The organism is Planococcus alkaliphilus, from assembly GCF_057031095.1.
This window is the reverse complement of record NZ_CM168060.1, coordinates 1,047,501-1,162,843: the sequence shown is the minus strand read 5'-3', so window position 1 is coordinate 1,162,843 and position 115,343 is coordinate 1,047,501. Positions and strand designations below refer to the sequence as shown.

At 45.8% G+C, this 115,343-nt stretch carries 110 protein-coding genes, 18 tRNA genes and 2 rRNA genes (2 of these 130 cut by a window edge); 32 read left to right on the top strand and 98 right to left on the bottom strand.

Features of this window, described 5'->3' with window-relative positions; translation table 11 throughout:
- The 11 genes from rnr to AC2EXB_RS05925 form a co-directional block, all read right to left on the bottom strand.
- On the bottom strand, positions 1-689 hold the 5' end (the start) of the coding sequence (gene rnr / locus AC2EXB_RS05975) for a ribonuclease R (protein ID WP_483604090.1). Its footprint begins 1,657 nt before the window's first position; only the first 689 of its 2,346 coding nucleotides appear in the window; it begins with the start codon at positions 687-689; its stop codon lies beyond the left edge, outside the window.
- A gap of 24 nt (positions 690-713) precedes the next feature.
- Entirely contained in the window at positions 714-1,460 is a 747-nt protein-coding gene (locus AC2EXB_RS05970) for an alpha/beta hydrolase (RefSeq protein WP_483604089.1), read from the bottom strand.
- Between the two features lie 373 nt (positions 1,461-1,833).
- Entirely contained in the window at positions 1,834-2,061 is a 228-nt protein-coding gene (gene secG, locus AC2EXB_RS05965; RefSeq protein ID WP_008429540.1) for a preprotein translocase subunit SecG, read from the bottom strand.
- Between the two features lie 98 nt (positions 2,062-2,159).
- Positions 2,160-3,455, bottom strand: a complete 1,296-nt coding sequence (eno, locus tag AC2EXB_RS05960; RefSeq protein ID WP_235198700.1) for a phosphopyruvate hydratase — start codon at positions 3,453-3,455, stop codon at positions 2,160-2,162.
- Between the two features lie 19 nt (positions 3,456-3,474).
- Positions 3,475-5,007 carry a 2,3-bisphosphoglycerate-independent phosphoglycerate mutase gene (gpmI, locus tag AC2EXB_RS05955; RefSeq protein ID WP_483604088.1) on the bottom strand — a complete coding sequence of 511 codons (1,533 nt, stop codon included), beginning with the start codon at positions 5,005-5,007 and terminating at the stop codon, positions 3,475-3,477.
- Entirely contained in the window at positions 5,000-5,761 is a 762-nt protein-coding gene (tpiA, locus tag AC2EXB_RS05950) for a triose-phosphate isomerase (protein ID WP_251479851.1), read from the bottom strand. Before tpiA ends, gpmI begins: the two co-directional genes overlap by 8 nt.
- Positions 5,762-5,811: 50 nt before the next feature.
- Positions 5,812-6,993: a phosphoglycerate kinase gene (locus AC2EXB_RS05945; RefSeq protein WP_483604724.1), complete on the bottom strand. Its 1,182-nt coding sequence runs from the start codon at positions 6,991-6,993 to the stop codon at positions 5,812-5,814.
- Between the two features lie 113 nt (positions 6,994-7,106).
- Complete coding sequence (gap, locus tag AC2EXB_RS05940; RefSeq protein WP_483604087.1) at positions 7,107-8,111, bottom strand: type I glyceraldehyde-3-phosphate dehydrogenase; 1,005 nt, start codon at positions 8,109-8,111, stop codon at positions 7,107-7,109.
- Entirely contained in the window at positions 8,112-9,155 is a 1,044-nt protein-coding gene (locus tag AC2EXB_RS05935) for a sugar-binding transcriptional regulator (protein ID WP_483604086.1), read from the bottom strand. It lies immediately after the preceding gene.
- A gap of 108 nt (positions 9,156-9,263) precedes the next feature.
- The gene (locus tag AC2EXB_RS05930) at positions 9,264-9,494 is read right to left on the bottom strand and encodes a glutaredoxin family protein (RefSeq protein ID WP_483604085.1); all 231 of its coding nucleotides are present in this window, start codon (positions 9,492-9,494) and stop codon (positions 9,264-9,266) included.
- A 196-nt stretch (positions 9,495-9,690) separates the two neighbouring features.
- A tRNA-Arg gene (locus AC2EXB_RS05925) sits at positions 9,691-9,762 on the bottom strand.
- Positions 9,763-9,935: 173 nt separating this feature from the next.
- Here AC2EXB_RS05925 and clpP point away from each other — a divergent pair.
- Positions 9,936-10,535, top strand: a complete 600-nt coding sequence (gene clpP / locus AC2EXB_RS05920; RefSeq protein WP_483604084.1) for an ATP-dependent Clp endopeptidase proteolytic subunit ClpP — start codon at positions 9,936-9,938, stop codon at positions 10,533-10,535.
- A gap of 51 nt (positions 10,536-10,586) precedes the next feature.
- Here the strand turns inward: clpP and AC2EXB_RS05915 are convergent, their stop codons facing one another.
- The 20 genes from AC2EXB_RS05915 to hprK form a co-directional block, all read right to left on the bottom strand.
- Positions 10,587-10,844 carry an HPr family phosphocarrier protein gene (locus AC2EXB_RS05915; protein ID WP_235198693.1) on the bottom strand — a complete coding sequence of 86 codons (258 nt, stop codon included), beginning with the start codon at positions 10,842-10,844 and terminating at the stop codon, positions 10,587-10,589.
- 61 nt (positions 10,845-10,905) lie between these two features.
- Positions 10,906-11,856, bottom strand: coding sequence for a DNA-binding protein WhiA (gene whiA / locus AC2EXB_RS05910; RefSeq protein WP_235198692.1), 951 nt, complete (start codon positions 11,854-11,856; stop codon positions 10,906-10,908).
- 24 nt (positions 11,857-11,880) lie between these two features.
- Positions 11,881-12,876, bottom strand: a complete 996-nt coding sequence (locus AC2EXB_RS05905; RefSeq protein ID WP_483604083.1) for a gluconeogenesis factor YvcK family protein — start codon at positions 12,874-12,876, stop codon at positions 11,881-11,883.
- 4 nt (positions 12,877-12,880) lie between these two features.
- A complete protein-coding gene (gene rapZ, locus AC2EXB_RS05900) occupies positions 12,881-13,762 on the bottom strand; it encodes an RNase adapter RapZ (protein WP_235198691.1) in 882 nt (293 codons plus the stop codon).
- A complete protein-coding gene (locus AC2EXB_RS05895; protein WP_235198690.1) occupies positions 13,755-14,240 on the bottom strand; it encodes an NUDIX hydrolase in 486 nt (161 codons plus the stop codon). The genes rapZ and AC2EXB_RS05895 overlap by 8 nt, the downstream gene beginning before the upstream one ends.
- A 317-nt stretch (positions 14,241-14,557) precedes the next feature.
- Positions 14,558-15,511, bottom strand: coding sequence for a thioredoxin-disulfide reductase (gene trxB / locus AC2EXB_RS05890; protein WP_483604082.1), 954 nt, complete (start codon positions 15,509-15,511; stop codon positions 14,558-14,560).
- Between the two features lie 67 nt (positions 15,512-15,578).
- The gene (locus AC2EXB_RS05885; RefSeq protein ID WP_483604081.1) at positions 15,579-17,105 is read right to left on the bottom strand and encodes a tetratricopeptide repeat protein; all 1,527 of its coding nucleotides are present in this window, start codon (positions 17,103-17,105) and stop codon (positions 15,579-15,581) included.
- Between the two features lie 81 nt (positions 17,106-17,186).
- Positions 17,187-17,813, bottom strand: coding sequence for a bifunctional phosphoribosyl-AMP cyclohydrolase/phosphoribosyl-ATP diphosphatase HisIE (gene hisIE / locus AC2EXB_RS05880; RefSeq protein WP_483604080.1), 627 nt, complete (start codon positions 17,811-17,813; stop codon positions 17,187-17,189).
- Positions 17,810-18,562, bottom strand: coding sequence for an imidazole glycerol phosphate synthase subunit HisF (hisF, locus tag AC2EXB_RS05875; RefSeq protein ID WP_483604079.1), 753 nt, complete (start codon positions 18,560-18,562; stop codon positions 17,810-17,812). The genes hisIE and hisF overlap by 4 nt, the downstream gene beginning before the upstream one ends.
- Entirely contained in the window at positions 18,556-19,284 is a 729-nt protein-coding gene (gene hisA / locus AC2EXB_RS05870) for a 1-(5-phosphoribosyl)-5-[(5-phosphoribosylamino)methylideneamino]imidazole-4-carboxamide isomerase (protein ID WP_483604078.1), read from the bottom strand. The genes hisF and hisA overlap by 7 nt, the downstream gene beginning before the upstream one ends.
- Positions 19,253-19,906, bottom strand: a complete 654-nt coding sequence (hisH, locus tag AC2EXB_RS05865) for an imidazole glycerol phosphate synthase subunit HisH (RefSeq protein WP_483604077.1) — start codon at positions 19,904-19,906, stop codon at positions 19,253-19,255. Before hisH ends, hisA begins: the two co-directional genes overlap by 32 nt.
- On the bottom strand, positions 19,903-20,490 hold the full coding sequence (gene hisB, locus AC2EXB_RS05860; protein ID WP_483604076.1) for an imidazoleglycerol-phosphate dehydratase HisB: 588 nt from the start codon (positions 20,488-20,490) through the stop codon (positions 19,903-19,905). The genes hisH and hisB overlap by 4 nt, the downstream gene beginning before the upstream one ends.
- A gap of 2 nt (positions 20,491-20,492) precedes the next feature.
- Positions 20,493-21,770 carry a histidinol dehydrogenase gene (hisD, locus tag AC2EXB_RS05855; RefSeq protein WP_483604075.1) on the bottom strand — a complete coding sequence of 426 codons (1,278 nt, stop codon included), beginning with the start codon at positions 21,768-21,770 and terminating at the stop codon, positions 20,493-20,495.
- On the bottom strand, positions 21,767-22,393 hold the full coding sequence (gene hisG, locus AC2EXB_RS05850; RefSeq protein ID WP_483604074.1) for an ATP phosphoribosyltransferase: 627 nt from the start codon (positions 22,391-22,393) through the stop codon (positions 21,767-21,769). Before hisG ends, hisD begins: the two co-directional genes overlap by 4 nt.
- A complete protein-coding gene (hisZ, locus tag AC2EXB_RS05845; protein ID WP_483604073.1) occupies positions 22,386-23,549 on the bottom strand; it encodes an ATP phosphoribosyltransferase regulatory subunit in 1,164 nt (387 codons plus the stop codon). Before hisZ ends, hisG begins: the two co-directional genes overlap by 8 nt.
- A 134-nt stretch (positions 23,550-23,683) precedes the next feature.
- Positions 23,684-24,226 carry an acyltransferase gene (locus AC2EXB_RS05840; protein ID WP_483604072.1) on the bottom strand — a complete coding sequence of 181 codons (543 nt, stop codon included), beginning with the start codon at positions 24,224-24,226 and terminating at the stop codon, positions 23,684-23,686.
- Positions 24,223-24,876, bottom strand: coding sequence for a pyrophosphatase PpaX (gene ppaX / locus AC2EXB_RS05835; protein ID WP_483604071.1), 654 nt, complete (start codon positions 24,874-24,876; stop codon positions 24,223-24,225). The genes AC2EXB_RS05840 and ppaX overlap by 4 nt, the downstream gene beginning before the upstream one ends.
- Positions 24,873-25,808, bottom strand: a complete 936-nt coding sequence (locus tag AC2EXB_RS05830; RefSeq protein ID WP_483604070.1) for a nucleoside recognition domain-containing protein — start codon at positions 25,806-25,808, stop codon at positions 24,873-24,875. Before AC2EXB_RS05830 ends, ppaX begins: the two co-directional genes overlap by 4 nt.
- Positions 25,809-25,827: 19 nt before the next feature.
- Positions 25,828-26,640, bottom strand: coding sequence for a prolipoprotein diacylglyceryl transferase (gene lgt, locus AC2EXB_RS05825; RefSeq protein ID WP_483604069.1), 813 nt, complete (start codon positions 26,638-26,640; stop codon positions 25,828-25,830).
- A gap of 21 nt (positions 26,641-26,661) precedes the next feature.
- Positions 26,662-27,588, bottom strand: a complete 927-nt coding sequence (hprK, locus tag AC2EXB_RS05820) for an HPr(Ser) kinase/phosphatase (RefSeq protein ID WP_235198680.1) — start codon at positions 27,586-27,588, stop codon at positions 26,662-26,664.
- Between the two features lie 165 nt (positions 27,589-27,753).
- On the opposite strand from hprK, the gene AC2EXB_RS05815 reads away from it, so the two are divergent.
- The 3 genes from AC2EXB_RS05815 to AC2EXB_RS05805 all read left to right on the top strand — a co-directional run bounded on the left by AC2EXB_RS05815 (position 27,754) and on the right by AC2EXB_RS05805 (position 30,805).
- Positions 27,754-28,320 carry an N-acetylmuramoyl-L-alanine amidase gene (locus AC2EXB_RS05815; RefSeq protein WP_483604068.1) on the top strand — a complete coding sequence of 189 codons (567 nt, stop codon included), beginning with the start codon at positions 27,754-27,756 and terminating at the stop codon, positions 28,318-28,320.
- A 79-nt stretch (positions 28,321-28,399) separates the two neighbouring features.
- The gene (locus AC2EXB_RS05810; protein ID WP_483604067.1) at positions 28,400-30,352 is read left to right on the top strand and encodes a GTP-binding protein; all 1,953 of its coding nucleotides are present in this window, start codon (positions 28,400-28,402) and stop codon (positions 30,350-30,352) included.
- A gap of 27 nt (positions 30,353-30,379) precedes the next feature.
- A complete protein-coding gene (locus AC2EXB_RS05805; RefSeq protein WP_483604066.1) occupies positions 30,380-30,805 on the top strand; it encodes a DUF1801 domain-containing protein in 426 nt (141 codons plus the stop codon).
- A 36-nt stretch (positions 30,806-30,841) separates the two neighbouring features.
- On the opposite strand, the gene AC2EXB_RS05800 is transcribed toward AC2EXB_RS05805, so the two are convergent.
- The 4 genes from AC2EXB_RS05800 to AC2EXB_RS05785 form a co-directional block, all read right to left on the bottom strand.
- The gene (locus tag AC2EXB_RS05800) at positions 30,842-32,023 is read right to left on the bottom strand and encodes a DUF4097 family beta strand repeat-containing protein (RefSeq protein WP_235198676.1); all 1,182 of its coding nucleotides are present in this window, start codon (positions 32,021-32,023) and stop codon (positions 30,842-30,844) included.
- Positions 32,024-32,139: 116 nt separating this feature from the next.
- Positions 32,140-35,022: an excinuclease ABC subunit UvrA gene (gene uvrA, locus AC2EXB_RS05795; protein WP_483604065.1), complete on the bottom strand. Its 2,883-nt coding sequence runs from the start codon at positions 35,020-35,022 to the stop codon at positions 32,140-32,142.
- Between the two features lie 6 nt (positions 35,023-35,028).
- Positions 35,029-37,011 (bottom strand): excinuclease ABC subunit UvrB, encoded by a 1,983-nt coding sequence (gene uvrB, locus AC2EXB_RS05790; protein WP_483604064.1) that lies wholly within the window; start codon positions 37,009-37,011, stop codon positions 35,029-35,031.
- 143 nt (positions 37,012-37,154) lie between these two features.
- Positions 37,155-37,394, bottom strand: a complete 240-nt coding sequence (locus AC2EXB_RS05785; protein WP_052652260.1) for an IDEAL domain-containing protein — start codon at positions 37,392-37,394, stop codon at positions 37,155-37,157.
- Between the two features lie 177 nt (positions 37,395-37,571).
- On the opposite strand from AC2EXB_RS05785, the gene AC2EXB_RS05780 reads away from it, so the two are divergent.
- Entirely contained in the window at positions 37,572-38,126 is a 555-nt protein-coding gene (locus tag AC2EXB_RS05780; protein WP_483604063.1) for a competence protein ComK, read from the top strand.
- A gap of 97 nt (positions 38,127-38,223) precedes the next feature.
- Here AC2EXB_RS05780 and AC2EXB_RS05775 read toward each other — a convergent pair whose 3' ends face one another.
- Both AC2EXB_RS05775 and AC2EXB_RS05770 read right to left on the bottom strand, forming a co-directional pair.
- Positions 38,224-38,589 (bottom strand): YhjD family protein, encoded by a 366-nt coding sequence (locus AC2EXB_RS05775; RefSeq protein WP_483604062.1) that lies wholly within the window; start codon positions 38,587-38,589, stop codon positions 38,224-38,226.
- Positions 38,590-38,711: 122 nt separating this feature from the next.
- On the bottom strand, positions 38,712-40,328 hold the full coding sequence (locus AC2EXB_RS05770; RefSeq protein ID WP_235198671.1) for an ABC1 kinase family protein: 1,617 nt from the start codon (positions 40,326-40,328) through the stop codon (positions 38,712-38,714).
- Between the two features lie 103 nt (positions 40,329-40,431).
- On the opposite strand from AC2EXB_RS05770, the gene AC2EXB_RS05765 reads away from it, so the two are divergent.
- The gene (locus tag AC2EXB_RS05765) at positions 40,432-41,208 is read left to right on the top strand and encodes an enoyl-CoA hydratase-related protein (RefSeq protein ID WP_251479911.1); all 777 of its coding nucleotides are present in this window, start codon (positions 40,432-40,434) and stop codon (positions 41,206-41,208) included.
- 147 nt (positions 41,209-41,355) lie between these two features.
- Here AC2EXB_RS05765 and AC2EXB_RS05760 read toward each other — a convergent pair whose 3' ends face one another.
- From AC2EXB_RS05760 to lplA, 7 genes are all read right to left on the bottom strand, one after another.
- Positions 41,356-43,332, bottom strand: a complete 1,977-nt coding sequence (locus AC2EXB_RS05760; protein WP_483604061.1) for a S9 family peptidase — start codon at positions 43,330-43,332, stop codon at positions 41,356-41,358.
- A 168-nt stretch (positions 43,333-43,500) separates the two neighbouring features.
- Positions 43,501-45,057, bottom strand: a complete 1,557-nt coding sequence (locus AC2EXB_RS05755; protein WP_483604060.1) for a fatty acid--CoA ligase family protein — start codon at positions 45,055-45,057, stop codon at positions 43,501-43,503.
- 96 nt (positions 45,058-45,153) lie between these two features.
- Positions 45,154-47,091, bottom strand: coding sequence for an FtsX-like permease family protein (locus tag AC2EXB_RS05750; protein ID WP_235198669.1), 1,938 nt, complete (start codon positions 47,089-47,091; stop codon positions 45,154-45,156).
- Entirely contained in the window at positions 47,063-47,836 is a 774-nt protein-coding gene (locus AC2EXB_RS05745; protein ID WP_246809244.1) for an ABC transporter ATP-binding protein, read from the bottom strand. Before AC2EXB_RS05745 ends, AC2EXB_RS05750 begins: the two co-directional genes overlap by 29 nt.
- The gene (locus AC2EXB_RS05740; RefSeq protein ID WP_483604059.1) at positions 47,796-48,842 is read right to left on the bottom strand and encodes a sensor histidine kinase; all 1,047 of its coding nucleotides are present in this window, start codon (positions 48,840-48,842) and stop codon (positions 47,796-47,798) included. Before AC2EXB_RS05740 ends, AC2EXB_RS05745 begins: the two co-directional genes overlap by 41 nt.
- On the bottom strand, positions 48,842-49,546 hold the full coding sequence (locus AC2EXB_RS05735) for a response regulator (protein WP_483604058.1): 705 nt from the start codon (positions 49,544-49,546) through the stop codon (positions 48,842-48,844). The genes AC2EXB_RS05740 and AC2EXB_RS05735 overlap by 1 nt, the downstream gene beginning before the upstream one ends.
- A gap of 73 nt (positions 49,547-49,619) precedes the next feature.
- Positions 49,620-50,612, bottom strand: a complete 993-nt coding sequence (gene lplA, locus AC2EXB_RS05730) for a lipoate--protein ligase (protein ID WP_483604057.1) — start codon at positions 50,610-50,612, stop codon at positions 49,620-49,622.
- Positions 50,613-50,753: 141 nt separating this feature from the next.
- Between lplA and yhfH the strand changes: the two genes are divergently transcribed.
- The gene (yhfH, locus tag AC2EXB_RS05725) at positions 50,754-50,879 is read left to right on the top strand and encodes a protein YhfH (protein ID WP_235198667.1); all 126 of its coding nucleotides are present in this window, start codon (positions 50,754-50,756) and stop codon (positions 50,877-50,879) included.
- Positions 50,880-51,117: 238 nt separating this feature from the next.
- Here yhfH and AC2EXB_RS05720 read toward each other — a convergent pair whose 3' ends face one another.
- From AC2EXB_RS05720 to hemE, 4 genes are read right to left on the bottom strand one after another with little or no spacing between them, the layout of a single operon-like run.
- A complete protein-coding gene (locus AC2EXB_RS05720; protein WP_483604056.1) occupies positions 51,118-51,594 on the bottom strand; it encodes a FixH family protein in 477 nt (158 codons plus the stop codon).
- 16 nt (positions 51,595-51,610) lie between these two features.
- Positions 51,611-53,029: a protoporphyrinogen oxidase gene (hemY, locus tag AC2EXB_RS05715; protein WP_483604055.1), complete on the bottom strand. Its 1,419-nt coding sequence runs from the start codon at positions 53,027-53,029 to the stop codon at positions 51,611-51,613.
- Between the two features lie 27 nt (positions 53,030-53,056).
- Positions 53,057-53,971: a ferrochelatase gene (gene hemH / locus AC2EXB_RS05710; protein WP_483604723.1), complete on the bottom strand. Its 915-nt coding sequence runs from the start codon at positions 53,969-53,971 to the stop codon at positions 53,057-53,059.
- A 44-nt stretch (positions 53,972-54,015) separates the two neighbouring features.
- Positions 54,016-55,062 (bottom strand): uroporphyrinogen decarboxylase, encoded by a 1,047-nt coding sequence (hemE, locus tag AC2EXB_RS05705; protein ID WP_483604054.1) that lies wholly within the window; start codon positions 55,060-55,062, stop codon positions 54,016-54,018.
- 209 nt (positions 55,063-55,271) lie between these two features.
- Between hemE and AC2EXB_RS05700 the strand changes: the two genes are divergently transcribed.
- From AC2EXB_RS05700 to AC2EXB_RS05685, 4 genes are all read left to right on the top strand, one after another.
- A complete protein-coding gene (locus AC2EXB_RS05700) occupies positions 55,272-55,781 on the top strand; it encodes an antibiotic biosynthesis monooxygenase family protein (protein WP_483604053.1) in 510 nt (169 codons plus the stop codon).
- A 58-nt stretch (positions 55,782-55,839) separates the two neighbouring features.
- Positions 55,840-56,835 carry a sodium:calcium antiporter gene (locus tag AC2EXB_RS05695; RefSeq protein WP_483604052.1) on the top strand — a complete coding sequence of 332 codons (996 nt, stop codon included), beginning with the start codon at positions 55,840-55,842 and terminating at the stop codon, positions 56,833-56,835.
- A gap of 141 nt (positions 56,836-56,976) precedes the next feature.
- Positions 56,977-58,146: a M20 family metallopeptidase gene (locus AC2EXB_RS05690; protein WP_483604051.1), complete on the top strand. Its 1,170-nt coding sequence runs from the start codon at positions 56,977-56,979 to the stop codon at positions 58,144-58,146.
- A 134-nt stretch (positions 58,147-58,280) separates the two neighbouring features.
- A protein-coding gene (locus AC2EXB_RS05685; RefSeq protein ID WP_483604050.1) for an IS3 family transposase occupies positions 58,281-59,608 on the top strand; the annotation gives its coding sequence in 2 pieces (ribosomal slippage) (positions 58,281-58,659 and positions 58,659-59,608; 1,329 coding nt in all).
- Between the two features lie 70 nt (positions 59,609-59,678).
- Here AC2EXB_RS05685 and AC2EXB_RS05680 read toward each other — a convergent pair.
- Positions 59,679-60,878, bottom strand: a complete 1,200-nt coding sequence (locus tag AC2EXB_RS05680) for an ABC transporter permease (protein WP_483604049.1) — start codon at positions 60,876-60,878, stop codon at positions 59,679-59,681.
- The gene (locus AC2EXB_RS05675) at positions 60,862-61,611 is read right to left on the bottom strand and encodes an ABC transporter ATP-binding protein (protein WP_483604048.1); all 750 of its coding nucleotides are present in this window, start codon (positions 61,609-61,611) and stop codon (positions 60,862-60,864) included. The genes AC2EXB_RS05680 and AC2EXB_RS05675 overlap by 17 nt, the downstream gene beginning before the upstream one ends.
- A gap of 104 nt (positions 61,612-61,715) precedes the next feature.
- Between AC2EXB_RS05675 and AC2EXB_RS05670 the strand changes: the two genes are divergently transcribed.
- The 7 genes from AC2EXB_RS05670 (at position 61,716) to AC2EXB_RS05640 (ending at position 66,072) form a co-directional block, all read left to right on the top strand.
- On the top strand, positions 61,716-62,138 hold the full coding sequence (locus AC2EXB_RS05670) for an HIT family protein (protein ID WP_483604047.1): 423 nt from the start codon (positions 61,716-61,718) through the stop codon (positions 62,136-62,138).
- A gap of 115 nt (positions 62,139-62,253) precedes the next feature.
- Entirely contained in the window at positions 62,254-62,784 is a 531-nt protein-coding gene (locus tag AC2EXB_RS05665) for a tryptophan transporter (RefSeq protein ID WP_483604046.1), read from the top strand.
- Between the two features lie 123 nt (positions 62,785-62,907).
- Entirely contained in the window at positions 62,908-63,327 is a 420-nt protein-coding gene (locus AC2EXB_RS05660) for a YtxH domain-containing protein (RefSeq protein ID WP_483604045.1), read from the top strand.
- A 254-nt stretch (positions 63,328-63,581) separates the two neighbouring features.
- On the top strand, positions 63,582-64,142 hold the full coding sequence (locus tag AC2EXB_RS05655; protein WP_483604044.1) for an HTH-type transcriptional regulator Hpr: 561 nt from the start codon (positions 63,582-63,584) through the stop codon (positions 64,140-64,142).
- A 106-nt stretch (positions 64,143-64,248) separates the two neighbouring features.
- A complete protein-coding gene (locus AC2EXB_RS05650; RefSeq protein ID WP_235198657.1) occupies positions 64,249-64,794 on the top strand; it encodes a DUF3267 domain-containing protein in 546 nt (181 codons plus the stop codon).
- A 60-nt stretch (positions 64,795-64,854) separates the two neighbouring features.
- Positions 64,855-65,040, top strand: coding sequence for a hypothetical protein (locus AC2EXB_RS05645; RefSeq protein WP_235198656.1), 186 nt, complete (start codon positions 64,855-64,857; stop codon positions 65,038-65,040).
- Positions 65,041-65,157: 117 nt separating this feature from the next.
- Complete coding sequence (locus AC2EXB_RS05640; RefSeq protein WP_483604043.1) at positions 65,158-66,072, top strand: peptidylprolyl isomerase; 915 nt, start codon at positions 65,158-65,160, stop codon at positions 66,070-66,072.
- A gap of 44 nt (positions 66,073-66,116) precedes the next feature.
- Here AC2EXB_RS05640 and yhaM read toward each other — a convergent pair whose 3' ends face one another.
- From yhaM to AC2EXB_RS05615, 5 genes are all read right to left on the bottom strand, one after another.
- Positions 66,117-67,058 (bottom strand): 3'-5' exoribonuclease YhaM, encoded by a 942-nt coding sequence (gene yhaM, locus AC2EXB_RS05635; RefSeq protein WP_235198654.1) that lies wholly within the window; start codon positions 67,056-67,058, stop codon positions 66,117-66,119.
- Positions 67,055-69,886 (bottom strand): ATP-binding protein, encoded by a 2,832-nt coding sequence (locus AC2EXB_RS05630; RefSeq protein ID WP_483604042.1) that lies wholly within the window; start codon positions 69,884-69,886, stop codon positions 67,055-67,057. Before AC2EXB_RS05630 ends, yhaM begins: the two co-directional genes overlap by 4 nt.
- Positions 69,887-69,889: 3 nt before the next feature.
- Entirely contained in the window at positions 69,890-71,107 is a 1,218-nt protein-coding gene (locus AC2EXB_RS05625) for a metallophosphoesterase family protein (protein WP_483604041.1), read from the bottom strand.
- 101 nt (positions 71,108-71,208) lie between these two features.
- Complete coding sequence (locus AC2EXB_RS05620) at positions 71,209-72,459, bottom strand: ABC transporter permease (protein ID WP_483604040.1); 1,251 nt, start codon at positions 72,457-72,459, stop codon at positions 71,209-71,211.
- Positions 72,452-73,351 carry an ABC transporter ATP-binding protein gene (locus AC2EXB_RS05615; protein ID WP_483604039.1) on the bottom strand — a complete coding sequence of 300 codons (900 nt, stop codon included), beginning with the start codon at positions 73,349-73,351 and terminating at the stop codon, positions 72,452-72,454. Before AC2EXB_RS05615 ends, AC2EXB_RS05620 begins: the two co-directional genes overlap by 8 nt.
- A gap of 120 nt (positions 73,352-73,471) precedes the next feature.
- Between AC2EXB_RS05615 and AC2EXB_RS05610 the strand changes: the two genes are divergently transcribed.
- Positions 73,472-73,657, top strand: a complete 186-nt coding sequence (locus AC2EXB_RS05610; protein WP_483604038.1) for a YhzD family protein — start codon at positions 73,472-73,474, stop codon at positions 73,655-73,657.
- A 225-nt stretch (positions 73,658-73,882) separates the two neighbouring features.
- Here AC2EXB_RS05610 and AC2EXB_RS05605 read toward each other — a convergent pair whose 3' ends face one another.
- The 3 genes from AC2EXB_RS05605 to AC2EXB_RS05595 form a co-directional block, all read right to left on the bottom strand.
- Positions 73,883-74,662 carry an enoyl-CoA hydratase gene (locus tag AC2EXB_RS05605; RefSeq protein ID WP_483604037.1) on the bottom strand — a complete coding sequence of 260 codons (780 nt, stop codon included), beginning with the start codon at positions 74,660-74,662 and terminating at the stop codon, positions 73,883-73,885.
- 86 nt (positions 74,663-74,748) lie between these two features.
- Positions 74,749-75,096 carry a YlbF family regulator gene (locus tag AC2EXB_RS05600; RefSeq protein WP_483604036.1) on the bottom strand — a complete coding sequence of 116 codons (348 nt, stop codon included), beginning with the start codon at positions 75,094-75,096 and terminating at the stop codon, positions 74,749-74,751.
- 12 nt (positions 75,097-75,108) lie between these two features.
- A complete protein-coding gene (locus tag AC2EXB_RS05595) occupies positions 75,109-76,266 on the bottom strand; it encodes a DUF445 domain-containing protein (protein ID WP_483604035.1) in 1,158 nt (385 codons plus the stop codon).
- Between the two features lie 72 nt (positions 76,267-76,338).
- On the opposite strand from AC2EXB_RS05595, the gene AC2EXB_RS05590 reads away from it, so the two are divergent.
- Entirely contained in the window at positions 76,339-76,542 is a 204-nt protein-coding gene (locus AC2EXB_RS05590; protein WP_235198647.1) for a YheE family protein, read from the top strand.
- Between the two features lie 441 nt (positions 76,543-76,983).
- Here the strand turns inward: AC2EXB_RS05590 and AC2EXB_RS05585 are convergent, their stop codons facing one another.
- Both AC2EXB_RS05585 and AC2EXB_RS05580 read right to left on the bottom strand, forming a co-directional pair.
- A complete protein-coding gene (locus tag AC2EXB_RS05585; protein ID WP_235198646.1) occupies positions 76,984-78,738 on the bottom strand; it encodes an ABC transporter ATP-binding protein in 1,755 nt (584 codons plus the stop codon).
- 2 nt (positions 78,739-78,740) lie between these two features.
- A complete protein-coding gene (locus tag AC2EXB_RS05580) occupies positions 78,741-80,477 on the bottom strand; it encodes an ABC transporter ATP-binding protein (protein WP_483604034.1) in 1,737 nt (578 codons plus the stop codon).
- Between the two features lie 474 nt (positions 80,478-80,951).
- On the opposite strand from AC2EXB_RS05580, the gene AC2EXB_RS05575 reads away from it, so the two are divergent.
- Both AC2EXB_RS05575 and AC2EXB_RS05570 read left to right on the top strand, forming a co-directional pair.
- Positions 80,952-81,470 carry a universal stress protein gene (locus tag AC2EXB_RS05575; RefSeq protein ID WP_235198644.1) on the top strand — a complete coding sequence of 173 codons (519 nt, stop codon included), beginning with the start codon at positions 80,952-80,954 and terminating at the stop codon, positions 81,468-81,470.
- Positions 81,471-81,636: 166 nt separating this feature from the next.
- A complete protein-coding gene (locus tag AC2EXB_RS05570; RefSeq protein WP_235198643.1) occupies positions 81,637-82,071 on the top strand; it encodes a low molecular weight phosphatase family protein in 435 nt (144 codons plus the stop codon).
- A 48-nt stretch (positions 82,072-82,119) separates the two neighbouring features.
- On the opposite strand, the gene AC2EXB_RS05565 is transcribed toward AC2EXB_RS05570, so the two are convergent.
- Genes AC2EXB_RS05565 through chrA form a run of 3 tightly spaced genes read right to left on the bottom strand, consistent with a single transcriptional unit; the run spans position 82,120 to position 85,176 of the window.
- Complete coding sequence (locus tag AC2EXB_RS05565; protein ID WP_235198642.1) at positions 82,120-82,743, bottom strand: cyclase family protein; 624 nt, start codon at positions 82,741-82,743, stop codon at positions 82,120-82,122.
- Positions 82,744-83,991, bottom strand: a complete 1,248-nt coding sequence (gene kynU, locus AC2EXB_RS05560) for a kynureninase (RefSeq protein WP_483604033.1) — start codon at positions 83,989-83,991, stop codon at positions 82,744-82,746.
- Between the two features lie 15 nt (positions 83,992-84,006).
- Positions 84,007-85,176, bottom strand: a complete 1,170-nt coding sequence (chrA, locus tag AC2EXB_RS05555) for a chromate efflux transporter (RefSeq protein WP_235198640.1) — start codon at positions 85,174-85,176, stop codon at positions 84,007-84,009.
- 202 nt (positions 85,177-85,378) lie between these two features.
- Here chrA and AC2EXB_RS05550 point away from each other — a divergent pair, with 202 nt between their 5' ends.
- The 3 genes from AC2EXB_RS05550 to AC2EXB_RS05540 all read left to right on the top strand — a co-directional run bounded on the left by AC2EXB_RS05550 (position 85,379) and on the right by AC2EXB_RS05540 (position 88,230).
- A complete protein-coding gene (locus AC2EXB_RS05550) occupies positions 85,379-86,683 on the top strand; it encodes a hemolysin family protein (protein WP_235198639.1) in 1,305 nt (434 codons plus the stop codon).
- Between the two features lie 76 nt (positions 86,684-86,759).
- Entirely contained in the window at positions 86,760-87,647 is an 888-nt protein-coding gene (locus tag AC2EXB_RS05545; protein ID WP_483604032.1) for a cation diffusion facilitator family transporter, read from the top strand.
- Between the two features lie 13 nt (positions 87,648-87,660).
- Positions 87,661-88,230 (top strand): hypothetical protein, encoded by a 570-nt coding sequence (locus AC2EXB_RS05540; protein ID WP_483604031.1) that lies wholly within the window; start codon positions 87,661-87,663, stop codon positions 88,228-88,230.
- Positions 88,231-88,271: 41 nt separating this feature from the next.
- On the opposite strand, the gene AC2EXB_RS05535 is transcribed toward AC2EXB_RS05540, so the two are convergent.
- The 4 genes from AC2EXB_RS05535 to AC2EXB_RS05520 form a co-directional block, all read right to left on the bottom strand.
- Positions 88,272-88,676 (bottom strand): YndM family protein, encoded by a 405-nt coding sequence (locus AC2EXB_RS05535; protein WP_483604030.1) that lies wholly within the window; start codon positions 88,674-88,676, stop codon positions 88,272-88,274.
- A gap of 87 nt (positions 88,677-88,763) precedes the next feature.
- Positions 88,764-90,050, bottom strand: coding sequence for a DUF2254 domain-containing protein (locus AC2EXB_RS05530; protein WP_483604029.1), 1,287 nt, complete (start codon positions 90,048-90,050; stop codon positions 88,764-88,766).
- 91 nt (positions 90,051-90,141) lie between these two features.
- On the bottom strand, positions 90,142-91,338 hold the full coding sequence (locus tag AC2EXB_RS05525; RefSeq protein WP_483604028.1) for a cytochrome P450 family protein: 1,197 nt from the start codon (positions 91,336-91,338) through the stop codon (positions 90,142-90,144).
- Positions 91,339-91,448: 110 nt separating this feature from the next.
- Positions 91,449-91,670: a hypothetical protein gene (locus tag AC2EXB_RS05520; RefSeq protein WP_235198633.1), complete on the bottom strand. Its 222-nt coding sequence runs from the start codon at positions 91,668-91,670 to the stop codon at positions 91,449-91,451.
- Positions 91,671-91,992: 322 nt separating this feature from the next.
- On the opposite strand from AC2EXB_RS05520, the gene rsgA reads away from it, so the two are divergent.
- Positions 91,993-93,054: a ribosome small subunit-dependent GTPase A gene (gene rsgA / locus AC2EXB_RS05515; protein WP_251480554.1), complete on the top strand. Its 1,062-nt coding sequence runs from the start codon at positions 91,993-91,995 to the stop codon at positions 93,052-93,054.
- Positions 93,055-93,113: 59 nt separating this feature from the next.
- Here the strand turns inward: rsgA and AC2EXB_RS05510 are convergent, their stop codons facing one another.
- The 4 genes from AC2EXB_RS05510 to AC2EXB_RS05495 form a co-directional block, all read right to left on the bottom strand.
- Positions 93,114-93,749, bottom strand: a complete 636-nt coding sequence (locus tag AC2EXB_RS05510; RefSeq protein ID WP_251480507.1) for a response regulator — start codon at positions 93,747-93,749, stop codon at positions 93,114-93,116.
- A gap of 18 nt (positions 93,750-93,767) precedes the next feature.
- A complete protein-coding gene (locus AC2EXB_RS05505; RefSeq protein ID WP_235198632.1) occupies positions 93,768-94,883 on the bottom strand; it encodes a GAF domain-containing sensor histidine kinase in 1,116 nt (371 codons plus the stop codon).
- Between the two features lie 103 nt (positions 94,884-94,986).
- Complete coding sequence (locus AC2EXB_RS05500) at positions 94,987-96,687, bottom strand: phospho-sugar mutase (protein ID WP_483604027.1); 1,701 nt, start codon at positions 96,685-96,687, stop codon at positions 94,987-94,989.
- Positions 96,688-97,017: 330 nt separating this feature from the next.
- Positions 97,018-98,562, bottom strand: coding sequence for a carbon-nitrogen hydrolase family protein (locus tag AC2EXB_RS05495; protein ID WP_251480502.1), 1,545 nt, complete (start codon positions 98,560-98,562; stop codon positions 97,018-97,020).
- A 129-nt stretch (positions 98,563-98,691) separates the two neighbouring features.
- Between AC2EXB_RS05495 and AC2EXB_RS05490 the strand changes: the two genes are divergently transcribed.
- Genes AC2EXB_RS05490 through AC2EXB_RS05480 form a run of 3 tightly spaced genes read left to right on the top strand, consistent with a single transcriptional unit; the run spans position 98,692 to position 100,518 of the window.
- Entirely contained in the window at positions 98,692-99,117 is a 426-nt protein-coding gene (locus tag AC2EXB_RS05490) for a disulfide oxidoreductase (RefSeq protein WP_235198631.1), read from the top strand.
- Positions 99,118-99,145: 28 nt separating this feature from the next.
- Positions 99,146-99,616, top strand: coding sequence for a thioredoxin family protein (locus AC2EXB_RS05485; protein ID WP_251480551.1), 471 nt, complete (start codon positions 99,146-99,148; stop codon positions 99,614-99,616).
- A 56-nt stretch (positions 99,617-99,672) separates the two neighbouring features.
- Positions 99,673-100,518, top strand: a complete 846-nt coding sequence (locus AC2EXB_RS05480; RefSeq protein ID WP_251480499.1) for an RluA family pseudouridine synthase — start codon at positions 99,673-99,675, stop codon at positions 100,516-100,518.
- 28 nt (positions 100,519-100,546) lie between these two features.
- Here AC2EXB_RS05480 and AC2EXB_RS05475 read toward each other — a convergent pair whose 3' ends face one another.
- Positions 100,547-101,377 carry an aldo/keto reductase gene (locus AC2EXB_RS05475; RefSeq protein ID WP_483604026.1) on the bottom strand — a complete coding sequence of 277 codons (831 nt, stop codon included), beginning with the start codon at positions 101,375-101,377 and terminating at the stop codon, positions 100,547-100,549.
- Between the two features lie 149 nt (positions 101,378-101,526).
- Between AC2EXB_RS05475 and AC2EXB_RS05470 the strand changes: the two genes are divergently transcribed.
- Complete coding sequence (locus tag AC2EXB_RS05470; RefSeq protein WP_483604025.1) at positions 101,527-102,828, top strand: NCS2 family permease; 1,302 nt, start codon at positions 101,527-101,529, stop codon at positions 102,826-102,828.
- Positions 102,829-102,914: 86 nt separating this feature from the next.
- Here AC2EXB_RS05470 and AC2EXB_RS05465 read toward each other — a convergent pair whose 3' ends face one another.
- From AC2EXB_RS05465 to queG, 3 genes are all read right to left on the bottom strand, one after another.
- Entirely contained in the window at positions 102,915-103,223 is a 309-nt protein-coding gene (locus tag AC2EXB_RS05465; protein ID WP_251480482.1) for a hypothetical protein, read from the bottom strand.
- 335 nt (positions 103,224-103,558) lie between these two features.
- Entirely contained in the window at positions 103,559-104,032 is a 474-nt protein-coding gene (gene trmL, locus AC2EXB_RS05460) for a tRNA (uridine(34)/cytosine(34)/5-carboxymethylaminomethyluridine(34)-2'-O)-methyltransferase TrmL (protein WP_483604024.1), read from the bottom strand.
- Positions 104,033-104,042: 10 nt separating this feature from the next.
- A complete protein-coding gene (gene queG, locus AC2EXB_RS05455) occupies positions 104,043-105,188 on the bottom strand; it encodes a tRNA epoxyqueuosine(34) reductase QueG (protein WP_483604023.1) in 1,146 nt (381 codons plus the stop codon).
- Positions 105,189-105,258: 70 nt separating this feature from the next.
- Between queG and AC2EXB_RS05450 the strand changes: the two genes are divergently transcribed.
- Entirely contained in the window at positions 105,259-105,921 is a 663-nt protein-coding gene (locus AC2EXB_RS05450) for a B3/B4 domain-containing protein (protein WP_483604022.1), read from the top strand.
- A gap of 148 nt (positions 105,922-106,069) precedes the next feature.
- On the top strand, positions 106,070-107,116 hold the full coding sequence (locus tag AC2EXB_RS05445; RefSeq protein WP_483604021.1) for a C45 family autoproteolytic acyltransferase/hydrolase: 1,047 nt from the start codon (positions 106,070-106,072) through the stop codon (positions 107,114-107,116).
- Positions 107,117-107,152: 36 nt separating this feature from the next.
- Here the strand turns inward: AC2EXB_RS05445 and AC2EXB_RS05440 are convergent, their stop codons facing one another.
- The 23 genes from AC2EXB_RS05440 to AC2EXB_RS05330 all read right to left on the bottom strand — a co-directional run.
- Entirely contained in the window at positions 107,153-108,205 is a 1,053-nt protein-coding gene (locus AC2EXB_RS05440) for a C45 family autoproteolytic acyltransferase/hydrolase (protein ID WP_483604020.1), read from the bottom strand.
- Between the two features lie 321 nt (positions 108,206-108,526).
- A tRNA-Leu gene (locus AC2EXB_RS05435) sits at positions 108,527-108,610 on the bottom strand.
- 162 nt (positions 108,611-108,772) lie between these two features.
- Complete coding sequence (locus AC2EXB_RS05430; RefSeq protein WP_483604019.1) at positions 108,773-109,771, bottom strand: anion permease; 999 nt, start codon at positions 109,769-109,771, stop codon at positions 108,773-108,775.
- 15 nt (positions 109,772-109,786) lie between these two features.
- Positions 109,787-110,404: a DUF47 domain-containing protein gene (locus AC2EXB_RS05425; RefSeq protein ID WP_483604018.1), complete on the bottom strand. Its 618-nt coding sequence runs from the start codon at positions 110,402-110,404 to the stop codon at positions 109,787-109,789.
- 489 nt (positions 110,405-110,893) lie between these two features.
- On the bottom strand, positions 110,894-112,117 hold the full coding sequence (locus tag AC2EXB_RS05420) for an ISL3 family transposase (protein ID WP_483601356.1): 1,224 nt from the start codon (positions 112,115-112,117) through the stop codon (positions 110,894-110,896).
- A 182-nt stretch (positions 112,118-112,299) separates the two neighbouring features.
- Positions 112,300-112,383, bottom strand: a tRNA-Leu gene (locus AC2EXB_RS05415).
- Positions 112,384-112,393: 10 nt separating this feature from the next.
- Positions 112,394-112,467: transfer RNA gene (locus AC2EXB_RS05410), tRNA-Cys, on the bottom strand.
- 7 nt (positions 112,468-112,474) lie between these two features.
- A tRNA-Gly gene (locus AC2EXB_RS05405) sits at positions 112,475-112,549 on the bottom strand.
- Between the two features lie 5 nt (positions 112,550-112,554).
- Positions 112,555-112,626 (bottom strand) — tRNA-Gln (locus AC2EXB_RS05400).
- Positions 112,627-112,635: 9 nt separating this feature from the next.
- Positions 112,636-112,711: transfer RNA gene (locus AC2EXB_RS05395), tRNA-His, on the bottom strand.
- A gap of 42 nt (positions 112,712-112,753) precedes the next feature.
- A tRNA-His gene (locus AC2EXB_RS05390) sits at positions 112,754-112,829 on the bottom strand.
- Positions 112,830-112,848: 19 nt separating this feature from the next.
- A tRNA-Trp gene (locus tag AC2EXB_RS05385) sits at positions 112,849-112,922 on the bottom strand.
- Positions 112,923-112,928: 6 nt separating this feature from the next.
- Positions 112,929-113,012 (bottom strand) — tRNA-Tyr (locus AC2EXB_RS05380).
- A gap of 5 nt (positions 113,013-113,017) precedes the next feature.
- Positions 113,018-113,093, bottom strand: a tRNA-Thr gene (locus tag AC2EXB_RS05375).
- Between the two features lie 22 nt (positions 113,094-113,115).
- Positions 113,116-113,191, bottom strand: a tRNA-Phe gene (locus AC2EXB_RS05370).
- Between the two features lie 19 nt (positions 113,192-113,210).
- A tRNA-Asp gene (locus AC2EXB_RS05365) sits at positions 113,211-113,286 on the bottom strand.
- A gap of 3 nt (positions 113,287-113,289) precedes the next feature.
- Positions 113,290-113,366, bottom strand: a tRNA-Met gene (locus tag AC2EXB_RS05360).
- Between the two features lie 74 nt (positions 113,367-113,440).
- Positions 113,441-113,516: transfer RNA gene (locus AC2EXB_RS05355), tRNA-Val, on the bottom strand.
- A 10-nt stretch (positions 113,517-113,526) separates the two neighbouring features.
- Positions 113,527-113,601, bottom strand: a tRNA-Glu gene (locus tag AC2EXB_RS05350).
- Positions 113,602-113,633: 32 nt separating this feature from the next.
- A tRNA-Ser gene (locus AC2EXB_RS05345) sits at positions 113,634-113,723 on the bottom strand.
- Positions 113,724-113,730: 7 nt separating this feature from the next.
- Positions 113,731-113,805: transfer RNA gene (locus tag AC2EXB_RS05340), tRNA-Asn, on the bottom strand.
- A 12-nt stretch (positions 113,806-113,817) separates the two neighbouring features.
- A 5S ribosomal RNA gene (gene rrf / locus AC2EXB_RS05335) occupies positions 113,818-113,933 on the bottom strand.
- Between the two features lie 143 nt (positions 113,934-114,076).
- Positions 114,077-115,343: ribosomal RNA gene (locus AC2EXB_RS05330) — 23S ribosomal RNA — on the bottom strand (it continues 1,667 nt past the right edge of the window).

Sequence of the window (115,343 nt, the reverse complement as noted above, 5' to 3'; positions counted from 1 at the left end):
TCCGCTGGAAATTCGGTTTCAATGCCGTATTTATGGATAATCGACAAGATGTCGACGCCTGGATCGTTCTTATGTCCCAGAATCTGTGTCACCATACCGGTCGCAGACTTTCTGCCTTCCGGCCAGCCCGTAATTTCCACGACGACTTTATGGCCATCCACAGCTCCTAATGTGTCTTCTTTTGCGATAAAGATATCCATATTCATTTTCTTATCATCGGATACCACAAAGCCGAAGCCGCGGTTATCCTGGAACGTACCGACCACTTTCGTTGTTCCACGTTCAACGATCCGAATAATAGCCCCTTCGCGGCGGTCTCCGGAAGAATTCTCAGAAATCCGGATCAGCACCGTATCGCCATTGATGGCGCCATTAATTTCAGTCGGTGGAATAAATACATCATCCATTCCAACTTCTTCAGGTGCCACAAAACCGAAGCCTCTCGGATGTCCAATAAACTTCCCGCGCATCAAATTCATGCGTTCCGGTACGCCGTAACGATTCACACGTGAACGCACGAGCAGCCCTTTTTCTTCCAGCTTGACTAAGGTTTTCACCAATTCTTTAAATTCATCGGCATCTTCAAAGCCGAATTGCTCTTCTATTTCTTGTACAGTTAATGGTTTATACGCATCTTCACGCATAAACGACAATAACCGCTGGTCCAGCGACGCTTCATTTTTTCCCATATACAGTTCCTCCTTTAGACGTTCTCACACACTCCAATCGAGCGATTCGAGAAATGCTAAAATATCTTCGTGCAATTGTTCTTTTTCTTTATCGAGCGTAATGACATGCCCGGATTCCTCGTACCACTTTATGTTTTTATCAAACGATTCCGCGTTTTCATAAATGACATTGGCAGAATCCGTATTGATGACATCATCTAATCTGCCTTGGACGACAAATAGCGGTGCGTAGACATGGTCGACATGGTCTTTTACATCCGCGATTAATGCCTGCAGATCAGCCAAAGATTCCATCGGATGCTTTTTGAACTCTTCCATCTCTTCTTCGATAAGTTCATCGCTTTTTCCTTCATATTTCTTGTACTCCTGTGCATATTTTACAACGCCTTCATACATCAAGTCGGTTGTTTTCATATACATCGGTGCACACATCGTCACCAAACCCTTCACAGGGAATGTATACCCTAATTTCAATGTGAATACGCCGCCAAGCGACAATCCAGCCACTGCAATTTCGGTATAGCCTTCATCGCGCAATTGACGATAAGCGGCTTCAACATCTTTCCACCAATCTTCCGGTCCTGTCGGAATCAACTTTTCCGGTTCAACTCCATGCCCTGCGTAATGAGGCGCGATGGATGTGTAATTATGCTTTTCCAGAAAACGGCCGAGCATCCGTACATCCGCCGAATTCCCTGTAAATCCGTGCAACAACAAGACCGCTCTCGGCCCTGATTTAAAGAAAAATGGTTTTGGCTGCGAAATCCGCATAAAAATCCTCCATTCATTTTACATATAACTTAAAAATTTAACTATAATTCTTCCAAATGTCTGCTAACAATATAAAAGATTAGAATTTTTATTTACACATCCAGATATGGAGCAAAACAGCGAAGACTCCAGCGGGAAAGCGAGAAAGCCGAGACCCCACAGGACGCAGTCCGAGGAGGCTTGGCGCTCGCCCGCAGGAAAGACATTGGCTGCAGCCTGCAAGGCCAAGTCTTTGCGACGAAGCTAGCGAAGCGATGCAGGAGCAAATCTTTTCAGCGCAGCTGTTTTGCGGAATATCAGAGAAAAAATAAAATTTTCCACCCTAAAAGAAAACGCCTAACCAGTGTATTGGTCAGGCGATTTAATCTCTACATTAAACTTTTGTAACGGCGATAGCCAGAATAAAGAATAAGGCAGCAAGCACTATCGTTACCCGGTGCAGGACTAAGTCCAGCCCACGTGCTTTTTGCTTGCCAAAAAGTTGCTCTGCTCCACCGGAGATGGCTCCCGAAAGACCTGCACTTTTTCCTGATTGCAATAAAACGACAACGATTAATGCGAGCGATACGATGACAAGAAGCGTCATTAACAACGTATGCATAAATTCCACCTCCTGGAAAAGAACTTTCACAACAAGACTAAGTTTACCAAAAACTTAGAACTATGACAATAGCATCGTTAAAAAGTCATGATTTAGCTTTATTTTTTCAAGTTGTAGAAAGTTTTAACACCAAGATATTGAGAAGTTTCGTTCAACTGATCTTCGATGCGAAGTAATTGGTTGTATTTCGCAACGCGGTCTGTACGGGAAGGTGCACCCGTTTTGATTTGTCCAGCGTTTGTCGCTACTGCGATATCCGCAATCGTTACGTCTTCAGATTCACCAGAACGGTGGCTGATTACTGCTGTGTAGCCTGCACGTTTTGCCATTTCGATTGCATCGAATGTTTCTGTCAATGTACCGATTTGGTTTACTTTGATCAAGATCGAGTTGCCAACGCCTTGTTCGATTCCTTGAGCCAATTTCTTCGTGTTTGTTACGAATAGGTCGTCTCCTACTAATTGAACGCGATCGCCGATGCGGTCAGTCAATAGTTTGTGGCCTTCCCAGTCGTTTTCATCCAATCCATCTTCGATTGAAACGATCGGGTATTTGTTTGAAAGCTCTTCGTACCAGTCAACCATTTCAGCAGAAGTTTTCACAGTGTTATCGCCTGGCAAGTTGTAAACGCCTTTTTCTTTATCGTAGATTTCAGAAGACGCAACGTCCATTGCAAGCAAGACATCTTCGCCTGGTTTGTAGCCGGCTTTTTCGATCGCTTCCATAATTGTTTGAAGCGCTTCTTCGTTTGATCCTAAGTTCGGAGCAAATCCGCCCTCGTCTCCAACAGAAGTATTATAGCCTTTTTCTTTCAACACGCTCTTCAAGTTATGGAAGATTTCAGCGCCCATGCGGACAGCATGGCGGAAAGATTCAGCGCCTACAGGCATAACCATGAATTCTTGGATGTCGACGTTATTATCCGCGTGCTCGCCGCCATTCAAGATGTTCATCATTGGAACGGGCAATTGCTTAGCGTTGAATCCGCCCAAGTACTGGTAAAGCGGAAGGTCAAGATAATCTGCAGCTGCATGAGCTACAGCCATCGAAACACCCAAAATTGCGTTTGCGCCAAGACGGCCTTTGTTTTCAGTGCCATCTAATTCGATCAATGCTTTATCGATTGAAACTTGGTCCATTACGTCAAAATTGCCTTCTAATTCGTTAGCGATTTCGCTGTTTACGTGTTCTACTGCTTTAAGCACGCCTTTTCCAAGGTACCGGCTCTTATCGCCATCGCGAAGTTCTACAGCTTCGTGCTCTCCTGTAGATGCTCCAGATGGGACGATTGCACGGCCAAATGCGCCGCTTTCTGTGAATACTTCAACTTCGATTGTTGGGTTTCCTCGTGAATCCAGTACCTCGCGTGCAAGAATGTCAGTAATGATTGGCATTTAAAACAGCTCCCTTAGTTTAGAATAATGGTCTTCCTGTCATTTCTTTCGGTTGTTCAATGTTCAATAGTTTTAATACAGTTGGCGCCAAATCAGCCAGGATGCCGTCATTTCGCAATTCTGCACCTGGTTTCGTTACGATGACCGGCACTTGGTTTGTCGTATGCGCCGTCATTGGCAAGCCTTCTACCGTCACGACTTCATCCGCGTTTCCGTGGTCCGCTGTAATGATGGCCGAGCCGCCTTTTGCATGCAAAGCATCGATGATTTTGCCTAAACATTCATCAACTGTTTCAATTGCTTTGATCGTCGGTTCGATCATTCCGCTATGGCCGACCATATCGGGATTTGCAAAGTTCAAGATGATGGCATCGTGTGCATCCGCTTCGATTTGAGCGACCAATTTCTCAGTCACTTCGTAAGCGCTCATTTCCGGCTGAAGGTCATAAGTCGCTACTTTCGGTGAATCGACTAAAATACGATCTTCGCCAGGGAAAACATTTTCGCGGCCGCCGCTCATAAAGAACGTGACATGCGGATATTTCTCTGTTTCTGCAATGCGCAGCTGCGTCAATCCATTTGCCGAAATCACTTCACCTATTGTATTTTCCAAGTTCATCGTTTCAAAAGCGATGCGCGTTGGCAGAAGATCACTATATGAAGTGAAAGACACAAAAGTCAGGTTCTTCGGTTGATTAACGCTTAACGGGAAGCTATTGAAATCTTCCGTAATCAAAGCGGAAGTCAACTGGATTGCCCGGTCAGGACGGAAGTTGAAAAAGATGATCGAATCATCCGATTTGATGGTTGCTACCGGTTCGCCTTCATCGACGATTGCATATGGCACAACGAATTCGTCCATGACGCCTTGGTCATACGATTCGACTAACCCTTCTGTTGCTGATGATGCAGTAAGGCCCACACCATCAACCAAGACGCGGTAAGCTGTTTCCGCACGGTCCCAACGTTTGTCGCGGTCCATCGCGTAATAGCGTCCGCTGATGGATGCAAACCGGCCAATGCCGATTTCCGCCATCTTTTCTTCTGTTTTTTCAATATAGCCGAGTGCAGTTTGTGGACCGACGTCGCGGCCGTCTAAGAAACCGTGCACATAGACTTCCGTCAATCCTTGCTGTTTCGCCAGTTTTAAAAGTGCAAACAAATGCTCATAATGGCTATGGACGCCGCCATCTGATAATAAGCCCATCAGGTGAAGCGCTGTGCCTTTCGCTTTTACATTCGCTACTGCTTCTAAAAAAGCAGGATTTTGATAGAAATCGCCGTCGCGGATCGATTTATGGATGCGGGTCAAGTTTTGGTAAACGATGCGCCCTGCACCAATATTCAAATGCCCGACTTCCGAGTTGCCCATTTGGCCATCTGGAAGGCCGACAGCTTCTCCAGATGCCGTTAAAAGATTATGTGGATATGTTTCCCATAGTTTATCAAAATTAGGTTTTTTTGCTTGAGCGACTGCATTGCCGAATGTTTCTTGGCGGCAGCCGAAACCATCTAAAATGATAAGTGCTACTGGATTTTCTGTATTACGCATGCAATCCCGCCTCTAGTAATTTGACAAAAGAATCTGCCTCTAAACTTGCACCGCCGACCAATGCGCCGTCGATGTGCTCCATGCCTAACAATTCTTCAATATTCGCTGGTTTTACACTGCCGCCGTATTGGATACGGACTTGATCGGCAGCTTCTTGGCTGTAAAGGTCCGCAATTTTCTTACGGATTACGCCGCAAACTTCATTCGCATCTTCTGCAGTTGCTGTTTTACCAGTTCCAATCGCCCAAATTGGCTCATAGGCAATGACTAATTGATTGATTTGCTCTTCAGCCAATCCAGCAACACCAGCTGCTACTTGGTTTTCAACGATAGAAGCTGTTGCGCCGCTTTCACGCTGCTCTAATGTTTCACCTACGCACATGATTGGCGTAATGCCGTGTTCATATGCTGCTTTTACTTTTTTATTGACCGAAACGTCGCTTTCATTGAAATACTGGCGGCGTTCTGAATGTCCAAGGATGACATAATTGATGCCGATGTCTTTCAATTGAACCGGACTCACTTCACCTGTATATGCGCCTTCTTTTGCATCATGCATTGTTTGCGCGCCGATTTGAAGCGTACTGCCTTCAGTTGCCTGTACTAATGGTTGAAGGAATAGGGACGGTGCACAGATGATTGAATCGACTTTATCCGCATCCGGTGCCAATCCTTTTACTTCTTCGATGAATTGTTTAGCTTCTGAAAATGTTTTGTACATTTTCCAGTTACCTGCAATAATCGGTTTTCTCAAAGAAATCCACTCCTCTTATCCGTTTTCTTAAACATTGTTAATTTTATTATTTATTTGTCCGTCAGTGCGCTGACTCCTGGAAGATCCTTGCCTTCCATGAATTCAAGAGATGCACCGCCGCCTGTTGAAATATGGTCCATTTTATCAGCTACATGGAATTGCTCTACTGCCGCTGCTGAATCACCGCCGCCGATAATCGTGTAGGCATCTGTTTCAGCCATCGCTTGCGCTACTGATTTCGTGCCGTTTTCGAAAGAACTCATCTCAAAAACGCCCATAGGTCCGTTCCAGATGACCAATTTCGAGTTCTTGATCACATCAGCGTAGAGTTCCACTGTTTCCGGTCCAATGTCCAGCCCCATCCAGTCGCTTGGGATTTCTTTGATGCTCGCTACTTTCGTTTCGCCGTCATTTGAAAATTCCTTTGTCGTCACGACATCAACTGGAAGATACATTTTCACGCCTTTTTCTTCCGCTTTTTTAATGAAAGAAAGTGCCAAATCGATTTTATCTTCTTCTAATAGAGAAGTTCCGATTTCATAGCCTTGCGCTTTGATGAATGTATAAGATAAGCCCCCGCCGATAATCAGATTATCGACTTTGTCCAGCAGGTGGTCGATAACGCCGATTTTGTCTTTTACTTTTGCACCGCCGATGATGGCAGTGAATGGGCGGTCAGGTTCAGACAATGCTTTCCCTAACACATCCAGTTCCTTTTCTAACAGCAAACCGGATACCGCTGGAAGATGCTCGGCAATGCCCGCAGTTGTCGCATGTGCTCGGTGCGCTGCTCCAAATGCATCATTTACAAAGACATCCGCTAAGCCAGCGAAAGCTTTCGCTAGTTCCGGATCATTTTTTTCTTCTCCCGGATGGAAGCGTACATTTTCTAATAGGACAATGTCGCCTTCTTCCATAGCTGCTATTGCCTGTTCAACCTTTTCCCCAATCGACTCATCGAGGCTCTTTACTTCTTTATGTAATAATTCGGCCAGTCTTGCACCGGCAGGAGCCAGTCTCAAGTCTTCGCTCACTTGGCCTTTTGGTCTGCCTAAATGGCTCGCCAGTATCACTTTCGCCCCGTTCTCCACTAAATATTTGATGGTCGGCAATGCTGCACGGATGCGTGTGTCGTCTGTTACTTTTCCTTCAGACATTGGTACGTTGAAATCTACTCGGCAAAATACACGTTTCCCCTTTAAGTCCACGTCTTTCATGGTCATCTTCTTCAACATGAAATTACCTCCCGTTCGTTTAAATAAAAAGAAGGGGTGGGGTAAATCCCCACCCCTTTTACCCTCTTTCATTATAGAGGTTCATCGGAAATTAAGCTATGATTTTGGGATTACAGCCCTGTTTTGTACATGTGCAACGCGATGTCGATGCATCGAGCAGAATAGCCTGATTCGTTGTCATACCATGCAAGAACTTTTACCATGTTGCCGCCAAGTTCCATTGTAGATAATAGGTCGACAGTAGACGAAGCTGTTACTCCGTTGTAGTCGCGTGAAACTAGTGGAAGTTCGCTGTAGCTCAAGAACGCATTTTCGTCTTTGTCGATTGCTTCTTTTAACGCGTTGTTAACGTCTTCTACTGTTACGTCTGTTTCCAACTCAGCCACTAAATCGATCAATGAAACGTTTGGAGTTGGAACGCGGATTGCCATTCCGTCTAATTTGCCTTCAAGTTCCGGCAATACTTTTGTTACGGCTACTGCAGCGCCTGTAGTTGTCGGAATCATCGATTCTGCTGCAGAACGTGCACGGCGGTAGTCTTTATGCGGAGAATCCAACAAAATCTGGTCGTTTGTGTACGAGTGGATTGTTGTCATCATCGCTTTTTTGATGCCGAATTTGTCGTTCAAGATTTTAGAAATTCCAGCTAAGCCGTTTGTTGTACAAGAAGCGTTTGAAATCACATCGTCTTCCTGCGGGTTGTAGCTTTCATGGTTAACGCCCATTACAAGCGTCTTCATGTTTTTGCCTGGAGCTGAAACGATAACTTTTTTAGCGCCTGCTTGGATGTGTTTTTTCGCATCGTCAGCATTTGTAAAGAATCCAGTAGATTCGATGACGATATCGATGTTGTTCTCTGCCCATGGCAAGTTCGCTGGATCTTTTTCAGAGTAAACATGGATTTTCTTGCCGTTTACGATCAAGTCGTTGCCTTCAGATGAAATTTCTGCATCCAATGTGCCGTGGATTGAATCGTATTTAAGCAAGTGTGCCAACATTTTAGCATCTGTTAAATCGTTTACTGCAACAACTTCCACTTCTTTGTTTGCCAATGCTTGGCGGAATACAATACGTCCAATACGTCCAAATCCGTTAATCGCTAATTTTAAAGTCATTTAAAATTCCTCCTGTTTTGTAGTTAATTCGATTATTTTCCGTGCTGCACCTTCATCAGTTATAAGCACGGTTTGTCTCGGTGCAATGTTGAAATAAGAAAGAATCGCTTTCGCTTTTGATCGTCCTCCCGCAACAGCCAAGATGGCTTTCGCTTTTTGGACCTGTTCCATTTGGATTCCCGCAGTTCGGATGCGATAAACAACATTTCCTTCATTGTCGAAGTAATAGCCAAATGCTTCGCTGACCGCTCCGCCGCTTCGGATCATTTCCACTTCTTCCGGCGATGATTTCCGATGCAGCGCAATTTCCTCGGCATTGCCGATTCCATGCACTACGACGTCCGTCTCATCATACAACTCCATCATTTCTTTGATGACCGGTTCACGCATCATCATTTCATAAGCTTCTGCGCTGAGATGGTCCGGCAAGTAAAGCGTTTTGACCGCTCCGCCTGTCTTCTCCGCAAAAAGAGAAGCTATGGTATTTGCCTGATGAAGTACGTCTTCCCCAAGGCCGCCTCGTGCTGCAATGAATTGCAGCGAACGATCCCGCTTTTCGAAAGATATCTCTTTTGAGATTGCAGCCATCGTACTGCCGCCAGTCACTGCAATTTTTTTATGAAGTGGGAACTTCATTTCTAGTAGCCTTGCGGCCTCTTTGCCGATTTTTGTTTTAACTGCTGGAATATCGTCGCTATCCTGGGGCAATATCAGTACTTGTGAAATCCCTAAAATTACTTTTAGCTGCTTTTCCATATTGGATAAGCCGGACATTTCACGCATGAATTCTTTTAATGCCTCCAGCACTTCCAATCCTTGCGGCGATATCGCCATACCGGCAGTTTTCGCTTCTATTAATTGCTGGCTTCGCAGAAGATCCGTTTCTTTCCGGATGTCGCGTTCTGTCATTCCCGCAAGTTCACTTAGCGTACGCCTGCCAATCGGCTCTTCCATTTGGATGGTTTGAAGAATTTGATAACGTTTTTTTAGGAGATCGGTCATTTCCGGCATCAGCTTTTTCTTCGCTTCCGTTAATGGATCCATTGATTCACTCCATTTCAAGCTGGACAATTTTCGTCCCACTCAATATTTTTCTGTCCCACTAGTTACATTCTACCGAACCCATTAAAAAAATGCAAATAAAAAGAAGCGTTAAAATTCTAACGCTTCCAATAGTTCAACGTAGCCGATTCTTCCGTAAATAAGGAGCTCGCCTTCTTTTTCAAGAACCGGAATCATCACCATATATTTTTCATGCAGCTGTTCGTCGCTTTCAATATCGACTTCTCGGTACTCTAGCGGAAAGTCTTCTTTGACAAGCTCCAACATCAATTTCGCTTCTTCGCATAGTTCACAATTTGGACGGGTGTATAAAGTAATCATCGCTTTCCCTCTTCTCATTTTAAATTCTCAAGTGAAGCTATTATACTATTCACCCATAATATATTTAAGTAACTTGTTTGGCGAACATCTTTATTGAGGCTCCTCGAAATTCTCTGCTGGACTAGCCCTTGCATTCATTCAGGAAATAGAAAAAGCCGCTCGTCCCACAATAATAAGTGGGACGAGCGGCAACGGATACCCTCGGAGGGAATCGAACCCCCATTTCAAGAACCGGAATCTTGCGTGTGATCCATTACACTACGAGGGCAAATGGTCGTTAACGACTTTTCTATTATAACCATAACAAAAAAACATTTCAAGTTGATTTTTGCAATTCGTTAGATTTGACCTTCATTGACCAAGATGTGTATGATATTAATACAGCTGAAATGAATTTTTCAGCATAGCTAGATACTATCTATTATGAGGAGGAACTTTTCGATGAACTTAATTCCTACAGTAATTGAACAAACAAGCAGAGGCGAACGTGCATATGACATTTACTCTCGCCTTTTGAAAGACCGCGTCATCATGTTGGGAAGCGGAATCGATGATAACGTTGCAAACTCAATCGTCGCTCAACTTCTATTCCTTGAAGCGGAAGATCCAGAAAAAGATATTTCCATCTACATCAACAGCCCAGGCGGAAGCATTACTGCCGGTATGGCGATCTACGATGTTATGCAATTCATCAAACCGGATGTTCAAACAGTTTGCATCGGTATGGCGGCTTCGATGGGCGCTTTCTTGCTTGCAGCTGGAACAAAAGGCAAACGCTATGCGCTTCCGAACGCTGAAGTCATGATTCACCAGCCACTTGGCGGTGCTCAAGGACAAGCAACTGAAATTGAAATCGCTGCAAAACGCATCTTGCACCTTCGCGAAAAATTGAACCAAATTTTAGCTGAACGTACTGGACAGCCCCTCGAAGTGATTTCAAAAGATACGGACCGCGATAACTTCATGACTGCTGAACGCGCGCTTGAATACGGCCTCGTTGACCAAATCATCACGCGCAACAAAATGTTGGAAGACAAATAAGCGTTAAACGAATAAAAGCTTGCAGCCGATACCGGCTGCAAGCTTTTTTCATTATCCTTCTTTTTCAATTAAGCCTGCTAATGACTCCACTGCATTTTGCTCATCATTGCCATCAGCCGAAATTTTCACTGTCGTGCCTTTGCTGATTGCTAAACTCATGATGCCCATGATGCTTTTCGCATTTACTTTTTTATCATCTTTTTCAAGATACACATCTGAACTGTAGCGATTTGCTTCCTGAACAAACAAAGCTGCTTGTCTTGCTTGCAAACCGGATTTCAATTGAACTTCCACTTGTTTTTCAACCATGCTGATCCTCCTCTAAAACTGACTAGACTCTTTAAAAAATTATATGAAAGAACGGACGGTGCTACCGGCCGATCATTTCTCCTTTTCTCAGCGATTCAGCAATTTCATCGATTTTGCGCAGACGATGATTAACGCCCGATTTACTGACATTTCCGGTCGATACCATTTCCCCTAGTTCCTTCAAGGTAACATCCTGGTATTCAACGCGCAAGCGCGCAATTTCCCGGAGCCGTTCAGGCAGCTGGTCGATGCCGATCATATTGTCGATAAAACGGATATTTTCAACTTGCCGCAATGCAGCATCAATGGTTTTGTTCAGATTGGCTGTTTCGCAGTTGACCAGGCGATTTACGCTGTTTCGCATGTCACGGATGATCCGGACATCTTCGAATTTCAGCAAAGCTGAATGTGCGCCGGTCAGGCTGAGAAAATCTGCAATCTTTTCAGCTTCTTTCAAATACGTGATGAAGCCTTTTTTTCGCTCAATGGTTTTGCTGTTCAAATGGAATTCGTTCATAAGCTCCACCAAGGAATCAGCATGGTCTTTATAAGACGAGTAGATTTCCAAATGATAAGAAGAAGTTTCGGGATTGTTGACCGATCCTCCAGCTAAAAAAGCGCCTCTTAAATAAGAACGTTTGCAGCAATTCTTCTCAATTAATTTTTTGTCAATATCATGATGGAACTGGAAACCTTCCGAGATGATCGCTAAATCTTCCAGAATCATTTTCGCTCCTTCGCGGAGGCGGCAAATGTAAACATTGTTCTTTTTCAAACGCATTTTTTTGCGGACCAGCAATTCAACCGGATAAACTTTGTAAAATCTTTTCAACAAGGTATAAATCCGGCGGGCGATAGCCGCGTTTTCAGTCTGTATGTCCAGGCTCAATTGCCGATTTGAAAAAGACAAAGTCCCATTCATCCGGATCAATGCGGATAATTCCGCTTTTCCACAGCAATCATCGACCTCTATTTGAGTCATTTCTTTTTTTGTTTCCGATGCAAAAGACAAACCTAGTCCCCCCTCTTCAAAGCATTAAAAGTAAAGATGCTTTGAATCTTCTTTAGCAAGGCCACCGGCATATCCAAATAACCATTCTGCAACTTTCATCGGTTCATGGCGTACGGCTTCTCCAAAGATGTTCGTGATTTCTTCTTTGTAGACTTCAAGCCCCATTTTCCGCAGATGTTCTTCGTCATATTCTACTGGCCAAGCCCGTTCTTTCTTATAGCGCTCCACTACCGACGGCGGAAATTGGATTTTCCCGACAAGGATAGCATCTAAAAAATCTTCTCCTACATGGTCATACAAGGCTTGGACATGGTCTGAAGCTGTATAGTGGTAGGTTTCGCCCGCTTGCGTCATCAAGTTGCAAATATAGATTTTTTTCGCTTGGGATGCCATTAAGGCTTTCTTGATGTCTTTCACGAGCAGGTTCGGCAAAATGCTTGTATACAGCGAACCCGGTCCGACCACGATCACATCGGCTTTGTTGATAGCTGCGATGGTATCCGGCAAGGTTTTCACATCATTCGGTTCTAAAAAAACCCGTTTAATGGGCTGTAAATAAGCTGGAATTTTGGATTCTCCGCTGACAATGGTGCCATCTTCAAATTCAGCATGAAGCGTGACCAATTGGTTGGCAGCCGGCAATACGGTTCCGTTGACATTCAGAACCCGGCTCATTTCACGCACCGCATGGGAGAAATCTCCTGTGATTTCAGTTAATGCAGCAAGCATCAGATTTCCTAATGAATGCCCATCTAAGTCAAGTGACTGTTTAAAACGGTACTGAAACATTTCAGCAACGAGCGGTTCTGCGTCAGACAAAGCCGCCATGACATTCCGGATGTCGCCAGGCGGCGGAATGTCCAAATCGTTGCGCAAGCGTCCTGAGCTTCCACCGTCATCGGCTACCGTGACGATGGCCGTTAAATCGAGCGGGAATTTCTTTAACCCTCTTAACAAGGTGGAAAGCCCCGTGCCCCCACCTATAATGACAACACGCTTACGGCGTAAAGCACCTGTCATGTACTCAGCCCTTTCTTGTTTTGACATCGCGATGCGTAATAATGGTTTTGTTTTCTTCTGCCAGCAGTTTTCCGTAGTATTCGGCAAACGTAACGGATCGATGTTGTCCGCCCGTGCAGCCAAAAGCGATCACAAGCTGTGCTTTTCCTTCATTTTTGTACTGAGGAATCATGAATTCAAACAGATCGGTCAGCTTTTCGATCAAGGTCTGCGTTTCTGTCCATTGAAGAACATAATCAGAAACTGGAGCATCCAAGCCCGATAACGGTTTTAATTCTTCTATATAATAGGGATTCGGCAGAAAACGGATATCAAACACTAAATCGGCATCAATCGGCATGCCGTGTTTGAATCCAAATGACATCACGTTAACGGTAAAGACATTGCTTGAAGTTGAAGCAAAATCGCCAACAATTTTTTCTTTTAATTGCCGTGGGGTCATAGTGGAAGTATTGTAGATGTATTTGGCTCTTCCTTGAAGGTCCATCAGCATATCGCGCTCTTTTTTGATCCCGCCGAGCACTAAGCCTCCTGGAGATAAGGGATGTGAACGTCTTGACTCTTTATAGCGGCTCACTAGCGTTTGATTGTCAGCGTCCAGGAACAGCAAGGTCGTCGAAACTTTCGGCTCTTTTGAAATATTGTCGATCGCATCTACAAGGCTATCGAAAAAGTCTCCTCCCCGAAGATCCATAACAGCTGCGACTCTCTTCATCGATTTTCCGGAATCTCTCATCAATTGAATGAACGTCAGCAAAAGCGCCGGCGGCAAATTATCAATCGTGAAAAATCCGAGATCCTCAAAGCTTTGGATGGCGACCGTTTTGCCGGCTCCAGACATGCCGGTAATAATGATTAACTCCGTCTCGTCTACATGTTTATCCATTTTGGGGATTCTCCTCTTCGACCGATGTTTGTAAACTTTCCTTGATCAATTCAAACTCAGATGTGTAATGGAAAGTTCCGTATTGCATGCCTGGCTCGTTTACCGCAAAAAGCAGGTTACTGCGGTCCCCTTCTGCCATCGGCAAAAACGCCAAACTCTCGACCGGATGCCATTCAAGCAATCCTTCTCGTGTTTCTTCAAATAACTGGCCTTCTAAATCTCTCGCGATGAATGTATAAAGCATCCATTCATCGACTACTTGATCATTCTCATAAATCATCATGGTGTAAACGCCTTTTAAATGCGTTCCAACAGGTTTTGCCCCGGTTTCTTCTGTGAATTCCCGGATTCCTGCTTCGTAAATCGACTCGCCTGATTCCATTTTACCGCCCGGAGCGACATACCAATTGCGCCGAGGTTTTCTTAATAACAGTACTTGTCCATCACGGACCACTAATAAATTCGCAATTCTCTGCACATTCGACACTCCGTATCTTTGTAAACTCTCTCCATTATACAACTATCCTGGCGTGTCATGCAAAGAAAGAAAAGTAGATTCCATTTGCAGTAAGTCCGAAGCGACCTCGAGAGGCTGGGCGCTGGAACTGGATAAAAGAAAAGTAGAAACGCCAATTTGGATTTAATACATGCAAGACAAACAAAAAGAGGCCGCCTCCCGGAATTTCCGGAAAACGGCCTGTCAAATTACTTTATAAAAAGGGGGTCAATTTACTATCCTTACTATACCACCTCTTCATGTCAACCATGTTACAAAGGCGTTAAGAACGCGTTAAATTATGCTTTAATACCCGTTTTTTCAAGCAATTCTTCAATATAATGCTGAGCGGCTTGGGCAGCGATGCTTCCGTCGCCAGTTGCTGTAACCACTTGGCGAAGCATTTTCTCGCGTACGTCCCCTGCAGCGTAGATTCCTGGTACGGAAGTCTCCATTTTTTCATTCGTCACGATATAGCCTTCATCATTTAGAATGCCTAATTCAGCGAATGGTTTAGTCAATGGAAGCATACCGATATAGATGAATACGCCGTCTGCTTTAAATTCCTGCTCTGCTCCGTCTTTTGTCGACACAAGAGTCACACTTCCGACTTTGCCGTTTTCATCATTGATCTCTTTCACCGTATGGCTCCAGATAAAATCAATTTTGTCATTGGCAAATGCACGGTCTTGAAGGATCTTTTGGGCTCTTAGTTCATCGCGGCGGTGAACAATTGTCACTTTGTCAGCAAAGCGCGTCAAGTAGACGCCTTCTTCAACTGCAGAGTCTCCTCCACCCACTACGACCAGATTTTTTTGTTTAAAGAACGCCCCGTCACAAACTGCACAATAGCTGACTCCGCGTCCGCCCAGTTCGTTTTCGCCTGGGATGCCCATTTTTTTGTATTCGGCTCCGGTCGTAATGATGATCGCACGTGCTTTGTATTCTTTCGAGCCCGCTTTGATCGTTTTGTACTCTTCGCCGTCGACGATTTCTTTTACATCACCATACGCATATTCTGCGCCAAATTTTTTCGCATGTTCGAACATTTTGTTGGAAAGATCCGGCCCTAGGATATGATCAAAGCCTGGATAGTTTTCGATTTCTTCTGTGTTGGCCATTTGTCCGCCCGGAATTCCACGTTCAAGCATCAATGTTGAAAGATTGGCTCTTGAAGTGTAAACAGCAGCGGTCATGCCTGCTGGTCCGGCTCCGATAATAATCACGTCATAGATATTCGTTGTTTCAGTCATAATAGGCCCTCCTCGGTCTCAATAAGTAAATCGTATAAGATATTTTCTGTTACAGCAAGGTTTTTGCCTAGGACTCGAAAATCGGCAAATAATGGATCAATTGATTGACGTACTTCGTCAATGTGGCGGCCGATACACCGAAACGCGCGGCAATCCCTTTTTTCGTAATGGAATGGTCTCTCGATGACTTGATCATATAATCCACTGCCGCTGCAAGCGCCCGCGGATTTTTGAATTCATAGCCACGGTCAAATGCTTTTTCCACTAGCATGAACCACATTTGAAAAGCATAGGAGCCTTTCTCCGTAACCATATTTTCTTCTGCATATAGAATTTCAGTCGCTTCCATCGCACGCAAAAACGCTTTTTCTTCAGGCACCGACTCGTTAAAGGAATGGCCGAGCGCGTAGCCGAGCAAATACGTTTCAAGAACTGTCGGCTGTTCCGCTTTCAGCCATTTCGGATGCGAAATGATTTCTTGTTTATGGGACGATTTCCCGAGCAGGAACAAGCCGAATAATCGCTCGCTTCGATGCTCATGGTCAAGCTTGCCGATCAAATAATCGCGGTTATGCTCCAATGCATCTTCATGGGGTATTTTCTCATTTTCGTACCACGGTTCATAGCCGTCTTTTCCGGGATCCATTTTCGTCAATTGCTTCCATGCCTGTCTCGCAATATCTTCATGGCCAGAATGGTAAGCCGCATGCGACAACCAGAAATAAAAAGCCGGATCTCCATCAAATCCCCGCTTTTGAAGGCTTCTAAGCCAGCGATAAGCCTCTTTGTATTTGCCGACAAGCGCAAAAGTGGCGCCCAGTTTATAGCGATGTTCAAAAACATAAGGCTGGATCTTTTTCAAAAGCGCCAAGACATCCTCAAGTTCGTCGTTTTTCTCGTAGTAATGGAAAACCGCAAGATTGCACAAAGCATGAAGATTGCCGGTATTGCGTCTTAACACATCATGCAATAGCGCTTTTGCCATTTCCGTTTCGCCGATATAGAAATAAGCCAAAGCCAAGTTGTTATGGGCTCCCCAGAAATCCGGCTTTTCCTCAATCAGATTTTCAAGGAGTGTGATCGCCTTCGCAAAATCCCCTTGTTCCATGAGGCGCCGCGCTTTTTCCTGCTGGTAGAAATCTTCGCTGTCTTGCGCTTCCCCTTCATCATCAAAAAGCTGCCAGTCTTCCTGTTCAGCAAAATCGATGATTTCGAGCGCCTCTGCGATGTATTCGCCTTGAGGCATACTTTCTGTATACTTCTTGGCATAATTTCGCGCTTCCATGAACATGCCCATGTGCGCATGGACTTCTGCCAGGAAAAAGAAGACTTCAGCTTGAAGCGGATCGAGATCATGTGCTGTCCGCAGCGCTTCCATCGCTTGTTCAAATTCCTGCATTTCCATAAGGACGATGCCGAATTGTGTCCAAATGCTTGCCGATTCTGGGCTTAATTCGGTTGCCCGCTGCAAGTATTTATGCGCTTTCGGATAATGTTCTTTCTGTAACTCTTTTAGCCCTTTTTTAAAATAGTATTCGCCTGTCGGAATAAACGACAGGACATTCTTATAGGTTTGCTGTTTTTTATTCTCCAAAATATGCCTCCGCAAAAGTAAAAGGAACGATAGTCATCGCTCCTTCACTTAAATATGCTGTCATTATAGCATATTTCCCTGTTATTTACTTGAAGTTTTTACTGCATGCCGCTCTTGAAGCACCGCAATCACTTGTTCTAAATCCACTTTTTGTTCTTGAAGAAGAACCAATACGTGGTAGAACAAATCAGCGGTTTCCATGGATAATTCCTGCGGATCCCGGTTTTTAGCGGCAATGATGACTTCCGCCGCTTCTTCTCCGACTTTCTTGCAGATTTTATCTACGCCTTCGCTAAAGAGGTAAGTCGTATAAGCCCCTTCCGGCATTTCCTGTTCACGGGTCCTGATCAATTCGGTCAATTCCTTGAACATATCCGCTTTCGACGGATTCGGTGTTCCCGAAATCGTTTCATTGAAGCAACTGTTTTCGCCTGTGTGGCACGCAGGACCGTTTGGAATCACTTCATAAATCAACGCATCGCCGTCGCAATCCAAGCGGACAGCTGTTACTTGCTGCGTATTGCCGCTCGTTGCCCCTTTGTTCCACAGTTCCTTGCGGCTTCTCGAATACAGCCAAGTTTCGCCTAGTTTGATGGTTTTGTTGACCGCTTCTTCATTGGCATACGCTAATGTCAACACTTCTTTTGTTTCAGCATTTTGAATAATCACGGGAATCAGCCCGTTTTCATCGTATTGGATTTTGCTCATCGGACATTCACTCCCATTGTTTTTAAATAATCTTTTACTTCAGCGATACTGGTTTCTTTATAGTGGAAAATCGAAGCAGCAAGCGCCGCATCTGCGTCCACTTTTTCAAAGACTTCGGCAAAATGTTCGCGGTTTCCTGCACCGCCGCTCGCAATGACAGGAACTTCTACCGCTTCCCGGACTGCTTGGATCATCTCCAAGTCAAACCCGTCTTTCTGTCCGTCTTTATCCATGCTCGTGAGCAGCAATTCACCAGCGCCAAGTTCGATGCTCCGTTTCGCCCATTCCACGGCGTCCCAGTCGGTTTTATTGCGCCCACCGTGGGTATAGACGTCCCAGCTATTGCCGTTTTTCTTGGCATCTATCGCTACCACGATGCACTGGGAACCGAAATAATCGGCGCCTTCTTTGATTAGCTCCGGCCGATCTAAGGCAGCCGTGTTCAACGACACTTTATCCGCTCCTGCCCGCAGCATCCGCTTAATGTCTTCAAGCGTCCGGATGCCGCCGCCCACGGTAAATGGAATCGACAATTCGGTCGCGACGGTTTTAACGACTTCAACCATTGTCTCTTTGCCTTCGTGCGAAGCGGAGATATCAAGAAACACCAATTCATCCGCCCCTTGCTTATCGTAGAAACGGGCCAGTTCAACCGGATCTCCGGCATCCCGAAGCGACACGAAACTGACGCCTTTTACGACACGCCCTTCTTTTACGTCCAGGCAAGGAATAATGCGTTTTGTCAGCATGACAGCGCCTCCTCAAGGGTAAAGCGTTTTTCATACAACGCTTTTCCGATGATGACGCCGGCAATCGGACTGCCTGCTGCCGCTTTCTTGACGCTGCGGATGTCATCCAGTGTACCGATGCCGCCAGAAACGATCACTTCCGCCCGGCCAGCCGACACCAATTTTTTATTGGCACCGATATTCGGGCCTTGCAGCGTACCATCCGTTGCGATGTCCGTATAGATAAAATGCTTCGCGCCTTTGGAAGCAAAAAAATTGGCTACATCTGTTGCCGATTGGCTCGACGTTTCAATCCAGCCTTCGGTCGCCGCCATGCCGTCTTTTGCATCGATTCCGATAACGATTTTCTCTGCGCCAAATTCTTCTATGAACGAAACTGCGAGTTCAGGATTGCGGATGGCCAAACTTCCGATAATGACCCGGCTGACCCCGTTCGATAAATAATGTTCAATGTCTTCACGCGTCCGGATGCCGCCGCCAATTTGGACCTTGACGGGCAATTTCGCCGCTTCGATCACCATTTGATCATTGATGCGGACACCGTCTTTCGCGCCGTCCAAATCCACCATATGAATCCATTCCGCTCCTGATGCTGCGAATTGCTTCGCCATTTCCACCGGCGAATCGCCGTAAACCGTTTCCTGTGCATAATCCCCTTGGAAAAGGCGCACACATTTGCCTCCGCGCAAATCAATTGCGGGGTAGATTTGAAACTTGCTCATCGAGATTCCTCCTGACATTTGCAATCCATTGCTCCAATAAATAGTGGCCGAAATCACCGGATTTTTCCGGGTGGAACTGCATTCCGGTAATCAATCCTGAGCCGACGACTCCCGGCACTTGAACTTCTCCGTAGCTTGCTGTGCCGAACACTTCTTGTCCATCGGTATCAACCGCTAAGAAAGAATGCACAAAATAAACATGCGTATCGATTTGCAGATCATCCAGCCAATAAGGCATCCGAGCAAATTCCAGACGGTTCCATCCCATGTGCGGGATCCGGTGTGTGCCTTTTTCAAAACGGCGGATTTGCCCTTTTAATAAGCCGAGCCCTTTTGCCGATTTTACTTCTGAACTGTCTTCATACAATAATTGCATCCCTAGGCAGATGCCGAGAAGCGGAATTTTCCGTTCCGGCAACGACCGGATAAAAGAAGACAAGCCTTTCTCATTCAATAATTCCATCGCGTCCGGAAAAGCTCCGACGCCCGGGAGCAAAATTCCTTCCGCCTCTTTGAGGATTTCGGGATCATCTGAGAGAATGACGGTGCAATCCAATTTCTTCAGCGCTTGTTCCACACTGAAGAGATTGCCCATGCCGTAATCGATAATGCCGATGATCATGTCAACAGCCCCTTTGTCGAAGGCACGCCTTTCACCCTTGGATCGATGCTTGTCGCTTCGTCGAGCGCACGCGCCAACGCTTTGAAAACCGCTTCGATGATGTGGTGTGTGTTTTTGCCGTAGTGGATGATGACGTGAACGTTCATGCGTGATTCAAGCGCAAATTTCCATAAGAACTCCTGCACCAATTCCGTATCAAATGTCCCGACTTTCGCATTTGGAATCTCGCCTCTCATTTCGAGGTGCGGGCGGTTTGAACAATCGATGACCACTTGAGCAAGCGCATCATCCATTGGGACAAACGCGTTGCCGTAGCGTCGAATCCCTTTTTTATCGCCCAATGCTTCTTTGACTGCCTGGCCAAGTACAATGCCGATATCTTCTGTCGTGTGGTGATCGTCAATATGCGTATCGCCATTTGCTTTGATATCGCCGTCGAACAATCCGTGCTTGATAAATAAATCAAGCATATGGTCCATAAACGGGACGCCTGTCTGGATATCGGCTTTTCCTTCACCGTCTAACGAAAACGCCACCGCGATTTTGGTTTCATTCGTATCCCGTTTCAATTCCGCTTTTCTCATCATCAATTCCCCTTTTCCCATGAACGCGATTCTACTGCCCGTGCGTGGCCTTCCAGCCCTTCTAGACGCGCGAGCCTCGCAATCTTCGCTTCGTTCTCTTGCCATGCCAGTTCGCTGTAATAGATGACACTTGTCCGTTTAATGAAATCATAGACCGACAATGCGCTTGAAAAACGGGCAGTGCTGTTTGTCGGCAACACGTGGTTCGTGCCGGCAAAATAATCGCCGACCGGCTCCGAAGAATAGCGGCCAATAAAAATGGCACCGGCATTTTCTATTTTGTCTGCTGCCGCTTCTGCATCGGCCGCAATAATTTCCAGGTGTTCCGGAGCCAGTTCATTGGCTGCCTTGATCAATTCATCCATCGATTCGCCGATATAAATCATGCCGTAATCCTGGATGGCTTGTGCAGCAATGGAATGCCGCGGCAAAGTTTCCAGTTGGCGGTCTATTTCTTTTGAAACCGCGTCGGCCAATTGTTCGCTTGCTGTCAACAAAACGGCACTCGCCAGCGGATCATGCTCTGCCTGGGACAATAAATCCGCTGCCACTTCATCGGCATACGCCGTGTCGTCTGCAACAACCGCGATTTCACTTGGTCCCGCGATCATATCGATGGCCACATCGCCGTTTACTTCGCGTTTAGCGAGCGCCACAAATACATTGCCCGGCCCCGTTATTTTATCCACTGCTTGAATCGTTTCCGTTCCATAAGCGAGTGCGGCAATCGCTTGCGCTCCGCCCACTTTATAAACTTCCGTAATCCCTAGAATATGGGCAGCTGCTAAAACTCCGTCAGATAAAGCCCCGTCTTTTCCTGGAGGCGACGTTAACACGATGCGCCGCACTCCTGCCACTTGGGCAGGAATGACGTTCATCAATACCGAAGATGGGTAAGCGGCTGTGCCGCCGGGAACATAAAGTCCAGCCGAGCCAATCGCAGATACCCGCTGCGCTACATAAGAACCATCCGGTTTCTCATTTTTATAGCCTTCCTGCTTTTGGCTTTCATGGTAACTCCGGATATTCGCTGCCGCTTCTTTTAAATCTTCCAGCAATTGCGGATCAAAACGGGATGCTGCCTCATCGATTTCAGATTGCTCAACGCGAATGCTGCCAAGTTCAACGCCGTCCCATTTTGCTGTATACTCACGCAATGCCTGATCTCCGTTCGAACGGACATTTTGGATGATTTCCTTGACGGCCGCCACTTGCGCCGCGTTTCCTTCCGCGACGTTTCTTCTGAGGGAAATGCCGGCTGCTAATTTCGTTTGTCTCATTTTAGCGCCTGCTTTCTCAGCTTTTCAACCATTTCCGAGATGCGCTGCTGCTTCAACCGGTAGCTCACAGGATTCGCGATTAATCTTGAAGTGATATCGACAATTTTTTCGTACTCCACTAAGCCATTTTCTTTTAAAGTCTTTCCTGTCGAAACGATATCGACAATCCGGTCCGCTAGCCCGATCATCGGCGCCAATTCAATCGAACCGTTCAATTCGATGATTTCCACTTGTTCGCCTTTGCTGCGGTAAAAACGGGAAGCCACTTCCGGATATTTTGTCGCGATGCGCGGCGTCACTTCGTTCATGGTTGTATTCGGCAATCCCGCTGTAGCGATATAGCAGCTGCTGATGCCAAGATCCAGCAATTCGTGGACAGAGCGGTCATGCTCAAGCATCACGTCTTTACCGGCTATGCCGACGTCCGCAACTCCGTGCTCAACGTATACCGGTACATCCATCGGTTTTGCCAGGATAAAGCGGAAACGTTCATTTGGCGCTTCCACGATCAACTTGCGGGAATCATCCAGTTCTTTCGGCAAATCATAGCCCGCTTTCACCAATAACTCATAAGCTTCTTCGAAAATCCGTCCTTTTGGCATCGCAATCGTCAATTCAACCATTCGTACCACCGTCCAATCGTCTGACATCGCTGAACAATGCCGTAAATTCATCTAATGCTTGAACCGCTGGAGCGTATTGCAAAGTCGTCCGCTGTCCTTCTGACCGGAGCTTCTGCGCCAATTCATGTGCTTCCTGCTCCGTCTCTTCTGTGAATAAAACAAGCGTCTGCAATTCTTTTTCACGGTTTGGGGCCATAGCTTCCAATAGCCGATCAACCCGTAAGCCAAAACCTGTCGCGCCGACTTGAAGATTGAATTGCTTCATCAATCCATCGTAGCGCCCTCCGTTGCCGAGCGGGAATCCGCTTCCTGCTCCGTAGAACTCAAAAACGAGCCCCGTGTAATAGGTCATATGGCTAATGAAAGTTAAATCGAATGTAACCGAATCCACCAGGCCATTGCGGCCCATAATTTTATGCAATTTCAGCATTTCTTCATATAATTCATTTTGCTCCGTATTTGAAGGGTCGATCCATTGCTTCCATTCTGCCAATGTCGAAGTCGTGATCAATCGATTAAAACTTTCTAACGCTTCTACTTTGATGGGCAAAGATAAAGCCAGCTGTTCAAAGCCTACACTGTTTTTGGAAACCAGTGCTTCCCGGACCAAATCGATTTGTTCATCCGATAAACCGAAATCCTTTAGGATCAACTGCAGCAATTGGGTATGCCCAATGACAATCCGAACCGATTCCACTTTCAGTTCTTTCAGAATTGAAGAAGCTAGAATGATCACTTCCGCATCCGCATAAAGAGAATCATCTCCGATCAATTCAACGCCCATCTGTTCAAATTCCGCTGGACGTCCCCCTTCGCGTTTTTGTGCCCGAAATACATTCGAGTAATAAGCGAGCCGAACCGGCATTTTCTCTTTTAAAAGTTTTGAAGCGGCAACACGTGCAATCGGCGAAGTCATATCCGGACGCAGCACTAATGTTTCGCCTTGGCTGTCCAGCAATTTAAAGAGGGCGTTATCAGCGATTGCGCTGATTTTCCCGATCGTTTCGTAATATTCAAGCGTCGGCGTCTGCAGCAAATCATAGCCTGCTTTTTCCATGATCGATGTCCCTTTGGAGCGCAATTCAGCTTTCTTTTTTGCGATGAAAGGGAAATCATCCCGCATGCCGAGCGGTTTTTCGAACATTTGGATCGTCATTGAATTCACTTCCTATATTTGGTTATTTTACTTTAGTTAGTTAGAGTGGTGAAGTATTTTTTAATTTTAACTTATCTATCTATCAACCGTCAAGGAATTAGAAAAAAGCCCGTGAAGAAAAGGGTTGTTTTTCTTCACAGGCTTTCTCTTGCTGCTTGTTCAGCAGCGCTTTCTAATTGGCGTTCCGCCATTTGTTCAGCTGTATAAATGATTTGCATCGGATTGCCGCCGACAAAAGCGCCCGCGGGAACATCCTTATGGACCAATGTGGCAGCGGAAACGATGGCGCCGTCACCAATGGTGATGCCGGGTAAAATGGTGCTATTTGCGCCGATCATGACCCGGTCCCCAATCACCACTTCCCCGAGCCGGTATTCTTCGATCAAATATTCATGGGCGAGAATCGTGGTATTGTAGCCGATCACCGAGTTTTTCCCGACTTTAATTTTCTCCGGAAACATCACATCGAGCATCACCATCAAAGCGAATGAAGATTGCTTACCGATTTCCATGCCGAGAAACGTTTTATAGAGCCAATTTTTCATGGGCAAAAACGGGGTATAGCGAGCCGTTTGAATCACCGCAAAATTCTTTGCAACTTTCCAGAACGGAACCGTTTTGTAGATATGCCAAAGTGAATTGGGACCGGTGACAAAATGGCGCTCTGTCTTTCTCATTGGACCGCTTCTTTCGTCAATTCCAGCAAATCGCTAATGTGCTGCAGCATGAAATCCGGTTCGTAGCTCGCTAAAAAGGCTTCCCCTTTGATGGACCAAGCGACTCCCGCTGTCCGGACTCCTGCATTTTTGCCGCCTTCGATGTCGTGGTAATTATCGCCGATCATCAATGCTTCTTCTTTTGAAGCTCCGAGCTTTTCCAAGGCCAATAAAATCGGCTCCGGATCCGGCTTCGGATTTTTGACTTCGTCTAAGCTGATGATGTGTTCAAACACTTCATCAATGCCCATCAATGCCAAGCCGCGTTTAATATTCGCACTTCTTTTCGTCGACACGATCGCCATTTTTATGCCACGCGCTTTCAATAGGCGCAGCGTTTCCGTGACGCCGTCGTATTCCGTGATAAGTTCGTCATGCAATTGTTTATTGATCGCCCGGTATTGTGTTGTCAACTCAATAGCACGCTCCGCATCAATCGATTCGAAAGTCTGTTCAAGCGACGGACCGATAAAATGCAGAATGTCCTCCCTTTCATAGCGCCCTGGGAAATGCTCTCCAAGAACTGCGATAAAAGTCTGGATGATCAATTCATTTGTATCCAGCAGCGTGCCGTCAAAATCGAACAGCAGCGTATTGATTTCTTTCGTCATGTCGAATACACTTCCTTCCGGTTAGCTTCTGATTTCCGCCAGACATACGAAACGAAAATCGTCAAAACAAGTGCCGTGATCAGCCGGATCAAGAACAAGGGCCAAATCGGGATGCCAAGCGGAATAAAGATCAGCGTATCTTCTACGATGGCATGGCAGGCCACTAAGAAAATAAAAGCCAAGGTCGCATCTTTTTTGCTGACTCCGTCTTCCTGGACGGCTTGGATCATCACTCCTGCCCCCATCGCCAATCCGAAAATCAAGCCTGACGCTAAAGTGAGAGAAGCATTTTTCTTAATTCCCAGCAGGCGGGTTAATGGACCCATACCATCTGAAATGCGCTGCAAATAGCCTTTGTCTTTCAATATTTGGATCATAAGCATAAGCGGAATGACAATCATCGCTAATTGCAAAACGCCGAATGTCGCTTTTTCAAGGCCTAAAAGGAAAATGCCCATCCAACTCTGCGGATCTGCTGCCGCTTCCGGTGCAAAACCGTACTGGGCAATTTCCCCGCCGCCTTTCCACACCAAGTTGATGATGATTCCCGAGAGAGCCGCGAGTCCAAAGCGGACAACTAAAACGACCCAAAGCTTGACGCCAACTTTCAACGCGACGCCGGTTTCAATAAAGATATTATGTGAAAATGACAGCATGACCGCGAGGATGAAGACTTCTTTGACGGTCAACTCCAAAGACAAGATTCCGGCAATTCCGGCATAAAGGTTTAAGGTGTTTCCGAGAACCAATGGAATGGCGGCATCCCCGCTAAGCCCGAACAATCCCATGAGCGGCGCAACTAAATCAATTATAAAAGGCAAAACAGGCGTGAACTGGAGCATGGTCACGATTAAGGTAATCGGGAAAATCACTTTTCCTAATGTCCATGTCGTCTTAAGGCCTGCTTTTAATCCATTTTTCAAAGTAGACATTCCATCGCTTCTTTCTCTATTATTTATCCAAATAGCGGGGAGGATTTTTCAAGCTCACTCTCCGGTAAATGATGAACACAGCACTGATCAAAATCGCAAGAATCGACACGACTTGCGCCGCACGAAGTTCTCCGATGACATATAGGCTGTCTGTACGCATTCCTTCTATGACGAAACGGCCAACTGAATACCAGATGGCATAGAAGAAGAACATTTCGCCGCGGACCAGGTTGACCCGCCGCAGCAACAATAAAATGATAATGCCAATAAGGCTCCATAACGATTCGTATAGGAAAGTCGGATGGTAATACGATCCGTCTATGTACATTTGGTTAATGATCCAGTCGGGCAAGAACAAATTTTCCAGGAAGTTTCGGGAAACCTCTCCGCCGTGTGCTTCCTGGTTGATGAAATTCCCCCACCGGCCAACTGCCTGGCCGATCAGGATGCTTGGCGCTAAAATATCCGCCACTTTCAAAAATGAGGTATTGCGGCGTTTCGTAAAAATATAAGCAACGATGACCGAAGCAATCAAGGCCCCGTGAATCGCAATTCCACCATTCCATATGGCGATGATATCAGCGGGATGGTCTTTATAATGCTCCCACTGGAACGTGACGTAGTAAATTCGTGCCCCTACAATGGCCAGCGGCACCGCCCAAATTAAGAGATCCGTCAAAAAATCCGGATGCAGCCCCCGTTTGACCATTTCACGCTGCCCTACTAAAAATGCAATGACTATGCCCGTAGCGATGATGACACCGTACCAACGGACATCGATCGGACCGAGTGAAAACGCGATCGGATCGATTGCAGCTAAAAACGAATACATGACTTGCACCTTCCCGTCCACTTAGTTTGTATCTTGCGCAATGACGTCGTCCAGACGTTTTGAAAACTCTTCCGCTGCGTTGACGCCCATGCGCTTCAAGCGGTAATTCATAGCGGCCACTTCGATGATAACAGATAAGTTTCGTCCTGGCCGGACAGGAATCGTTAATTTCGTTAAGTCCGTATCAATGATTCTCATCTTCTCTTCTTCCAATCCTAACCGGTCGTAAGTTTTTTCTTGGTCCCAAATTTCCAAATCAATGACCAATGAAATCCGTTTGAACATCCGGACGGCACTTGCGCCGAAAAGTGTCATGATATCAATGATGCCGACGCCTCGTATTTCAAGCAAATGCTCAATCAATTTGGGTGGATGGCCGACCAAAGTATTCTCACCTTCCTGGTGGATTTCTACGCAATCATCTGCCACTAAGCGATGCCCTTTTTTCACAAGTTCGAGCGCAGTCTCACTCTTCCCGACGCCGCTTTTGCCCGTGATCAAGACACCTACACCGTAAATATCGACTAACACACCATGGACAGCTGTCGTTGGCGCCAGCTGGCTTTCCAAATAATTCGTCAACAAACTGGAAAAACGCGTGGTTGGCATTTGCGTGCTGAGAACCGGTACATGCGTTTTGCTCGAGGCATCCACTAATTCCGCTGGCACATCCATACCGTGGGATACAATGATTGCCGGCGTTTCTTCCGTACAAAGCTTCATCATGCGATTTCGGCGTTCATCCGCTTCTAGTAAAGCGAAAAATGACAATTCTGTCTTGCCGAGCAATTGCATCCGGTTGGCCGGATAATGCGTAAAGTAACCCGCCATTTCAAGTCCTGGACGGGAAATATCGCTAATCGGGATATGACGGCCCAATCCTTCTTGTCCGCTGATCAATTTTAAATCAAATGTTTCCATTACTTGTTTTGTTGTAACTTGTCCCATCTTTACCCTCATTCCTTTTACACTCAGAAACAAAGAACTTTTTCAAAGTTCTTTCTTCTTTCAAGCGGTTTGCTCCTATTTTAACATGGAAACAATGAAATTGAAGTTTTTGATGTCTCCTTTCTGTCCACCTCCTTCTATATATACAGGAAAGGAGGAGAAAAAATGAAAATAATGCTTGATGCTGGACATGGTCCAGAGACGCCAGGCAAGCGCTCTCCGGACGGCAGGCTGCGGGAATTCCATTTTAATTCTGCTGTTGCGGATGCGGTCAAAAAACGATTGGGGTTAGATGGCCATTTGGTCCTCTTCAGCCACCAAAAAGATGCAGATGTCCCGTTGCATGAAAGAACAAATTTAGCTAACCGGCTAAAAGTGGAATTGTTCATCTCCATTCATGCCAATGCATACGGCTCTACTTTCAATCCGAGTTGCGGAATTGAGTGCTTTACGTATACGAATCCTTCCGCAGCTGCCAAAACATTGGCCGCCTCCCTCCAGACCGCTTTAGTTCTTGCAACCGGACGCCCGGATCGCGGAGTGAAAAAAGCTGATTTCGCTGTTCTTCGCGATACAAATATGCCAGCTGTTTTGATTGAATGCGGGTTTATGACCAATCGGATTGAACTGGAGTTATTGAAGTCCGAAAGCTACCAGAATTCTTGTGCCAATGCGATTGTTTTCGGCATCAACTGCTATCAGAATGCTAAGAATGCCCGAAGGAAAGCCTAACCGCTTCCTTCGGGTTTTTTTTATTTTCTCCTCTTTCTGCTACACTTGTTTTAAGAAGCTGAACATAAAGAGGTGCAAGATGTACAAAACAATTGGGATTTTGGCGCATGTTGATTCTGGAAAAACCACATTTTCAGAACAGCTGCTCTTTCATACACATAGCATTCGGCAGCGTGGGCGCGTCGATCATCAAGATACGTTTCTCGACAGCCACGAAATCGAAAAAAATCGGGGCATCACCATTTTTGCCGACCAAGCCCTATTTCAGCATGGTGATTCGACTTATTATTTAATCGATACCCCTGGCCATGTCGATTTTTCACCGGAGATGGAACGGGCCATCCAAGTCATGGATTATGCCATTGTGCTGGTGAATGCGGCTGATGGCATCGAAGGCCATACGGAAACTGTTTGGCGCCTGTTGGATAAATACAAAGTGCCGGTCTTCTTTTTTCTCAATAAAACCGACCGTGAAGGCGCAGACCCGAAAACGGTTTTACAAGAAATGAAACAAGAATTGACGCCTGATATTTTCGATATAACCGAGGAATTCCAAGAGGAAGAGCTTTCCGAGGAATTGATTGAATTCATCGCAGAACGAGATGAAGATTTGTTGGAGCATTATATGGAGTCGGGCTACGATGCGCATTTATGGCGGCAAACCTTAATCGCCATGATCCACGATCGCCGGATTTTCCTCTGCGGCAGCGGATCGGCGCTAAAAGATATTGGCGTTCTGCCGTTTTTCGAAAAACTGGATGCGTTAACGGCAACTTCCTATGATGATGAACAACCATTTTCTGCAAAAGTCTATAAAATTCGCCACGAATCTAATGGCACTCGCCTGACCTTTTTTAAAGTACTGAGCGGCACTTTGCGCGTACGCGATGAAATCGAATACGGGGAACCTGATTCAAGGAAGATTGAAAAAGCGACGCAGCTCCGGGTTTACAACGGAGCTAAATTCCAGCCCTCCGAAATGGCACACGCTGGCCAATTGATTGCCGCAACCGGTTTAAGTGAAACCCGAATCGGCGACGGGTTAGGAGCTTTGATCAATTCCCCTTCTTCTGAAACGATTTCCGCCTTGAAATCGAAAGTGCTTTTTGAAGATTCCATTTCGATAAAAGAAGGATTGAAGGCGTTCCAATTGCTCGATGCTGAAGATCCCTCGCTTCAAATCAACTGGGATGAGCATTTCCAGGAACTCCATATCCATGTGATGGGGGTGATCCAATTGGAAGTGCTAGAACAAATCATCAAAGACCGCTTCGGTTTCACTGTAGCGTTTGGCAATCCGGAAATTTTATATAAAGAAACGATTACGGACACAGTTACCGGCTATGGCCATTTTGAACCTTTGCGCCATTATGCAGAAGTCCATCTGAAAATCGAAGCTGCGGAACGCGGAAGCGGCGTGGCCTTGACCAACCTTTGCCATGCGGATGACTTATCCACAGGCAACCAGAACTTGGTCCTCCATCATTTAAGCGAACGGGACCATCATGGTTTATTGACCGGGTCGCCGTTGACGGATGTGCAGATCACCTTGCTGACTGGCCGCGGCCACAAAGAACATACTTCCGGCGGAGACTTCCGGGAGGCCGCTTACCGTGCACTTCGGCAAGGACTCGAGAAAGCCCAAAACCGCCTTTTAGAACCGATGTACCGCTTTAAAATAAGCACAAGCATCGATTTTATGGGCAAAGTGCTTTCCGATATCCAGCAAGCCCATGGAAAGTTTGAAGCGCCGCACACTGCAGAGGGCAAAGTTTTTATCGAAGGCACCGTTCCTGTCGCCACTTTTATGAATTACAGCACAGAATTTGCATCGTTCACCCACGGCAAAGGAAGTTTAAATCTACTATTCGGAGGCTACGATTTCTGCCATAATGAAGAAGAGATCATTCAACAGATTCAGTACAATAAAGAAGCCGATCCTGCCTATACTTCTACATCCATTTTTTGCGCCAAAGGCCAAGGCTATAAAGTGCCATGGGATGAAGCGGAAGCTGCCATGCACCTCTTATAAACTCTATTAGAAATGAGGGCGAAGATGATGTACGAACAGAAGACGAAAGAAACCGATGAAAGTGTCATCGAATTTATCGAATCGGTAGAGAATCCAAAAAAACGGCAAGACGCTTATCGATTGCTGGAAATTTTCGAAGAAACAAGCGGATATCCGGCTAAAATGTGGGGACCGAGCATAATCGGTTTCGGCTCCTATCATTATGTATATGCTTCCGGGCACGAAGGCGATGCACCGCTCGTGGGCTTTTCGCCCCGCAAAGCAAAAATCACGCTATATTTCGCAACCGGCGACGACGAACGCATCCAATTGCTCGAAAAGCTAGGAAAGCACACAAGCGGAAAAGGCTGTGTCTATATCAATAAAACAGATGATGTTGACATAAGCGTTTTGAAACAACTGATCACCCAGTCCATCATGTTTCTGCAAAAACTTTATCCTCCAACTCCATAAAAAAGCCGGCATATGGCATGCCGGCTTTTTCGTCTATTATTCGATTGTCAGGTAGCGTACAAGAACCGTACCGGTTTTTGTTTCACCATGAATCAATAACGGAGCTGCTACAGCTTCCCCGCTGTCTTTCGAGAAGCGGATGGATTTCTGCATAAACTGCCCTTGCTCATGGGTGTTTTCCACATCAGCCAATAAGACATCCATTTTCCCTAAGTTAGAAGAAACTTCGCCTCTTAGCGGCAAATGGGACGGGATGTAGATTTCCAAATTGCCCGCAATGGTTTTCGCTTCCACTTTGCGTGCTTCTTTGCATCTTGATGTCACGACTACATTGCCGTTTAACGACTTCGCTTCAACGGCTTGAATATCGCCGTCTACATAAATGCGGCCATTGAGCGTTTCCGTTTCAAGGAATTTCCCTGTCACTTCCTGGACTTGGATGGCTCCATTCGCTGTTTCCAGTTCTGCATCATCGAAATTGCTGTTTTTCAAATCGATTTTACCGTTCGCTGTTTTGACTTTGACCAAAGCCGCATCAATGCGCTTCATTGTAAACCCGCCGTTGAACAGGCGTGCTGTAATGTGGTCGTACGTTTTCGCAGGAACGTAAAGAACAATATTCACTTGAGTGGTTTTCATATCGCTGATAATCCGCAGCTTTTGGTTGTCTGCGATAAAGACGAATTTATCCAGGAAATCTTCTCTCGCTTGCGTTTCCGATTCTGCACGGAACGCTTTAACGGTACATTCAGCACGGATTGTTTCGTCCTGTGAAGCAAAAATTTCAAGCTGCCCGTTCGCTAAATCTGCAATGATGTTATCGATTGCCAGATTTTCTTCGCGGAAAGTATGGCTAAATTGGATAGCTTCACCGAAAGGCGAATCAAAATCCATTGTTTTCAATTTGCTGACTGAACTTTGCATAAACGTCATCATGCGGTCGCCTAATTGATTGAAATCTTTCGAAACGTTTTTCGAAAAATCTTTGGAAACGTTTTTTGAAATGTCTTTCGAAAATCTTTTGATCATATCTTCTGGTCTGAATAGTCCACGCTTTCCGCGCTTTTCACGGTATTCGTTGCGGCCATAAGAAGAATCACGCGATGATTCCTGGTTTCCGCCGCCACCATCAATCGCTCTTAATAATTCGACAGCTTCTCTTGCCGTAATCGTACCATTTTCGACCATATCCAATATGCGTTCTTTTTCACTTTGCATGTATTGCGGCCTCCTCTTTGCCGAACTCTTGAACAGCCGGAACCTTGCTCCTTCCGGCTGAACAAAATCCAAGCTGAATGTTCTACTTAATCATACGTTTACTGACTGGAAAAGTTTCATTTTGCAACTTTTTTCTTGCTTGACGCCTTTTTGACTTTCGCATCGGTACGGGCACGATCCCGTTCCAAAATGGGTCCAAGGTATTTGCCTGTATAGGATTTCTTTACAGCAGCTATATCTTCCGGTGTCCCTGTCGCAATAATCGTACCGCCTTTATCGCCGCCTTCTGGCCCTAGATCGATAATGTGGTCAGCGGTCTTGATGACATCGAGATTATGTTCAATGGTCAAGACTGTATCGCCGTTATCCACCAAACGCTGGAGCACGAGAAGGAGCCTCGAAATGTCGTCAGCGTGGAGCCCGGTTGTCGGCTCGTCCAATATATAGAAGGATTTGCCGTTTGAGCGTTTATGCAGCTCTGAAGCCAGTTTCACACGCTGCGCCTCTCCTCCGGACAGCGTAGTCGCCGGTTGGCCCAATGTGATATAGCCTAATCCCACATCGACGATGGTTTTCAGCTTGCGGTGAATTTTCGGATGGTGCTCGAAAAATTGCGACGCCGCTTCAACCGTCATTTCCAATACATCGGAGATGCTCTTGTCTTTATACTTCACTTCCAATGTTTCCCGGTTATAGCGTTTTCCATGGCAGATCTCACAAGGCACATAGACATCCGGAAGGAAATGCATTTCTATTTTTATAATACCATCTCCGCGGCAGGCTTCACAGCGTCCACCCTTGATGTTAAAACTGAATCGCCCTTTTTTATAGCCGCGTACTTTCGCTTCGTTTGTCGATGCATACACATCGCGAATATCGTCGAACACCCCGGTATAAGTTGCCGGATTCGATCTTGGGGTACGGCCGATTGGCGATTGGTCGATATCGATGACTTTTTCCAACTCATCAATGCCTTCCAATGATTTGTGTTTGCCTGGTTTGATGCGTGCCCGGTTCAAGCGGCTTGCCAATGATTTATAAAGAATTTCATTGACCAAGGTACTTTTTCCAGAACCCGATACACCGGTAACCGCCACAAACAAGCCGAGCGGAATATCAATGTCCACATTCTTCAAGTTATTTTCACTGGCTCCGCGAATTGAAATTTTGCGGCCATCAGATTGTCGGCGCTCTGCCGGAATCGGGATGAACTTCGCCCCTTTCAAATACTGGCCAGTCAACGATTTTTTATTTTTCATTACTTTTTCAGGGGTACCGGCCGCGATGACTTCCCCGCCGTGCACGCCTGCCCCTGGTCCGATATCAATTAAATAATCGGCTGCGAGCATCGTGTCTTCATCGTGTTCTACGACGATGAGCGTATTTCCGAGATCGCGCATGTCTTTTAATGCCCCGATCAAGCGGTCATTGTCTCGTTGATGCAAACCGATCGACGGTTCATCCAGTATATACAAGACGCCGGTCAATCGTGAACCGATTTGAGTAGCAAGACGGATCCGCTGAGCTTCCCCGCCCGATAAAGTGCCGGATGCACGGTTAAGCGTCAAATAATCCAAACCGACATTGATCAGGAAACTGACCCGTTCCCGGATCTCGCGCACAATGGTGTCTGCAATTTGAGCGTCTTTTTCCGAAAGGACAAGCTTCTCGAAAAATTGATCCGCTTCGACAATCGAGAATTCGGAAACCGATCCGATATGCAGATCATTCACTTTAACTGCGAGCGACTCCGGTTTCAAGCGATACCCTTTACAAGTCGGGCAAGGCTGTTCACCCATGTATTTCTCCATTTGTTCCCGCGTCCAGTCAGAAGACGTTTCTCTGAATCTCCGGTCGACGTTCGTCAGGACCCCTTCAAAATGAATGTGGTTGTCCCGAATTTGGCCATAGTCATTCTCATAGCGGAAACGGATTTTGTCGTGTCCAGAACCGTGAAGCAGAATTTGGATATGCTCTTCTGGCAATTCGTTCATCGGGACCGTCATGTCGATCTTATAATGCTTGCATACCGCTTTCAGCATTTGCGGATAGTATTGCGAACTCGTCGGTTTCCAAGGAGCGATGGCATCTTGCTCGAGCGACAAATTCCAGTCGGGAATAACTAAATCAGGATCCACTTCCAGCTTATGTCCAAGGCCGTCACATTCCGGACAAGCGCCAAAAGGCGAGTTGAATGAAAACATCCGGGGCTCCAATTCACCGATTGAAAATCCGCAGATCGGGCACGCATGATGTTCACTGAACAAAAGTTCTTCCTGTTCCATGACATCAACTAGCACGCGCCCTTCCCCTAACCGCAATGCCGCTTCCAAAGAATCGCTGAGGCGTGGTGCAATGCCTTCTTTCATGATGACGCGGTCAATTACCACTTCAATCGAATGTTTCTTGTTCTTATCCAGATTGATGTCATCGTCAAGATCCGTTAAAACACCGTCAATGCGAACTCGTACGTATCCTTGTTTTTTAATATCTTCCAGCATCTTCACATGCGTACCTTTTCGCCCTGAGACAACCGGTGCTAAAATCTGCATTTTTGTCCGCTCCGGGTACTCAAGCAAACGATCGACCATTTGTTCAATCGTCTGTGAAGAAATCTCAATGCCATGATTCGGACAGATCGGTTTGCCGATCCGTGCATACATTAAGCGCATATAATCATAGATCTCAGTTACTGTCGCCACGGTAGAACGCGGATTTTTGCTCGTTGTTTTCTGATCGATTGAAATGGCTGGCGACAGCCCTTCGATCAAATCGACATCCGGCTTATCCATCTGCCCTAAAAATTGGCGTGCATAGGAAGACAGCGATTCGACGTATCGCCGCTGCCCTTCTGCATAAATCGTATCAAAAGCCAACGAAGATTTTCCGGAACCGGAAAGGCCCGTCATCACCACAAGCTGGTCGCGCGGGATGGTGACATCAATGTTTTTCAGATTGTGGGCTCTTGCCCCTTTTATACGTATTTCCTGGTTTTTCAAGTTCCATCACCCTTCCGCTTTCAATTCAAGCACAGTATCGCGAAGTTCGGCAGCCCGTTCGAAATCGAGCGCTTTTGCCGCTTCTTTCATTTCTTTTTCCAATAACGAAATCAGCTTCAGGCGATCTTCTTTGTTGAGCTTTTTGCCTGCTGCTGCTTTTGTAACATATTGTTCGGTGTCTTCCGCTGCCGTAGTAGCACGGATAACATCGCGGATTTTCTTTTGGATGGTAATCGGTGTGATGCCGTGTTTTTCATTGTATTCTGCTTGGATGGTCCGGCGCCGAGTCGTTTCCTCAATCGCTTTTGTCATCGAATCGGTCATTCTGTCCGCATACATGATAACGTGGCCATTCGAGTTCCGGGCAGCCCGTCCCATTGTCTGGATCAATGACCGTTCGGAACGGAGGAAGCCTTCCTTATCCGCATCCAAGATGGTTACAAGCGAGACTTCCGGAATATCGAGCCCTTCACGAAGCAAGTTGATGCCGACAAGGACATCATAGACACCCATTCGCAGCTCCCGGATGATTTCAATGCGTTCCAAGGTTTTAATCTCGGAATGCAGGTAGTTTACTTTCACGCCTGCCTCTTTCAAATAAGCCGTTAAGTCTTCAGACATTTTTTTGGTCAATGTCGTTACGAGTACCCGCTCATCCCGTTCCACGCGCTGGCGGATTTCATCCATTAAATCATCGATTTGCCCTTCGATCGGCCGCACTTCGATCGTTGGATCGAGCAATCCTGTCGGACGGATGATCTGTTCGACCATTTCCGGTGTATGTTCCAGTTCATAAGGGCCTGGCGTCGCTGATACGAATACCGCTTGATGGATATGCTTTTCAAATTCATCAAATGTCAAAGGGCGGTTATCCATGGCAGACGGCAAACGGAAACCATGGTCGACCAGCACTTTTTTGCGTGCTTGGTCACCATTGAACATGCCTCTTACCTGCGGCAGTGTCACGTGGCTTTCATCGACAACCAACAAGAAATCTTCCGGGAAATAATCAATCAATGTATAAGGCTGCGCACCTGGAGGACGCAAAGTCAAATGGCGGGAATAGTTTTCGATTCCTGAACAGAACCCCATCTCGCGCATCATTTCCAAGTCATAGCGTGTCCGCTGCTCCAGCCGCTGGGCTTCAAGCAATTTATCTTCTGCACGCATTTCCTTTAAACGCTCTTCCAGTTCCGCTTCGATATTCTCGATGGCTTTTGTCATCTTTTCTTCACCGGTAACAAAGTGGGATGCCGGGTAGATGGCGACGTGTTCACGTTCCCCGATGATTTCGCCAGTCAACGCATCCACTTCACGGATCCGATCGATTTCATCTCCAAAAAACTCAACGCGCAAGCAATGTTCGTCACGGGAGGCCGGGAAAATTTCCACGACATCTCCGCGCACGCGAAAAGTTCCGCGAATAAAGTTGATGTCGTTTCGTTCATATTGGACATCAACCAATTTCCGGAGCAGCTGATTGCGTTCGATTTCCATCCCTTTTCGAAGGGATACCACAAGTTCCCGGTATTCTTTTGGGGATCCAAGTCCGTAAATGCATGAAACTGAAGCAACGACGATGACATCGTCGCGTTCAAACAATGAGCTTGTTGCTGAATGCCGCAATTTATCGATTTCATCGTTGATGCTGGCATCTTTTTCTATATAAGTATCCGATTGTGGAACATAAGCTTCTGGCTGATAGTAATCGTAATAGCTGACAAAGTATTCAACCGCATTATCAGGGAAAAATTCTTTGAATTCGCTGTAAAGCTGGCCAGCCAATGTTTTGTTATGCGCCATGATCAAAGTCGGCTTCTTCACTTGCTGAATGACGTTTGACATCGTATAAGTCTTGCCCGTTCCTGTAGCTCCGAGCAATGTCTGGCAGCGCTTGCCATTGATGATGCCTTCCGTCAGTTCCGCTATGGCTTGCGGTTGGTCTCCAGCCGGTTCATAAGGGGCCTGGAGTTTAAATTCCTGTTTCATAGTCAACGTCCTCCCGTTATATCATTCTCTCTATTTTATCATATGCCCTAAAAATCCCCTAACAAAAAGCGAACGTATGTTTTTTATCATTTTTTTCTTTTTGCGCAATAAAAAAAACCGCTCACCAGGAGCGGTTTTCTCATTTAATCTTCATCACATTGCAGGCTCTGCAACTGTGCGGTATAAGTGGCGAATGATTGACGGTCATTATTGTCCAGGGCTTCATCGATTAATGTCATGAGCTGTGCTTCTTGCTGTGAGCGGTGAACATGCTTTAAAAATAAATCCAGGTAAATGTCATTAAGCAGTTTTTCCGCTTCAGTAATCTTTTTTGTTTGAGCCATCGCTTTCATGAAATCAGCATAAGAATAATAGTTTTCCATTCTTCTTCACCCCGAATGCTTTTCATTAGTATACATGAAAGCGATAGGAATAATCAATAACTTTTTTGAAAATTCTAATGAAATAGAAAAAATTTTATATTCCGATTAAAGGCGTTGATTAATTTCCATATTTTATTATAATGTTATATGTATAGTAAATTAAAGGGGTGTTTAATCATGGGTAAAAGGAATCAAAATCCCTTATCATATACTGTGTGCAGCAACACTTATGCACTTATGCCGTATATGGACGGCCACCGGGAGGGCACACGTGTGATTGAAGACCGCAGTGAGTTCGTGGTCGAAGAGTCGGTTTACAAAACGGTCACTTCTTCTTGTTCGTTTTATCGGGGATCGCTGGAAAGTGCAACTTTGTATTCCCAAAAGGCGATCCGCGTGAAGCATAAACCGCCTGTCATCATCGGCGAATATTACGGCAATCCCTTACTTTTCTTCCCAACCCATTCTCCGAAGAATAAAGATTCCGTTTGGTTTAACTTCGATGCCGTGGAACTCGTAGATACGGATGAAAGCGGAAAAGGAAGCATCGTCCATTTGAGCAATGGAGTGACAGTACCGCTCGATGTCTCGCCCATCGCACTCAGAAACCAGCATTCTTTCGCCGGTTCGCTTCGCCGCTATTTCAAAAACGCCCAACAGGTCCATAAACACCAGATGGTCTATTTAACAAAGCGCCGCTATACACCGCGCAAAGAACACCCGCTCGATTGATTGCCTTTCTTTTAAGCAAAGAGGCAGAGATTCATACCTCGACGATTCGTCAGCCTCTTTTCTATAAGGCCGATCTCTTTTAAGGGTCTTTGTTCCATTAGGTTTCATTGTATGCCATCGCTAAATACACCCTCAATAATTCTTCTACCCGATTGCGCAGCCGCACATTCAAATAGCGGCGATGATCTTCAAATCCCCCATGATAAAAGACATATTCAGTGAAAGTATCATCTCCTTTTCCTCTCATCACTTTCATGTGGCGCTTCCGCATCTGGATTTTTGTATCTGTCAGTTCTCTTTGCGCATGCTTGCTTGCGCCTTCTATCAGCTCCAAATAAGGCCGTTTCAACTTAAAAGACCCCTTTTCGATCAAGGCGCGGTCGCGTTCTAAAATGATCAACACCATCGGCAAATAAATCATGTTTTCAAAATGGGCTACTTCCTCTTGTGAGATCAACGGCATCTTGTCCACCTCCCCAAAAAGAGAACATTTGTTCTTATTTTTATTTTACAGCTAAAATGGCAGAATGCAATAGCCCGCATGTAAAAAAAAACTGCGCCTTAGCCGGCGCAGTTTTTTGATGGTTATTTAATTGATCGATAGGTCCATAAAGATCCGACGAAAAATGCGGAAGACACCCAAATTAATGCTTCATGGGAAAACCAGACCGCAATCGAGATGCCGAGAAAAGAAAGGATTGTAAAAATCCCGGCGAACATACGGCTCTGCAAGTCTCTTTGATGTTCCCGTACGCGGCCATCCCGGTTCTCCAAGTAATGGCGCATGCGTTCCGGCTCTTCCAAGTAATTGATCACTTTCTGCGGGAAAACCCGCAGCGGAGTTGATGCTTGGATTACCCAGCGCAATACATCTTCTTTGCCGAACATCCGCTTTCCTTCTTTTTGGGAGGAAGCCCATTCCAGTATTCGCGGACGGGCAAGGGCAAGCAAATCAATGCCAGGATCCAGGACATGGAGCACGCCGACAAAAATCGAAGCTGCTCTTCCGAAAAAAGCGAATTCTGCAGGAAGTTGAACAGGCTGTGTCCGGACAATGCCTTGCAAATCTTTCAACAAGCGCTCGACCACAAAGCTGTCCATCTGCATCAATTCATTCGACTCATAAGCGGTGACGAGCCGGGCAATCGTATCGGCCAGCAAAGCCCGGTCAGCTTGCGGCAACAGGAAACGCAGCTCTTCCAATGCATCCAGCACTTCATCGTAATTTTTAAAGATGATGCCTTCTGCAATCCTTAGGACCGCTTGTGAATCGGCTTTTGAAATCGTTCCGGTCATGCCAAAGTCAATCAACACAATCGTGCCGTCAGGCTTGAGTAAAATATTGCCGCCGTGCGGGTCCGCGTGGAATTGACCCCCGTAGAGCACTTGTTCAAGAAACAGGATGAACAGCCGCTCTGAAAGTTCATGGCGGTCCAAATTGTGTTTTTCGATAAATGCCAGATCCGTAATGCGCGCCCCTTCAATCCATTCCATCACAAGAACGCGGCGGGTGGTGTATTCATCAAAATAAACAGGAAAACGAACGCCTTCCATTCCATCAAAGCGTTCTGCAAATGCGCGGCCGCTTTGAAGCTCTTGAAGGAAATTCAATTCGGCTCCGATTGTTTCGGTCATTTCGTTGTACAGTTGCTTGAAATCCATTTGTTTTGAAAGCGGCGTAAATGTCCGCAAGAACCAGATAACGATTCGGATCGCCTGAAAATCAGCTCGCAGGATACGATCTGTTCCAGGGCGCTGGACTTTGATCGCCACTTCCGTTCCATCTTTTAAAACGCCTTTATAGACTTCTCCGATCGAAGCAGAGGCAACCGACTCATTGGATAAGCTCGTCAAATAGCTTGTGTGAGGCGAATTCCACTCTTGTTCCAGCACAGAGACGATTTTTTGGCGAGACACGGATGGTACGCGGTCTGTCAGGCCTTCCAGTTCCACTAAAAAAGAAGGCGGCATGATGTCGGCTCGTGTAGACAGGAATTGCCCTAGTTTAATCATTAACCCGCTTAATTTCAGAGCGAGAATTTTATACTCTTTTGCTTGTTTGGTTACGAGCTTTTCCCATTTTTCCTGTACAAGCGGATTCCAGTTGCCCCGGTGGCGGCGCTGGAAGAGCATCGCTTGCGTATAGAATTTGATTGCCATGAAGACAATGCGGAAAATGCGGATGAATGCAATACGCGTCATTAGTGAGCCCCCTTCCCTGGCTTTCATTATAGAGTTTGTTAGCGCAATAGTCCAAAAAGTGGTATGTTTTTTAAGGATGGCAAGATTTTAAAGGGGGATGGAAATGAATACAATTCATTACGAACAACAAGGGAATCTCGCGTTTATTACGCTAAACCGGCCTGAAGCCATGAATGCCTTCAACTACGATATGCTGACGGAACTTGGGCAAGTCGTTGAGGCGATCCGCATCAATCCGGACATCCGGGTAGTGGTATTTACAGGGGCTGGCGAAAAGGCGTTTAGCGTAGGGGCTGATTTGAAAGAACGCAAAACTTTGACCGACCAGCATGTGAAGCGCAACATCTTCAAAATCGGTGAAGTTTTTACAACGATTGAAAACTTGCCGCAGCCGACCATCGCCATGATGAACGGTTTTGCATTCGGCGGGGGCATGGAACTCGCACTAGCCTGTGATTTCCGCATCATTGCGGATGATACGCTGCTCGGCTTAACTGAAACGAGCCTCGCCATCATCCCGGGCGCTGGAGGCACGCAGCGTTTGCCGCGGCTGATCGGCGAATCGAAAGCAATGGAATTGATCTTAACGGCGCGCCGCTTGAAATCTCCAGAAGCGCTTGATTACGGCCTCGTCACGAAAGTGGTGCCGCGCAGCGAGTTGATTGAAGCTACCGCTCAATTTGCCGATATGATGCTTGCCAACGGGCCAATCGCGCTGCAGCAAGCAAAATATGCTATCAAGAACGGCATGAATGCTGATTTGCAGACCGGCTTGAATATTGAACGGAAAGCTTACGAGCTGACCATTCCGACCGAAGACCGCATCGAAGCGTTGATGGCATTTGGCGAAAAACGAAAACCGGTGTTTAAAGGGAAATAATTATGGATTAGAAAAAGCCGTGCAGCCCGCACGGCTTTTTTGATGGATTTTGCGTTTCTGCAAACAATTGTTGATTTCCCGCAAACAAACCTCAACATCCCATAAAAAAGCGGCGCCTGGCAATCAGGCACCGCTCACTTTTAACTCTTACAGGTATTTTTCCATCCAGCCGGTAATCTGCTCGAGGCGGACAAAGCGGAGATTCGGTTTTCCGGTGCGCGACAAATTATGGTCGGCTTCCGGGAAACGGACGAATTCGGTTTCTTTGCCCATGCTTTTCAGCGTAATGTAGAATTGCTCCGATTGTTCGATCGGGCAGCGGTAATCATTTTCCGAATGCAGGATCAATAACGGCGTTTTCACATTGGCTGCGTATTTCAGCGGCGAATGCTTCCATAATTTCTCGACATCCGTCATATCAGTGCCGATTTGCCAATCGCTGAAATAATAGCCGATATCCGACACCCCGAAGAATGAAATCCAGTTGGAAATGGAACGCTGCGTCACAGCCGCTTTGAACAGGTCAGTATGGCCGACGATCCAGTTGGTCATGAACCCGCCGTAGCTTCCGCCGGTAACACCTAAGCGATCTTGATCGATCCAGTCATGGTCCGCCAGCATCTCTTCAAGCGATTTGATGATATCTTCATAGTCCGCTCCGCCGTAATCGCCGCGTACGGCATCCACAAACTCCTGGCTGTAGCCGTGGCTTCCTCTCGGGTTGACGTATAGGACGCCGAAGCCTCTCGCTGCAAGCAATTGCATTTCATGGACGAATGTATTGCCGTACATGGCATGCGGACCACCGTGGATATTCACGACCAGCGGATATTTCTCCCCTTCTGCATAGCCGCGCGGTTTCATCAACCAGCCATGGATGGCCCAATCATTTGCCCCTTTTGCAATGATGGAAGCCGGCTGAATCAATTCCGTTTCTTCCAAATAGGTTTTATTGAACGCTGTAAGGGCTGAACGTTCACCGGTGGCAATCGTCAATTTATACAATTCTCCCGGGTTTACGGGGTTGCTGATGGCAGCTACTGCAAATACACCGTCACGCGAAATATCGTATCCGTAGATATGTTCCATCTCAGGCGATGCCGGGTAGATGGCCCCGTCAAGCGAAGCGAAGTACAAACGGACATCGCCCATTGTGGAAACTTGGAAATACAGATGGTCATCTTTTGTCCATACTACCGCCGGTGCGACGGCGCCTTGCTGATGGTCGGCTACTGTATAATCCCCAATCGGGAAATCCATGCTTTCTGTCAGGCAGAAATAGCCTCCTGCTGCCACATCGTATACATAAATTTCTGTATGCGTTGCGTTTTCGAAATAACGGGTACTTCCAGCAAATGCAATTTTCGAATCGTCAAACGAAAATGCCGCACCGCCGAAATAGCCTCCTTCATCATTGATCAAGGTTTCTTTTCGGGTTTCCACTTCGTATAAATACAAAGGCTCCTGGAAAAGGTGATCCACATTCTCCTCACGGACAACGCTATAGACCAGACGGCTGCCGTCATGCGATACCGTTTCCAAGCTGTAATGGTAATCGCCTTCTGTAATTTGCTCCACTTCTTTTGTTTCGATGTCGACGATCCCGATATGGCGATGGACATCTTGCGGCACAAGACCCGCGCCGTCCATTTTGTATTTCATCGTCGTCACGAAGACCGGCTCCGGCTTTTTCTTTTCTTCTTTGTCTTCTTTATCCGTAAATGTTTTGCCGTCTTTTGCCATGGCATTGATCCAAATCTTCTTGTTGCAAGGGGACCAGACAAAACTGTTCACGCCTTTTTCAAAATCCGTTAATGCCTTCGCTTCCCCTCCAGATGCATGGATAACGTATAATTGGTTTTTCTCATCGCGCGTCGATAAAAATGCGATTTTTGAACCATCCGCGGACCATGACGGCGAGGAAACCCGTTCTTTTCCGTGCGTCCATTGCGTCACTTTCCCGCTCGCCAAATCACTATGGTACAGATGGGCAATATATGTATTTTCTTCTTCATCCATATGTGTCCGGATAAATACGGCTTGCGTTCCATCCGGCGAAATATGAGGATCTGTCACCGATATTAATTTAGTCAGGTCTTTTATTTCTACAGCTTTTTTGGCCACTTGAAATCCTCCTTGGGTTAATTATTTCGAAACTCGCAATATTACTTCTCTTACTATAATGAAAAATGTCAGTTTTTTCAATCAAATGCATCAAAAAAGCTCAGGCAGTCTAGCCGCCTGAGCTTTTTCCCCCTTCCGGCTGGTAAGACCGGATATTTTGCAACTGTTTTATGATTTATTCAACGCTTGATCTTTTAAGGAACGGCGCAGGATTTTTCCTGTCGTATTTTTCGGTAGATCGTCAAGGACTTCAAAATGCTTTGGCACTTTGTATTTCGCTAAGTGCTCTGCACAATACGCGCCAAGCTCTTCTATCGTCACCGAAGAATCTTTTAACACGACGTAGGCATTCACTTCTTCACCGAAATTCGGATCCGGCAAACCGACGACTGCCGCTTCTGAAATGCCTGGATGTGCAAATAGCACTTCTTCGACTTCACGCGGGTAGACGTTATAGCCTCCAACGATAATCATGTCTTTTTTGCGGTCAACAATATAGAAATAGCCTTCTTCGTCGACTTTAGCTAAGTCGCCAGTGTAAAGCCAGCCATCCCGAAGAGCAGCATTCGTCTCTTCCGGCATTTTGTAATAGCCTTTCATGACATTAGGGCCGCGGACAATCAATTCGCCGACTTCGCCTACAGCGACTTCTTCTCCCAATTCATCGACCACTTTGTTTTCTACATTGACAATGGACGTTCCGATCGAACCTGCTTTACGTTCGCGGTCAACCGGATTGAAGCACGTAACCGGCGAAGCTTCTGATAAGCCGTAACCTTCCGATACACGAACATTGAATTTCTCTTCGAAATTATGGAGCAATGCTACCGGCAATGCAGATCCTCCTGAAATCGCGAGGCGGACAGTTTCAAAATCAGCCGTTTGCGCTTCCGGGAATTGATACATGAAATTGAACATCGTCGGTACCCCAGCAAAAATGGTCGCTTTCTGGGATTTGATCGCGTCAAATACATCTTTCGGATTGAAGCGCGGAATGAGAATAATGGTCGCGCCTTGGATCAACGGTGCATTGACCACAACTGTCAAAGCAAAGACATGGAATACTGGCAACGTAGCAATAATCCGGTCTTCCTGTCCGATTTGCAGGTAAGCGCCGGTATCACGGGCATTGGAATACAAATTGCCGTGCGTCAGCATTGCACCTTTTGGTTTGCCAGTTGTTCCAGATGTATACAAAATGACAGCGTTATCATCTGTTTGCACATCAGCCGACTGTTCAATCGAATTGGCTTTGGAGAGAATTTCCGAGAAAGCCGCCACTTTTTGGCCAACTTCGTTCGGCAATTCTGCCAATTTTGCAGCTGTTGCAGCATCGGTCTCGCAAATGACGAAGGTCTCCACCTTCGGAAGCGCCATATGTGCTTTTTCAACAAGCGGCAATAAAGCATCCAGTGCAATAACCACTTTCGCATCACTGTCTTTCACTATGTAAGCGATTTCATCAGGAGCGTAAATCGGATTGATTGGCACTGCTGTTGCCCCGAGTCGCATCGTTGCATATAAAGAGATGAGGAAATGCGGAGAGTTGCCCAGCAAAAATGCGACATGGTCCCCTTTTTCTACTCCCAATTCTTTAAGGGCGCCGGCGAATTTAGAAACCGATTGATCGAATTCCCCGTACGATGTATCTTTCCCCATAAAATGATACGCCGCTTTGTTTGGATCTTGCAGTGAAATTTCATGAACACGTTTGCTTAAATTCATTTTCCATCCCTCTTTCGTGTTGAATGAACAGTCATTCATTATTTACACTATATCATTATAGAATAAATCTTCTGACAATACAACAAGCATCGTATTTCACGATGCTTGTAAATGGGCGATATAGCGCCACCGTATTAAATAGAAATAAAGGACTTGAGCAATTGTGAATCCTGTAAGCACTAGAATCATTTCTCCTAGAATCGAAAGCTCAGCAAATTCATCCCAGACAACTTGAAGCGAGATGAACGCGAAAGTGCTGTGCAATAAAGCAACGACCCATGGCAGGAAAAACTGCGGAATGAGCTGGCGGTTGACGATTCTCCCGAGCTCTTTCTCCGTCATTCCCAAACGGACCAATAGGAGATATTGCTTCCGGTCCCGCTCGAGCCCTGTATACAATTTGAAGTAAATGAAACTGCCTGCTGCCAATAAGAAAACCGCAGCAACCATTACGCCGATAAATAGCAATATAGCAAAAGAGGATTTGAACCAACGGTAATCTTCTCCCGGATTCTCAAAAAAGAAATTCAGTCCGCTGAAATCTTCCTGTTCCACCGCTCTTTCAATTTGAGCGGTTAAATCCGAACCGATGGCTACCGTTTCTTCCCACGATGGAATGTCGAATGCGTAATAAGTAAACGTCGATTCCCCGTCGGCATAGCCTTGAAGCGGTTCGTCGATCGCTGCATAATCGAGGTCATTCACGACAATGCTATTAAAGTTGACCGTATGGACCGGAAAAAGAATATGCGGATAGACTTGATCGATCGACAGCTCAACTCCGCTTTCCATCAATTCCGTTTGGACTTGGCTTTTCCCCAATTCTTTCAAGGATTCCTTCGAATAAGGGATAAAAAGCGCTTCGCCCCGGTCCGGATACGCAGGTTCAAAACCAAGTGCTGCCGCCAGACGATTAAATTCGGACATGCGGATGATGTCCACGTCATTGCCGGTAAATGTAGAAGTCTGTCTTTTGACCACTAAAGGAACAAGATCGTAAGCCAGTTCCTTTTCTTCCAGTTCAGCAGTCAATCCCTCAATATGTTGCAGTTCTTTGCTATTGCCGTCAAACGAAATATAAACCAGCCCGAGTGGATTTGATTCCCGATAATCGCCTGTATAAGACATGAACGAAGCGAGTGTCCCGACGGTTAGAAAAGCCACAGTCGAAACGATGGTCACGATGAAAAACATCTGTGCGCTGTCTTTCAGTTTGACAGAAGCTTCTGCAAGTGAAACCAACCGGGTCTTATGCCAGTAAACCCCTTTTCGCCGTTTATAAAAATTCAGCAGCGAATGGACGGAATGCGTAAAGAAGAGATACGTCCCTAAAGTGGCCAGCGGCGGAATGATCAGCACCATTGTATAGACGGTCTCGTCCGTCACGACAGAAGCAAGCACGTAGGAAATCCCCAGCAGCAAAAATCCTAAAAAAGACAGCCAGCGTGATGCATTCGTGATTTCATCCACTTTCCAGTAGCCTTGCAGCAAATCCAAAATCCCTTTCGTCCGGATAAACGCTACACTGATCACTGAAATGATGATGAAGAGACTCGCAAATGCCCCGATAGTTAGGGCAAATGGCTGCCATGATACATACAGCGGCAGCGATTCAAGTTCCATGATTTCACGGCCGATCATAAAGAAAAACTTTGAAAACGCAAAACCGAAAGCGATTCCGGCCACGGTTGAAACCGAGCCGAGAATCATCGTTTCAAAGAAGATCAACTTATTCAGCTGCTTTTTGGTCATCCCTAAATGCATAAGAATTCCGAACTCCTTCGACCGTGCCTGCAAAAAAGCGCTCATCGAATAAAACAGGAAAAACAGCGTGAAAATATAAAGTACAACTTCCGCTATGAACATTCCCCGGACAGCCAGCACCTGCAAGCCATCTTCTTCAAATAATGGATGGAAAATAAACATCGAATAGACGAAGAACACCATCACCGAAACAACGCTTGCGAGGAAAAAAGCAGCATAGCTTCTTCGGTTGCGGAAAACATTATGGTAGGCGAGTTGCCGAAAGGTCATTGACATTTCCTCCAAGCAAGGATAGCACGTTCAAAATCCTTTGATAGAATGTCTGGCGCCGTTCATCGCCGTAAATTTCATTGAAAAATTCACCGTCTTTGATAAACAGCACCCGGTCGCAATAGCTTGCAGCAATCGGATCATGCGTCACCATGACAATCGTAGCGCCTTCGTTGGCACTGACTCTCGACAAAAGATCCAGGACGTCTTTGGAAGCTTTGGAATCCAAATTCCCTGTCGGCTCATCCGCTAAGATGATGGCTGGCTTATGGATCAGGGCGCGCCCGATTGCCGTGCGCTGAGCTTCCCCGCCTGAAATTTCGTTCGGCCGTTTATGCAAGATCGGCGTCAGATCCAGGCGCTTCGCCAATTCCAGAACCCGTGTGGCCATATCATTGACCGGAACATAGTCGAGAGTCAACGGCAGCACCAGGTTTTCTTCCACAGTCAGCATCTGCAGCAAGTTAAAGTCTTGAAAGATAAAGCCCAATTTCCGTCTGCGAAATAAAGCCAATTCATTTTTATCTAATCGGTGGGGATTGATGCCATCAATCAGGATTTCTCCTGCCGTTAAGGAATCAATCGTAGAGATCAAATTCAGCAAGGTGGTTTTCCCGCTTCCGGATGGCCCCATCACAGCTAGAAATTCGCCTTTTTCCACTTCGAAGCTTAGCTGATTGAGGGCTCTATGCGTCACTTTTCCTTCATAGACTTTCGTCACTTCGTCGATTTTCAATAGCGGCATTGCCTTCTCCTCCTGTTGCTGTATCTTCGTTGTCAAATAAGACAGATACCGTCGTGCCTTCTCCTTTTACTGAGGAAATGGAGAACTGGTGGCCAAGCTTTCTACAAACTTCTTTTGCCAAGTACAGGCCCATACCTGTAGATTCTCCTGTTTTCCGGCCGTTCTCCCCTGTAAAGAAAGCTTTAGTGATGCGCGGCAAGTCCGATGATGGAATTCCGATTCCTTCATCCCGGATGGTCAAAAGAAGATGCCCTTCCTGGCATTTGGCTTGAATATAAACTTTCTTGTTCGGTTCAAATGTATATTTGATCGCATTTGTTAAAAATTGTCCCAAAATGAACTTCATCCATTTCCGATCGGTCGTTACGGTAAAGCTGTCATCCACATCGATTTCCGGGTAAACCCGCTTTGAAATGAACAGCCGCTTGTTTTCGGTGACGATTTCGGAGACAAGCCCGCGCAAATGCACTTGTTCAATTTGCATATCGTCTTCAAACGTATCGAGGCGGGCATTCATCAGCACGGTATCTAATCCTGCCTTTAAACGGTCCATCTCTTCCTGAACACTGCTTTTATCCAATTCCTTTTCTTCCTGCAAGAGAAGCTGCATGACGGATAGCGGAGTTTTCATCTGATGCACCCACTGGTTCATAAACTGAAGATGGCGTTTTTCAGCTGCATATAAAGCTTGGGCTTCGTGCTGATACACGCGGTACAGCTCATGCATGTATTTTTCGCTTTGCAGCTGTTCCGGCGACCGGCCTTCACGCTGGATGGCGTGCTCCATTTTATCCGGCACGGAGAGAATCTTGTGATAGAAGCGGTATCGTTTCGCAAAACGGGCCGCTAAAAAAGTGATGACCAACAAGGTACTGATAACAAACGAATAAATGGCAGTATCCACGTTCCGGAAGCCATCGAGCCAATAAAGGGCCATGATGAAGGCAACAAGCACTGCCTGGAACACGATAAAAGCTGCATGCTCTTTAAAGAACAGACGGAACATTACAGCTCCTCCTCATTCAAGAGCAGGCGGTAGCCGGACCCCCGCACCGTTTCAATTGAAGATTTCACTTCATAATCCGCCAGTTTCTTGCGGACACGCGTCATATTGACGTTCAATGTGTTTTCATCTACAAAAGCCTGGTCATCCCAGAGCTCTTCAAGCAATTGCTCCCGCGTAACCACTTTCGGGAACTGTGCAATCAACAATTCCATAATCGTGCATTCTTTTTTCTGAAGCGGGATCACAATGGATTTCACATGCAATTCCATCCGCTCTAAAAACAATTTAATGCGCCCGGCTTTAACGGAACGCTCTTCTTGTTTTGGCGCATATTCGCCATAAGCTCTGCGCAAATGGCTTCTTATTTTTGCAAGGACGATTTCATAATGAAAAGGTTTCGTGATGAAATCGTCTCCGCCATTTTCCAAAGCAAATACTTGATCCATTTCTCCAGAACGTGCGGAGATGAAGAGGATGGGGCATGTGGATTTTTGGCGAAGTTGACGGCACCAATAGTAGCCGTCATAAGAAGGCAGATTGATATCCAACAAAACCATATGGGGATCAAATGCTTCGAACTCTTCCAAGATGCGGTCAAAATCTTTCGCAGTCTCCACTTCATAATGATATTTTCGAAGTGTTTCCGCTAATAACGCCGCAATTTTCAAATCGTCTTCTACGATTAAAATTCGTTGGGCTGCCATTCTGATTCCCCCTTTCCGTTTTATTTCCATTTTAACAAAAGAGCCTGCTTAAAAGCAGGCTCTTCATGAATTCTTAATAAATTAATTTCAAAAACTCTTCTTTCGTAATGCCGCCTAGATATTTTGGAATATCAAATCCACTGATGGCTTCGTTTAATGAAGCCCGTTCGTATTTGACGCCAGTGATCGCTTGTTCAATTTCCTCGACATCACCGACACCGAAAAAGTCGCCATAAATATTGGCAGCTTGGACTGTCCCGTTTTCAACTTGCAAACGAACATCGATGCCGCCGACCGGGAACCGGTGCGAATGCTTCATATTGAATTTTGGAGATTTTCCGTAATTCCAATCCCAGTTGCCGTAGCGTTCTGCAGATAAGGCACGGATGTTTTCCCAATCTTCATCCGTCAATTCCCAGTACTTCACATTTTCTTCGCCTTCAAAAAGGGAATTTAAGATAGCAGCCCGGAATTCAGTGACAGACATCGGCTCTTGCAGGAATTCAGAAATGTTCGCTACTCGGCTGCGGATTGATTTGATGCCTTTTGATTCGATTTTTTCTTTGCTGACTTTTAAAGCCGATACGACTGCATCCACTTCCGTATCGAACATTAATGTTCCATGGCTGAACATGCGGCCTCTCGTAGAAAACTGGGCATTTCCTGAAATTTTGCGTCCTGCCACCATCAAGTCATTGCGCCCTGAAAGCTCTGCATCCACCCCAAGCGACTGAAGCGCTTGCACAACCGGCTCCGTGAACTTGCGGAAGTTGCGGAAGCTATTGCCGTCATCCACTGTGATGAAACTGTAATTCAAGTTGCCAAGATCGTGGTAAACCGCGCCACCGCCGGACAAGCGGCGTACTACATGGATGCCGTTCGAATCGACATAATCGGTATTGATCTCCTCAGAAGTGTTCTGGTTTTTCCCGATGATGATCGAAGGTTCGTTAATGTAGAACAGCAAGAACGAATCTTTCTCTACGTCCATTGTCTTTAATAGATACTCTTCAATTGCCAAGTTAATGCGCGGGTCTGTAATGCCTTTATTGTCTACGAAATACATAATCTCTCTCCTTTAACTTCTCTACTTTGTATAGTTTAACGGATAATTTAAAAAATTTCATGGTTTAGGGTTGACGAATCAAAACTGTTATAATACAATTCAATAAAACATAACAGTACTATAACAAAGGAGCTGGAATGAATGATTGAGAACGTAGTCGAATTTTTCAAGAACTTGCCGCCGAAACAATGCGTAACATGTGGAGAAAAGATTGAAGAACAGCACGAATGCTACGGAAGCAAATGTGATTCCTGCAAAGAGTTATAGTACAGAAAAGCGGAAGCGGCTGGTCAGCTCCGACAGGCAGAAGACAGAACAGCGAAGTGGCGCTCTTTGCCGCACAGCTGGGCGGGCTTATGACCCGAGGAGCTAGCCGCTGGAGTCTGGACACAGAAAAGCGGAGGCGGCTGGTCAGCTCCGACAGGCAGAAGACAGAACAGCGAACGTAATAAAGAACACATAAAAAAGGCAAGCGCCCATATCGGGTTCTTGCCTTTTTGCTGTATCAATGGCCGGAATGTTCATCCATATCCATCTTATCCATTCCCTCAGAATCATCGCTGCTATCTGGAACGATAGAAGCTGGATCCGGATCGCCGACCGTGATTTCCTGTTTCGGCATTACGTGTAGGCGGCGGGCTGTGGTATGGGCCTGCATATAATACAGGCCTTCTTCTTCAAAAACGGTTTCTGCTTCATAGATTCCGTCTTCTGTATGTTCAGCTTCAATCATTTCACTGTTGTCGCGGTCACCGGATTGCCAAACTTCATAGACGACTTCGTCTGCGTCTTCTACCGTTTCGCTTCCTTGTGTAACAGTCACAGATAATGTGACTTCTTCCGCCACTTCCGCTTCCTGTGGTGTCGTGATTTCCACTTCTACAATTTGGGTTGAATCCCCGGCACCAGCTGAATCGTCGTCATTCGATCCGCAAGCTGCCAGTAATAATATCGGCATGCCGAGCCATAATAATTTCTTCATGCTTTTACCTCCGCATTCATTTCTTCGACTGGAATCGCTTGATGGCTTCCAGTGCTGCTGCCTGCCCTTGCTGGGCGCAAGCGGGCATGCCGCCTCCTTCAAAAGAACTGCCAATCAATTGAACCATCGGGAATGCTTTTTCCAAGTCTTGTTTGGCTGCTTGGGTGCGGGCCTCGTGGCCAACTTGATATTGCGGCATTGAATTATTCCAGCGGGTGACAATCGTAAAGTCAGGTTCCCCGGAAATCGGAATCGCTTTCCGCAAATCTTCCAGCACCATTCTTTCTATTTCCCGGTCTGATAAATCGACTACTGCTTCGTCCCCTGTCCGTCCGACAAATGCTTTAAAAAGCATCTTGCCGGCAGGAACATGGGCTGGCCATTTTGTATGCATAGCCAAACATTTTGTAATGGTGAACTCACTGTTTCTGGAAACCACAAATCCCATGCCATCTGTGGCAGAAGAATCAATGGCCTCTCGTGAAAAGGCCACTGAAACAGTAGCCACTGAAGTTGATGGCATTTCTTTCAAATTCCCCAACAAGCCGAACGATTCAAATAGAGGCTGGATTTTTTCATGGGGAAGCGCGAAAATCACTTCATCCACTAGAAGATCCGAATCATTATTCAAATGGAGAAGCGCTTTGTCCTGCTCGCGCCGAATCTTATCGACTTTCACACCTTTGAGGATAGTGCAATCTGATAAAGCCTTTTCTAAAGCATCGATCAATGTTTGCATACCATTCTCGAATGTTTGAAAGATCCCTTCACTCGTTGTTGTAAAGGAGTCCACGTTCAGAGAATTGTCTTTTTTCACGCCTGCAATTAAGCTGCGATGTTTTTGCTCAATTTGATAGAAAGCCGGAAATGTGGAAGCTAGGCTCATGCGGTCGATGTCTCCACCGTACAGGCCGGAGAAAATCGGTTCGATTAAATTCTCCACCAATTCTTTTCCGAAACGGCGGCGCATGAATTTGCCAAGCGGCTGGTCAGCGGATTCGGCAGATTTCGGCATGACTAAGTCAGCCGCCGCACGAAATTTCCCACTCCACGAAGATAAATGCGAGGCGATAAATGGCCCCCATTCCGTAGGGACGCCCATGACGGACCCTTTCGGAATAGGATGCAATTGATCTTCAACCATGACAAAGCTTTCGCCTGCTCCACTGGCTATCAACTTATGTTCAATTCCTAATTCTTTAGCCAAATCATTAATATTTTCTGTGCGGGAAAGAAACGAGTCTGGCCCACGCTCAATTACAAAACCGTCTCTATGAAGCGTCTGGATTTTCCCGCCTAAGCGATGCACCGCTTCAATAATTGTGAGATCCAACGAAATGCCTTGCTCTTTCGCTTGTTTTTGTAAATAGTATGCAGCAGACAGGCCCGAAATTCCTCCGCCCACGACTGCTGCTTTCAGCGTCCGCTCTGTCACGTTTCAGATTCACTCCCGATTCAATTATTATTCTGCCAGTTTTTTCAATACCACATCTGTAAGGCCATCGATGAATAATGGCTGGACGTTCGGCATTTCTGGACGGTGGTAAGTTGCGCCGATTTCATCGCATACCACTTTACATTCATAGTCATTGTCGAATAATACTTCTAAATGGTCCGCTACAAAGCCGACTGGCGTATAAACAAACGACGTATAGCCTTTTTGTTCGTATAATTCGCGAGTCAGATCCTGCACGTCCGGTCCGATCCAAGGTTCTGGTGTTTGGCCGGCACTTTGCCAACCTACTTCAACATTTTCCACGCCTGCCGCTCCAGCAATCAAAGCTGCTGTTTCTTTCAATTGTTCCGGATAAGGATCGCCATTTGCAATGATTTTCTCAGGCAATGAATGCGCAGAAACGATCAAGCAAGATTTTGCACGTTCTTCTTCTGACATTCCAGCGAAAGTTGCACTTACTTTTTCGCTCCAATATTGGATGAATTTCGGCTCAGTGTACCAGCTTTCCACTGACACTAACTCAATTCCTGCTTTTTCAGCAGCTTCTGCTGCACGGCCATTATACGACTTAACAGAGAATGTAGAGAAATGCGGTGCAAGGACAATCGATACAGCTTCTTTGATGCCGTCGCGTGCCATTGCTGCTACTCCGTCTTCTACGAATGGTTCAATATGTTTTAATCCAAGGTAAACTTTAAAGTCGATTTCATCTTGCACTTCGTTCAAACGAGCGCCTAAAGCATCTGCCTGGTCTTGTGTGATTTTCGCAAGCGGAGACAATCCTCCGATTGCTTTATAGCGGCTGCGCAAATCTTCCAAGCTTTCTTCGCTTGGTTTGCGGCCATGGCGAATATGCGTGTAATAACGCTCAATATCCGCTTCTTCGTATGGTGTACCATAAGCCATTACCAATAATCCCATTGTCTTTTTCAATTTAATCACCTCATAAGAAATTTTTGCTTCAATTAATTATTTGCTTTATAGGCAGCACTGTACTCATGCACAAATGCTGTTAAACGTTTCAAAGTATCCGGCTGTACTTCCGGGAATACGCCGTGGCCTAGGTTGAAGATATGGCCGTCTTGCTGCAAGCCCATATCCAAAATCTTTTTCACGCGCTCTTCAATTACCGGCCAATCAGCCAGCAAGAATGAAGGGTCGAAGTTCCCTTGCAAGGTTTTCGTCAATCCCATTGCACGTGCTTCAGAAATCGGCAATCTCCAATCGAGGCCGACCACATCTACTGGCAGGTCGTGCCATTCTTTCGCCAAGTGGCTCGCACCAACGCCAAAAATCGTCAAAGGTACGCCTTCTGTCCGAAGTTCTGCAAAAATCCGATCCATGACCGGCTTAATGAAAATGCGGTAATCTTCTACATTCAAAGCCCCTACCCATGAATCGAAAATTTGAACAGCTTTTGCTCCCGCTTTTACTTGCGCTTTTACGTAAGGGATGATGGTATCTGCCAATTTATCCATTAATGCAAACCACATTTCAGGCTCAGATGCCATCATCGCTTTTGTTTTGTTATAGCTTTTCGATGGTCCGCCTTCAATCATATAGCTCGCTAAAGTAAATGGTGCGCCTGAAAAGCCGATAAGCGGCACATTCAATTGTTCTTGCGTCAAAATACGGATGGTCTCAAGAACGAAATCGACGTCCTGCTCCGGGTTGATTTCGCCGAGGCGCTGAATATCTGCCATTGTACGGATCGGGTTATCGATAACCGGACCAACTCCAGCTTTGATTTCAACGTCTACGCCGATTGCCGGCAGCGGCGTCACGATGTCTTTATAAAGAATCGCTGCATCCACATTGTATTGATCGACAGGAAGCTTTGTCACATAAGCGCAAAGCTCTGGCTGATGCGTAATTTGTTCAAGTGAGTATTTCTCTTTAATCTTGCGGTATTCCGGCTGTGAACGGCCAGCTTGGCGCATATACCATACCGGTGTATGTTCCGTTTTTTCTCCGCGGGCAGCTCTTAAGTACGTGTCGTTAAATGCTGTCATGTTTTTATTCATCCCTTCAATCTTATCTTCCACTGCGTTCTATTTCATTATCCGTATTTACTATAGACGCTCCGCTTCCTATTGTATAGATTCCTTAAGGAAATGTCATAAATTAGACTCTTCTCGCTTCACAGCTTGTACATAAAGCGTTTTATGTTTTTAGATAAGGGAAGAATAAGATTAGAATATAGAATGAGGAGGTATTTTGGATGAATTTATTTATGACCACAGGAACTTATGAATTCATGAAGAACATGAGAGAAAAGCACCCGCAGGAAACAATGGTGCTGATGCAAGGGGAGAATACGACTTTGCTGCTCCATGAAACGGAAGGGAGAACTATTTTCCAGACGCCGCGGCGTTATGAAGTAGTCGATGGAACCGGTACATTTAAAGAAAAAGGCTTTTTCGTTATGAACCATATTCCGGTAACGGATGAAGGCCGTCCAATTTTTGAACATCGTTTTAAAAACCGGGCTGGCGCAATCGAAAATGAACCCGGCTATGTCGCATTCCGCGTGCTGCGTCCTACCGATTCGGATACGTACGTCGTGTTGACGGAATGGGAGTCTCCTGCTTTCTTTGAAAAATGGAAAGAATCCCAAGCTTTTTCAAAAGCGCATGATAGACCGGCAGATGCTCCGGCTGAAAAACGGCAGAATATCTTTTCGGGCTCTTCCTATATCAAAACCTACAAAGCAAAGCCACAAGACGATTAATCAAGTGAGCCTCATTTTTTGAGGCTCTCCACATACATACATGACTGGAGGAAACTAAATGGTTTTTGTTTACTTTGTCTTAGCTGCAATTGTGACCGTAATCGCTTCGATCAAATTATCGCAATACGCAGATGTCATCAGCGAGAAAACTGCGATGGGCGGAATGATGGTAGGTACTTTGCTTCTTGCAGGAGCGACTTCCCTTCCTGAAGTTTCGACAAGCTTTTCTGCTGCAGCCATCGGCAATGCCGACATCGCAGTCGGCAATATGATCGGCTCCAATTTATTTAATTTATTTATCCTGGCATCTTTTGATTTCCTGCTGCGCCGCAGACGGATTTTGGAACGAGCCAGCAAAGACCATTTGTATACGGCATTTCTCGGCTTGTTACTGACCGTACTCGTCATTCTTTCTTTATGGCTGCGAATCGATATTTCCTTCCTCGGAATCGGACTGGATGCATTAATTATCGCCATCGCCTATATTGTCGGTATGGTCGTCATCAATAAGCTTCAATCACAAGATGCTTCTATAGAAGAAGCAGCAGTTTCAGAACAAGAGCCGAATAACCCAAGCGGAGATTTATCAGCAAGAGCCGCTGTCATCCGATTCATCCTTGCCGCCTTGGTCGTTCTTGGAACCGGTACTGCCCTTTCAATCACTGGAGATGAAATTGCGGTCATTACCGGAATCGGCTCCAGCTTTATCGGCAGTTTTCTGATTGCCGCCACCACTTCATTGCCGGAAGCCATTTCTGTATTCGTCGCGTTGCGGTTGAATAATGTCAATATGGCAGTCGGCGCAATTTTGGGAAGCAATATTTTCAACATGATTATTTTAGCGATTTCTGATCCCGTATATACAGCCGGCCCTATCCTATCAGCAGTTTCCGGGGCGCATATGATTATCGCACTCGGCGTATTGGCTATGTCACTTTTGACCATTTACGCTTTGACTCAGAAGAAAACATTGTCCAGCACGGTTTATTCGGTTCCTTCTATCTTAATGGTGATCATTTACTTTGTGGCCACTTTCCTGAATTTCAACTATTAAAGAGAGAGCCTTGTGCTCTCTCTTTTTCCGTTCAGTACAACTTTAGATTGCTGGTCTTCCTTATATTCCCATCCGTTCTGTCCGATTTAATATGCTATGATTATAGTATAACAATTTCGACTATTGAAGGGAGATTCAGAAATGCTTGAAAAACTATATAAACAACTAGAAGAACGCTATCCAGAAATGGTGGAGATCCGCCGCTATTTGCATATGAATCCGGAACCTTCCTTCCACGAATCCAAAACCGCTGCCTATATCCGCAATTATTATGAACAATTAGGGATCGAAGTAAAACACGGAGTTGGCGGCAACGGTGTAGTAGCCACCATTCGAGGTGCAAAACCTGGAAAAACTGTGGCTTTGCGCGCAGATTTTGATGCCCTGCCCATTCAGGATTTGAAAGAAAACGTCCCTTATAAATCACAAGTGCCCGGTGTAATGCATGCCTGTGGCCACGATGGCCATACGGCAACTTTATTGGTTCTTGGAAAAACACTCCATGAAATGCGCAACGAACTGAAAGGCACTTATCGATTAATTCATCAGCATGCGGAAGAGCTCGCTCCAGGAGGCGCGAAACCGATGATTGAAGCGGGTGTTTTAGAAGGCGTCGATGTCATTTTTGGTACACATCTCTGGTCAACGACCCCGTACGGCCGCATCGACTACCGTATTGGGCCGGTTATGGCGGCAGCGGATAGCTTCACGATAAAAGTACAGGGCCGCGGCGGCCATGGCGCGATGCCGCATGAAACAAAAGATGCCGTGGTCATTGGCTCACAAATCGTCAACAACCTCCAACAGCTTGTGGCTCGCCGTGTGGATCCGCTCGAGTCCGCTGTATTATCCGTCACTTCATTTGTAGCGGAAAATCCTTATAATATCATCGCAGACCATGCTCTCCTTTCCGGAACGGTGCGGACCTTTACGGAAGAAACACGATTGCTGATGGAAAAAGAGATGCAGCGCGTGGTGGATGGAACGAATATCGCCACCGATAGCCATAGTGATTTCACTTTTTCTAGAGGCTATCCTGCTGTCGTCAACCACGAAGCAGAGACGATGTATGTAAAGAAAATCGCTGAAGCCGTTCCAGGAGTCAATGAAGTCTATAATTGCCCTCCGCAAATGGGAGGCGAAGATTTCGCTTATTACCTGCAGGAAATTCCCGGCACCTTTTTCTTTACCGGCGCGATGCCGGACGGCGCTGTCTACCCGCATCATCATCCGAAATTCGATTTTAAAGAAGAAGCAATGCTTTTGGCTGCCAAAACCTTAGGGTCAGCGGCGTTGAATTTCCACGAATAAAAAAGGGTTGTCCCAAAAATTTGAACTGAACCCCAAATGGTAGACACTTTAAAAAAAGTGACCCCATTTGGGGTTTTTTCTGTTTTCAGACCCCGGTATACTAAATTTAGCTAACTTGGACGGGAGAAGATCATATGAGTAAAATTATATTCAACGAACACCAACAACGGGTCTTGGAGGCGAATCCGAATGTCGCTTCCGTATCCGATCGGGCGATTCAGTACACGCCGGAATTCAAAATCCATGCCGTGAAAGAGAACTTAGCGGGCAAAGGCCCTGCCCAAATCTTTAGTGAAAGTGGTTTTGATTTAACGGTTATCGGTTCAAAAAAAGCGACGTCTTCTTTGAACCGTTGGCGGACGACGTTTAGAACGTATGGAGAAGAAGGCTTTTTTGAAGAGCGTCGTGGAAAAGGCAGTACCGGCCGCCCTTCCACCAAAGATCTCTCGGCGGAGAAGAAGCTGGAGAAAGCGGAAGCACGTATCAAATATCTGGAAGCGGAAAATGAGTTGCTAAAAAAGCTCGAGGAGCTCGAGAGGCAGGCGAAGAAACGCAGCTGACCCCAGCGGAAAAATTCGAAGCGATCAACACAGTGGTCCGGAAATTCCAACTGAAGAATTTGGTGGAAACTCTTTGCCGCACAGCGAGGGTCAGCCGGAGTGGCTATTACGCCTGGCTAGAGAAAACGGAACAGCACGCCATTCGCGAAGAACAAGACTACCAGGACTACCAGTTGCTCAAAAGCATCTACGATGCGCATCGGGGGAAAATCGGGTATCGCACCTTTTATATGGTACTCACTGAACTGTTGGAAACGCCTATGAACCACAAGAAGATCCTGCGTCTCATGCGCAAATTCAATCTTTTTGCCAAAATCCGGCGAGCGAATCCCTATAAGCAAATCGCCAAAGCCACACAAGAACACACCGTATGTCCGAACTTGTTAAACCGCGAGTTTGAACAAGATGAACCCGGCAAGGTATTCGTCACTGATATCACGTATCTGCCCAACCGTTCGGGGCAAATGGCGTATCTGTCCGCCGTAAAAGATGTCGCCACCCGTGAAATCGTCGCCTATGAAGTCACGACGACGCTCACGATGGAAATTGTTTACCGTACGTTGAAGAAATTGAAGGAAGCGTTGGATGGCAATGTTCACCCGGAAGCGATGATTCATTCCGATCAAGGCTTTCACTACACCCATCCCGAATACCAACAACGTGTGAAGGAACTGAAGTTGACCCAATCCATGTCCCGCCGGGGCAATTGCCTCGACAACGCCCCCATCGAATCATTTTTTGGTCACTTTAAAGATGATGTCGATTTTAAACAAGCAACCAGCCTGGATGAACTGAAAGGGCTGGTGGATGAGTACATGGAGTATTACAATGGAACGCGCAAGCAATGGAATCTAAAAAAGATGACTCCGGCACAATACCGAAGTCATCTAATCGCAGCCTAGCTGCAGGGTACCTTTTTTATAAACTGTCCATTAAATGGGGCGCAGTTCAATTCTGGGACAACCCTTTTTTTCATTTTTTCTTCTTCGCAAAAGCTAAAGTAATAGAGGAAACAACTAGAACTGCAGCAAATGCGATCAATGCTACGATAAATTCTCCTGCTATCAGCAAAACGATAGCCACAAGCACCGCTTGGATGCTTTGAAGAATCAACACCAGTTTTCCGACCGCCTGCTCTCGGCTGAATGCCGTCAATGGGAATAAATTATCCATGCGGAAATGCTGTTTCTGATTTAAGCCCTGCCAAATTTGGATACTGGAAGCAAAGGCTAAGGCAGCGATAAAAATGGCAATGGCCGTTGGAAACGGGATCAGCCAAGCCCCTGCCATCGAAATGGCCGTCAAGCGAAGCCATAAATAGAACAATTCATCCGACCGGATAAAAGTCCGTAAAATCAAATAGAAATGCGCGTTATGCGGACCATTTTTAACCAAACGGTAAATCCAGTTTAGCCAAGCCCGCTCTTTCACTTTTCCTTTGATATGCGGGACGTCTGTAAAATAATTCGCGAATTGATAGAACCGCAGCATCCGGTTTTCTTCAAGCCGGATGAAATGCTCGTAAGGAAAAGCTTTTCCAGTCGCTTGCCCCTTCACCCATCTGCCGTAGACAATCATGGCAAACAAAAATAATACGGCAATCAGCAAATTGCCGATTACGTAAAAATAGACAAAGAGCAGCACGAAAACAAAACGGACCAGCCGGTCAAGCCAGGCGTCTCTTCCCGCTTTTGCTTTACGGAACGAAAATTCAGTTTGGATGTTCCACCATTTGATCAGCAAAAGCAATATCGGCAATCCGATCAATAAAGACGACGGCAAACCGTATAACGCATTGACCATCGGCAATGACACGATAAACGCAATCACCGGCAAATACAATTGCGAGAAAAACGACCATTTCAGCGCCGGTTTTAAAAATTCGTCCAGTTTGCTTTCAAGCGGCAAAAAGTACACCATATCCGCTTCCTTCAATAGAGTCGAAGGTGCACTGAATGCCAGTAATAAGGCAAAAACAAAAGCCATGAGCCATGCACCGGGGAAATCCGGCGGCACGTTCTGCACCCATTCGCTATAGGCGTAGCCAGCCGCGCCGATGGCAAAAAGAAGCACAACTGCGATATGGCCCGTGAAAATATATTTTAAATAATTTTGGACTTCCCGCATGTATTTTTGAAGCCGGTTATCCCATACCTCATGCAAGTTCTTCATTGACAGCATCCTCAGTCATCGCAATATATAAATCATCTAATGAAGCATCCGGCATATCAAATGCTTTCCGCAGATCCTTCATGGTTCCAACCGCCCGAATGCGGCCATTGTGCAAGAGAATGATGCGGTCGCAATAGCGTTCAGCCGTGGAAAGGATGTGCGTCGACATGAGTACAGAAGCCCCTTTTTTCTTTTGCTTCTCCATTTGGTCGAGCAATGATTTGATGCCGAGCGGGTCAAGCCCGACAAATGGTTCGTCAATGATATACAAAGCCGGGTCCACTAAGAACGCGCTCATGATCATGACTTTCTGGCGCATCCCTTTCGAGAAATGGGAAGGAAACCATTTCAAGCGTTTCTCCATCCGGAATTCCTTCAATAGTTCAGCTGAACGTTTTTCAAAACGGGCCGGTTCGATATTATAGGCCATGGCCGTCAGTTCCAAATGTTCGCGCAGCGTCAACTCTTCGTATAGAACCGGCGTTTCTGGGATATAGGAAAAGGATGAACGATAAACATCCATATCTTCTTCAAACTTTTTGCCGTTCAAACGGATTTCTCCTGATTTTGGTTCCATCAAGCCGATGATATGCTTGATCGTCGTACTTTTCCCGGCTCCATTTAAGCCGATCAAGCCGACCAATTCCCCTTTATTAATCGAAAATGTCACATCTTGCAAAACGGGTTTGCGTGTATAGCCCCCGGTCAGCGACTGGACTTCCAAAATTGCCAATCTCAACACCTCTTTCTTTCCACTATTGTATCAAATCTCCTGAATGATTTCTTTTGAGAGAAATGAAATATGTTAAACTGATTAAAATGGAAAGGATGATGACAATGACAAATTGTATTTTCTGCAAAATTATTGCCGGAGAAATCCCGAGTGTGAAGGTTTATGAAGACGAGCATGTTTATGCTTTTATGGACATCATGCCGCTATCTAAAGGCCACACGCTCTTAATTCCAAAAACGCATCGTGAATTTGTATACGACATGACGCCGGAAGAAGCTTCGAACCTCTTCAGTGTCGCACCGAAAATTGCCGCAGCCATCAAAGAGACATTTGAACCGGAAGGCATGAACTTATTAAACAATAACGGCGCTAAAGCAGGCCAAAGCGTTTTCCATTTCCACCTCCACTTCATTCCCCGCTACGGCGAGACGGACGGCTTCGGCGCAAAATGGATGACAAAAGAAAAAGAATTCACAACTGAACGGATTCAGGAACTAGCGGAACAGGTAAAGGAAAAATTGGCTTAAATGCTTGCTTTCGCACCTTATAAAGGATAGAATCAGAATAAGTTTTTTCGCCGGCGGCCACGAGGGCACGTGCGGGAAAAAGCAAAAAAAGAGTCGAGCTGAGGAGAGATGAGAAATGAATACGAAGAATTTAGTTTTAATGGCCTTATTGGTCAGTGTTGGGGCTGCGCTATATGTGATCATCCCAGGGTTTAGCGGAGGCATGAAACCGGATTTCATGTTGACGATGATGTTTATCGGAATCTTGTTATTCCCAAATGTTAAATCTGTATTTTTGCTTGCCGTAACTACTGGCGTGATTTCTGGACTGTTTTCAACTTTCCCAGGAGGATTTGTTCCAAATATCCTTGATAAATTCATTACGGCCTTTGTCTTTTTGGCATTTGTTCTAATCTTAAAGAAAATCGTGCAAAAATTGCCGGTAGCCATCGCCCTTTGTGCGGGAGGCACGGTATTGTCAGGAACCGTTTTCCTGTCATCTGCCATCTTCATCATTGGTGCAGATATTCCTTTCGGGATTCTCTTCACTACAGTGGTGCTGCCTGCAATGCTGCTGAACGGTGTCGCTTTCACATTTATTTATCCGATTGTCCTTACTTTAGTAAGACGTTCGAAATTCGAAACAGCTGTCACTCAATCAGCATAATCCAAAGCTTTTCAAGGACATTCTCCTTGAAAAGCTTTTTTTCATTGAATCCCCATTCACCTTTATGTTTTAATTAAGTAAAATAGAGGAAAAGAACGGTATAGATGAAAGGGGCGTTTGCCGATGAAAGCATCGACATTTTTTTTAGGGCTTGCAACAGGGTTAGCAGCCGGAGCTGCAGCCACATTATTTTCAACACCACAATCGGGGAAAGAACTTCGCACTTCTGTAAAAACAACATCTTCCGATTGGAAAGAGAAACTTGCAGATGTTAAAGAAAAAGTGAACGGGCTGAAAGAATCCATCGCCACATTATCGGCGGAAGCCAAAACGCAATTTCCAGCAACAGCGGATGGCTTAAAAGCTTCAATGGAAAACTGGCAAGAAGGAACAGCTCCTGCCAAAGAACATTTACAACTAGAAATTTTGGCTATTCAAAATTCGATTGAGGAATTGCAGAATGCTATTTCAAAAGATAAAAAAGACAATAAAGGAAAAAACGACAGCTCTGATCACGATTCAGATGATAGGGACGACAAGTGAAACTGCCATTTGGCAGTTTTTTTTGTTATCCGGACATTGGTTGTCTGAAGGCCTCGACTTCCTATAAGCTTTTGAAACTCCCATTCCCCTGTGCGGCAAAGAACGCCGCTTCGGCTGCCTGTCTTATGCCTGTCAGAGCTTGACGGGCACTTCCACTTTTCTATTCGGAAATTTTTTTATTATTCACACTTTAATAAGGTTTGCTTTATTGCTATAATAAAGAAAAATCTTTCTGGGGGAAAGTTGGTGCTGAAATGAATGAACGCGAATACACGATGAAAGAGGCTATGTTGTTTAGCCAGCGCATCGGGCAATTATCGAAAGCCTTATGGAAAGCTGTTGAAAAAGATTGGCAATTGTGGATAAAACCTTATAACTTGAATATTAATGAACACCACATTTTATGGATTTCTTACCATTTAAAAGGGGCTTCTATTTCGGACGTTGCTAAATTTGGGGTTATGCATGTGTCCACTGCCTTTAACTTTTCAAAGAAATTAGAAGAACGTGAGCTTCTCGCTTTTTCAAAACGCGATACCGACAAACGCAATACATATGTCGAATTGACGCCAAAAGGCGAAGAACTGATGCAGGAGATGATCGAACGATACCATGACACTCCCCACTCCGTTATTGATGGTTCCTTGCCGATTCGGAATCTTTACGGGAAATTCCCGGAGTTTTTGGATATCATGGCCTTGATCCGCAATATTTACGGCGATGATTTCATGGAGATTTTTGAAGCTTCCTTTAAAAATATCGAGAACAAATTCAACGAAGAAAATCATGTGATTGAAGCAATTGAAAAGCAGTGAAAACGCTGTCTAAAATTTAATATGAATCTGTCTTGCTTTTATCGCTAAATCATTGTATTGTATGTATCGACTCAAAAGAGCAATCTACTTTTAGGAGATGCAAATAATGCATTGCTGGAAAACCATCAATTTAAAAAAACAATACGGACTCGATCGTGTTTATATGCTTTCTGCACTTATGGGGCTCGGTGTTTTCATGAGCTTTTATATTGTGTTGAACATCTTGTATTCTGATCCTTTGTCCGACCAGAATTTCTTCTTTTTCATCTTGGCGATTTTAGCCGTTTATCCGCTTCATAAGGCATTTCACTTTTTGCCTTTGGTCGGCTGCCGTAAATGCATCAAATTGGTTGTGAAAAAAAGCTTTAAGGTTTTCCCGATGTTTTCCTTGCATATTAAAGAACCTGTTTCCAAGAAACGTTTTTTATTCACTTTGCTGAGCCCGTTCTTATTGATCAACGCGATCATTATTATTCTTAGTATCTCAATGCCTGTATACAGCCATTATTTTGCCATGCTGCTCGCTTATCATTGCGGCTTGTGCTTAACGGACTTGATCTATCTCCGGAATCTGGCGCATTCACCAAAAGACGCTTTAATCGAGGAAACGGAAACCGGATATGAAATCTTGGTTCCGGAAGCAATAGTCTAATCCTGTTTTTTCCTCTCGTCTTTGTTATACTAATAGCTAAGTATAGAGGGGAGGAAATCCATGATAGTCGCATTTGTAGTAATGTTTTCCGTATTTTACTTGTTCCAGATCAACCGAATGACCTTAGCTCTTGTTACGTCTAGGGAAATTCCTGAAGAAAACCATCAGAAAATTTTCCGTACAATCAATATATTAATTACCATCTTATTGGTATCATTATATGTAGGCGTAGAATTTACTCCATAAGTTCATTTGCCCTAGGCATTTGGGCTTTTTCTTTTGACATAGAAACTTTTTGATTTTTAAAACGTTTATGTTATAGTAACTAACGGCATCAAGATAGAAAGTTGGGAGCGAATAATTATGAAGAAATCACTATTAACATTGTCTTTAGCCGCATCCGTTTTAGTATTAGGCGCATGCAGCGATAACGGTTCTGAAGGAGAAGTTGTTGTCTCTTCTAAAGTTGGCGATATCACAGAAAACGAGTTATACAATGAAATGAAAACTTCTGTCGGCGATCAAGCAGTTCAAGTCCTTATGATCGAAAAAGTACTTTCTGACAAGTACGAAGTGACGGACAAAGAAGTCGACGCAGAATACAAAAAATCTGAAGAGCAGCTAGGCGAAAGCTTTGAACAGTTCCTTCAGCAAAACAATCAAACAGAAGACAGCTACCGCAAAGTCATCCGTTTGAACCTATTGCAGGAAAAAGCATTGACTGACGGTGTAGACGTGACAGACGAAGAAATCCAAGCACAATATGAGCGCCAAGGAACTGAACTGAATGCGCGCCATATCCTTGTAGCAGATGAAGAAACAGCGAACAAAGTGAAAAAAGAATTGGATGAAGGCGGCGACTTCGCTAAATTAGCTGAAAAGTACTCAACAGATCCAGGATCTGCAGCAAACGGCGGCAGCCTTGACTGGTTCGGAACTGGCGCGATGGTTCCTGAATTTGAAGATGCGGCTTATGCTTTAGAAGTGGAAGAAATCAGTGCTCCTGTTCAATCACAGCATGGTTTCCACATCATTCAAGTAATGGAAAAACGCCAAGTGGAAGATCAGCCTGCTCTTGAAGACCAAAAAGACCAAATCCGCAAAGAATTGGCTGTTGGAAAAGCAGACCAAGAAGCGTTGATCCCTAAAATCGCGAAAATGATGGAAGATGCAGACATCGATATCAAAGATGAAGACCTTAAAGGTGCCTTCGACGATATCATGAACGCGGAAGCTCCAACTGAAGAGGCTCCAACTGAAGAAACACCGGCTGAATAAGTCTATGAAGAAAGCCCTTTGCCTAGTCGGCAAAGGGCTTCTTTTTATTCAATCGTCGGTTTATAGAACGAACGGTTATCGAGCGGGAAAAGGCGTTCTGTAAACTCGCCTGCTTTTGTCTTGCCGAGCGCCCGGTCGAGCATCATCATTTTCGCGTCGATATTGTCGATATAATGCAGCATCTCCGCTTCTTTGATCATCGGTTTTTTCGGGCTCCCCCACTCTTCTTTGCCGTGATGGGAAAGGATCATATGCTGAAGCAATAGAACTTCTTCGCTGCTGATTTCCAACTCATCTGCTGTTTTGGAAATTTCCGTAACCATGATTGAAATATGGCCAAGCAAATTGCCTTCAAGTGTATAAGTCGTTGCAATCGGGCCAGACAACTCAAATACCTTGCCGACATCATGCAAAATGATTCCTGCATATAAAAGATCTTTGTTCAGGGATGGGTAAATTTCGCAAAGTGCTTTCCCCAGTTTCAGCATGGAAACCACATGATCCGCTAAACCGGACGCATAATCATGGTGATTTCTCGTAGCGGCAGGAAATGTCAAAAACGGCTGCTGGTATTTCTTTAAGATATGACGTGTAATCCGCTGAATCTGCGGGTTTTCCATTTCAAATAAATACTGCATCACTTCTTCGAATAATTCATCCGTGCTTTTCTCGGAAGACGGCATCAAATCCGCTATGGACTGGTTTTCTTCCGGCTTTGCCGGACGGATGCTCTTAATCCGCAATTGGTTTTTGCCGCGGTAGTTGTGGATTTCCCCTCCTACTCGGACAATCGTCTCTGCTGCAAATAGCTTTTCATGTTCATCTTTTGTATCCCATAATTTCGCTTCAATGTCTCCGCTTTTATCTTGCAGCACTAAAGACATAAAGGGATTTCCGGTGGTCGTAACGCCTTTGACCGATTGCTTGATCAGCAAAAATTCATCGATGGTTTCGCCAACCGCTCGCTGTGTGATTCCTTTGCTCATGAATATACACTCCTTTCGATAGTAGCCACGTCTATTACATAAGCATCAGGCCAAACCTGCTGCATCATTTCATGACACGTAAAGTAGACGAACTGGTGGTCTTCTTGCAGCTCTGTTATTAAGTTTATCATTTGCTGGAGCCGCCGGCGATCAAAATGAACAAACGGATCATCCATGATGATCGGGAACGGATGGCTTTTGGCCATCGATACAGCCAGTGACAGCCGCAAGGACAGATACGCCTGTTCTTTTGTTGCTTGGCTCAGCTCTGCTATGTGGAATCGCATGCCGTCTTTTCGCACCGCTTCGAAATACCCTTCTTGCGTCATTTCCATTCCCGTATAGGAACCGGAAGTCAATTTCTCAAAATAAACTTGTGCTTTTTGAATGGCAGCGGGCAAACTCTTTTCTTTTAATTCATCCATCGTCTGTTTAATCGCTTCTGTAATCGCTTTTCCTGCAGACCATCTTTTCGCCATGTCCGCCAATTCTTCTTTCTTTTCATTGAATAGCTGCAATTGAGTTTCGTAAGCTTCATCGGTCAACAACTGCTTCGTGAATTGTTGTTTTTCAGCCTGTTCACCCAAAAGAGCTCGCCGCTCTTCTTTCAGCCGCTGCAGATCTGATTCAAGCTTCTGGATATTCGACTCGCCCCAACGCTCTTCATCTGCTTTCGAGAAATTTCCAAGCGCTTGCAGCTGCGATTGAATCGATGCCATTTCTTTTTCAATTTGCTCTTTCTTCAGCCACTCATCACCCAGTAAATAAAACTCATCCACGTTCTGTGCATTGGCTTCTGCCAGCAAGACCTGTTGTTCTCCATCAATTTGCCGGTTGAGGGCATGGAGTTGTTCGAGTTCTTCTTGGACAGCTGCCGCCTTTTCCTGTAATTTTTCCACAGCCGCGCGCTGCTCCTGCCGTTTGTTCATTTCTGCGCGCAACACGGCATACAATTCATCGGCTGGCACAGGCTGATCAAGCAAAGATTCTACATGTGCGAGCCAATCTGCCTGCTCCTTTTCAAGCGCTGCGATTTCCGCCTTCAACCGCTTCTCTTTTAGCGAAACAGCATGGATTTCCCGCAGTTTCTCAAAAAGGCCCAAGACTGTCGACCGGCTTGCATTTTGCGGCAGGCCTAAGTTTCGCAAGAAATGCTCATACGCTAAGCGCGCCTGTTCACTGCGGCTTTCTTTGGAAAGTTTGCCGATAGAGCGCTTCGCTGCTTCTACTTGCTCTATATAGCCATCCAATTTACGGTCATAGCTGTCCAATTTAGCAATCAAAGCCGCATATTCCGTTTCTTTGCCGCTATAACGGCTTAATAAAGCTTCCTGTTCGGATTCAAGCGTTTCGGGCTTCCGGTTTTTCAGCATCAGCCAAAGCCCTCCTATGGCTGCTAAAAAGCCGATAACCGCCACAAGGTAATTCGATTGCCCTAAACCGATGATGAGTGTAAGCACTCCAATTCCCGTCATCGCGTAATTCACTGTCTGGCTGCTGGCGGATTTTTGTGCGTTTTTTGCTGCTTTCGCTTCAGCCACTTTATGGGCAATCGCTTGCCACTCTTCAGCCATTCTTCGATCGCTTTCACTAGGTTCATTCGCGAGGAAAATTTTCAGCTCTTTTTCGGTTTCGGCAAGCTTCGTTTTTTCTTCTGCCACTTTCCGGTCCGCGTAGCGATTTTCTTCTTCTTCCCTTTCGGCTTGCTGAACGAGCAGGATCAATTCTTCCTCACGGCTCAAGGAAACGTCTGCTTGAAGCGCTGTTGCTTCCTCTATTCCGATTAAGGAAAGAAGGCGTCTCCGGTCATCTTCCAAACGAATGGCTTCTTCCTGCTTTTGGCGAAGTACGGAACGCAATTGATGCCATTCCGATTCTCGCGCTAGCAAGGCATTCAAAGGCCCGATGTCTGTGTGTCCGTTCTCTTGAACCGTCGTGCGTTCCGCTTCTTTTTCAAGAAACGCTTTTCGCGCCTTTGCTTCAGACAACCGGTCCATTAACCGGTCCATCCGCCGCTGTCCATCGGAAGGGAATGCGGTTACAGTCAACGAGTCCAATTCGCTTTGAAGCATTCTTTCTTTTTCAATCAACGGTGCAGCCTGCCGCTGCTTTTCGATTTTCTTCATTTCCTCGCTTGCTTCATCTTCTTCTTTATTGATCAAAAGGAGGCGCTGTTCTATTTCACGAAGGCGTTCTAGATAAGGACTATAAAGTTCGGCACGGCTTCGAAGCTCTTTCAGCTCCGCCTCCATCACACGGAGTTCTTCAACCAATTGATTGATTTCAGGGTTGCGCCCTGTTTTCTTAAAAATGCCGGCCATTTCTTTTTCCACGCGGTCTTCAAGTTTGGTAATGGCATCGATGCCGGTAGTCCCGGAAGCCAGTAAAGTTCGGCTCAATTCGTCTTCCGTCATTTTTTCCAAGCCTTGCAGTTCGTGGATGGAAAAAGAAAATACCGATTCAAAAGCCGACCGGTCGTAATCCCTCAAAAGCATTTTCAATTCAGCATCCGATCCGCGCGTGCCGTCTTCAAAATAGACGGTGACTTCTCCAGCCGCTTTACCTTTCACTCTTTCGATAACGACTTTGCCGTAGACGGGGTCGGTGATATGCAATTGCCCGCCGTATTTCCCTCCTGCTTTCGGTTCATACCGCTGCAGGTTCTGTGTACGAAGCGGATAGCCGAATAAAGTCTGGACAATAAATTGCTGAATGGTCGTTTTGCCGGCTTCATTGGCTCCGTAAAAGAGGTTCATCCGGCCGTTCAATTCAATGCTTACATCCTGGTGTTTGCCAAATCCGTAAATGATGGCTTTTTCAATTTTCATCAGCTATTCCTCCATCCGGACATTTCGGCGGATTTTCTGAATCGCGGCTGCTTGAATAGCCGCGGTTTCATGATCGTTCAACGAGTCAAGAAAACGGCTGCCTTTTGGATGCCGATACAAATCCTTTAATACATTTTTCCAATCGGCCAATTGCCAGGAATCCATTACGCCTATGATTTTCTCTGCCAACGGCGAGATTTCAAAAGCATCAGCCCCCAACTCAGTCTCTATCGAGGAGATCCAGGCAAAATCCTCCAGTTCTTCCAACGCTTCCTGGAGCGTTTCCATCAATTCTTTTTCTGTGACTTCTTCAAAAAGTTCTTTTGCCCCTGCATCTAAATGAGTCAAATGCAATTGGAGAATAGAAGGGCCATATTCCATCAATTGGTGCTCAATACCGTTTCTGCAGGCATCAATCAGTTCGTTCATATGCATGATGCCTTCACATCCAATCGAAAGGCGGTCAAATTGAACCGCCGAAACCGGTATAAATTGAAGGCTTGTGCCTGATTTGGACAGCGAAACATCGTAAAATCCTTTCGCTCCTGCCTCATTTCTATGGCGTCCCTGAATATTTCCTGGATAGACAATTGAAGGATTTTGATTCAGTTCTTCCCTCATGTGGATATGGCCAAGCGCCCAATAATCATAATTTTTCTCGAGCAATTGCTGTTTCGTAAAAGGCGCGTAGACCGCGTGGGCTGTTTCTCCGTCCATGCTGCCATGGAGCATGCCGATATGAAATGCTCCCGATTCTTCAGCAGGCGGAAAATCATGGATCATCGCTCGTTTCACATGCCGTTCCCCGTAGCTGAAACCGGAAATGATGACTTCGCCGTTCGGCGTTGCCAATCTTTTCTGTGAAACTTCGGGTCCAAAAACATGGACATTTCCCGGCAATTCAAAACGCACCCATTGGCCGCTCAAATGGTCATGGTTGCCGTATCCAAGCACGACCGGCACTCCTGCATCCGCTAAGCGCTCCATTCCTTGCTGGAATCGATGCTGCGCTCGGATGCTACGGTCTTCGCCATCGTAAATATCGCCTGCAATCAAAACAAAATCAGGCATTTCCTTTATTGCGTAATCGATTAAACGGTCAAACGCGGCATACGTACTGTCTTTCACCCATTGCCACTGGTCCTTTTTCAAACCTTTCATGCCACTGAAAGGGCTGCCTAAATGCAAATCAGCCGTATGAATAAATCGGATATTGCCCATAATTCTACTCCTTCGGAAACCGAATATTTGTTCTTATTTTACCATGACAAACAACGAAAAAAAACTGTTTACCGGAAACTTCCGGTAAACAGCTTGAAGGCTTATTTTTGATTGCCTAAGCGAATTGCTTTCTTTATGTCTTTCAATGATTGGGAAGAACCGTACATCAATACACCGCCACGGTAAACGCGTGCGCCGAACCACCCAAGCAAGCCGATGGTGACTAACATGATCCCGATCGATAAGAGCGGTTCCCATAACGGAATGTCCAACATCCCGACCCGCAAGAACATGACGAGCGGAGCAAAAAACGGAATGTAGGAAGCGACGGTTACAAAAGTGGCTTCCGGAACGGAAATTCCTGAAAACGCGATTAACGAAGCGACCACGATCAGCATCATCATCGGCAGCATCAATTGCTGGACATCTTCCGTTCGGCTGACAAGCGAACCGAGTAAAGCTGCAAGGACCGCATAAAGGAAATAGCCCAATAAAAAGAACAAGACGGCAAAAAGGAATGTGCTGATTTTAACATCGGAAAAGCCGAAAACGCTAAACGCACCTTCCGTTAATGCTGTGCCGGCTGTTTTCATGGCCAGATAGCCCGAAAGCCCAAAAATCAACATCTGTAAAATACCCAGCGTTCCGATGCCTGCAATCTTTGCAAACATATGCTTGACGGGCGAAACACTGGAAATTAAAATTTCCATGACGCGGGAAGATTTCTCGTTTGCCACTTCCATCGCAATCATATTTGGATAGTAAATAACCGCGATATAAATGAGCAAGATCAAAATGTAGACGAGCCCGCGCGCTTGGCTTAACTCTTCCTGGGATTTGGAGGATTCCGAAATCGCTTCCCGTTCAAACACAACCGGTGTGAAAAGTTGTCCGACTTCGCTTTCACTCAAGCCCAGGCTTTCCGCTGTCACAACGGTTTGGAGTGATTGGACTGCCTGCTCAACATCATTGCCGCTTCCTAGTTCATTCGCGGATTCTGACACATAGCGAGCGGTGAGCGTCCCTTCCTGTTCGAGCACAAGATAAGCATCGATTGTCCCTTCTCCAATGCCTTCTTTCAGTTCTGCTTCTGTCATATCGGTCGGCATCGCTTGGACATCACTGTTTTGCTGATCCAATTGAGCTTGCAGAATCGGTGTCAATTCCCCGCTTTCATCAATCACGTGGAGAACGTTCCCTTCTTCATCCGAACCTTGAAAAATTTCAATGATATTCGATAAATTCGCCAGCAGGAAAAAGGCAGCCACGACGATTACCGTGGTGATGATAAACGATTTGGTTTTGGCTTTCGTTAAAAATGATTGCTTAAAAATAATCCAGAAACTATGCATACGCTTTCCCTACTTTCGAAATAAAGATTTCTTCCAAGGAAGGTTCTTCGATCGCAAAGTGGCGGAGTTTGCCAAGCTTCATCGAACTTTCTAACAAGCGCTCAGCCGTAGCTTCATCGTTAATTTGGAATAAGGCACCGTCATGGGTTTTCGTAAACTGGACGACTCCCACTGTATTTTTTAAGGAGGAAAGATCTTCATCCATTTTAATTCGGACATTCTGTTTCCCAAATGACCGTTTGACTTCCCGGATCGAACCGTCGACCACCACTTTCCCTTGGTCCATGATTGTCATATTGTCGCAGAGCTCTTCCACATGGTCCATGCGATGGCTGGAAAATACGATCGTAGCGCCTTGTTTTTGAAAATCCAGAATGGCTTTTTTCAGCATTTCCACATTCACCGGATCCAAACCCGAGAAAGGCTCATCTAATATGAGCAGCGACGGATTATGGAGCAGTGATGCAATCAACTGGATCTTCTGTTGATTTCCTTTTGATAATTCTTCCACTTTCTTCGCTGCGTAATGAGGCACTTGAAACCGTTCGAGCCAGACCATCGCTTCTTGTTTCGCTTTTGAAGCAGGCATTTGACGCAATTGCGCCAAATACACCAATTGATCCAAGACTTTCATTTTCGGATACAAGCCCCGTTCTTCGGGCAAATAGCCGATTTCCGAACTTGCTGCATACGTAATAGGCTTTCCTTTCCACGTAATCACACCCGCATTGGGATTCAACAAACCAAGAATCATGCGGAAAGAAGTCGTTTTTCCAGCCCCATTTGCCCCCAAAAATCCATGCATCTGCCCTTGTTCAACCGTCAAAGACAAATCGTCTACTGCTGTAAAATCACCGAATTTTTTCGTAGCATGTTGTATTGATAACGTCATCCTCATTCCTCCTCTTTCTTTAATACGCCGCAAGTTTCGAAATGTTTCAAAAGCGGAGGACTTTTTCCGCAAAACCCGATATACTTAAAATGAATTACCATTCAGAAGGAGTTGTCTAGCATGAGAACCTATAAACTGACGGCCTATGAACAAACAGGCAAACTAATCACAGAAGAAACTTTCACTGCAGAAAATGACGAGCAGGCAAAAGATAAAGGGCGCGCATTACTAGAAGAAAAAGATTTGACCAACCAAACGCACCGCCTGGCTTCGCCAGCTGGCAAGTTGCTGCTTTTCCATTCATAGAAAATAGTGAATGCCATCTGTGAAGCTGCGGATGGTATTTTTGTCGACTTCTTTTTGGATTTGACTAAACGCGCGCATTGTTCTGTGAATGCGCGTATTTCCTTTTGAACGCACGCATTCTTCGGTGAACGCGCGTATTTCCTCACGAACGCGCGCATTCCACTCTAAACGCGCATAAAACTCCCATAAAGAAAAAAGCATGGCGCAAGGCCATGCTTTTTTGGATCATTGCCCTTTAAATTCGGGTTTTCTTTTTTCGACAAAAGCTTGGATCCCTTCCAGGTGGTCTGCACTTTTGCGCATCGCTGACTGGGCTTTCGCTTCCATCTCTAATACTTTTTCCAGCTCAGGGACTTTCAATTGGTGAAGAATTTCTTTGGACGCGATTTTCGCCTGGACAGGTGAACTCAGCACATCTGCAGCATAGGCTTCTGCATGTTCCATCGCCCGGCCTTCTGCCGTCACTTCTTCTATCAGCCCTTTTGCAAGCGCATCATGCGCTTTTAAGGTCTGCCCGGCCCAGATTAATTGTTTCGCTTTTGGAACGCCGACGCGTTCTTTCATGAAGAAATGTCCGCCGCCATCCGGCACAAGGCCGATGCCGATAAAGTTCATTGCAAGTTTACTGTTTTCTTCTGCAATCACATGATCGCAGGCCAGTGCCATGCTGAAACCAAGGCCAGCTGAAGCTCCATGGATTGCAGCAATGGTAATTTGCGGCAAGGTATAAAGCGACTTGGCAAGCTTCGTCACTTCTTTCATGACAAGATCGATATCCATCGGATTTTCAGGATCCATCATTTCTTTAATGTCTCCACCTGCAGAAAACGCTCTTCCTTCGCCGTGGATAATCAGCACCTGCAAGCTCTTCTCATCCAATAGCGACTCGAAACAGTCGGCCAACTCTTTCATCATCGTGCCATTCATCGCGTTCATCGATTTCGGCCGGTTTAATTTTAAATAGCCCGTGCGTCCTTGCTTCGTTAATTCGATTGTTTCATACATAAAAAAAGACACCCTTCCGTAAAATGAATTGTCATTCATCTTTACGTATTCGGTGTCTATAAGAGAAAACCCTTTATTTTTTTAAATTACATTGATTCGTATAAAGACTGAACTGGTTTGATCAAGAAGCGGTTCACTTCATCGATGATTTGGCTTAATCCCATTTCTGCTTCAAGCATTGCCAGGATTTTCGGATTGCCTTGAGCAGCTTGAGCTGTCGCTTGTGCGCTCATCATTTCTTCTTCCGTGATTTCTTCGCCTTGCGCTTGCTTTTGCTGAAGCGTCATTTGAAGATCACGGAAGCCCTTGAACAAATCATTTGCTTCTGCATCCGCTGTTACGGCTTCAACTGCAGCTTGCAATTTCGTGAATTCCTCCGTGTTGCGGAATGTACTTTCCAATTTGTTGATGTCGTCATAAATGTTTACTGCCATTATGATTCTCCTCTACATTGTATTCAGTGCTAAGCTTAAGAACCCTTGGACAATCCCGATGACTCCTCCAAGCAAAAATCCTAGCGCTGTAATCATTTTCAATTCCCTTTGCGAAATCCCAAGAACGAGTTCTTCGAGGCGGCTTAACGGCAGAGAATCGACTTGCTCTTTTACCATGCCTTCCATGTTGATCTTCTGCAAGGCTTCTTCCAATTTCTCTTCCCCTTGCTGGAATCCGAAGTCCACAACAAGCGGGATGATGTTTGCACTTGTCCATTCTAACCCGTTCGGCCAAGTCTCTGCAAGTGTCGCATCCAGACGGCCTTTGATGTCTGCCGTTTCTCTTACATACTCTTTCACTGCACCGATTGCCGGTTCAAAGTCAAACTCCTTCAAAAAGTCATCCGCTTTGCGGTTTTGCAACTTTTCCCATTCCCCGTAAGCTAAGGTAATGACCAGTTCAAAAGTTCGCGGCGAATTCAGGAATTTGATGATTTCCGGCTGGATGCGGTCGACAATGCTTTTTGACTCGCCAAGCAAGGAATGCAGCATATTGCCGAATCTTCCGCGTGAAGATAAAAACTCATCGATGAACGTCTTGATCGTCTGACGCCCTTCCAATGAAGCAAAATAATCTGAACCTTGATCAATGGCATATTTAACGCCTTGGATCATCTTTTGCTCTGTCTCATCACGCCAATTCTCAGGCATCAATTCTTTAATGGTTTTGCCTTCTACGTAGTTGCGGATCGATACCGTCTGGCGGTCTACCAATTCATCGAGCTTCGCTTCAATTTTCAGATCCAAGCCGCCTTGGCCTGCGCCTTCCAACCATTCATTCAAAGTTTTTGGCGAATGAAAAACGTGCATTTCCAATTGTTTCCGAATCCATCTTTCAGCTTTACCCCGCATTTCATCATTAAAGAAACGCTTTTTAAATGTTTCCGGCGTCAATAAGTGCTGGACAATGGTGCGCCCCAACTGAGTCGATAATTCATCACGCCGCTTTGGAATCAGCCCCGGTGTAAACGGCACGCGCCATTTTCCGATATAGACCGCTTTATACGGACGGAAAAGCATCTTAATGGCGATGAAGTTGGTAATCCCCCCGATCAATGCACCTAAGACTGCCATAATCGTAATCGTCAATAAAATACTCAAGACCTTCACTCATTTCTTTTTGTCTTTGTGAATCGCTTTCAATCCCCTATAATGAAAAGAAGAACCTAAAGGAGGATTTACATGCTTCAGCACTTTAAATTTAAACCCATGTTTGAAAACCGCCAGTTGCCTGGCTGGATTGTTTCTTTTTTCTATAAGAACGAACGCATTACAGGAGAATATCATCCGGACGGATCGATTGTCTGGGTCTCCAAGGAACCTCAAGACGAAGAACAAGTTAAAACGATGATCCACGAATTGATGCTCTTTCATGTATACGATTAATGCGCTGGAAAGTTCCGGCGCTTTTTTATTATATGTAACAGAATGAAAATTTAACAGTAATTACTATTGATTTAGTTTCTAACTGATATTCCGCAAAACAGCTTCGCTAAAAAGATATGCTCCTGCATCGCTACGCTAGCTTCGTCGCAAAGACTCGGCCTTGCAAGCTGCGGCCGTTGTCTTTCCTGCGGGCTTGCGCCGAACTAACTTTGGCTAAATGCCAAAGTGGATTTCGGCGCTTCACTGTCCCGCGGGAGTCTCCGCTATTTTGCTCCATATCTTAAATAAACACTTTATAATTGGATGGTTTTCCTTCAATAAGGTTAGTACTGTTAACTGTATATTCCTACATACATTCTAAAAGAAAGAGTGGAATGCGTCCGCCTGGAGCGATTTCTTCCCCCTTCTTAAACTCCCCAACAATAAAAAAGGGAATGCCCCTTACCCAACAATTTGGGTAGGAGACATCCCTGATTGAATTTGATACATCTGGTAATATTGGCCGCCGAGTTTCATTAATTCATCATGTGAACCCGATTCGGCAATCCGGCCATGGTCGAGCACCAAAATGCGGTCCGCATTTTTAATGGTCGACAGACGGTGCGCAATTATAAAGGTCGTTCTCCCTTTTTTCAGCACTTCCATCGCATGCTGGATGATTTCTTCCGTTTCTGTATCGATATTCGAAGTGGCTTCATCCAAAATGAGGATGGCCGGGTCGAATGCGAGTGCACGGGCAAATGATACCAATTGACGCTGCCCGGAAGATAAGGTGCTTCCTTTTTCGACAACCGGTTCGTCGATGCCTTTCGGCAAATGCTTCAACACCCGCTCGCCGCCGACCGCAGCCAGCGCATCTTCCACCCGTTTCCGCGAAATCCGCGAATCGCCGAGTGTAATATTGGATTCAATCGTACCGGTGAACAAATAAGGATCTTGCAAAACAATGCCCATATGTTCCCGGACCGCTTGGCGTGTCATATCATTGATATTCATGCCGTCAATTTTAATGGCACCTTCCGTGACGTCATAGAAGCGGAACAATAAGTTCATAATGGAACTTTTTCCAGATCCCGTATGCCCCACTAATGCCACTGTTTCGCCCTGCTTTGCCTCAAATGAAATATCCTTCAATACATATTCATCTTCCTCATAAGCAAACCAGACCTTTTCAAACCGTACATTTCCCCGGTAACGGGCAATTTTCTCATCGCTGACTGGTTCGCCGGTGCGGTCAAGCAAACGGAAAACCCGTTCTGCCGCAACTAAGGCCTGTTCCAATTTCGCGAACTGATTGACGATTCCGCTGATCGGGTTGAACAAGCGGATAATGTAATCGACAAACGCATACAAAACACCGACAGTGACAGCTGAATTGACGCTCATTGAAGCCGTTCCGAAATACCAAATGAATAAAATGAAGATGAGCGAGCGCAAAACTCCAACCATGTTATGGGAAGCAGCCGCTTCCAATATCAATAATTTTTGCTGGAATTTGTAATGCTTATCATTCAATTCCTCGAATTCATTTTTCATCTGTTTTTCGCGTCGGAAAGCCTGAATAATGGTCATTCCTTGAATCGATTCGTTAATGATCGCATTCATATCGCTCAATTTTTCACGTACGACATGATTGTATTTCGCTGCGAATTTCCGGTATACCAGCATCCAGCCGTATAATAGCGGAATCAATACGAGCATCATCGCCGCGAGCTGCCAGTCCAAATAGAACAAGGCTGCATAAATCCCCGCCATATACATGAAGCTAGTAGCAAATTGAGACAACACGGTCACGAACAGTTCCCGGATGGCTTCTGTGTCGTTAGTGATTCGGGAAACTACTTTACCTGCAGGCAAACTATCAAAATAGCGGATCGGCAAGGTCTGAACATGTTCGAAGACATCGTTCCGCATCTTTTTGATGATGCTGTTCGCCCCTTTTTGCAGGAAGATATATTCCAGGTACCGGAAGATCGAAGCCACTACACCAAGCCCAAGGAAAATGGCCAATAGATAGGCGATCGGTTCAAAATTCACAGTTCCGTTTGCTGGTGCGATGTGGTTATCGATGATTTCTTTCGCAATGAGCGGCGCTGCCAGATCGGCTGCCACTGCCACAGCTAAAAGCATCAAGCCCCCGAGTAAAATCTTTTTAAATTGCATTGCGTATTTAACTAAACGTTTTCCTGTCCCCATTTTTACACCTCCTCGATCTGCTGACGGAGGTATTGCTCATTGTACCAACCTTTAGCTTTCAGCAAATCTTCATGGGTTCCTTCTTCGATGACTTTTCCATCATCGAGTACGACGATCCAGTCTGCATGATGCACAGCTGATAAACGATGCGTTGTAATAATGGTCGTTTTTCCGGCTCGTTCTGCTTGGATATTTTCGATAATCTTCGCTTCCGTCTTCGCATCGACAGCAGACAGCGAATCATCCAAAATAAGGATTTCCGGATTTTTGATGAGTGCACGGGCAATGGAAATGCGCTGCTTCTGTCCGCCCGATAAAGCCACCCCTTTTTCTCCGACCAAAGTTTCCAAACCATTCGGCAGCATTGCCAAATCTTTTTCAAAATGAGACAAGCGAATGGCATTTTCGATATCTTCCTCTGTCGCATCCGATTTTCCGAAAAGGATATTGGCGCGGATGGTACGGGAGAATAACACATGATCTTGCGGCACGTAGCCGATCCAGCCGCGAAGCTGGTCTTTCGATAAATCGCTCAAATCGATGCCGTTCATCGAAATCGAGCCATCACCGAGCGGATACTCCCGCATCAACTGTTTGACGAAAGTCGTTTTTCCGCTCCCCGTTTTCCCGACGATTCCGAGCGTCTGCCCACTATTCATCGACAAATTGATGCCTTGCAAGTTGATCGAACTCGATTGCGGATACGTAAAGTTGAAATTCCGGAAACCGATATGCTCAGGTTTTTCCGTGAATTTCGGATGCTCCGGATCAACGACATCTTCTTTGTAATCCAAAGTTTCATTGACCCGGTCGAGCGACGCATTGCCTCGCTGCAAGGTATTGATCAATTCGCCAATGGCAAACATCGGCCAAACGATCATTCCTAAATAGACGTTGAATGCAACCAAATCACCGAGCGTCATGCTTCCTTCGGCTACTAAGAAGGCACCGTAGCCGAGGCCGATCATGTAGCTGATCGTCGTCAACACTTTTGTAACCGGTGCAAATAGGGCATCGATCCGTTCAACGGCCATGTTCTTTTCGTAGACATCTTCAGTCATATGTGCGAAATCTTTTTCGGATGACCGCTCTTGTACATAAGCGCGTACGACCCGGACGCCTCCCACCGATTCCAATACGCTGTCATTCATATCACCAAATGCATCTTGCGCCGCCATATAGCGCACATGGATTTTTTTGCCCAATATTTGCACAATAATCGCTAAAATCGGCAGCGGAATCAACGCAAACAAAGTCAATTCCCATGATACCAAGAAGCCCATGGCCACAATGATGGTTGCCATATAAAGCGTCGAATCGACCAGCGTCAAAATACCAAATCCCGCTGTTTCTGAAATTGCCCGCAAGTCGTTGGTGGCTCGCGCCATCAAATCGCCCGTCCGGTTTTTTTCAAAGAACGTCGGCGTCATCTTCAAGAAATGACCCATTAAACTGGACCGGAGCTGCCGCTCGATGACATAGGCGCCTCCGAACAGCTGATATTGCCAGACAAAATTGATCAAATAAGCAAGAACCATCGAAATGGCCAAAACGCCGACATATTGCCATAGCAATTGAACCGTTAATTGTTCCTGGGCAATCGAATCGATGGCAACTCCGATTAGCCAAGGCGGGATGATTTCAAGGATATTCGCAATGAATAATAGTCCAACTGCCATGGTGTAGCGCAGCCAATTTTCTTTAAAAAACCATCTTAATTTCCATAAAACACTAAACATTTCTTATTCCTTCTCTCTGCTTCGATTTTAACTAATCGCCTTCTAGCGATTCCTTGATCATGATTTTCCGTTGCTGAAGTCTTTTCATCTTCATTCTCTCCTTCGATTTTCTTATTTATTTAAACAGCATTCGCTGATTAAACCCAAAAAAGCGCGCACCTATTTTTAGGCGCACGCGCATGAAAAAAAGGCAGGTTTGCAGACCTGCCCCTGGCTATCCAGTTACCGAATTAATTCAACGGGAAATTTAGGCAGACCTGACAATGCTATTAACTTTGATGAATATACAAATGCTATTTTTTTCATTGTCATAACCTCCCTTTTCTCCGATTTAGTACTTTAAGATTACCACCAACAATTTTGAATTGTCAAGATTTTTTGAATTTATTTTTTGAGACCGCATTTGCCGGATGTTTCTAGAATTTGAATGAAGGGTAGTTTACTAGTAAAGAAGCAGGTTAGGAGGAATTTCACATGTATCAGAATCTGGCAGTGGCATACGATGGATCTGACGGCAGCAAAATTGCGTTGGATAAAGCACTTGAAATTAAAAAGTCCTTTCCTGAAAGCAAATTGAACGTCATTTACGTTAACGAGCAAGTCAAAGAAAACATCGGTTTCATGGAAGCCGGAGGCGCTTCCGCCCCAGTGGTATCGGCAAACGTGGACAGCAATTATGCCCAGTTCATGCCGCCGGAAATCGGCGATGATGGCTACCGTGTTCCGAGTGATTATGCAGATGACTCGATTGAATTTTCTAAGCATATGCATAACGCCATTCAACAGCAGCTCGATGCCCATCAAATAGAAGGCAATGTGTTAGCGCTTGAAGGCAATGCTTCAAAAATGATCCCCGCTTTTATCGAGGAGCAGCAGATTGATTTGCTGATTATCGGCAATAGCGGAAAATCAGGGCTTCAAAAATTCTTCGTCGGATCTGTTAGCAAGAAATTATTGAAAGAAGCACCTTGTTCCGTGCTAGTGGTCAAGTAAGACAGCCTGGTCCACGAGCTTAGAAATAAGCTTTGCTGGCCAGGCTTCCTTATTGCTCCAAAACTTTCAATAAAACCACATAAAAATATTAGTTTACAAATATTACAGATGGGTAAACATTACTAAGAGAAAAAAGGAATTTGTATAAAGGAAGAAGGGCACAGCTATGACTAAACATACGGTCTATTTCCTGTCTCCGCAACAGCATCGCGGGCTTATGGCTGAAATTTGGGCCAACCGCTTAAATCTCCCAGATTGGGATATTCGGAGTGCCGCTTGGGGCCAGCCATTACAGTCGGATACCCCCTATGAAATCATGAAAGAAATTGTTCTGGATGTACCAGATGTAGAGCCGCGCTCCTATGATTCCAAAGAAGTGAGCGAAGCGGACTTGATCATTGCCTTGCATGATGGGGATTTTGAATTTGCTGACATTCCAGCCGATTTGCCAGCACAAAAGTTAGTTCGCTGGAATATCCGCAATCCTGAATTGCGTGCGGCAGATGAATCGGAGCAATGGGCGATCTACCAGGAAGTATGCGATGAAATCGCTATGAATATAAAAGGCTTAGAACCGTATTTCCGGTCTAACTATATGTAAAACCCTCCACTTGATGGCTAAGTGGAGGGTTTTATTGTGTGAAATTTTTTAACGGTATAGAACAGCACGTACCGGACTGCCTTCCGCCCCTTTGATTTTTAATGGCAGAGCAATCAGTTCATAGACCCCTGCTGCCACATCATCTAAGACAATGCCTTCAAGGATAAATCGGCCATTTCGGTTCATGGACATATGCGTCGGCAATTCCTTGCTCGTTTCGGCGTCCACTGAAGGAACATCGACTCCTAGCAGCCTAATTCCCTTTTCAACCATCCATTCAGCTATGCGCGGATCAAACAGCGGCCAAAAGTCCGGAAATTGCGTACGGTCTTTCCATGTATCTGATTTTAATAAGAGTGTCGTTACGCCTTCTTCCAGCTCTGGCAGATCTTCCGGCGTGATTTTAGTTAGTCCCCGTACATCTGCAACTTGAGCAGCTGAACGGTAAACATCTAAAGGCAATTCATCTATTTTGATGCCATCGTCATTATAATGGAAAGGCGCATCCACATGGGTGCCGATGTGGGTACTTGTTTTGAACTGGCCCACATTCACTGAACCGCTTTCTTCTTTCGTGACCGATAGTTTATAGTCAAACGCGACATCTCCCGGCCATTCGGGCGTCTGGCTGCTTAACTCCATCGTGATATCAATGATTTCTGTGTTCTTCATTTATGCCACCACATTTCTTTCATTGGAATAGTTTTTATAAAGTTCCTGTTTCATGATCTTTTCCAAGCGTTCTACCATTTCCTCTACATCTTTGAAAGAAATGTACAATGCTACAGGTGCGAGGCGGATAATATCCGGGGCGCGAAAATCCGGAACCACTCCCGCTTCTTTTAACGCTTTGCAGATTCGTGCCGCTTCTTTATGGGCAAGCGCAATATGCCCGCCCCGCTCTTCGGCCGCTGTTGGGGTCACGTCTTGAAATTCCGGCAGTTTTTCTGCAATCAATTCACGCAGATAGTTCGTCAATTGCAGAGAGCGCTCTCGAATTTTATCGATGCCCAGTTCTTCGAAAATTTCTATGCTTCCAAGAAGCGGCGCCATGCTGAAAATATTCGGCGTGCCGATCTGATAGGCACCAGCCCCTTCCGCTTTGGAAAACTGATGGTCCATATCGAATTGTTTCGCTTTGTCTGACCCAAACCAGCCGGCATTTCCCGGAAGCAAGTGATGGTGACGTTCATGGATGTAGAGCCCACCCGTGCCTCCTGGTCCGGAGTTCATGTATTTATAATGGCACCAGACAGCAAAATCTGCCCCAATGCCGTGTAAGGCATGCGGAAGTGCCCCAATTGAATGAGCCAAATCAAAACCGGCGAGTATGCCTTTTTCATGTGCAGCTTTTGTAATCTCTTCCATCGGCAATAATTGGCCGCTCCGGTACAAGACGGATGGCAATAGCAAAACGGCAACATCATCCGTCAATTGTTCTTCGATATCTTCCATTTTTAATGTGTAGCCATCCCGGCTCTTCACTTTTCTCATAGCCGTTTCTGGGTCTAAACCGCGGAGGCGCAGATGGCTCTCCACTGCATAAATATCAGATGGAAAATTCAATTCATCGACGACAATTGCAAACCGCTCTTCCGTCGGCTGAAAAACGGTCGACAGCATTTGGTGGATATTCGCCGTGATCGAACCTGTAACCATCACTTCGTTCGGCTTGGCGCCGACAAGCGGTGCTATTCTTGCACTCAAGTTTTCCGCCAGATTGAACCAAGGATGATTTCCTTCCGTCCATCCTTCAATCCCGTAAACTTTCCAGCTATCCGTTAGTTCGATTAACTTTCGTTCGGCTCGCTTCGACATTAAGCCGAGTGAATTTCCGTCCATGTATAGCTGATTTTTGCTTTGGTAAAATTCTTCTTTATAAAGAGCGAACAAATCCATTGGATCTTTCTGCACAGACATCTTGCTTCCTCCTCGTTATAGAACTGCATATGCTCCTGCACCAAGCAATGCCGTTATCAAAACAACAATCCACGGTGCCAGTTTAAAATAGACTAACATTGCAAAGGCAAACACTGCAATGGCGAAGTCTGCCGGCACCCGGATAGATGAAGTGAAAACCGGATCATACAAGGCAGCAAGCAAGATTCCGACGACAGCTGCATTGACCCCTTTCAAGGCAGCTTGGACAGAAGATTTTGTGCGGATGATGCTCCAGAACGGCAAAGTTCCGACCACCAATAAAAACGAAGGCAAGAACATCGCAATCACGGCAAGCGCTGCCCCCATTCCGCCGTCCATCAGCTGCCCTAAATAACCGGCTAATGTAAATAACGGACCTGGTACCGCTTGGGCCGCTCCGTAACCTGAAATGAATAGGTCCGCTGTCATCCAGTTCGGGACCACTTCCCGCTCAAGCATAGGAAGTACGACATGCCCGCCTCCGAAAACAATCGAACCAACCCGGTAGAAAATATCAAAGATGGCATAATAACTCGATTCAATGATTGGACGGAGCAGCGGCAATCCGATTAGTAAACCGGCAAAAATCATCCAGGCCGCCAGTCCTGTCTTTTTTCCGAAAGTCAGCACGAGTTTCACCGCTTCTGGTGCCTCTTCCTTCCGGTAAATCAGGTAACCGATTACTCCGGCAATCAGTATAACGCCAATTTGTGCCCAGGCTGTCGGCATCAATAAAATCGCTGCAGCAGCGCCCACCGCCAAAGCAATTCTTGGTTTATCCGGCGCTAGAGACTTCCCCATGCCAAGTAAAGCATGCGCAACTACAGCAACTGCGACAATCTTTAATCCCTGAATCCAGCCGCTGTCAAAAGAGCCGTTCGTCACCAATATGGCAAAAAGAACGAGAAGAATAACGGACGGCATCGTAAAGCCGAACCAAGACAAGAATCCTCCGAATAATCCGCCTCGCAGCATCCCGATTGAAATCCCGACTTGGGAACTCGCAGGGCCAGGAAGAAATTGGCATAAAGCCACTAAGTCTGCGTAAGCTTTGTCATCCAGCCATTTTCTTTTCACGACATATTCTTCCCTGAAATACCCAAGATGGGCTGTCGGACCCCCAAAAGAAGTGAGCCCCAGTTTTGTAGATGCTTTTAAGATTTCTGCATAAGTCGATTTTTTCATAAGTCTCTCCTTATCTACGTTGTTTCTAAAAGCATAACGGATTACTTATATGAAATCATATTACAACTTTGTAAATTTGTTTTCAGAATAATTTGTTTTTTGAACCGAACTATTTTATCATTAATTAAACTCAAGCTTTTTTAAATCAGGAGGTGAAAACTCTGCTTCTTTTTCTTCTCAGGAAATGGAGCAGAGGAGCTATTTGGACATCCCCATACAATTGGCAGCTTTTGCTGTCTTAATCGCAGCCTTGGCTTTTTTTTCAGCCAGTGAGTTTGCGATAGTGAAAGTCCGGATCTCCCGAATCGACCAATTGCTTGCAAATGGACAGCCAAAACCCAAATCTGTAAAAAGCATTATAGCCAATGCCGATGATTATTTATTTGCTTGTCAACTTGGCATCGTGATTTCCATTCTTGGAAGCGGCTGGCTAAGCTACTCGATTGCTGACCACTTCTTCCCTGCAATGTTGGCAATTTCCGAAATAGCCGATAATGAGCCTAGTACAATTGCGATTTTCATCTTATTTTCGCTTCTTATTTTCGCACTCGTCATCATCAGTGAACTGATACCGAAAACAATCGCTACGCAGAAAGCTGAAAACATTTTACTGGCAAATGCTCCCCTTCTCATTTGGACATACCGTATTCTCTATATACCAATTGCCATTTTCAAAGCTGCTGCGCGCTTGTTCTCATCGTTATTCGGTTTTTCTACGATGAGCCAAAAAGAATGGTCACATACGGAAGAAGACATCAAAACCATTTTAAGCGACAGTTTGAAAAACGGTGAAATCAATGTATCGGAATTTGAGTATGTCCATAAGATTTTCGAATTTGATGAACGCATCGCGAGAGAAATCAAAGTTCCGCGGACGGCCATGTGCACTTTGGAAAAAGATTCGACTCTCCTGGAAGTTTTCAAAACCGTCGGCGTTCAGCAATACACACGCTATCCTGTCATCGACGGTGATAGAGACCATGTTTTAGGCGTCGTCAATATGAAGAATTTAATGGCCGCTTTTATCCACGATCCTTCTGCTGGAGAGTTAACGGTGGAACATTTCATCAAACCTGTTATCCAAGTCATCGAAACGATCAAAATCAACGAACTTTTATTAAAAATCCAGCAAGAACGCATTCATTTAGCGATTCTCCAAGATGAATACGGCGGCACTTCCGGCCTGGTGACCATTGAAGACATTCTGGAAGAAATCGTCGGTGAAATTCAAGATGAATTTGACGGGGATGAAATTCCGGAAATCAGAAAGCTTGGCGACGGCCATTACCTTGTGGATGCTAAAATTCTGATTGGCCATATCAATGAACTCTTAGGCATCCATATTGCCGACGACGATATTGATACTATCGGAGGCTGGTTTATGTCGGAGAGTTTTGATACAATAAGAGGACAAAAAATTATTGAACAGGGCTATGAATTTTTAGCTAAAGATGTAGATGGACATCATATCCTCTATTTGGAAGTGCAAAAGTCAGAACCCCTATAATTGGACAATCAAACGAAACGGCTCTCATTCGAGAGTCGTTTCCCTTTGTTTAGAAGACTTGGAGGCAGGAAACTTTATGGAGCTTTATACAAATTTGCGCAAAGGGGAAAAAGGCGCATGGATCAGCATCGGGGCATATGTTTTCCTAAGCGCGATCAAGCTCTTTTTCGGATATGCCGGCTCCTCGGAAGCTTTGACAGCAGACGGATTAAACAATTTAACGGATATTATTGCTTCATTAGCCGTATTGATCGGGCTTCGCATTTCTCAAAAGCCGCCGGATGAAAATCATCATTACGGCCATTTGCGGGCAGAAACGATTGCCTCGCTGCTTGCTTCCTTCATCATGGCGGTGATTGGGCTTCAAGTGCTTAGCGGTGCCGTCCGCAGCTTTTTCGAACCCGCAGCGGAGACACCTTCACTTTATACAGCGGGCATTGCGGCTTTCAGTGCAGTGGTCATGTACTTGGTTTACCGCTATAACCTGAAACTCAGCAAGGAAATCAAAAGCTCGGCAGTACGCGCTGCGGCCTATGATAACCGTTCAGATGCTTTAGTCAGCATAGGTGCAGGGATCGGGATTACTGGGGCTGTTCTCGGTGCACCGATTCTTGATGTGATTACGGCTTTCGTCGTTGGCGTTATCATTATTAAAACAGCCTTGGATATTTTCAAAGAATCAGTGATGACCTTGACAGACGGATTCGATGAAGAGGAAGTGGAAACCATGTCTGTTCTTGTCCGCAAAGTTCCAGGCGTTAGTGTGCTGCGCGACTTTAAAGGACGAAATCACGGAAATGTCATGTTTATCGATTTGACCGTAGCCGTCAATCCGGAGCTGAACGTTATCGAAAGCCATTGGATTACCGAGGAAATTGAAAGAAAAATCCAAAAAGTGAAACCGAATTGCGTCATACACGTACATATAGAACCGGACTATCAACATCCAGAATGGACCAGTTAGGGGGATATGTACCATGTATGATTTTGTTGACCAAAGGAGAATTGTCTACATCACGTTTGCGATTATCCTTTTTATTTCATCGCTTATTGCACCAACCGCCGTTTTCTATCCGCTAAAAACGGTTTTTATTACGCCAGCAGCTCTTTATGTCGGCACTTCCTATCTTTCTTTGATCACAGGCGGCATTGGCATCGCTTTAGTTGCGTGCGGCTTGATTGCCTTGGCAGTTTTTGAAAATCGCTTAAAGAGATATTTGATAAGCGGCATTCTTTTTGCATTAGGAACTCTTGGTGTTTCGTTGTCGCTGAGCGATTATTATTATATGACCGAGGACGAATTCTTTTATAACTCTCCGCTGTCTTTCTCCGAAGAAAGCTATATTTGGGAGGACTTTGAGAAAGTAGAAGAGCGGATCGGGAAAAAAGACAATACCAATACCGTTGAATCCATTGCGTTGTACTTTAAGAACGGCGATTCCATCGAGATGTCGTCAGGCAGAATTTTTGAAATGAGCGGTTCACTGATCAACAAAATCGAACAAGCAGGCGGTTCACATGAACGCATTGATGTGACTTCGAAATAGACGTAAAAAAAGGCCCTTTCAAAAGGGCCTTTTTTTGTTCGTCAATGTACAGTTGAATGAGGATGATTCTGTTTTTCCGGGAAGACGCTTCGATCCAAGTATTTGTGGAAGAACCATTCACCCCCGCCAATGACAATGGCAGAAATAATCGCTGGGGTAATGATGTTCACATCATTGCTCACTAGCGCTTCACCCATTAGCCAAATTAATAGAAACGCTACGACAATATCTGAAACCGTCGCAATTGCGTTGCGTTTGTTTTGATCTGAGCGATCTCCCGCTTTGCGGAAGATCATCAAATCACCCATCACGTAAGCCACTAAAGTCAGAACCAAGCTGATCCATAAAGTATTAACAAAAGGCACATCAAAGAATAACGTCAAAATAATCAGTAGGACTGCAGCAATCATAAGAAACTTCATGGCCAATGCTTTTACATGATTCATGCTCTCTCCTCCTTCTTGGTTGTTATTGCTTTTTTTCCCGCTTTTCTTCTCCTTAATCCTGTTTTCTAATTATTTCGTTCTATCTTCTTACACAATTATCACTTTCTCATGTCCGGTCAGCTCTGCCAGCTCATCGACTTTCTGCTGGAGAAATTCCCGGTCCAATGATTTCAATTCCCCTCCGCTGATGCCTTCCAGAATATAAAGCATGATCTTCCAAATTGCATCGTGCCTCATCTCAGGTGCTATCGATGCCGCCACAATCAACGAATTGGCCATGGCAATAAATACCGAGATGTCTTTTTTGCTATGATAGACAATTTGATAAAAAGCTTTATAAAGAATATCGCTATAAGCAGAAAACCGGTAAAGCAGCCGGTTATGCCCGGTTTCATCCGTCAACACCAAACCGTCCGTCATCAAATGGCCCATCTCACCAAGAACATGGCCGAGCCGTACCAAAATGTCGTTGGCCGTGTTTGGGTCTTGTCTTCCCGGGGAAGTCGCCCGAATGGCCACTTCGACGATTTTTTGCACAGCATACCCTAAATCCTGCTCAGCTGTCCGTTCATCTCCTATCAATAATCTTTCTTTCAAATCGAGTTTATTGGACCCGTTCGAATGGATTTTCATGATTGGCTTCCCTTCAAAAACATAGTCCCCGATTTTCACCAAAACTTCAATCTCGGCTTGTTCTTTTTCAGCAATCTCCACAAGTTCCGCGAGATTGATAAATTGCACATAGCCCGCTTTTTCCGCCTTCACCGTTCCCTGCAAAGTTTGCGGCTTCCAATTTTCCAAGGTTGCGTATTTTTGATCGTACAACCCTTTGTAATAAGCAATGACTTTTTCAGCGTCTTTGATTAGTTTATTGATCAATGTACTAACTTGGATATTGGTAGCGACAAAATGGATATAGTAGGAAAATGTCGCAATGCAAAGAAAGACAATGACGATTCCGATCCATGTCGACAACACTTCATGGTCGAAGACCCCTTCCTGCATATAAAGAAGCGACAGCATATTGTATAAAAAGCCTCCAAGGAAAATGCCGAGTACGTGGCGAGTCGTAGCGCTTCGGATGAAATTTTCAGGGGCACGCGGAGAGAATTGGGAAGAATACATAGTCAGCACGACCAGTACAGTCGAAAACGTAAACGTCGTCATCGTCAGCATCGCTGCCGTTAAAATACCCAGTATGGTTTGCCCTTCATCCACTTTCGTCAAAAAGATGGAAGGAATGTAATCGGCGATTTTGCCGATTACGAGCAAGTCGAGATAAAATGCAGCCAGTGACAATAGAATCGCACCGATGCTGTATAAGGCGGGCGTAATCCAGATTTTTTCTTTGAATAAATAAGAAACGGGCTTCATTTACCATCACAACTTTCTATATCGAGTTAGCCCGTAATTTCCCTTTTCAAAAAGAGTGCAAACCAAAAAGGCTGGAAGCATGCTCCAACCTTTACTGGATGCGAAGTGGGATCTCTTTTACCCCACGGACAATCATTCCAGGCCGCCAGTCCAATTCGCTTTCGTCCACAGCTAATGCCAAATCAGGAAATTTTTCGAGCAATTTTGAAATGGCGATTTCGCCTTCCAGCCTAGCAAGAGGCGCACCTAAACAAAAATGGATGCCTATTCCAAACGCCAAATGTGGACTTTTTTCACGGGTGAGATTAAAGGTTTCCGGATCCGTAAACCTTTTTGGATCGTGGTTTGCTGCATTTAAAGACACCACGACAAGATCGCCGCGATGGAATTGCTTCCCTTGGAATTCCATGTCTTCATTTGCCCACCTCGATGTACTGAACTCAACGGGTCCGTTAAAACGCAGTGATTCCTCGAGCGCTTGAGTGATCAATTCCGGGTTTTCTTTTAAAAGCCGCTGCTGTTCCGGATAGGCCATTAGAGACAAGACTGTATTTCCAATCAAATTAACGGTTGTTTCATGCCCAGCGATAATCAGCAGCGATACGACTCCATACAGTTCTTTTTCGGTCAGCCGGTCGCCTTCTTCTTCTGCAATGATGAGTTTGCTGATCAAGTCTTCTCCAGGCTGTTCACGCACTTTTGAAAACCACTGCCCTAAATACTGCACAAATTGCGTCATGTGTTCGTAAACGCTGACTCCGGCTTCACCGCTGGTCCCTTCAATCAACGAGTTCGACCACCGGCGAAACTTGTCCCGGTCTTCCGAAGGCACGCCAAGAATTTCGCAGATGACGATGATGGGCAACGGAAAAGCAAATTCATCGATTAAATCGACTTGTTCTTTGTCCCCCATCTGTTCCAATAATTCGTCTGTGATTTCCTCGATCCGTTCACGCATCCCTGAAATCATTTTCGGCGTGAACGCTTTTTGGGCAAGCCCTCGGAGCCGTTTATGGTCGGGCGGATCTGAAAACAGCATGTTTTGTGTAAAAACTGACATTTGGTCCATACTGCTGCCATAAAGCTTGGAGAAATCTTTGATAAAACGGGGGTCTTTCAATACCGCTGTCCCGTCTTCATAACTGGTAACAAGCCAGCCGCGTTGTCCATCTGGAAACCTTACTTGATGGATCGGGTCCATACTGCGGAGCTTGGAATAAACCGGATATGGATTGCGTGTAAACTCGGGCGAAAACAATTCCACATTTTCTGAATGAGATGAAGCCATCGATTCCCCTCCTTTTTGTTATCTATACCCAATGAGTCTAAGAAAAAGCTCATCCTATTTCCTTATTTTTGAAAAACAAAAGACCACTCTATGAGTGGCCTTCCAGCGGATTATTCTGCTTCGTCCCCGTCTTGGTTATCTTCTTCCAAATCATCATCGGTCTGATCTTCACCTTGAGGCCCTTCGCCTTCCGGATCTTCATCTCCAGTAACTGGGTCATCCACTTCTATCGTATCGTCGTCGCCATCTCCATCTCCGTCGCCGCATGCTGCAAGCATGCCAACAGATAGAAATGCAGCTGCTCCGAGTTTCAGCCATTTCGAATGTGCCATCCAACTTCCTCCTCTTTCCGTATTCCTTGCTTATTTTAGTTCATACCCCTTTTTACTTCCGTTTTAACAAAATCAAGGAAAATAGACAATAATAATTTTTCTGAAAAAGGCTTGACCATTTCAGGCTTATCCAGTATCTTTAAATTAACTTGAAGAAAGAGGTGAGGCATTATGGCTATTTCATTGTTTTTTAAACCGCAAATCCAATCCATAATGTCCCGCTCTGTGTATCGCTGACGATACGCTTCTTCCATTATGCCCGGGAACCATGGATTGCGATTTGCGCGCATCCATGGTTTTTTATTTTGCATAATAGGAGGAAATTACATTGAATTTAATCGAACATTTTGGCTGGAATGATAAATGGCAAGAAAATAGAGGGGCTGTCGGGATTCCGGGCCGCGTCGTTTTGGAACATAAGAATATGTATCGCGTCGTTACCGATAACGGGGAGTGGCTGTCTACTTTATCCGGAAAATACCGCCATGAGCACGTTCACGGTGAATTTCCGGCAGTCGGCGACTGGGTAATGGTCGAACAGATGCCCGGAGAACAAAAAGGAATCATCCACAGCATCCTTCCGCGTTCTTCGCAGTTTTCAAGAAAAGCAGCCGGAGAAACTTCGGATATCCAAATTATCGCTGTTAATGTGGACTACGTATTTCTCGTCATGTCGTTGAATCACGATTTCAACGTGCGGCGTTTGGAACGCTATCTACTGGCCGCTTGGGATTCCGGAGCAAATCCAGTCGTCGTCTTGACGAAAAGCGATGAGTGCGAAGATCTCGCACCTTTCATCACCGAAGTGGAAAGCGTCGCATTCGGCGTTCCGGTCTATGCCGTTTCCAGTGTGACCGGCGCGGGAATCGACCAATTGCAGAAATTGCTCGAAGACCACAAGACCGGCGCGCTTTTAGGCTCGTCCGGAGTCGGAAAATCCAGCTTGATCAATGCCTTATCCGGCAAAGAATTAATGGCTGTCCAAGACATCCGTGAAGACGACAGCAAAGGCCGCCACACCACCACACACCGTGAATTGGTTCTGCTTCCGGGAGGCGGGTTATTGATCGACACTCCAGGAATGCGGGAATTCCAGTTGGGCGATTATGAAGAAGGTGTTGAATCCGGCTTCTCTGATGTCGAAGATTTGGCAGAACTATGCCGTTTCCGGGATTGCGAACACAATAACGAGCCGGGATGCCGGGTACAGGAAGCATTAGCGAGCGGTGAATTGAAATATGACCGCTACCAAAGCTACCTTAAGCTTAAACGGGAACTCGCCCATATGGAGCGGAAAAGCAATTTGGCCGCTCAAAAAGCAGCCCGCAATAAATGGAAACAAATCACGAAAGACAGTCGAAAACGCCCTGTCCAAAAGCGTTAAATCGGAAACCCATGCCAAAAAGAAGCAACTTCCCCTTAAATGGAGAAGTTGCTTCTTTTTCATTTGCCTGGTTCAGTTAAGCCGTGTTTCACTGCATACAAGGCCGCTTGCGTCCGGTCCTGTACTTCCAGTTTCGCAAAGATATTGGAAATATGGGTTTTCACTGTTTTTTCGGTTACAAAAAGTGCCGAAGCGATTTCCCGATTGCTTTTCCCTTTCGTCAGTTCAGCGAGCACTTCCTGTTCACGAGGCGTCAATAAGTTGATGGTGTGGGGAGCCGGGGCTACCGGTCCCTTGGCAAGCTCGGAAGTCGCTTTCGGATGCAACGTGTTCTCCCCGCGCATTAAACTGCGAAGCGAGGCCACCAGCTCATCCGGCTCGATATCTTTTAATTGATACCCAGCCGCCCCTGCTTCCATCGCTGGTACGACATGGTCGCGGTCTGAAAAACTCGTAAGCATCAAGACAATTATGTCCGGAAACTGTTCTTTGATTTTTCGTGTTGCCTGGATGCCGTCCATTTCCGGCATCACTAAATCCATCAAGACGATATCTGGCTGAAGTTGAACGGCCATTTCAACTGCTTCTCTGCCGTTGACGGCTTCTCCCACAACCTCAATGTCTTTTTGGGTTTTCAGGAAAAATAATAACCCACGCCGTACGACGTGGTGATCGTCTGCAATCAATACTTTCATCGGGTCTCCCCCTTTCCCCTAATAAGGAATTCTTACAAGAATCTCAGTTCCTTTGCCGATTTCACTTGACCAATCGACAGTCCCGCCTTCTGCTTTCGCCCGGTCCCGCATGCTTTGGACGCCGATAGACGGCAGCTGCAGCCGTTCATCCACGATAAATCCTCGGCCCTCGTCTTTGATGACCATTAACACATCCGAAGAAGTCACCGTCAAAAATAATTGCGCGTTGTTGATCCCAGAATGCTTGCGGATATTATTCAACGCTTCTTGTGCGATGCGGAACAAGGTTTCTTCTGTACGAGAAGGCAATTGGATCACGCCGGTCACTTTCATTTCCAATGTCAATCCGAGCATTTCCCCGTAAGCTTGTATCGCTTCAAGCAAGCCGCTTTCGAGTCCCTTTGGACGCAGCTGCCATATAAGTGCGCGCATTTCATTGAGCGCTTCTTGCGTCAAGTGCTGGATGTCTCGGAAAGTGCCTTGGACATTTTCCTCTTCAGACATTTCGATGCCGCCGCGTGCCGTCAACGTCACCGAAAACAGCAATTGATTGACCGAATCATGCAGATCGCGAGCCAGCCGGTTGCGCTCTTTGACCAGCGCCATTTCCTGTTCCTGTTTCGTCAAGCCGATGCGTTTAATCGCTGAACCAATCTGAAAAGCTACCGACTCCAATAAAGCCAGTTCATCTTTTGAGAAGCGGACCGTGTCCGGAGCTGCAATATTCAACAAACCGAATTTTTCTTCGCCCGATTGCAGCGGAACCGTGGCGTGATGCGTAATTCCTCCGTGGTCCACGGCATTAGCTGCAATCGAGTTTTCAATGCGCTGGCAAGCAATGATGTTTGAAGCTTTTTCCAAATCCCCGTCATGGTACCGTTTGACACACCAGCAGCCGCCTTTTTGCAAATGCCGGCATTCATTTCGCTGAAGGGCTGGCGGAAGGTTTGCATGAGTCACTAATTGATGCTTGCCTTTTTCGTTGATAAAAAAGATCCATGCGCTTTCAAAATTCGAGCCATTCAATAGTTTCCAGACCGCTCCGTCTAGCATCCGTTTCATATCGGTTTCTTCGTTCAATAATTCGGCGATCTCTTTTAGCAATGTCACATTTGAATGTTCGTCCATGACCATTTTCTTCACCTCTTTGCCAATACTCTTACTTTACACGTTTTTACAGTTTCTATGCCTCGTACTTTCGAATGAAAAAGCCCCCTTGGCTAAGGGAGCTTCTAAATTAGCGGTTATTCAATTCGTTGACAAAGGATTCTTTGATGAATTCCAGTTTTTCGTCGCTTTCCTGCTCGGTCTCAGCCGTTACTCCGAAATAGTATTTCACTTTCGGTTCCGTGCCGCTTGGCCGCACACAAACCCACGACCCGTCTTCCAAGAAGTATTTCAAAACATTCGACTGCGGCAATTCAATTTTTTCATTCGTGCCGAGGTCGACAAAAATCCGGTTCTGGGTTTCGTAATCTTCAATCGAAGCTACAGGAATTCCCGCAATGGCTTGCAGCGGTTCATTTCGAAGCCCTTCAAGCAATGCGCTGATTTCGCGTGCGCCATCGACGCCTTTTTTCGTGATCGACACGAGCGATTCGCGGTACCAGCCAAAACGTCCGTATAATTCGACCAATACATCGTGAAGGCTCTTGCCTTGTGACTTATAGAACGCAGCCGCTTCGATGACGAGCAAGACCGATTGGACAGCATCCTTATCACGTGCAAAGTCGCGGATCAGATAGCCATAGCTTTCTTCGTATCCGAAAAGAAAATCAAAAGTCGGATTTTCATCGTTATGCTTGAGTTTTTCACCAATGAATTTAAAGCCTGTCAATACATCTTCGCAATCCGCTCCGTAAGATTCAGCAATCACACGGCCGAATTCCGACGTGACGATGGTTTTAAAGATACGGCCTTTTTCGGGCATCGTGCCTTTTTCTTTTTTCTGGCTGAGTAAATACTCAATTAAAATGGCGCCGGTTTGGTTGCCCGTCAATAATTCGTAATGCGTGCCTGTCCAGACAGCAAGACCTACGCGGTCTCCATCGGGGTCGACAGCGATCAACACATCGGCACCGCTTTTTTCTCCGTATTTCATCGCGATTTCAAAAGCGGAGCCTTCTTCCGGATTCGGCGATTTCACCGTCGGGAATTCTCCGTCCGGCTGCATTTGCTCGTCCACATAGACGATATCCGTATAGCCAGCTGTATCAAGCAGCCGTTTAGCGGTTGCCCCTGATGCTCCGTGGAGCGGCGTAAAGACCGCTTTGATCGGTGCTGCCGTGTGTTCCTGTACTGTAAGGGCGTGGTCGATATATACTTTATCGATCTTTTCATCAATTCGGACCAGCAATTCCGGTTCGAAGTGTTCATTTTCAATCTTCAATTCGTCTTCTACTTTTCCGACAAAGCTGATGACTCGGTCTGCATCCTCCAAGTTCAATTGTGCTCCATCTTCGCCGTAGACTTTATAGCCGTTATATTCTGGCGGGTTATGGCTTGCAGTGATGACAACGCCCATAAAGGCATTTAGATACCGCACACTGAATGATAATTGCGGAGTTGTCCGCGGCCCATTATAAAGATACGTATGGATGCCGTTTGCAGCGAATGTCCGAGCCGCTTCTTCGGCGAATTCCGGCGACATTCTTCTGCTGTCATATGCAATGACGATGCCGCGGGCTTTTGCTTCTTCACCATTGTCAGTTATGTAATCAGCGATTCCTTGGGATGCTTTTCTGACAGTATACACATTCATCCGGTTCGTCCCCGGGCCAATTTCCCCGCGCATGCCCCCTGTGCCAAATGTTAAATCCTGATAAAATGCGTCTTCCGCCATTTTTTCATCGTCTTTCAGGAGCGTCAAAGCTTCCCGTGTCACTTCATCCAGCCGGTCATGTTCAAGCCAACGTTTGATCCGTTCCTGCCATGTCATATCCATCCCACCATTTCTATGAGTCTTTACCATTCAGTTTACCAAATAATCCAGAAAAAAACCGCTTCTTTGTGAGAAGCGGTTGTGTAGAGCATCAAGAAATCAGTCGAATTAAAGCATCCATTTTATAGACCGCTTCGGCGCTATGGACAGGATTCCCACAATAAGCCGAGGATGCAAGGCAGCAGATAAGCTATTACTGTACCATCACGCTTTTAAACTCCTACTCTTGCGCAAAACAGCTGCGGAGTAACGGTTTCTGAATGCAACTTAGTAAATTTTATTTTTAATATACTGAAAAACCGCTTCTTTGTGAGAAGCGGTTCAGGACTAATCTTTTTTGTATTCTACATTGTAGACGTCGTGGCGGCGGTCTTTCAATTGCTTGACCGTCCCGTTTTGGCGCTGGCGGCGAAGAATCTCAAGATCCACATCCCCGATTAACACCATTTCCAGGTTCGGATTGGTTTCACCGACGATGCCGTCGCGGGCAAACTCGAAATCAGATGGTGCAAAAATGCCGGACTGGGCATATTGGATATCCATATTTTCCGTTTGTGGCAAATTGCCGACTGTTCCCGAGATGACCGTGTAGATCTGGTTTTCCACAGCACGGGCTTGTGCACAATAGCGGACGCGCAGGTAACCTTGGCGATCTTCTGTACAGAATGGCGTAAAGATGATGTTTGCGCCCATATCCGTTGCAATGCGGGCAAGTTCCGGGAATTCGATGTCGTAGCAGATTTGAATCGCGATTTTCCCGCAATCCGTATCAAATACGCGCACGGAATCTCCGGCAGAAATCCCCCACCATTTGCGTTCATTCGGCGTGATATGGATTTTGTATTGTTTATCGATCGATCCATCACGGCGGAATAAATACGCAATGTTGTAGATCTCGTCATCTTCTTCTTTGACGAAATGCGAGCCCCCGATGATGTTGACATTGTAGCGCACCGCAAGATCCGTAAACAATTCAATATACTGAGGCGTATATTCCGTTAATTTTCGTACCGCTTGGCTTGGAGACGGTTCGTTTAGGAAAGACATCAATTGCGTCGTGAAAATCTCAGGGAAAACCACGAAATCTGAATGGGCATCTGATGCAACGTCCACAAAGTATTCCACTTGGTTCGCTAAATCATCGAATGATTCGATTGCGCGCATCAAATATTGAACGACGCAAATGCGCACTGGCAGACTCGTTTTAAAATGGCGTTTCGAAATCGGCTTATAATCCACGTTATTCCATTCCATCAATGTCGCGTATTTACCGGATGCGATATCATCCTGCAAATAATTCGGGTTGATGCGCATCAATTGGAATCCGTTCATCAACTGGAACGTCAAGACCGGATCGTAGATTTTATGGCGTGAAACAGCGTCCACATATTCTCTAGGAGACATTTCATCTGAATGTTTATGGTAATTCGGAATGCGTCCGCCAAGAATGATCGACTTCAAATTCAATTCGCGCGCCAATTCTTTTCTTGCTTCATACAGGCGCTGGCCAACTTGCATACGGCGGTAATCCGGATGGACCATCACTTCAATTCCGTACATATTATAGCCGTCGGGATTGTGGTTCGTGATATAGCCGCCGTCGGTTACATCGTCCCATGTATGGCGGTCATCGTATTCATCAAAATTTATTAAGAGGCTGGAACAAGAACCGATCACTTTGCCGTCAAGTTCTGCCACTAATTGCCCCTGTGGGAAAACCCCTAAATGGCTTCGTAATTGTTCTTCTTTCCATGGATCCATTCCAGGAAAACAGAGGCGCTGCATTTCCAAAATCGCGCTAATATCTGAATAGGTCATTTCCCGGATGATCATGCTTTTTTCAAAATGGGATAAATCGAATTGTTCTGGCACTGCAGCCACTCCTTCACAAAAGTTTCAAACTTTATTATATAGGAACGCTGTCCAGGTTGATATTATTTTACTTGCTGCGCCAGAACATTTATAATTTCAAGGATGTTACTATAGAAAAGAGGGACTTTCGTGACGAAACGTCAAGACAATATTTTGCTCTCCATGTGGGTCGTAGCACTTGTTGCTACAGCCGGCTCCCTTTATTTTTCTGAAATCAGAGGCTACGTTCCTTGTACGCTATGCTGGATCCAACGCATTTTCATGTATCCGCTGGTTCTCATCATCGGCATTGCCTACGCTCAGAAAAATGTACGGATTGCTTTGACTGCCCTGGTATTTTCACTTATCGGCGGATGCATTTCGCTTTACCATTATGGGCTGCAAAAGCTGGACTTCCTGTCTGATTCCGCTCCTTCTTGCGGACAAGTTCCATGCACTGGGGAATACATTAACTGGCTAGGATTTATCACCATTCCGTTTTTAGCGCTGACTGCATTCATCTTAATTGCCGGAATGAGCATGTACTTACTGAAAACCCTTAAGGAGGAAGCGTAAAGTGAATACGAAAACAAAGAAAAGCGGTATTTCAAAATTAATTTGGATTGCTGCAGCCGTAGTTATCATCTTTGGACTTATCATCTTTTTGACCAATCAGTCCAATAAAAGCAAATTAGCCGATAATCCATACGACAAAGAAGATTTGAACCAAGCGACGATTGACCAGCTGGATGACGAGAACTACCAGAACATCGCGTTGCCGGATGAAGTCAATGAGCAAATCCAAAGCGGGGAACCGACTACGGTTTACTTCTTTAGCCCGACTTGTCCGCATTGCCAAGCAACAACTCCTATTCTAATGCCAACAGCAGAAGATATGGATGTGGAAGTTCTCCAATACAACCTATTGGAATACGACCAAGGCTGGGAAGATTATTTCATCGAAGCAACGCCTACACTCGTCCATTATGAAGACGGCGAAGAAGTCGCGCGTTGGGTCGGAGCACAACCGAAAGAAAACATAGAAGAATTCTTTAATCAAGTCGTTCTAAAATAATAAGATATAAAGGGTCATGTGCGGTGCGCATGGCCCTTTCATTTGGAGGAATCGTTATGGCGTGGAGCTATACTATACAAGACGACGGCATGACCGTCGAAGAATTATTGAGGAAAGAATGGGGCCTCGGCAAAAAAGTGGTCCATGAAATGCGCATGGCCAAAAGTGTGAAGAACAAGAAATTCCAGGAAGTGATCTGGAAAGAACCTCTTGAAAAAGGAACCGTGCTGCAATTCGAGCTGCCGCCTGCCGCATCCCCTTACGAGCCGAAGCATGACATAGAATTGCCGATCCTTTTCGAAGACGATCATTTCATTGTGGCACGCAAACCGAAAGGCATGGCCACTCATCCGAATGAAGTCGGACAGATTGATACGTTCATCAATGCCATTCTCGGCCATATCATCCGGGGCGGCGGATCTTACGGCGAGCATGTCCATCGCCTTGACCAAGGCACATCCGGCCTGTTAATGGTCGCAAAACATCCTGTCGCGAAAAATGTGCTGGATCGCATGCTTGAACAAAAACAGCTGGTGCGCGACTACGAAGCGGTAGTAAAAGGCAAAGTCCACAACAAATCCGGGACGATCGATTTCCCGCTTGGCAAAGACCGCCATCACCCAACCCGCCGCCGTGTCTCGCCTACCGGGCAAAGTGCTGTCACGCATTATAAAGTGCTAAAGCAAATGGAAGGAAAATCATTGCTGCATCTGACGTTGGAAACTGGCCGCACGCACCAGATCCGGGCGCATTTGTCCCATATCGGCCATCCGATCATCGGCGACGAAATGTACGACGGACCAGCGACACAAGACGGTGCCTACCATCTTCATGCATTCCGCATGTCGTTCATCCATCCCTTCACCCATGAAAAAATTGTCGTAGAAGATTCTGCGCGTTAAAAAAAGCCGCCAAATTTGGCGGCTTTTCTTATAGGCTGATTTTATCCGGATGCGTTCCTGAACGCCAATCCTGGTTCAACTCGTCGATCATTTTCATTTCCTCTTCCGATAATGAGAAGTTATAGACATCCGCATTTTCAATTATGCGGGATGGCGTCACCGATTTCGGAATGACGATGAGATCACTTTGCAAATGCCAACGGATAACTACTTGCGCAATCGATTTTCCATGGACTTCTGCAATTTTTGCCAATACAGGATCTTCCAGCAGTCTGCCGCGTGCAAGCGGTGACCAGGATGTAATGGCAATATTATGCTCTTCACAAAATTGGCGCAGCGGTTCTTGCGTCAGTTGAGGGTGGAGCTCAATCTGGTTGACCATCGGCTTCGTGTTCGCAGTAGCGAAAATCTTTTCCAGATGGTGGATCTGGTGGTTAGATACCCCGATCGACCGCACCAATTTTTCATCGTATAGACGCTGGATTGCACGGTAAGTATCAACAAAAGTTTCCGGAATAGCCCAATGCGTCAAATACAAATCCAAATAATCAAAGCCAAGGCGCTCAAGCGACGCCTCAAAAGCGCGGAGTGTTTGATCGTATCCTTGGTCGGTGTTCCAAACTTTCGAAGTGATGAATAATTCCTCGCGTTTAACCCCAGACGCCCGAACTGCTTCTCCAACTTCCCGTTCGTTCTCATAAACCGTGGCCGTATCAATCGCAGGATATCCCGCTCCTATCGCAGCTTCCATCGCTTTTAGCGCTTCATCCGGCTCTTTCATTTTATACACGCCGAGTCCGAAGCGAGGCATTTCAACGCCATTATGTAAGGTTTTTGTTGATTTAATCGTTAATTCCATGTCAATCATCCTTTCTCTCTTTTATTGTACAAATAACTTCCACTTATTTCGACTATTACGATTTCTTAAAAAGGGTTGCATTTCATAATAAAAGCGAATAATATAGTGGATGTTGTTTAAATCGTTCGTGTTTGAAAGGAAGTAATTCAATGTTTCACTTAAAAGAAAATGGAACGACTGCCAAAACAGAAGTTTTAGCTGGAATGACCACTTTCTTGACGATGGCTTATATCGTCATCGTCAACCCCGTTATTCTCAGCGCTGCAGGCGTGCCTTTTGACCAAGTTTTCCTTGCGACCATCATTGCCTCCGTAATCGGCACCTTGTGGATGGCCTTAATGGCCAATTATCCGATTGCTATCGCTCCCGGTATGGGGTTGAACGCCTATTTCACTTCTATGGTTCTTGGATCGGATGGAGCCATCGATTATATCACTGCTTTTAGCTCTGTATTTGTGGCTGGACTTCTTTTTGTTATTTTATCATTGACGCCCTTGCGTAAAGTATTGATCCAAGCGATTCCTGAAAACCTGAAGCATGCCATTACAGCTGGCATCGGACTGTTCATCGCCTTTATCGGTATGCGCATGAGCGGACTTATCGTCGCTAATGATGCCAATCTTGTCGGCCTAGGGGATTTGACTTCAGCGCCAGTCATCTTGACCTTAATCGGCTTATTCATCACTTTGATCTTCATGTCGCTGAATATTCATGGCGGAATTTTCTTCGGAATGATCGCTACTGGAATCATCGCCTTTTTCACCGGCCAACTGAAATTTGAAGGAAAACTTTTGGAACTTCCCTCGCTGCCGGATGGCATCATCGTCTGGAATCCGATAGAAGCCTTCCAGATGGTTATCGATTTCGGCTTATACGGCGTTGTTTTCTCTTTCCTGTTAGTGACCTTGTTTGATACGACGGGCACCATGGTCGGTGTCGCAAAACAGGCCGGATTGATGAAAAACAATAACATGCCGCGAATGAGACAAGCCTTGCTTGCCGACTCAATCGCCGGCACAGCCGGCGCCATGGTCGGCACCAGCCCGACTACCGCTTTTGTGGAATCTTCATCAGGAGTTGCTGCTGGCGGACGCACCGGCTTAACGACGTTAACGGTAGCCATCTTGTTTATCTTGGCTGCATTCTTCAGCCCGCTTGTCGCCGCCTTATCAAATGTCGCAGCCATTACAGCACCTGCTTTGATCATCGTCGGCAGTTTGATGATCGGCTCTGTGAAAAACATCGAATGGGAAAAATTCGATGAAGCTTTTCCTGCATTCTTGATTGTTCTTGCGATGCCATTGACATCGAGCATTGCAACCGGAATCGCACTCGGCTTTATCTCTTATCCGCTTATGAAAATCTTTAAAGGAAAATGGAAAACGGTACACCCGATTCTTTATGTATTCGCTGTCCTTTTCGCCATTCAACTTTTTATTGCACCGCATTAAGAAAAACGGAAGCGCCCGTCAAATCTACACGGACGCTGGAGTCTGGACACAAAAAAACGCCCTCCATGGGCGTTTTTTTTGATTGATTAAATTCTAGCGGTGCGGTTTGAAACAGCTGCGCTGATCAGCAAGACGATGGCGCTAAGCAAGTGCATTGCCCAGCCGATAAGCGGGAACCACGAAATGAGGCTTGTGATAATCCCAAGAATCGAGCCTGCTTTTGGAGAGTATTCACGGAAACAGAAGAATAGCGTAATGGCGTGAAGGACGAACATGACGCCTAAAACACCGTATCCTGTGCTTAAGACAACAGAACCTCCGATAAATGGAATCGCCAGGAACGCCTCTGCTAGTCCCGTAATCCATAACAATGCTACAGAAATTTTCATTCTCATTATTGAATCATCCCTTCTTTTAATGCCTTTCTTTATATACGTTTGGCCAAGCGATAAGTTTCGTTTTCTTCAGCAAATCAAACAGCTTCCGACATAACTTCTCCATATTTGGCTGGAGAGTTATATTTCATTTTCCCCGCCTTTGCGCTATACTAAACAAAGATGCAAATTTCAAGGAGGTCGTTACTTATGAACTTAATCCTTATTTTAGGTATTTGTGTAGCGTTCCTAGCTGCTATTTTCACTGCAGGCTATGACGACAAACCAGGTACTCCAGAAGACAAATAATGAAAAAGAGCTGTTCCCTTTCAAAAGGGCAGCTCTTTTTTTATTCATTATTTTAACCCCGGGTAATCCTGTTGGCGCAGTGCTTCATACATTAAAATGGCAGCTGTATTCGACAAATTGAGCGAACGGATATTGTCATTCATCGGGATGCGCAGGCAATGATCAAGGTTCGCATCGATCAACTCTCTTGGCAAGCCTTTCGTTTCCTGTCCGAAGACGAAGAAATGGTCTTTTTCAACATCCGAGAAATCGAAAGTCGTATACGTTTTCGTTCCAAATTTCGTAATGTAATAAAATTCGCCGTCTGCATAACGATCGAATAACTCTTGAAGCGAATCGTGGTAATGGATGTCGACGTGCTCCCAATAATCGAGTCCAGCCCGTTTCAGCATTTTATCATCCGTTGAAAAGCCAAGCGGGCGAATCAAATGCAATTTTACTCCTGTACCTGCGCACGAACGTGCAATATTCCCTGTATTTGCTGGAATCAGCGGTTGGTATAAAACAATGTGTATAGCCAAGTTCTTTCACTTATCCTTTCAATTCTTCGGCGTAGAACGCCAATCCTTTTTGAATTTCTTCTGCCACTTCCGCATCCTGTTCGACGAGCTGGGCTTGTTTCAATGCTTCAAACCCTGATTCGGTGCCGATCTTCCCGATGGCCCATGCGGCCGTTCCGCGAATAACCGGCCGTTCATCGCTTTTCAACAGCTCGATCAATGCAGGCACAGCCGATTCTTCTTTAAAATGGGCCAATGCCAGAATCGCATTCCGCTGAATCGGCTTTTTGCCTCTCCAAGAACCCGACACATAACCGAACTTCGCTTTAAATTCTTTATTGGAAATCTTAAGCAAAGGCTCTAAAAGCGGTTTCGCAATTTCCGGATCCGGTTCAAATTCCATATGGATTTGATTTGCCTTGCGCTTATTCTTCGGACAGACCGTTTGGCACGTATCGCAGCCATACAACCGGTTGCCGATGACGCCCCGGAACTCGTCCGGCAAAAAGCCTTTCGTCTGGGTTAAAAATGAAATGCAGCGCGTTGCATTCAATTGGCCGCCTTCAACAATCGCCCCTGTCGGACAGACATCGATGCATAACCGGCAATCTCCGCATTGGTCTTCCATCGGCTCATCGTAACGGAACGGGATATTGGTGATCATTTCCCCCAAATAAACGTAAGAACCGAATTCCGGTGTAATGATGGATGTGTTTTTCGCACTCCAGCCGATTCCCGCGCGTTCGGCCACGGCACGGTCAGATAGCTCGCCAGTGTCCACCATTGAGCGCATGCGCGCTTCCGGATAATGGGCTGCAATAAATGCCTCAAGCAGGACCAACCGCTCTCTTAACGCCGCGTGGTAATCTTTTCCCCAGGAAGACCGCGAAAAAATTCCGCGGCGTGCACCTTTGACGCCTTGAGGCGCATCTTTCATTTTTGAAGGATACGCAATCGCAATGGCGATGATGCTCACTGCTTCATCCAGCAGTAAATCGGGCCGGATCCGCTTTTCAATATCGGGTTCTTCAAAGCCGGATTGGTATTTCAATTGCTGCTGGCGGATCAGCCGATGCTTTAAATTATAAAAAGGCTCTGCCGAAGCAAAACCGATTTTATCAATTCCGATCTCCGAGGCATACGCAACAAGCTCTTCTTGAAATTGATCGAGATTCATGCTGTAACCCCTCAATTCTATTCTATGATACTATAATGATTAACTACTATTACTTGAAAGGAAGAGTGCCATGAAAGCTTCCATCGACCCTAATATCAAAGAAATCCTTCCTGATTTTAAAATAGGCATCATTCATTATAACAATATCACCGTTTCCGATTCACCTCAAATGTTAAAAGGCCGCCTTCAGCTTTTCCAGGAGCAATTGTATTTCGACTTGGATGAAAAAGAGTTGACAGATTTTCCGGGCCTGTTGGAATGGAAACTGGCATGGAAAGCGTTAGGTGCAGATCCGAACCGCTACCGCCACTCCGCAGAAGCCCTGTTCCGCCGGATCAAAAAGCAGAATTACTTGAAGCCGGTGCATTCAGGCGTCGACATGAACAACTTCCTGTCCCTGCAATACGAAATTCCACTTGGCCTTTACGATGAAGACAAAATCAGTGGCGATGTGGAAATTACATTAGGTACGGACCAAGACCAGTACGAAGGCATCAATAACCGCTTGAATACACTTGCCAATATCATTGTGGCAAAAGACAGCCAAGGGCCGTTCGGCAGCCCGTATGTCGATTCCATCCGGACCGCTGTTACAGAAGAAACCAAAAATGCGCTCCACATCTTTTATTTGCGTCCATCGATGAACCGGGATACGGCACTGGAACTGTTGACTGCTGCATCCAATATGTTCACCGGCATCAACGGCGGCGACGCTGAGTTTTATATTCTCTAATCTGGAATTTGCCCCGCCTCCCTTCCGAGTGCTAGGCAGATTCTTTTTCTTTCCGAAAAAAATGCAGTAAACTCGGGGTAGCTCGAATTCGAGAGTTTTTCACAGACTCACAGAAATTCGCTAATTTCCAATAAATGAGGGATCGCCAGTGAAAAAAGTCCACAGTGATATTATTCAATTTCGCGGCAGCCATTATGATTTCGGTTTTAAACAAGGCGAGTTGTTAAGGGATTCCTTTATCCTCCCCAACCGCAAAAAACAATGGGGCTCCAAAAACAAAAATTTTCTAATAGATGAAACACAGGCAACCAACACGCTGCTTGCGTTTGCTCCGAGAATTTGGGAGGAAATCAATGGATTGGCCGATGCACTCGAATGGAGTATGCAAGACGCCATCCGCGAATTCGGCGGCTATTATTTGGAATACACGAGAAGCGGCTGTTCGATTTTTACAAGCAGCGCATACATGGTCCGCAATTACGACAGCTCTCCCGAAGGCTACGAAGGACGGTTTGCCCTGTACCAGCCGACAGACGGCGGCTATGCCACCATCGGACCGACCATGCAAATTACCGGCAGAACCGACGGGTTAAATGAAAAAGGGCTCGTAATGGGCTATAACTTCATCAATCGGCGCAATTCTGAAGACGGTTTTATTTGCAATATGATCGGCCGGTTGATCTTAGAGAATTGTGCAACTGTGGAAGAAGCGATTGAATTGCTGGAAGAAATACCACACCGCCGTTCTTTCAGCTATGTGCTGCTCGACCGAAGCGGGAAATCCGTAGTCGTTGAAGCTTCTCCACGCTCTGTCGTTGCACGCACTTCAAACGTTTCCACCAATCATTTTGAATTGCTGACTGAAGAAAACCGCTACCAGATGAAAGATTCGATTCGCCGTGAAGAAACCATTCGCACCCATTTAAACGAAGCAACAGATGCCTACAGTGCCTTTCGCAGATTGAACGATTTGGAACAAGGCGTCTTTTCGGAGAAATACAGCACGGCTTCCGGAACGCTCCATACCGCTTTTTACTTCCCGGAAAGCTTGGAAGTCGGTTTTGCCCTCGGTCCGAATCGCTTGCCGCTCATGTTTGATTTTAAGAAGTGGCTGCAAGGCGAACGACTGCTTGCTAAACGCATCAACGGAAAAATCGATACGAAACTGCCATTCCCACATATGGCAGAAATGTAAAAAAAGCGCCCTCCACCGGGCGCTTTTTTCATTTGCTTAAACAAACTGCTTATCCAGATGGGCAAAACCGATATCTGTATCGATCTCCCCGTAGATTTTACGTTCGGTGAGGTCTTCTCCTGCCAGCCATTTTTTGAAATCAAAAATTTCTGGTTCCTGGTTTCCGCCTAGCGCAAACCATACCGCCAATTCTTTCGGCAAATAAGCAGACGTATGGATGGTCCCTGCCCAGCTCTTATACAACTTCGAGAACACACCTTTATCTACATCATTGAACAGGCGAAAAGCCTGATAAGCATCCTGCGTTGCATCCGGCTGCTGCCTGATCGCATCCAAGCGTTCATACGAATCGTTTAAGTAATTCCGGTTTTCATGTTGTTGAATTTCAAAATGGTTGGTGCACGCCGCATCCTTCCTGACATCGACTGCTCTCGGGCTTGCTTCAATGATGGCAGACTCGCCGCTCTTATCTTGCACAACGTAGCTAAACGAACCGCGATGCGGAATTTCTTTTAAAAGTGCAACTGCTTCTTGAATCGTCGAACAAGTCTCAAGCATGATCCGGCCAATCATATAGCAGACAAATCCGTCTCCCGGCTGTTTCCGATGCGTGAAATTATACCCCATCGCAAAGCCCTTCTCATTCATGCCATCCATGCGCCCCGTTATGCGGGAAGAAGGCCCAATAAAGGCATAGCCGCCATCCGTTGGCTGAAACAGCAAAAAACGCCCTTCATAAGTCTGAGGATGGAAATCATAATTGCGGACCAAGAAGTCATCTCCTGTCACAATTGAACAGCCAGATGGCATCGCATCGATGCGGTAGCCTCCGAAATCCCTTAGCACTTCCTCCATCGGCAAATCCAAGCTTTCCTGAAGCCCAAGCAACTCTTCCCAAATCCCCGGAGCAAACTGCAAAAAGGCAGTTTTGGTTTCATTTACATCAATTTTAAATCTCGGCCGTTTCGCTTTCCATTGCTTTCTGCGGTTATCCAAAATAATGGATTCCCTTAACCGTTCTCCTTGCATCTTTCCAAACTCATAATGGCTGCCACGGAATTGAAAAATATCGCTATGTATCTGCTTCATAGGCTCCTCCTTCTGCTTTTAAACACATTTTCTCCCGTCATTATATCAAGCAAATAATGGATAAAGACAGGAATTGTGCTTTTTGCCGGTTTCTTTAATAGACTCATGGAGCATATATGCCTCTAATTCTTCTTTTAAGACACTTAACAGCTGCAGAAATACTTTAGTGGAATAACTCTTCCTATTGATTAAAAAGTGTTTCTACAGCAAGCTCCCAAGCTTTTCAGCAATAACCCTCTTCTTCTTCAATAAAAGAGCATAAAAAAACACTTCTTGCATGAAGCAAGAAGTGTTTCAGCATCCGCTAAGCGGTGCAAAGTATACCGGCGGTCGGGGTCGAACCGACACTCCCGTGAAGGAACGGGATTTTGAGTCCCGCGCGTCTGCCAATTCCGCCACGCCGGCTTAATCGAATTGGACAAGATTTATCTTAACATAGCTTTTATAAATTGCACAAGCCTTTTTTGCGAAAAGTCTCATCATCCGTCTAAATCCATAAGCTATGAAAGCCGCTGCCAAAGTCCAAAGAAAAACAGGGCTTTGAATATCAAAGTCCCTGTCTTTATTTTAAAGGAAAATATTAAGGATGAAATAGATGGCTGCGGCTAATGCTGCCGATATCGGCATCGTAATCACCCATGTGATCAGCATCGTTTTACCGGTTCCCCATTTCACGCCTTTAAGCCGATGTGAAGCTCCTACCCCCATAATGGAAGAGGAAATGACGTGCGTTGTACTAACCGGTAAATGAATGAATGTCGCTCCGAAGATAACGGCTGCTCCAGTCAAATCAGCAGCTACGCCATTGACAGGACGGATTTTCATAATCTTGCCGCCAACGGTCTTAATGATCCGCCATCCGCCAACAGACGTCCCTAATGCCATTGCGGCAGCACAAGTAGCTTGCACCCATAACTGAATATCATCTGAAGATTGGTAGTTGTTGACGATCAACGCCATTGTGATAATCCCCATCGCTTTTTGTGCGTCATTCGTACCATGCGAAAATGATTGCAAAGCCGCTGTCGCAATTTGAATCAAGCGGAAGTTTCGATTCGTTTTCGTTAAATTATTATTTTTGAATACTACTTTAAAGATACTATATACAAGATACCCCACAGCGAATGCCAGAATAGGCGATAAAATCAACGCTTGGAGAATTTTTATAAACCCTCCGTAATTCAATGCTGCAAATCCTGCCGCTGCAATGGCAGCACCGGCGATAGAACCGATTAAAGCATGGGAAGAACTACTCGGAATTCCGTAATACCAGGTAACCAAATTCCAAGTGATTGCAGCAAGCAAAGCGGCTAAAATCACCACCGACCCATTCGTCAATGTAAATGGATCAACAATATCCTTCGTAATTGTTTTTGCTACTCCTGTAAATGCCATAGCTCCGACAAAGTTCATTACCGCAGCAAGCATAATTGCATGACGCGGCTTTAAAGCTTTTGTAGAGACTGCAGTAGCTATTGAATTGGCTGTATCGTGAAAGCCATTGATAAAGTCGAATATTATAGCAAAAACGACAATTAAAACTGTTATTAGCAGAACCATATCCATCGGTCATCTTGCTCCTTAAGCGTTTTTCATGATAATAGACTCAAATGTATTTGCTACCTTTTGGCAATGGTCTGCAATTTCTTCAAGCTCTTCATAGATTTCTTTATATTGAATAATGCGGATCGGATCTTTTTCCGTCTGGAAGAGATGTTTGATCGCATGGCGTCTCGTCACATCACATTGGGACTCGTAATCTTTTATTTTAATGGCGTGCTCTCTCATAGCCGGCAATTTCTTAGAAGACATCAAATCCACAGCCGTTTCGATTTCAATCGTGCTGAGGCGGATCGCTTCTACAAACTCCAACATGAATTCATCCGCATTGACGATTGAATACATTTCAAACATTGAGGCAGTATGATCTAAACCATCTAGCACATCATCCATACTCATAGCCAGTGCGAGAATGTCTTCTCTTTCAATAGGCGTGATAAAAGCGTTGTTCAAGTCCTGGATGACTGTATGGACATAATTATCGCCTTTTGTTTCATAATCTTTCATCGTATTGGAGAAAATCTTCAAATCACTGATTTCCCGCAATTTATAGTCAGCAAAATAAGCTGCACTCTCTTTTAAATTCAAAGCGATATCCCCTAGTAGAACTGCAAACTTATCTTTTTTCTTGAAAGCCATTTTCTTACCTCCGCTAATTTCTAAAATAAATTCAAAGCTAGATTATGATAGCTCTTTTTAATCTTTTTTAATAGAACTTTAACCCCAACTTTACAAAACCTTAATAAAACAAACGATTATGAATTTCCTGTTTAATCTATTCGATTTTCTTTAATCTCCATTTCTGTAATAACGTAACGGCTGCTGATCTCCTTCGCCATTTAATCTGATCCCTGTTAAAGAGAACTTCTCAAATTAGCTAATTTAGTATAAAACATTCCATCAGAATTAGAAAGACTTTTATCTCTTAGAGCCTAGCCTGCATACAAATTGAAATCCATTTGTTTCTTTTTTTTAAACCTTCCTGATATTTTCCCTGGGTCCCGATAAACGGTTCTGTTCTATACAAATTCATCCTATGAAAAACTGCAGATGCGTACTTTTATTTCGCTCATTGCTGTTTAAACGGTTCTCCGTCAAATGTTGGGGTGAGGTGAAATTTTCCTCACTCTAACCAACGTGAACTCCCATATTCTTATACTTGTGTGTCAGTAGTATTTTGGCGCGGGCGCGTTCGAAATTCTGAAAGCCGAACGCGTTCCGCTTAATCACTTTTGTCAGGTTATTGATGCCTTCCAAGAAACCATTGGAATACTTGAACGAGAAGCTGTTCAAGATTTCCGTCTGCCAGTTTCGGAAGGTGCCCATGGCTTTCTGGAACTCGGGAATGCCCGCTTGTTCCACCAGCCGATAAAATTCCAGCAACGCTTCTTTGGTCTTGAGGATTTCCTCGGGATCTCTTTTTTTGCTTGCCTGAAACCACGTGCAATACGCTTCCTTCAGTTCGTATGCTCGTTTGAGCTCCTCATCCATTTCAAGATACCGCTTCAAGTACCAACGGTCCTTTTCGGTTAACTTCTCACTGTTTTTGTAAAAGACGTAGCGCATCCGTTTGCCTTTTTTGCGGTCATAGTCGTTCCAACTTTTCTGCACGCGTCTGCGGACCGCGTCCAGCGCCCAGTAAATGTACCGGCAGAAGTGGAAGCGATCGGCGATGATCACCGGTTTGCCGAGTGCTTTTTTGACCGCGGCTTTAAAGGAATGGCTCATGTCCATGACGACGATTTCCACCGCAGCTCCGTGCTGTTGGAGATACTGTTTGATCGTCTCTTTTTTCCGGTTGGGCAGGATATCGATCGGTTCTCTCGTTTCGCCATCGGCGATAATCAGTTGGTACTTTCCTTCACGGGTGTCGCCTTTGTATTCGTCGATGGCGATCACACGCGGTAATTTTGCGGTTTCAGTAACTTCCTGGAGCGCCACCAGATCGAAACGCCGAACGATGGTCGAAGCGGAAGCGCCGTATTGTCCGGCCACTTCCTTGAACGTTTTCGCCTTGACGCTGCGCACATGAACCGCTTGGTTCCACTCTTTTGAGAACCGTTGATAGCGGCCGATGAATGAATTCTGTTCGGCGAATTTCTTGCCGCACGCCCCGCATACGTAGCGTCTCTTCTTATAGAAAAGGTAAGTCTGGCGTTCAAACCATTTCAGGTGTTTGATCTTTTGGATCCGGTAATCGTGGACACGCCGGGTCTTCTCCTGGCAACGCGGGCAACGGTGTGCCTTCACTTCCAACTCCACATGCAGGGCCACCCGGTCCTCCACCTGTTCCATCTTCATGATTTTCACATCTTCTAATCCGGGAAATTTCATGGTAAAATTCAAGTGCACGCATCTCCTCTTCTTTACTTGTTATTCGACATTTCAAGTATAAAAGAATTTGGAGATTGCGTGTCTTTTTTTGGGCCGAATTGTTTCAACACCCCAACAATTAGTGTAGAACCAAAAAAAAAACCTTCAGCATCCGAAGATGTTGAAGGTTTTATGAAAGGACAGGCAGGTCCTTTGCAAGATACCGGCGGTCGGGGTCGAACCGACACTCCCGTGAAGGAACGGGATTTTGAGTCCCGCGCGTCTGCCAATTCCGCCACGCCGGCATAATATAAATGGAGGCGGCAACCGGACTCGAACCGGTGATAAGGGTGTTGCAGACCCATGCCTTACCACTTGGCTATGCCGCCAATTTTATGGAGCGGAAGACGGGGGTCGAACCCGCGACCTCCACCTTGGCAAGGTGGCGTTCTACCACTGAACTACTTCCGCAAAAGCTGGGGTACCTGGATTCGAACCAGGGCATGACGGGATCAAAACCCGTTGCCTTACCGCTTGGCTATACCCCAATAATAAGATGGGGCGGACGAGGGGAATTGAACCCCCGAATGCCGGAATCACAATCCGGTGCGTTAACCACTTCGCCACGACCGCCACTTTACTATTTTATATGTGCATTTAATTGAAATTAAAACATGGGGCGGACGAGGGGAATTGAACCCCCGAGTGCCGGAATCACAATCCGGTGCGTTAACCACTTCGCCACGACCGCCATCATATAATTTTAAAATTGGCAGGGGCAGTAGGAATCGAACCCACATCGGAGGTTTTGGAGACCTCTGTTCTACCGTTAAACTATGCCCCTAAAAACTGGTGGTGGGGGGCAGATTCGAACTGCCGAACCCGAAGGAGCGGATTTACAGTCCGCCGCGTTTAGCCACTTCGCTACCCCACCAAAAATGGTGCCGGAGAAAGGACTTGAACCCTCAACCTACTGATTACAAGTCAGTTGCTCTACCAGTTGAGCTACTCCGGCATGGAGATAAAAAATAAAAATATGGTGGGTCAGGACGGAATCGAACCGCCGACACTTAGAGCTTCAATCTAATGCTCTACCAACTGAGCTACTGACCCACATTTGAAAGATAAAAAATGGCGGTCCCGACCGGGATCGAACCGGCGATCTCCTGCGTGACAGGCAGGCATGTTAACCGCTACACCACGGGACCATTTGGTTGCGGGGGCAGGATTTGAACCTGCGACCTCCGGGTTATGAGCCCGACGAGCTACCGAACTGCTCTACCCCGCGATAATAATAATTGAGTTTATTTCCTATATTATAGAAGAAACTCATATTTACAAGTTTTGCTTATGTATTGTAAATGGTGGAGGATGACGGGATCGAACCGCCGACCCTCTGCTTGTAAGGCAGATGCTCTCCCAGCTGAGCTAATCCTCCAATTATATAATGGTGACCCCTACGGGATTCGAACCCGTGTTACCGCCGTGAAAGGGCGGTGTCTTAACCGCTTGACCAAGGGGCCATTAATTTGTATGTTCATTTGGATATTGCTACTGGCGGAGAGCAAGGGATTCGAACCCTTGAGACGGTTGCCCGCCTACATGATTTCCAATCATGCTCCTTCGGCCACTCGGACAGCTCTCCAAAAGAATGGCTCCGAAGGTAGGATTCGAACCTACGACCATCGCATTAACAGTGCGGTGCTCTACCACTGAGCTACTTCGGAATAATATTATCAGCCTGGCAACGTCCTACTCTCACAGGGGGAGACCCCCAACTACCATCGGCGCAAAAGAGCTTAACTTCCGTGTTCGGGATGGGAACGGGTGTGGCCTCTTTGCCATCACTACCAGACTAATATTTATTTTGAAAGACAAGTTTTATTATACCAATTCTGACCGGTATTTCAAGCTTTTTTTGAAAAAACTTTTGCCTTATTCTTTCAAAACTGGATATTCGACATTGAATACAGGAAACGCGCTCTTCAGAAAGCCATTTTGGTTAAGTCCTCGATCGATTAGTATTCGTCAGCTGCACGTGTCGCCACGCTTCCACCTCGAACCTATCTACCTCATCGTCTTTGAGGGATCTTACTTGCTTGCGCAATGGGAAATCTCATCTTGAGGGGGGCTTCGTGCTTAGATGCTTTCAGCACTTATCCCGGCCACACATAGCTACCCAGCGATGCCCTTGGCAGAACAACTGGTACACCAGCGGTGTGTCCATCCCGGTCCTCTCGTACTAAGGACAGCTCCTCTCAAATTTCCTGCGCCCGCGACGGATAGGGACCGAACTGTCTCACGACGTTCTGAACCCAGCTCGCGTACCGCTTTAATGGGCGAACAGCCCAACCCTTGGGACCGACTACAGCCCCAGGATGCGATGAGCCGACATCGAGGTGCCAAACCTCCCCGTCGATGTGGACTCTTGGGGGAGATAAGCCTGTTATCCCCGGGGTAGCTTTTATCCGTTGAGCGATGGCCCTTCCATGCGGAACCACCGGATCACTAAGCCCGTCTTTCGACCCTGCTCGACCTGTACGTCTCGCAGTCAAGCTCCCTTGTGCCTTTACACTCTGCGAATGATTTCCAACCATTCTGAGGGAACCTTTGGGCGCCTCCGTTACTCTTTAGGAGGCGACCGCCCCAGTCAAACTGCCCGCCTGACACTGTCTCCCACCCCGATCAGGGGTGTGGGTTAGAATTTCAATACAACCAGGGTAGTATCCCACCGACGCCTCCTCCGAAGCTGGCGCTCCGGGCTCAAAGGCTCCTACCTATCCTGTACAAGTTGCACCAAAATTCAATATCAGGCTACAGTAAAGCTCCACGGGGTCTTTCCGTCCTGTCGCGGGTAACCTGCATCTTCACAGGTACTATAATTTCACCGAGTCTCTCGTTGAGACAGTGCCCAGATCGTTACGCCTTTCGTGCGGGTCGGAACTTACCCGACAAGGAATTTCGCTACCTTAGGACCGTTATAGTTACGGCCGCCGTTTACTGGGGCTTCAGTTCGCACCTTCGCTTGCGCTAAGCACTCCCCTTAACCTTCCAGCACCGGGCAGGCGTCAGCCCCTATACGTCACCTTACGGTTTTGCAGAGACCTGTGTTTTTGCTAAACAGTCGCCTGGGCCTATTCACTGCGGCTCTCTCGGGCTATTCACCCTACCAGAGCACCCCTTCTCCCGAAGTTACGGGGTCATTTTGCCGAGTTCCTTAACGAGAGTTCACTCGCTCACCTTAGAATTCTCTTCTCGCCTACCT

Excerpts from the sequence above, each read along its gene's own strand:
- AC2EXB_RS05970 (WP_483604089.1), bottom strand. The coding sequence starts at position 1,460 with ATGCGGATTTCGCAGCCAAAACCATTTTTCTTTAAATCAGGGCCGAGA.
- secG (WP_008429540.1), bottom strand. The coding sequence starts at position 2,061 with ATGCATACGTTGTTAATGACGCTTCTTGTCATCGTATCGCTCGCATTA.
- eno (WP_235198700.1), bottom strand. The coding sequence starts at position 3,455 with ATGCCAATCATTACTGACATTCTTGCACGCGAGGTACTGGATTCACGA.
- gpmI (WP_483604088.1), bottom strand. The coding sequence starts at position 5,007 with ATGCGTAATACAGAAAATCCAGTAGCACTTATCATTTTAGATGGTTTC.
- gap (WP_483604087.1), bottom strand. The coding sequence starts at position 8,111 with ATGACTTTAAAATTAGCGATTAACGGATTTGGACGTATTGGACGTATT.
- AC2EXB_RS05935 (WP_483604086.1), bottom strand. The coding sequence starts at position 9,155 with ATGGATCCATTAACGGAAGCGAAGAAAAAGCTGATGCCGGAAATGACC.
- AC2EXB_RS05930 (WP_483604085.1), bottom strand. The coding sequence starts at position 9,494 with ATGATTACTTTATACACCCGTCCAAATTGTGAACTATGCGAAGAAGCG.
- clpP (WP_483604084.1), top strand. The coding sequence starts at position 9,936 with ATGAACTTAATTCCTACAGTAATTGAACAAACAAGCAGAGGCGAACGT.
- AC2EXB_RS05915 (WP_235198693.1), bottom strand. The coding sequence starts at position 10,844 with ATGGTTGAAAAACAAGTGGAAGTTCAATTGAAATCCGGTTTGCAAGCA.
- AC2EXB_RS05905 (WP_483604083.1), bottom strand. The coding sequence starts at position 12,876 with ATGACAGGTGCTTTACGCCGTAAGCGTGTTGTCATTATAGGTGGGGGC.
- rapZ (WP_235198691.1), bottom strand. The coding sequence starts at position 13,762 with ATGGATAAACATGTAGACGAGACGGAGTTAATCATTATTACCGGCATG.
- trxB (WP_483604082.1), bottom strand. The coding sequence starts at position 15,511 with ATGACTGAAACAACGAATATCTATGACGTGATTATTATCGGAGCCGGA.
- hisIE (WP_483604080.1), bottom strand. The coding sequence starts at position 17,813 with ATGAGCAAAATCCAATACGATGAAAACGGGCTGATTCCCGTGATTATT.
- hisF (WP_483604079.1), bottom strand. The coding sequence starts at position 18,562 with ATGCTGACAAAACGCATTATTCCTTGCCTGGACGTAAAAGAAGGGCGT.
- hisA (WP_483604078.1), bottom strand. The coding sequence starts at position 19,284 with ATGAGCAAGTTTCAAATCTACCCCGCAATTGATTTGCGCGGAGGCAAA.
- hisH (WP_483604077.1), bottom strand. The coding sequence starts at position 19,906 with ATGATCATCGGCATTATCGATTACGGCATGGGCAATCTCTTCAGTGTG.
- hisB (WP_483604076.1), bottom strand. The coding sequence starts at position 20,490 with ATGAGAAAAGCGGAATTGAAACGGGATACGAATGAAACCAAAATCGCG.
- hisD (WP_483604075.1), bottom strand. The coding sequence starts at position 21,770 with ATGAGACAAACGAAATTAGCAGCCGGCATTTCCCTCAGAAGAAACGTC.
- hisG (WP_483604074.1), bottom strand. The coding sequence starts at position 22,393 with ATGGTTGAATTGACGATTGCGATGCCAAAAGGACGGATTTTCGAAGAA.
- hisZ (WP_483604073.1), bottom strand. The coding sequence starts at position 23,549 with ATGACGATCCAAATGTTCGAAAAACCGCTCGGCATGCGGGATGATTTC.
- AC2EXB_RS05840 (WP_483604072.1), bottom strand. The coding sequence starts at position 24,226 with ATGAGAAAGACAGAGCGCCATTTTGTCACCGGTCCCAATTCACTTTGG.
- ppaX (WP_483604071.1), bottom strand. The coding sequence starts at position 24,876 with ATGACGAAAGAAATCAATACGCTGCTGTTCGATTTTGACGGCACGCTG.
- AC2EXB_RS05830 (WP_483604070.1), bottom strand. The coding sequence starts at position 25,808 with ATGTCTACTTTGAAAAATGGATTAAAAGCAGGCCTTAAGACGACATGG.
- lgt (WP_483604069.1), bottom strand. The coding sequence starts at position 26,640 with ATGTATTCGTTTTTAGCTGCAATCGATCCGATCGCGTTTTCACTCGGT.
- hprK (WP_235198680.1), bottom strand. The coding sequence starts at position 27,588 with ATGGGACAAGTTACAACAAAACAAGTAATGGAAACATTTGATTTAAAA.
- AC2EXB_RS05815 (WP_483604068.1), top strand. The coding sequence starts at position 27,754 with ATGAAAATAATGCTTGATGCTGGACATGGTCCAGAGACGCCAGGCAAG.
- AC2EXB_RS05810 (WP_483604067.1), top strand. The coding sequence starts at position 28,400 with ATGTACAAAACAATTGGGATTTTGGCGCATGTTGATTCTGGAAAAACC.
- AC2EXB_RS05805 (WP_483604066.1), top strand. The coding sequence starts at position 30,380 with ATGTACGAACAGAAGACGAAAGAAACCGATGAAAGTGTCATCGAATTT.
- AC2EXB_RS05800 (WP_235198676.1), bottom strand. The coding sequence starts at position 32,023 with ATGCAAAGTGAAAAAGAACGCATATTGGATATGGTCGAAAATGGTACG.
- uvrB (WP_483604064.1), bottom strand. The coding sequence starts at position 37,011 with ATGAAACAGGAATTTAAACTCCAGGCCCCTTATGAACCGGCTGGAGAC.
- AC2EXB_RS05785 (WP_052652260.1), bottom strand. The coding sequence starts at position 37,394 with ATGGAAAACTATTATTCTTATGCTGATTTCATGAAAGCGATGGCTCAA.
- AC2EXB_RS05780 (WP_483604063.1), top strand. The coding sequence starts at position 37,572 with ATGGGTAAAAGGAATCAAAATCCCTTATCATATACTGTGTGCAGCAAC.
- AC2EXB_RS05775 (WP_483604062.1), bottom strand. The coding sequence starts at position 38,589 with ATGCCGTTGATCTCACAAGAGGAAGTAGCCCATTTTGAAAACATGATT.
- AC2EXB_RS05770 (WP_235198671.1), bottom strand. The coding sequence starts at position 40,328 with ATGACGCGTATTGCATTCATCCGCATTTTCCGCATTGTCTTCATGGCA.
- AC2EXB_RS05765 (WP_251479911.1), top strand. The coding sequence starts at position 40,432 with ATGAATACAATTCATTACGAACAACAAGGGAATCTCGCGTTTATTACG.
- AC2EXB_RS05755 (WP_483604060.1), bottom strand. The coding sequence starts at position 45,057 with ATGAATTTAAGCAAACGTGTTCATGAAATTTCACTGCAAGATCCAAAC.
- AC2EXB_RS05750 (WP_235198669.1), bottom strand. The coding sequence starts at position 47,091 with ATGACCTTTCGGCAACTCGCCTACCATAATGTTTTCCGCAACCGAAGA.
- AC2EXB_RS05745 (WP_246809244.1), bottom strand. The coding sequence starts at position 47,836 with ATGCCGCTATTGAAAATCGACGAAGTGACGAAAGTCTATGAAGGAAAA.
- AC2EXB_RS05740 (WP_483604059.1), bottom strand. The coding sequence starts at position 48,842 with ATGTTCCGTCTGTTCTTTAAAGAGCATGCAGCTTTTATCGTGTTCCAG.
- AC2EXB_RS05735 (WP_483604058.1), bottom strand. The coding sequence starts at position 49,546 with ATGGCAGCCCAACGAATTTTAATCGTAGAAGACGATTTGAAAATTGCG.
- lplA (WP_483604057.1), bottom strand. The coding sequence starts at position 50,612 with ATGTATTTCGTAGACAATAAAGGCATTACAGACCCGCGCATTAACTTG.
- yhfH (WP_235198667.1), top strand. The coding sequence starts at position 50,754 with ATGATTGAGAACGTAGTCGAATTTTTCAAGAACTTGCCGCCGAAACAA.
- AC2EXB_RS05720 (WP_483604056.1), bottom strand. The coding sequence starts at position 51,594 with ATGAAGAAATTATTATGGCTCGGCATGCCGATATTATTACTGGCAGCT.
- hemH (WP_483604723.1), bottom strand. The coding sequence starts at position 53,971 with ATGGGATTATTGGTAATGGCTTATGGTACACCATACGAAGAAGCGGAT.
- hemE (WP_483604054.1), bottom strand. The coding sequence starts at position 55,062 with ATGACAGCATTTAACGACACGTACTTAAGAGCTGCCCGCGGAGAAAAA.
- AC2EXB_RS05700 (WP_483604053.1), top strand. The coding sequence starts at position 55,272 with ATGAATTTATTTATGACCACAGGAACTTATGAATTCATGAAGAACATG.
- AC2EXB_RS05695 (WP_483604052.1), top strand. The coding sequence starts at position 55,840 with ATGGTTTTTGTTTACTTTGTCTTAGCTGCAATTGTGACCGTAATCGCT.
- AC2EXB_RS05690 (WP_483604051.1), top strand. The coding sequence starts at position 56,977 with ATGCTTGAAAAACTATATAAACAACTAGAAGAACGCTATCCAGAAATG.
- AC2EXB_RS05680 (WP_483604049.1), bottom strand. The coding sequence starts at position 60,878 with ATGAAGAACTTGCATGAGGTATGGGATAACCGGCTTCAAAAATACATG.
- AC2EXB_RS05670 (WP_483604047.1), top strand. The coding sequence starts at position 61,716 with ATGACAAATTGTATTTTCTGCAAAATTATTGCCGGAGAAATCCCGAGT.
- AC2EXB_RS05665 (WP_483604046.1), top strand. The coding sequence starts at position 62,254 with ATGAATACGAAGAATTTAGTTTTAATGGCCTTATTGGTCAGTGTTGGG.
- AC2EXB_RS05660 (WP_483604045.1), top strand. The coding sequence starts at position 62,908 with ATGAAAGCATCGACATTTTTTTTAGGGCTTGCAACAGGGTTAGCAGCC.
- AC2EXB_RS05655 (WP_483604044.1), top strand. The coding sequence starts at position 63,582 with ATGAATGAACGCGAATACACGATGAAAGAGGCTATGTTGTTTAGCCAG.
- AC2EXB_RS05650 (WP_235198657.1), top strand. The coding sequence starts at position 64,249 with ATGCATTGCTGGAAAACCATCAATTTAAAAAAACAATACGGACTCGAT.
- AC2EXB_RS05645 (WP_235198656.1), top strand. The coding sequence starts at position 64,855 with ATGATAGTCGCATTTGTAGTAATGTTTTCCGTATTTTACTTGTTCCAG.
- AC2EXB_RS05640 (WP_483604043.1), top strand. The coding sequence starts at position 65,158 with ATGAAGAAATCACTATTAACATTGTCTTTAGCCGCATCCGTTTTAGTA.
- yhaM (WP_235198654.1), bottom strand. The coding sequence starts at position 67,058 with ATGAGCAAAGGAATCACACAGCGAGCGGTTGGCGAAACCATCGATGAA.
- AC2EXB_RS05630 (WP_483604042.1), bottom strand. The coding sequence starts at position 69,886 with ATGAAAATTGAAAAAGCCATCATTTACGGATTTGGCAAACACCAGGAT.
- AC2EXB_RS05625 (WP_483604041.1), bottom strand. The coding sequence starts at position 71,107 with ATGGGCAATATCCGATTTATTCATACGGCTGATTTGCATTTAGGCAGC.
- AC2EXB_RS05620 (WP_483604040.1), bottom strand. The coding sequence starts at position 72,459 with ATGCATAGTTTCTGGATTATTTTTAAGCAATCATTTTTAACGAAAGCC.
- AC2EXB_RS05615 (WP_483604039.1), bottom strand. The coding sequence starts at position 73,351 with ATGACGTTATCAATACAACATGCTACGAAAAAATTCGGTGATTTTACA.
- AC2EXB_RS05610 (WP_483604038.1), top strand. The coding sequence starts at position 73,472 with ATGAGAACCTATAAACTGACGGCCTATGAACAAACAGGCAAACTAATC.
- AC2EXB_RS05605 (WP_483604037.1), bottom strand. The coding sequence starts at position 74,662 with ATGTATGAAACAATCGAATTAACGAAGCAAGGACGCACGGGCTATTTA.
- AC2EXB_RS05600 (WP_483604036.1), bottom strand. The coding sequence starts at position 75,096 with ATGGCAGTAAACATTTATGACGACATCAACAAATTGGAAAGTACATTC.
- AC2EXB_RS05590 (WP_235198647.1), top strand. The coding sequence starts at position 76,339 with ATGCTTCAGCACTTTAAATTTAAACCCATGTTTGAAAACCGCCAGTTG.
- AC2EXB_RS05585 (WP_235198646.1), bottom strand. The coding sequence starts at position 78,738 with ATGGGGACAGGAAAACGTTTAGTTAAATACGCAATGCAATTTAAAAAG.
- AC2EXB_RS05580 (WP_483604034.1), bottom strand. The coding sequence starts at position 80,477 with ATGTTTAGTGTTTTATGGAAATTAAGATGGTTTTTTAAAGAAAATTGG.
- AC2EXB_RS05575 (WP_235198644.1), top strand. The coding sequence starts at position 80,952 with ATGTATCAGAATCTGGCAGTGGCATACGATGGATCTGACGGCAGCAAA.
- AC2EXB_RS05570 (WP_235198643.1), top strand. The coding sequence starts at position 81,637 with ATGACTAAACATACGGTCTATTTCCTGTCTCCGCAACAGCATCGCGGG.
- AC2EXB_RS05565 (WP_235198642.1), bottom strand. The coding sequence starts at position 82,743 with ATGAAGAACACAGAAATCATTGATATCACGATGGAGTTAAGCAGCCAG.
- kynU (WP_483604033.1), bottom strand. The coding sequence starts at position 83,991 with ATGTCTGTGCAGAAAGATCCAATGGATTTGTTCGCTCTTTATAAAGAA.
- chrA (WP_235198640.1), bottom strand. The coding sequence starts at position 85,176 with ATGAAAAAATCGACTTATGCAGAAATCTTAAAAGCATCTACAAAACTG.
- AC2EXB_RS05545 (WP_483604032.1), top strand. The coding sequence starts at position 86,760 with ATGGAGCTTTATACAAATTTGCGCAAAGGGGAAAAAGGCGCATGGATC.
- AC2EXB_RS05540 (WP_483604031.1), top strand. The coding sequence starts at position 87,661 with ATGTATGATTTTGTTGACCAAAGGAGAATTGTCTACATCACGTTTGCG.
- AC2EXB_RS05535 (WP_483604030.1), bottom strand. The coding sequence starts at position 88,676 with ATGAATCATGTAAAAGCATTGGCCATGAAGTTTCTTATGATTGCTGCA.
- AC2EXB_RS05530 (WP_483604029.1), bottom strand. The coding sequence starts at position 90,050 with ATGAAGCCCGTTTCTTATTTATTCAAAGAAAAAATCTGGATTACGCCC.
- AC2EXB_RS05525 (WP_483604028.1), bottom strand. The coding sequence starts at position 91,338 with ATGGCTTCATCTCATTCAGAAAATGTGGAATTGTTTTCGCCCGAGTTT.
- AC2EXB_RS05520 (WP_235198633.1), bottom strand. The coding sequence starts at position 91,670 with ATGGCACATTCGAAATGGCTGAAACTCGGAGCAGCTGCATTTCTATCT.
- AC2EXB_RS05510 (WP_251480507.1), bottom strand. The coding sequence starts at position 93,749 with ATGAAAGTATTGATTGCAGACGATCACCACGTCGTACGGCGTGGGTTA.
- AC2EXB_RS05505 (WP_235198632.1), bottom strand. The coding sequence starts at position 94,883 with ATGGTCATGGACGAACATTCAAATGTGACATTGCTAAAAGAGATCGCC.
- AC2EXB_RS05500 (WP_483604027.1), bottom strand. The coding sequence starts at position 96,687 with ATGACATGGCAGGAACGGATCAAACGTTGGCTTGAACATGACCGGCTG.
- AC2EXB_RS05480 (WP_251480499.1), top strand. The coding sequence starts at position 99,673 with ATGGCGTGGAGCTATACTATACAAGACGACGGCATGACCGTCGAAGAA.
- AC2EXB_RS05475 (WP_483604026.1), bottom strand. The coding sequence starts at position 101,377 with ATGGAATTAACGATTAAATCAACAAAAACCTTACATAATGGCGTTGAA.
- AC2EXB_RS05470 (WP_483604025.1), top strand. The coding sequence starts at position 101,527 with ATGTTTCACTTAAAAGAAAATGGAACGACTGCCAAAACAGAAGTTTTA.
- AC2EXB_RS05465 (WP_251480482.1), bottom strand. The coding sequence starts at position 103,223 with ATGAGAATGAAAATTTCTGTAGCATTGTTATGGATTACGGGACTAGCA.
- queG (WP_483604023.1), bottom strand. The coding sequence starts at position 105,188 with ATGAATCTCGATCAATTTCAAGAAGAGCTTGTTGCGTATGCCTCGGAG.
- AC2EXB_RS05450 (WP_483604022.1), top strand. The coding sequence starts at position 105,259 with ATGAAAGCTTCCATCGACCCTAATATCAAAGAAATCCTTCCTGATTTT.
- AC2EXB_RS05440 (WP_483604020.1), bottom strand. The coding sequence starts at position 108,205 with ATGAAGCAGATACATAGCGATATTTTTCAATTCCGTGGCAGCCATTAT.
- AC2EXB_RS05430 (WP_483604019.1), bottom strand. The coding sequence starts at position 109,771 with ATGGATATGGTTCTGCTAATAACAGTTTTAATTGTCGTTTTTGCTATA.
- AC2EXB_RS05425 (WP_483604018.1), bottom strand. The coding sequence starts at position 110,404 with ATGGCTTTCAAGAAAAAAGATAAGTTTGCAGTTCTACTAGGGGATATC.